Here is a 115343-nt window from a genome sequence, read left to right as displayed (position 1 = left end):
CTGGCTCACAACCAGTTATTCGTATTCGTGGTATAGCAAGTACAAATAACGCTACACCTTTATATGTTGTAGATGGATTTATTCAAGACAACATTGATTATTTAAACCCAGCAGACATTGAATCTATTGATTTATTAAGAGATGCATCATCATCTGCAATTTATGGTTTAAGAGGTGCCAATGGTGTAATTGCAATTACAACAAAGAGGGCCGCTAAAGGCCAAACGCGTATCAACTTCACTAGTAATGTTGGTATCCAAAAAGTAATTGACAGGATCGACGTGACTGATGCAGAAGGGTTTAAGAAACTTTATTCAACTCAGTTGGCAAATATCGGTGCTGCTCCATTTGATTTTAGCAATTACAATGGTAATACAGATTGGCAAGATCTAATTTTGCAAACCGCTATCATCAATACCAATAGTTTAACCTTCTCAAATACTGGTGAAAAAACATCTACTTTAATAAACTTGGCATATAATAACCAAGAGGGTGTTTTAAAATATAACCAATATCAGAAGTTTATTTTAAGGTTAAGTGAAGAGATAAGAGTTACTGACAAATTTAAAGTTGGCGCAGATATTACAGGTTTTCATGACATCAATCAAGGCGCTACAGCTGGTTTAAACAATGCGATTTGGGCTGCACCAATTGTACCTGTTCAAACAGATGCATATACCTATTATGCAATGCCATCTTTTCAAAGAGCACAGGTAGGTAATCCAATTGCTCCAATGGAAAGAAATAGAAACAACTCAATTAATAAAGGACTGAGCTTTAATGGAAGTGTATTTGCAGAATTAAAATTCTTGAAAAACTTTACTGCTAGATCTACATTCTATGCTCGATATGGTTATGATTACAGTAGAGGATTTACAAGACCTCCTTTCTCGTTTATTAACGTAGGAGAAAATGGTGGTCCAACAACTACTGTCATAGATAACCAATTCCGTTCTACGGTGAGTCAAGGTCAATCAGAGTCACACAGATATCAGCAAGACCACACTGTTACATATGAAAAAACAATAGCAAATGACCATAGAGTTACTGCAATGGTTGGTTTTACATCATTGCGTTTTGCTGGTTCAAACATTAGTGGCTCTCGCACAGATAGTACTTTAGTTGTACCAGATAATCCAGATTTATGGTATTTGGGCGTAATTAATGCTAACAATATTTTAACCAATGGAGGGGGCGGTAATGAACAAACCAATGCTGGTGTTTTTGGTAGATTAAGTTATACCTACAAAGACAGGTATTTATTCAACGGAACTATCCGTAGAGATGGTAGTTCGAGATTTGCACCTCAAAATAGATGGGGTACTTTTGGTAGTGTTGGTTTAGGTTGGGTTGCAAGTGAAGAAGATTTCTTTAAAGACAACATTAAAGCAATTAACTTCTTGAAACTTCGTGCTTCATTCGGAAGATTAGGAAATTCGAATGGCGTTGCTGACAATCGATACCAAGTTTTACTTGCAAATGGTAGAGATGCTATTTTTGGAGAGAACATTTTTACAGCAGTAGGCCCTGAATTTTTTCCAGATCCAAATTTACGCTTTGAAATTATTCAAGGTGTTGATGTTGGTCTTGATATTCGTGCATTTGACAGTCGATATAATGCAGAAATAAACTTATACACAAAAAAAACTGATGGATTATTAACTAGTTACCCTATACAAGCTGGTCAACCTGCATTTTTTACCAACTTAGGTGAAGTAAACAATAAAGGTATTGAGGTGAGTATGGGCTGGACGGATAAAATTGGGAAAGATTTAACCTTTAATGTTTCTGGAAATTTTAGCTACAATAAAAATCGTGTAATATCAATTGGCAATACAATTGATTTCCAAATTATCGGAAATGGTGGTGTAAATTTAACCAATACCGGTCAATCAATCGGCTATTTCTATGGCTACAGACAAACAGGTATTTATCAATCTACAGCAGATTTAGATAAGACACCGAAATTTAGCAATTCATTACCTGGAGATATTTCTTATGAAGACACCAATGGTGACGGAATAATCTCTCCTTTGGATAGGACTTATTTAGGTACTCCATTCCCTCCTTATAGCTATGGCATGAGTTTGTCTTTAGGTTATAAAGGATTTGATGCTTTGATCGAAGGACAAGGTGTAGCTGGGAACCAAATTTATACCCAACGTAGAACGCAAAATTTCGCTACATTAAATTATGAAGCCAACAGATTAAACGCATGGACTGCCCCAGGAACTTCAAATGTTGAACCAATTTTAGATAATACGCGAGGAAACAATTACCTATTCAGTTCACATTATTTAGAGCCTGGTGATTATTTTAGGTTACGTACCGTACAATTAGGTTACACTTTTGGCGCAAATATGCTGGCAAAAGCAGGTATACAAAAATTAAGATTGTATTTAAGTGGTCAGAATATCCAAACATGGAGCCAAGCAACTGGTTACACTCCTGAGGCACAAATTGGAAGTATTTTAGGTGGTGGTGCAGATAATGGTGTTTATCCTATACCAGCAGTTTACTCATTCGGGTTAAACGTTACTTTTTAATTTTAAAAACATTTAATATTTAATAAGATGAAAATATTTAATAAAAGAAATATCTGTATGGCAATTACTGCCGCCAGTTTAATTTCTATCAATTCTGGCTGCAAAAGCTTTTTAGATACTGAGCGTCAAGGAGTTTACACTACAGAAAACTATCCTTACCCTCAAGGCGGAACACCTTATGATACATTTTTATTCTCTGCATATGATGCATTAAGAGCTTACAATTTTGTTTCAGATGGTTTTATGGTGGCTTCGAGCATTCGTAGTGATGATGCAGACAAAGGTAGCACACCTACAGATGGCGGTGCTGATGTAATTGCAATGGATAATTTCCCTGTTTTAAGCAATGGCAGAGTGAACACCTTATGGACAGAATATTTTGTAATGATTGTGAGATGCAATGATATTATCGATCAAGTTCAAAACAACACAGCTATTGTTGCCACACCAGAGGCTAAACTACAAGCAGAAGCAGAAGCTAGATTCTTGCGTGCTTATTCTTATTTCTTTTTAGTAAGAGCTTATGGTAGAGTGCCTAAAATTGATAAACCATTAGCTGCCACAGCAAATGTACCACAAAGTTCCGCGTCAGAAATCTATGCATTTATAGAAGAAGACTTGAAATTTGCTGCAGCAAATTTACCATTGAATTGGGAAAGCAAATATTCAGGTAGATCTACAAAAGGTGCCGCAAATGGTATGTTAGCAAAAGTTTATTTGTACCAACAAAAATGGGCAATGGCAATGGCAACAGCCAATATGGTAATGACATCTAGTCAATATGATTTATCTGTAAATTATGGCGTAATTTTTACAGAAGCAGGCGAGAATAGTAAAGAATCTGTATTCGAAATTCAAGGTACGGCTAGTGCCCAAGTTCCAACTGCAAACGGTATTCAGTATGCCAATATCCAAGGTACTCGTGGCAATACAGTAGAATGGAATAGAGGTTGGGGTTGGAATATGCCAAGTGCTCAGTTAGAAGCTGCTTACGAGGCTAATGATCCACGAAAAAACAGAACAATTTTATATTCAAGTCAAGCTGGCGCTCCACGCCAAACTTATTACGGACAAACTGCTCCTTTATTTCCTACAGAAGTTCCAAACCCTAAATACAACCATAAAGTATTAGCAAATCCTTCATTTATAGCTAGGTATAATACTCGTGGAAGTTGGTGGATGAATGTGAGAATTCTTCGTTATGCGGATGTAGTATTAATGTATGCCGAGGCTGCAAATGAAGTTGGAGGTGCTGCAAACATTGCTAATGCACTAGCTGCTGTAAATAGCGTAAGAGCTAGAGCCAGAATTGGCGCACCAGGTGGTACTCTACCAAATTTAACTACAACAGATCAAGCTGTTTTGCGTACCGCAATCCGTCAAGAAAGAAGAGTAGAATTAGCTATGGAACACGAGCGTTTCTTTGATATTGTAAGATGGGGAATTTCTCAACAAGTAATGCAAGATGCAGGTAAAACGAATTTTATTGCTTCTCGTGATAATCTTTTGCCTATTCCTCAGCAACAAATTGATTTGAGTAAAGGCGTTTTAACGCAAAATCCTGGTTATTAATCTTTAATGTAACAAGAAAATGAAATTATCAAAATTATATATTAATAGCTGTGTTGTGGCTCTTTCACTATCAGCTACGGTATTATCGTCTTGTAAAAAAGATGGTAACCCTAACAATTTACCAGATGTATCTTCAGCTACATACGAAGGTAAAATTGATGGCTATACTAGCTCTGATGAAATTTATCCAAACAACTTGGTAGCTTATTGGAACTTTGATGCAAATAAGAATGAAACCAAAAGTAATACTGCACCAACATCTACCGCAAATGATGCATTAGTTGCTGGCGGCGTAAAAGGTCAAGCATTATCATTAACTGGCGGTTACCTTTACTTCGGCACACAGTTAAATGCATTTAAAACCGATGCTTTAAAAAGTTTTACCATTAGCGAGTGGGTACAAGTTTTAAACAATGGCTCTAAACGTACTATGATTTTTCAATTGGCTAGACCAGGTATTTTTAATGGAAGTATTAACTTCGCTTTAAATACGCAATCTTATCCTGCTACAAACTTTGATAACCTTAAAGTACAACCAACTTTTACTACAATTGGTGGTGGTACTCAAGACAATATCAATACACAAAGAGATAGCCCTGGTATGCCTAACTATGTTCCTTACATTACACCAAAATTAGAGGCCAACAAATGGATACATCTTTTGCTTACTTATAACGGTACAACTGGTTTCTTCCATATTTGGATTAACGGTGTTAAAGCTGGTGCATTCCCGAGCAGAGGTACAGGTAATAATTTATTTAAAGCTTACGAGCCAGGAGAAATTATTATCGGCGGTAACTACAATACTATTCCTGGTAAAACAGTTAATACAGATGTTAGTTTTGCAGCCATGACTGGTAAAATTGATGAGTTAAGAGTTTACAACATTGATTTACCTGATGCAAACATTAAAGCCCTTTATAACCTTGGTTTAGCAGGCAAATAATTCTTAAGCACAGTGTCCTTGTGGCACTGTGCTTTCTTTTCTTCATCACCCCTATTTAGGGGTGAAAAACACAACTCTTATGAAAATGAGCTGCAGAACCTTTACCATATTTTCAATAGCCCTCTCCTTTTTTTTTGTAACTGCTTGTAAAAAGAATACAACAGAAACCACAAAAAGTACTGACACTTCTCTCTCGTTTACTGTAAACGATGCCAACAATGGCACCTTGAAATATACAGGTCTAAATCTAAAACCTGTCATCAAATTTAATTTTACCGAAGCAATTAATCCTGCAACTATAACAACTGGCATCCTTTTAACAGATGCATCTGGAAATAATATCACTACTACTGCAACACTTTCAAATGGAGATAAAACTTTAAATATTACTCCACAATTAGACCTGAACTCATTTACAAGTTATACGCTTGCTATTAATAATAATTTAAAATCATCAACTGGCGGAAGATTAATCAACCCTGTTAACATTAATCTAATAAGTGGATTAAATGATACTGATAAATTCCCACGAATAACTGATGAAGAACTTTTAACACTCGTTCAAAAACAAACATTTAAATATTTTTGGGATTTTGCACATCCCGTTAGCGGAATGGCTAGAGAAAGAAATACCTCTGGCAATACTGTAACCTCTGGTGGTTCTGGATTTGGGGTCATGGCAATTATCACAGGCATACACCGTGGCTTTATTACCAAAGCAGAAGGCTTAGCCCGATTACAAAAAATTGTAGATTTCTTAAAAAACAAAGCAACCAGACATCATGGGGCTTATTCGCATTGGATGGACGGAAATACAGGTGCAACTCTTCCTTTTAGTGCAAAAGATAATGGTGCAGATTTGGTCGAAACTTCTTTTTTAATGTCAGGATTAATTACTGCAAGGCAGTATTTTGCTGGCAATGATGCGGCTGAAACGACTTTAAGAGCTGATATTAATGCGATTTATAATGGTGTAGAATGGGCTTGGTTTAGAAAAGACAACAGCAACACTTTATACTGGCATTGGAGCCCAACAAATGCTTGGGAAATGAATTTACCTGTACAAGGATGGAATGAATGTTTAATAACTTACGTAATGGCAGCTTCTTCTCCTACTTCTTCTATCCCTAAATCAGTATACGACCAAGGTTGGGCTAGAAATGGAGCGATGAGAAATGGAAACACTTATTATGGCGTTCAACTGCCTTTAGGTACTGCCAATGGTGGCCCATTGTTTTTAGAGCACTATTCATTTTTAGGTATTAATCCTAATGGATTGGTTGATGCGTATGCTAATTACGAAACTCAAACAAAAGCACATACTTTAATCAATTATAATTATTGTGTAGCAAACCCCGCAAAACATACAGGCTATAGTGCCGATTGTTGGGGTTTAACTGCAAGTGATATTCCTAACGGATATGGTGCAAATTCTCCAACAAATGACAGAGGAGTAATTTCGCCTACTGCTGCATTATCTTCTTTTCCGTATACACCTACCGAATCAATGCAAGCACTAAAGTTTTTTTATTATAAATTAGGTGATAAAATTTGGAAAGAATATGGTTTTGTTGATGCATTTGCGTTGAACGAACCATGGTTTGCAAGTTCTCATTTAGCAATTGATCAAGGACCAATTATCATAATGATAGAAAATCATCGTAGTAAATTATTATGGAATCTTTTTATGAGTGCTCCTGAAGTTAAAACAGGAATGAAAAATTTAGGCTTCACGAGTCCAAACCTATAACACAACACACCAATGAAATTTTTATATACAATCTCCCTTTTCGTTATTCTAAGTAGCTGCGGTACACAACAAAAAACTAATGTAGCATCTCAAAAAAAATTAACAGATGATCAATTACTAACCTTAGTTCAAAAACAAACTTACAAGTACTTTTATGAGGGTGCAGAACCTATTTCTGGACTTTCCAGAGAGCGTTACCACAGTGACAATATTTATCCTTCTAATGATAAAGATATCATTGCAACAGGAGCTAGTGGTTTTGGCATAATGGGAACTATTGTTGCCATCGAACGTAAATTTATTACTAAAAAGCAAGGATACGATCACCTTAAAAAAGGATTAGATTTTTTAGCAAAAGCTGATCGATTTCATGGTGTTTGGGCGCATTGGATGCATCCCTCTGGAAAAGCAAAAGCATTTGGTAAAAATGATGATGCTGGTGATTTGGTAGAAACTTCATTCTTAGCTCAAGCTTTGGTTTGTGTGCGTCAATATTATGCAAATGGCAATGCCGAAGAAAAAGAATTAGCCCGCAAAGCGGATGAACTTTGGAAAGGAATAGAATGGAACTTCTTCCGCCAAAATAATCAAAATGTTTTGTACTGGCACTGGTCGCCGAACACTGGCTGGAAAATGAATTTTGCCATTACCGGTTACAACGAATGTTTAATTACTTACGTTATGGCGGCTTGCTCTCCTACCCATGGCGTACCTGCAGCCGTTTACCATCAAGGTTGGGCTAAAAGTGGGGCAATAAATACCAGCTTTTCTATGTATGGTCATCCGGTTAAGTTAAAACATAATGTAGTTGGACAAAACGTTGGCCCTCTTTTTTGGGCACACTATTCGTACTTAGGCTTAAATCCAAAGGGATTAAAAGATAAGTATGCGGATTATTGGGAAGAGAACAAAAGCCATACTTTAATTAATTACGATTACGCAATCGCAAATCCGAAAGGCTTTAAAGGTTATGGAGCAAACTCTTGGGGTTTAACTGCAAGTTATTCGGTAAAAGGATATGCTGCACACATGCCATCAGAAGGAGAAGATAAAGGTGTAATTAGCCCAACTGCTGCTTTATCATCTTATCCTTATGCACCTAAAGAAAGCATGCAAATGATTAGACACTTATATGAAAATATGGGCGACAAAGTTTGGGGAGAATTTGGATTTTATGATGCTTATAGCGAAACTGCTAACTGGTACCCTAAACGTTACATTGGTATAGATCAAGGTCCAATTGTGGTAATGATTGAAAATGGCAGAACTGGTTTACTTTGGAACTTATTTATGAGTGCTCCAGAAATTAAAACAGGTTTAAAAAAATTAGGTTTCGAAAGTCCGAAAATATAAAATGGATAGAAAAATATATTTCATCTTTTTGTTTAGTTTGATACTTGCTTCTTGTAGCCAAAAAGCGAGAATTGTGTTATTACCAGACACCCAAACTTATGCAGAAAAGTATCCAGAAATAATGGAATCGCAGCTTAATTGGGTGGCCAGTAATGCAAAAAACATCAACTTTGTTTTGCAACAGGGAGATTTAACGCAAAATAACAACGATAAAGAATGGCAAGTTGTAAAAGATAATTTTTCTAAAATAGACAATAAGGTTCCTTATGTTTTGGCCGTTGGTAATCACGATATGGGTAGTGCAGTAGGTAAATTTGCTGATGTTAGGAACAGTACAATTTTTAACACCTATTTCCCCTTTGCAGATTTTGCTAAACAAAGCTATTTCGGCGGAACATTTGAACCTCAAAAACTTGACAATGCCTATTTTCTGTTAAACACCGGAAAAGTAAAATGGATAGCTATCACCTTAGAGTTTGGCCCGAGGAATGAAGTTTTAACCTGGGCAAATGAAATATTAGCAAAACACCCAGACAGGTTAGCAATTGTAAATACACATGCTTACATGTACAGCGATAATACCCGAATTGGCGAAGGTGATAATTGGAGACCACAAGCTTATGGTGTTGGTAAAGACACTGGCGAAAAAGCGGTAAATGATGGCGAGCAAATTTGGGAGAAGCTTATTCGTAAAAATGCTAATGTACGTTTTGTATTTTCTGGACACATTTTAAACGGTGGCGTTGGTACACTTACCAGTACAAATGATGCCGGACTTCCAGTTTACCAAATGTTAGCCAATTACCAAGAAGGTGTTAAGGGATCTGTAAAAGGTGGCAATGGTTTTTTAAGGATTATCTATCTTAACTTTAAAAAGAATACGGTTAATATTAAAACTTACTCACCGTATTTAAATGAATATAAATTAGAAAAAGAGCATAATTTCGACTTCGAACAGGTGAATTTTAGCTCAAGCAAAAAATAGAATATCGAATAAAATACATACAAATGAAAAAAATTAATTTCCTACTCGTAATTGCCGCATTTACATTTAACACTGGTTTTGCCCAACAAAAGAAAGCAGTAAATCCTGCACAGCAAAAAATGAACACATTCATCAATTCTTTAATGTCTAAAATGACAATTGATGAAAAAATAGGACAGTTAAATTTAGTTACTGGTGGCGAAGCTAATACTGGCTCTGCAGTGAGTACAGCTATTGAATCGAAAATTGCAAAAGGTAACGTTGGTGGCATTTTTAGCATGACAACCCCGGCTAAAATTCGCAAAACGCAAGAAATTGCCATGAAAAGTAGATTGAAAATTCCTTTAATTTTTGGTCAGGATGTGATACACGGTTATAAAACTACTTTTCCAATTCCTTTAGCTTTAGCTGCAAGTTGGGATTTGCCCTTAATAGAAAAAACTGCCCGTGTTGCAGCACAAGAAGCAAGTGCCGATGGCTTAAACTGGACTTTCTCACCTATGGTAGATATTGCTCGTGATGCCCGTTGGGGAAGAATTGCAGAAGGAAGTGGAGAAGATACTTATTTGGGTTCTCAAATTGCTAAAGTAATGGTAAGAGGCTACCAAGGCAATGATTTAGCTGCAAATAATACACTTATGGCTTGCGTAAAACACTTTGCTTTATACGGAGCCTCAGAAGCTGGTAGAGATTACAACACTACCGATATGAGTTTAGATAGAATGTATAATGAATATTTGCCTCCTTACAAAGCTGCTTTAGATGCAGGCGCTGGTAGTATCATGGTTTCTTTTAACGACATTAACGGCGTGCCTGCAACAGCTAATAAATGGTTATTAACTGATGTTTTACGTAAACAATGGGGCTTTAAAGGTTTTGTAGCTTCAGATTATACTGGTGTTAGCGAATTGATAAACCATGGTTTAGGCGATTTAAAAACCGTTTCGGCCCTATCGCTTAAAGCTGGTACAGATATGGATATGGTAAGCGAAGGGTATTTAACTACTTTAAAACAATCTGTTAAAGAAGGTAAAGTAGCAATTACACAAATAGACAATGCTTGCCGTTTAATTTTGGAAGCTAAATACAAATTAGGTTTGTTTGATGATCCTTTTAGGTACTGCAGCGAAGAACGTGCTAAAAACGAAATCTTAACGCCTGAAAACTTAAAATTTGCCAGAGAAACCGCAGCTAAAACTTTCGTATTATTAAAAAATGATAACCAAACTTTACCTTTAAAAAGATCTGGAACAATTGCTCTAATTGGCCCTTTGGCAAATACAGCTAGTAATATGCCTGGTACTTGGAGCGTAAACGCTGATATGTCTAAAATACCAACACTTTTACAAGGTTTAACTGAGGTTGCTGGTAAAAATGTAAAAATTATTCATGCATTAGGCTCAAATTTAATTGCTGATGCAAACCAACAAACTTATGCTACTGCACACGGTAGAGATATTCCTAGAGATAACCGTTCTGAAGAAGAAATAATTGAAGAAGCGGTAAAAACTGCTAATAAAGCTGATGTAATTGTGGCTGCCTTGGGCGAAGCTTCTGAAATGAGTGGGGAAAGCTCTAGCAGAACTGATATCGGTATTCCAGAAACGCAGAAAAAATTATTAGCAGCCTTACTTAAAACTGGCAAACCTGTAGTTTTGGTATTATTTGCTGGTCGCCCCATGACTTTAAAATGGGAAAGTGAAAACGTACCAGCAATTTTAAACGTTTGGTTTGGCGGTGTTGAAGCTGCAAAAGCCATAGGCGATGTTTTATTTGGTGATGCAAATCCTTCTGGAAAATTAACGGTTACTTTTCCTCAAAATGTTGGTCAAGTGCCATTGTATTACAGCCATAAAAATACTGGTCGCCCGTTGGCAGATGAGAAATGGTTTTTCCGTTTCCGCTCTAATTATTTAGATGTGAGCAACGAACCTTTATATCCTTTCGGTTATGGCTTAAGCTATACTACATTTGATTACAGCAACTTTAAATTAAGCAGTAACACTTTAAAACCTGAACAAAAATTAACTGCTTATGTAACTATTACCAATACGGGTAAAGTTGCCGGCGAAGAAATTGTTCAATTATATACTCGTGACTTGGTTGGAACTAGCACAAGACCGGTTAAAGAATTAAAAGGTTTCCAAAAAATTAGTTTACAACCTGGCGAAAGCAAAGTGGTTACTTTTAACATTACGGAAGAAGATTTAAAATTCTTTAATAGCGATTTAAAGTTTGTTGCCGAAGCTGGTGATTTTAAAGTTTTTGTTGGTCCAAATGTTAGAGATGTTAAGGAGGTAGATTTTAAATTGGTTAAATAAGGCAAAAGGTTGAGGGTTGGAAGGCGGAAGGTCTCAAATCTCACATCTAATGTCTCAAATCTCAAAACAATGAAAAAAATATCAATCATATTCACGCTTTGTTTACTCATTTCATCAGCCTTTGCGCAAGATTTAAGCAAATATGAAAAGCAAAGTTTCGTACTCGGTACTGATACCTTAAAGTACAGAATTTTATATCCAGAAAATTTTGATGCCAAAAAACAATACCCTGTGGTTTTGTTTTTGCATGGCAGAGGCGAGAGTGGTAACGACAACCAAAAGCAATTAGCAAATGGAGGAAAGCTATTTCTATCTGATAACTATCGTAAAAACCACCCGTCAATTGTTATATTTCCACAATGTGCCGAAGATAGTTATTGGGCAAATGTAGAAATTGAAACGGTAAGTAATAAGCGTTTTTTCAATTTTGTAAAAGGTGGCGAACCTACCAAATCAATGAATTTGGTTTTACAGTTTACCGATGAATTTTTCAAAAAACCTTTTGTAGCGCAAAACCAAATTTACGTTGGAGGCTTATCTATGGGTGGCATGGGAACTTTTGAAATTTTAAGACGTAAACCAAAAACTTTTGCTGCAGCATTTTCAATTTGTGGCGGCGATAATCCTGCAAATGCTAAAAAATACAAAAACGTACCACTTTGGATTTTTCATGGTGGCTTAGATGATGTGGTAAATCCGCAGTTAACCTATAGTGTTTTTAGAGAATTAAGAAAGTTAGGTTATGAGCCCAAATACACCATTTACCCAAAAGCAAACCATAACAGTTGGGATAGCACTTTTGCCGAACCAGAGTTAATGCCTTGGTTATTTAGCCACAAGAAGTAAGTTACAAACTCAAAAGAATATCTTTCGCTTTAAGATTGCTTCATTCCTCTACAGCAATGACGTTTAATATTCGTCATTGCGAGAAGGCTTTTCAGCCGACGAAGCAATCTCCTTTCTAAAGCTTTTTGAAAAGCAAATTCCTGCATTTCATCGGTTCCGAAAGCCCTGCCATTCGCTTTACTTGCCGATGAAAAATCGGCTTCGTGCTCGCTGCTGTCAGGTTTAGCATATAAAGGCAAACCTAAGTAAAATAGACCCGACAAAATGTAAAGCTCAGAATGGATCCGCCCGCTGCGAAGAAATGAGAACTTGGAATGATGGCGGGACTGAATTAACCGACTGACACAGGTTTTGCTCTTCAAAAATTATCAAAACAAAAAGGCTTGAAGAATATATCTCCAAGCCACTATAATCTTTATTTCAGATTCTTTGCTTCGCTCTGAATGACAAATTTTTACTCAGCCATGTTATGATAAACCGCTTGAACATCATCATCCTCTTCCAACTTATCTATCAATTTCAAAACATCTAATGCTTGTTCTTCTGTAACTTCATGATGCGACAAAGCAATACGCTCTAATTTTGAACTTTTTAATTCAATTCCTTTTTCTTCTAATGCTTTTTGCAGTGGACCAAAATTTTCAAAAGTTCCTTGCGCTACCGCGATATCATTTCCTTCCTCATCAGCCTCTACATATAATTCTTCTAAACCAGCATCAATTAATTCAAATTCTAACTCTTCTAAATCTAAATCTTCAGCAGGCACAAACCTGAATATAGATTTACGGTTAAATACAAAATCTAACGATCCTGTTTTACCCAATGAGCCATCAGTTTTGTTAAAATAGCTACGCACATTTGCAACGGTACGGTTGGTATTATCTGTAGCAGTTTCAATTAAAACAGCAACACCATGAGGTGCATAACCTTCATAAACAATCTCTTCATAATTGGCCATAGATTTATCTGAAGCACGCTTAATTGCAGCTTCTACCCTATCTTTTGGCATGTTTACAGCCTTAGCATTTTGCATAGCTGTACGTAAACGTGAGTTGGTTTCTGGATGAGGCCCAGCATCTTTAACCGCCATTACAATATCTTTACCGATACGCGTAAACTGAACGGCCATTTTAGCCCAACGTTTAAATTTTCTTTCTTTTCTAAATTCGAATGCTCTTCCCATTTTTACATTGTTTTGAGTTAAGCGATAAGCGGGAAGCGAAACGCAAAACGCTTAACGCCAAACGCGTCTATTTCTTTAAATTTTTCAACATATCATCAGTCATTCTAGCCAAATCAAATTCTGGTTTCCATGCCCAATCATTTTTAGCAAAACTATCATCAATAGATTTTGGCCAACTGTTGGCAATATCTTGACGAGGATCATTTGCTGTGTAAGATAATTTAAAATCTGGAATATGTCTGCGAATTTCTGTTGCTAATACCTCTGGAGTAAAGCTAACCCCCCCAAAATTATAGCTTGATCTGATAGAAATTTGGTCTGCAGGTGCATCCATCAATTCTATGGTTCCTCTAATCGCATCATCCATGTACATCATCGGCAGTTCTGTTGTTGCCGATAAAAATGAAGCATAACTTCCTTTTTTTAAGGCTTCATGAAAAATATGAATAGCATAATCAGTTGTTCCTCCTCCTGGAGCTGCTTTCCAACTAATTAAACCAGGGTAGCGAATACTTCTTACATCTAAATTATATTTTTGATAGTAATATTCGCACCAACGTTCACCTGCCATTTTACTAATACCATAAACCGTATTCGGGTCCATTGTACAATATTGTGGTGTATTATCTTTTGGAGAATTTGGACCAAAAATAGCAATTGAACTCGGCCAGTAAACCTTTGCGGTTTTAAATACCAAAGCTAAATCTAACACATTTAGCAAACCGTTCATATTTAAATCCCAAGCCAATTTTGGGTTTTGTTCACCAGTTGCAGATAATAAGGCAGCCAATAAATAAACTTGTTTTGGTTTATATTTGGTAAAAATCTCTTTCAAGATTTCTTTATCTAAAACGTTAACAAATTCAAATGGACCAGCATTTTTGGTTTCATAGTCAGGTCTTCTAATATCACAGGCTACTACGTTATCATTACCATAGGCTTTACGCAAGGCCGTAACTAATTCTGTACCTATTTGTCCGTTAGATCCTAAAACTAAAATTTTTTCGCTCATACATTATGGATATTCTGCAAAGGTAAAAAAATGGAATTAACCTTTTATTAGATAAACACAATAAATTTTGGGTGTCATCATTTCTTTTGTAAGCTAATTTTTACAATTACTAAATCCTTTTAGTTATGCATTAAATGCACTTTTTTAAATTGTGTACCTTTTACACCTCATAAATTTAGTAGGCTTTTCTTTATGTATAGTTTTTTTGTCTAATTTAATGGCACAAAACCTAACCAAAGTATATGGACAGAAGAGAAGCCGTAAAAAGCGTGGCCTTTTTAATTGGTGGAGCATTATCAGCTACCACAATTGCTACTTTATTTGATAGCTGTAACGAACCTGGCAAAAATGGTGAAAATTTATTTTCCGATAATCACCAGAAAATAGTTACTGAGCTAGCAGATATCATTATTCCGACAACTGCAAAATCTCCTGGTGCAAAGGCGGCAAATGTTGGTCCTTTTATTACCATGATGATGAAAGATTGTTATCCAGAGGATGCACAAACAGCATTTGTAAAAGGACTTGATGATTTGGAAGATCGTTCTAAAAAAGAATTTAAAAAATCATTTATAGAAATTTCTGTAAAAGAACGCCAACAATTAGTCGCCAAACTTCGCGAAGATACTTTGGCTTCTATAGATGAAGAAAAGAGTAGCGGTGAAAAAGCTGCTAAATTAGAACAAGACTCTAAAGGAGCCAAACCCGAAAAAGAACAGGCAGGAAACCCGATGGCGGTGAAAGAAAAACCTAAAAAAGCCCCACAGTTTTTTGCAATAGCAAGAGACTTAACCATTCTTGGCTTTTTCACATCTGAAATTGGTGCTACACAAGCCTATGAGTTTGTAGAAATTCCAGGTCGCTATGATGGCGATATGAAAATGAAACCTGGTCAAAGAGTTTACGCATAAATCTTATCTCATTTTATAATGAATTTAAATACAAAAGCAACTGCACAAAATACTTACGACGCTATAGTTGTAGGTTCTGGAATTAGTGGTGGTTGGGCAGCAAAAGAATTAACAGAAAAAGGTTTAAAGGTTTTGTTACTTGAGCGTGGCAGAAACATTGAACATATAAAAGATTATACCACGGCAATGAAAAAGCCTTGGGAATTTGAGCATCGTGGTAAATTAACCGAAGAGCAAAAAAGAACACACCCAGTTCAAAAAAGAGATTATCCTTATCAAGAATACAATGAAAGTTTTTGGGTTAATGATTTAGATTGCCCTTACACCGAAGTTAAAAGATTTGATTGGTATCGTGGTTTTCACGTTGGTGGAAAATCTTTAATGTGGGGACGCCAAAGCTACCGTTTCAGCGATTTAAACTTTGAAGAAAATTTAAAGGATGGACATGGCGTAGATTGGCCAATTCGTTATAAAGATATTGCTCCTTGGTATGATTATGCAGAGAAATTTGCTGGAATAAGTGGGATGAATGAAGATTTCCCTCATTTCCCTGATGGGCAGTTTTTACCTCCGATGCAAATGAATGTGGTAGAAAAAGCAGTTAAAGAGCGTATTGAGAAAAAATACAACCGCAGCCGCATCATGACAATGGGTCGTGTAGCGAACTTAACCGTTGAACATGGTGGCAGAGGAAGTTGCCAATACCGTAATTTATGCAGCAGAGGTTGTCCTTTCGGAGCTTATTTCAGCACACAATCATCTACATTGCCAGCCGCGATAGCAACGGGCAATTTAACTTTAAGACCATTCTCTTTAGTAAACGAAATTATTTACGATAAAGAAACCCAAAAAGCAAAAGGTGTAAGAATTATCGATTCTGAAACCATGGAGAACATTGAATATTTTGCAAAAATTGTTTTTGTGAATGGATCTACACTTGGCACTACATTCTTATTATTAAACTCAACATCTGCCGAGCATCCAAACGGACTAGGTAACGGTAGTGGCGAGTTAGGGCACAACTTAATGGATCACCATTTCCGTGCTGGTGCAAATGGCAAAGCCGAAGGTTTTGATGACAAGTATGTTTACGGAAAGAGAGCTAACGGAATTTACATCCCTCGTTACAGAAACATAGGTAATGAAAAGCGTGATTATTTACGAGGTTTCGGTTATCAAGGTAATGCAAACCGTGGCAGTTGGCATAAAGAAATTGCTGAGCTAGATTTTGGTGGTGATTTTAAAGATATAATGAGTACTCCAGGTGCTTGGAATATGGGTTTAGGTGGTTTCGGCGAAACATTGCCATTCCATAAAAATCATGTATATATTGATAAAACTAAAAAAGATAAATGGGGTCAACCTGTTTTAGCTATCGATTGTGAATTTGGAGAAAACGAAGCTAAAATGCGTGTAGACATGATGAATGATGCTGCAGAAATGTTGGAAGCTGCCGGACTTAAAGATATAAAAACATTTGATAATGGGTCTGAACCTGGTATGGCAATTCATGAAATGGGCACAGCCAGAATGGGCCATGATCCTAAAACATCGGTTTTAAATAAATGGAACCAAATGCATGAAGTTAAAAATGTTTTTGTTACTGATGGAGCTTGTATGCCATCGGCTGCTTGCCAAAACCCATCATTAACTTATATGGCTTTAACAGCAAGAGCAGCAGATTTTGCAGTTAGCGAATTGAAAAAAGGAAACCTTTAAATCCTCCCCAACCCCTCCAATGGAGGGGCTTTATGGAGCTAAAAATATAAAATTATACAAAGTCCTCCCTTTGGGAGGATTTAGGAGGGATATGAAACAAAAAATAAGAATGGGAATGGTTGGCGGTGGCAAAAAAGCGTTTATTGGCGCTGTACACCGGATGGCTGCAAGTTTAGATGGATTAATTGAATTGAGTTGCGGAGCTTTTAGTAGCAATGCAGAAAATGCAATTGAATCTGGTAAAGATTTGTTTCTTCCCGATAATAGAATATATACAAGCTATGCTGAAATGATAACTGCAGAAAGTAAACTTCCCGCATCGGAGAGAATACATTTTGTAAGTATTGTTACTCCTAATAATTTACATTTTGAGCCAGCAATGTTGGCTTTAGAAAATGGCTTCCATGTTTTAATTGATAAACCCATAACCCTAACCTTAGCAGAAGCTAAAGCTTTAAAAGCCAAAGCTGATGAAACAGGGTTGATGATTTGCCTTACCCACACCTACTCTGGTTATCCGATGGTAAAACAAGCCAAAAAAATGGTTAAGGATGGTGCTTTTGGCAAGATCAGAAAAGTTGTGGTAGAATATCCGCAGGGTTGGTTAAGTCTTCCAGCAGATGCTGATAACAAACAAGCGGCTTGGAGAGCAGACCCAGCAAAAAGTGGCATTAGCGGATGCATGGCCGATGTTGGTACTCATGCAGCTCATTTAGCAGAGTATATTTCTGGCTTACAAATCACAAAAATTTGTGCCGATTTAAATATCGTTGTAGAGAATAGATTGTTAGATGATGATGGTAATGTTTTGTTAAAATTCGATAACGGAGCTAATGGTGTTCTTTTTGCATCGCAAATTGCAGCGGGTGAAGAAAACGCTATTAAAATTTATGTGTACGGCGAAAAAGGAGGTTTAGAATGGCACCAAATGGAGCCGAACACGTTATTAGTAAAATGGCTAGATCAGCCAATGCAAGTTTATAGAACTGGTAATGGCTACAATTCAGACATCGCAAAATACAATACAAGAACACCGTCTGGTCACCCAGAGGGATATTTAGAAGCATTTGCCAATATCTATAAAAACTTCGCCCAAACAATTGCTGCCAAAGAAAATGGAACAACTCCTAGTGAAGAAATGTTGGATTTTCCAGGTGCCGCTGAAGGTGTAAGAGGTATGGCTTTTATAGAAAATGTAGTTGCTTCAAGCAAATCAGAACAAAAGTGGTATGATTTTACTGTTTAAAATGATGATAGCTGATGGTTGATAGCATATAGCCTATTTGCGTAAGCACAATTGACTATAAACCATTGACTATAAACTATCAACCAAAAACTAAACTAAAAATGACAACGATACAAGGACCAGCAGTATTTTTAGCCCAATTTATTGGAGATGAGGCACCATTTAATTCGTTAGATGGAATTTGTAAATGGGCAGCAAATTTAGGTTTCAAGGGCGTTCAAATGCCAACACTTGATAAAAGATTTATCGACTTAAAGTTAGCTGCAGAAAGTAAAACCTATGCTGATGAATTGACTGCACAAGTAGCCTCACATGGCTTGGTAATTACAGAATTATCAACGCATTTACAAGGGCAATTGGTAGCGGTAAACCCAGCTTACGATTCATTATTTGATGCTTTTGCTGCCAATGAAGTAAAGGGAAACCCGAAAGCTAGAACCGAATGGGCTGTACAACAAATGATGTACGCGGCTAAAGCTTCTCAAAACTTAGGTTTAAATGCACATGCAACATTTAGCGGTTCACTTTTATGGCATACTTTTCATCCTTGGCCACAAAGACCTGAAGGTTTGGTTGATGACGGTTTTACTGAATTAGCCAAACGTTGGACACCCATTTTAAATGAATTTGACAATTGTGGGGTTGATGTTTGCTATGAAATTCATCCAGGTGAAGATTTATTTGATGGCGAAACTTATGAAATGTTTTTAGATAAGGTAAATCATCATCCAAGAGCGTGTTTATTATACGATCCATCCCACTTTGTGCTACAACAATTAGATTATATTCAATACATCGATTTTTACCACGAGCGAATTAAAGCTTTCCATGTAAAAGATGCCGAATTTAATCCGACAGGTAAACAAGGTACTTTTGGCGGTTACCAAAGCTGGGCAAATCGTGCCGGCAGATACCGTTCTCCTGGAGATGGACAAGTTGATTTTAAACGCATTTTTAGCAAATTAACACAATACGATTATAAAGGCTGGGCAGTAATGGAATGGGAATGCTGCATTAAAGATTCAGAAACTGGTGCTCGCGAAGGCGCCGAATTTATCAAAAATCACATTATACCAGTAACCACAAAAGCTTTTGATGATTTTGCCGCATCTGGCGGAAATCAAGATTTTAACAAAACAATATTAGGCTTATCATAAAGTTAAATGAAACTCACTACAACACATAACACAACAAAACACATGAAAAAAACATTTCTATTTTTGGGAGGTATCGCCTTATTTTTAGCTGCTTGCGGTGGCTCAGGTGACACATCCGAAAGCACTACTGCAACAACAGCTACTACAACTCCCGCCCCAGCAAGCAAATCAGCAATGGAGCCAGGAGAATTATTAATTGTTAAATCTGATTGCGTGGGTTGCCACCATAAGGAAAACAAATTAATTGGTCCATCATATAAAGAAATTGCTGAAAAATATCCATCAAATGATGAAAATATAGCCCTTTTAGCGAGCAAAATTATAAAAGGCGGTAAGGGAGTTTGGGGTGCTGTACCAATGACACCTCATGCAAAAATTACAGAAGATGATGCCAAATCAATGGTTAAATATATTCTTTCGTTAAAAAAATAATTTCACCCTAAAATTAAATAGATGAAAAACTTAAATAAGGAAACGGCAGACAATAGCAGACGTAATTTTCTTAAATCGACCGCAGTTGCCGCTGCTGCATTTACAATTGTACCACGCCATGTTTTGGGTGGAAAAGGATTTTTAGCACCAAGTGATCGCTTAATTGTAGCAGGTGTTGGTGTTGGTGGTAAAGGTGGTGGAGATATCAAAGCATTCTACGATAGCGGTAAAGCTGATATTGGTTTCTTGTGCGATGTAGATACCCGTAGAGCTGCAGGTAGCGTAAAAGCATATCCAAAAGCTAAATTTTATAAAGATTGGCGTGAAATGTATGAAAAAGAGCACAAAAATTTTGATGCTGTTTCTGTTTCTACGCCAGATCATAACCACGCTGTGCAAGCTATGGCAGCTATGCAGTTAGGCAAACACGTTTATGTTCAAAAACCTTTAGCTCATGATATTTTTGAAGCTCGTGCTTTAACCGAAGCTGCGAAAAAATATAAAGTTGTAACTCAAATGGGCAATCAAGGATCTTCAAATGATGGTCCACGCCAAATGAAAGAATGGTATGATGCGGGTTTAATTGGCGATGTGCACACTATTTATGCATTTACCGATAGACCTGTTTGGCCACAAGGTATTCCATGGTCTGCAAACAAAGCAGATATTCCTAAAGAATTAGATTGGGATTTATGGTTAGGTACTGCACCTTACAAAGATTTTGTAGATAAATTAGTGCCTTTTAACTGGCGTGGATGGTGGGATTATGGAACTGGTGCATTAGGAGATATGGGTTGCCACCTATTAGAAACACCTTTTAGTGTGTTAGGTTTAAAATATGCAACAGAAGTACAGGCAAGTGTAGGTTCGGTTTATGTTGATGAATTTAAACGTGGATATTTCCCAGATAGTTGCCCTCCATCGAGCCATGTAACTTTAAAATTCCCTAAAACAAATAAAACCAAAGGTGATGTTACTGTACACTGGATGGATGGTGGTATACAGCCAGAAAGACCAGAAGAATTAGCACCAAACGAAAAATTTGGTGATGGCGGTAACGCTACTTTGTTTATTGGTACAAAAGGCAAAATGACTTCTGAAACTTATGGAAGAAATCCTAAACTTTTACCATTAAGCAGAATGGAAAACTTAAAAGTTGCGCAAAAATTTGCTCGTGTAACAAATCAGGAGGCTGGTCACTATGCACAATGGGTAGAAGCTGCAATTGCAGGACACGGTAAAAAAGAGTTAAGTTCTCCATTCGAGATTGCGGGTCCGTTAACAGAAGCTTTATTGATGGCTAACTTGGCAATTCGTGCAGCAGATGTACAGCGTAAAGATGAGCGTGGCAGAAATACGTACCCAGGTAGATACACAAAATTATTATGGAGTAACGAGTTGATGAAAGTAACAAACTTCGACGATGTTAATCAGTTTGTGAAAAGACAATATCGCGATGGTTACAGCTTAGGCGTGTAATTAACAAAAATTAACCCATCATCAGCTTATTTAAACAATTTGATGATGGGTTTGACATCCTTAAAATTATATAATGAAAAAATACATATTATCTGCACTAATGATTTTCGCAGCAAGCCAATTTGCTAGTGCACAAAAAGGCTTTGTGCCTTTATTCGATGGAAAAACAATGACGGGATGGCATACCTACAACAAAACTACTGTTGGTAGTGCTTGGGAAGTTGTTGATGGCGCCATACACATGAACCCAACCAAAAAAGGTAGAACTGGTGGTGGAGATTTAGTTACCGACAAAGCTTACACAAACTATCATTTAAAATTAGAATGGAAAGTTGCTCCTAAAGCCAATAGCGGTATCATTTTTAATATTTTTGAAGACAAAAAATATGGTCAAACGTATTTAACTGGACCAGAAATGCAAGTTATTGATAATGATGGCCACCCAGATGGTAAAATTACCAAACACAGAGCTGGTGATTTGTACGATATGGTTAAAAGCAAAAGCGAACCAGTTAAACCAGTTGGCGAATGGAATAAAGCAGAAATTATTAGTGATAATGGCAAATTAACCTTAGTTTTAAATGGCGTTAAAGTTGTTAAAACCACCATGTGGGATGACAATTGGAAAGCCTTAATTGCAGGAAGTAAATTTGCTAAATGGGAAGGTTTCGGCGTACACAAAACTGGTAAAATTGGTTTACAAGACCATGGTGATGAGGTTTGGTTTAAAAACATCATGATTAAAGAATTAAAATAAAATTATAAAGTTTAAAGCAAAAAGGCCAAATCTTTGGTCTTTTTGCTTTTGCATTTAACTTAAAACCAAATATAAAATGAACCCAACTATCCGCGTTAAACTGTCTTTTATGATGTTCCTAGAATTTTTTATCTGGGGAGCATGGTTTGTAACACTTGGCACATTTCTGAGCAAAAATTTAGGTGCATCAGGACCCGAAACAGGTGCAGTTTTTTCAACCCAATCTTGGGGAGCAATTATCGCCCCTTTTATTATTGGTTTAATTGCCGATCGTTATTTTAATGCAGAAAAAATTCTTGGTGTTTTACACATTTTAGGAGCAATTTTAATGTATCAGATGTACAATGCGGCAGATATTTCTGTATTCTATCCTTATGTGTTAAGCTATATGATTTTGTACATGCCAACTTTAGCTTTGGTAAATTCAGTTTCATTTAACCAAATGACAGATCCTGAAAAAGAGTTTTCAAGTATTAGAATATGGGGTACATTAGGTTGGATCGCAGCAGGTTTGTTAATCAGCTTTGCTTTTCATTGGGATTCGCAAGAAGGCGTTAAAGATGGATTATTGAGAAATACATTTTTAATGGCAAGCATTGCATCAATTGTTCTTGGTGTATTTAGTTTCTTGTTACCAAAAACTCCACCAAAAGGTAAAGGAGAAAAAATCACAGTTTCTGATATTTTGGGCTTAGATGCATTGAAACTTTTGAAGGACAAAAACTTTCTGATTTTCTTTATCTCATCTATTTTGATCTGTATTCCTTTAGCATTCTACTATCAAAACGCAAATAATTTTTTAACCAATGTTGGTATGGAAAATCCCACAGGAAAAATGACCATTGGTCAAATTTCTGAAGTTTTATTCCTTTTAGCTTTACCTATATTTTTCAAAAAATTCGGCTTCAAAAAAACAATTTTGGTTGGTATGTTGGCTTGGGCAATTCGTTATGTTTTATTTGCTTATGGCAATGCAGGCGAATTGAGTTTCATGTTAATTATTGGTATAGCTTTACATGGCATTTGTTATGATTTTTTCTTTGTATCAGGCCAAATTTATACCAACTCTAAAGCTGGCGATAAATTTAAAAGTGCTGCACAAGGTTTAATTACTTTAGCAACTTATGGTATTGGTATGCTTATTGGTTTTATGGTTGCTGGCCAAATCACCGAAACTTATAAAATTAACGGAGTTGAAGATTGGAAAATGATTTGGATTATCCCGGCAGGTATAGCTTTTGTAGTATTTTTAATATTTGCATTGCTATTTAACGATAAAACCAAAACCCAAACAGAATTATAAAAAAAAATGCTATTTTGCAATATGAACTCTAGAAGAACTTTCCTTAAACAATCTGGTTTATTTGCTGCAACTGTAGCAATAGCACCATCGTTTGCATGTACGCCTGTGGCCAAAAAGGCAATTGGCTTGCAATTGTACAGCTTGAGAGATGTGATTAAAAATGACATCACTAGCATTATTTCAAAGGTTGCTGCCATAGGCTATAAGGAAGTTGAAACTTTTAGTTATTCTGCAAAAAATGGTTTTTGGGGTTTAGATGCGAAGGCCTTCAAAGCTTTATTAGATCAACATGGCATGAGTTCTCCGAGTGGGCATTTCGAAATGGGAGAATACATGTCGGGCAAAAATACCGATGTATTAAAAGCATACATTGAAGCTGCAAATATTTTAGGTAGTACCTACGTAACGGTGCCTTGGCTTGATGGAAACGTGAGGAAAACTGCTGATGATTATAAAAAAATCGCAGCTAAACTTAATGAAGCAGGTAATTTATGTAAAGCTTCTGGTTTAAAAATCGCTTACCATAACCACGATTTTGAATTTAAAAAATTTGGCGACACCACAGGATTCGAAATTTTGCTCAATGAAACTGATAAAAAGTTAGTTGATTTTGAATTAGATTTATACTGGGCAGTAAGATCAGAAATAAACCCGATAGATTTGTTTAATGCACACCCTAAACGCTTCACCATGTTTCATGTTAAAGATATGGATAAAGGCAACAAAGCTTTAAATGCAGAAGTTGGACAAGGCAGTATAGATTTTAAAAATATTTTAACTGGAGCTAAACAGGCTGGAGTTAAACATTATTTTGTTGAGCATGAAACCAATTACAAACCAGACGTGATGGGTTCTGTTAAATCAAGTTTTGATTATGTGAATACTCAACTATTGTAATTAATACAACCTCAAAAAAAAATCCTAACAATTTAAATTGTTGGGATTTTTTTATGAGATATGGGGAAGCCAAAATGATAATAATTGCTTTTTAAAAGCAAATTTTACAAGTGAATTAACTTATAGATTGTTCGGTGTTCTGACTTTCTACATGAGCTTCATGAACGATATCTTTAATATCTGATTTTCGCTTTTTAGGCACTTTATTCACAAAATGCGGAACTTCAGGAGCAACATCATCATCATGCTCTTCAAAATCATAGCCATTAAATTTATTTTTAAGGGCATTAAATTTATCTCTTGCATTATCGCCTAAGCCTTTTGCTTTATCTCTAATTACTCTTCGTGTATCTTCGCCACTTTCTGGTGCAAATAAAATACTCAATAATGCACCTGCTGCTAAACCCGCAACTAATGCTACTGCTACGTATCCGTTATTATTAGATCTCTTTGTCAATTTCGATATCAATTTTCCGTATTTCATAGTTTTAATGTTTTAAAAATAACAAGCCTAAAATAAAATTGTTTTTTGATTTTTTAATTCAGCTTTGCTGCCAAAACGCAAGTTTGTTTAAAACTTTCCATTTTTCCGTTTGCAGTAAAGGCATCAAATTTAATTATATAAATACCAATGTTACCTTTTATTCCGGCATCATTTAAGCCATCCCAAGTAAAAAAACCGTTGCTTGCAATAGTTGTATTGCGTTGCAACTTGCGCACTAAAACTCCCCTGTCTGTATAGATGTTTACCGTAGCCACATAACCATTAGTAATGAAGTTGTAGTCAATTTTTAATACATCTTCAAAGCCATCATCGTCAGGCGAAAACACTTTGTTTGCTATTGAAACTTTGCTTTTAGTAATCGAATTATCAAACTCTTGAGAATTTTTAGCTGTTGGCGTAGCAAAACCTACAGACTGAGCGGCAGATTTAAAATTACCAATTGCATTTGCATCAGCTGCAAATGATATCCGCTCTAGCGATACACCATCACCATCTTGCAGTAGCTTAATATGCATTTTTTCGTTGTAATTCAATTGTTCTAAAACTCCGTTACTAGTTAATAAAACAACTGTACCTTGATCGTTATTATATGCGGGCAGACTGCTCATTTGTATCAACTGATTAGGATATTTTACATCGTAATGTTGCTGAATGGTTGTAGGATTTGTTGTTAACACCCAATAGGTTTTGGCAGGCACATAAACTGATGCGGTGCTTACATTTTTTATATTTGCTGGCTGACCAGCTGCATCAGTGTTGGCTAATTGCAATTCTTTTACATCTAATATTTGGTTGGTATTGTTGTAAATTTCTACAAAATCTACACCTCCAGTTCGTGGATTAGAAAGCACTTCACTAATTAAAATATCACCTTTTTTAAGTGTATATGGTTTTAAATAAAAGAACGACGCTAAACTATTTGCAACTATTGGATTACCCGCCAAATCGCTCAAATTATGAACAGTCAATTTATTTTCGCCATTTGGCAAAGCCGATGCAAAAGTTAATTTATAAACATTTGCAATTGTTGTATTTGATACATTTACTGGGTTGCCTAAATTAGTTACCGTGTAATTGCTCGCCATAAAGGCGGATGATACTTGTAATCTTTCAGAGAAAACAACTTCTATATTAAATTCATCTAATGCTTTGGCACTCAATAAAACAGGAGGTGTAATATCTGGTGTTAACGCTACAATTTTAAAATCATCAAAGATAAAACCTGCTGAACGTGTTGCTGTGTAATTGCACCTCACGCCAAACCAATCTGAGTTTACATGCGTTAAATCCGTTGTTGTTCCCTCTATTACAAAATTGTTAGCTCCAGTAATATCGGTATACAATTCCCATTTACCGTATTCATCTCGAATTACTTTTATTTTAGCTTTTAATAAATTTACATCAGCTCTGCTTTTTGCTGCACCATCTATAATTTTAGTAACCGTTGTACCTGTTTGCCTAAACAAATCGTAACTATCTGTACTTCCACTTTCTCCAATTTGGATAAAATACCCATTTAAAGAGCCGCTTAAATCCTGTTGATCAGCAATTAAATAAATTCTTGCTTGGTTGCTAGATGAAGGATCAAAATTCATTTGCACAAAAAAATCCCATTGGGTATTAAGTGCTAAAAAATTAGCAGTACTTAAGCTAACCAATTGAGCAGTAGAACTTAATGCGCTTTGAAGCTGCCCGTTGGCGTTGACATAAAACTGAGAATTTTGACCAACCCAGGATGGATTTGCCGTAAAATTGCCATCGCTAAAGTCATCAGTTAATTGACCGAATGTAAGTTTAACACTCAGGAGCATAAATAAAAGTAAAGTTTTTCTCATATTTGGTAGATATTAAGAATTAACTAAATATAATTAAAAAAACAGAAAATGAAAGTTGCAGTAGTAGGTGCCACAGGACTTGTAGGTACTGTTATGTTAAAAGTATTGGAGGAGAGAAATTTCCCATTAACAGAATTAATTCCAGTTGCTTCAGAAAAGAGCGTTGGTAAGTTAATTACGTTTAAGGGTAAACAGTTTCCAATCGTTAGCATGGATACTGCGATTGGAATGCGCCCTGATATTGCCCTATTTTCTGCTGGCGGAAGTACATCATTAGAACACGCTCCTCGCTTTAAAGAAGCTGGAACAACAGTTATCGATAATTCTTCTGCATGGAGAATGGATCCAAAAATCCCTTTGGTTGTGCCAGAAGTTAATGCAAATGTTTTATCATTAGATGATAAAATTATTGCTAACCCAAATTGCTCTACTATACAAATGGTAGTTGCGCTTAAACCATTACACGATAAATACAAAATTAAACGTGTTGTTGTTTCAACTTATCAATCGGTTACTGGTACTGGTGTAAAAGCTGTAGACCAAATGATGAATGAACGTAATGGTGTTTTTGATGGTGAAATGGCTTATGCTTATCAAATCGATTTAAACGTTATTCCACAAATTGATGTATTTACAGAGAATGGCTACACCAAGGAGGAAATGAAAATGATTAACGAAACCCGTAAAATTATGGGCGATGATAGCATTCGTTTAACAGCTACTACGGTTCGAATCCCTGTTATGGGCGGTCACTCAGAGTCTGTAAACATCGAGTTTGAAAATGAATTTGATTTAGCTGAAGTAACTTCTTTATTAGAAAAAACTGAGGGAATTATTGTAGTTGATGATATTGCAAATAATAAATATCCAATGCCAAAAGATGCACATGAAAAAGACGAAGTTTTTGTAGGTCGCATACGTAGAGACGAATCGATGCCAAATACTTTAAACATGTGGATTGTTGCCGATAACTTGCGTAAAGGTGCTGCTACAAATGCAGTTCAAATTGCCGAGTATTTGGTGAGAAAAGAATTAGTATAAATTATTTTTTACTAAAAAATTTTAAAAAGTGATGTATCTAATGCATCACTTTTTTTGTTGCAAAACATTCTCTAATCTCAATATTACATATAAAAACGATATTATAATCTAAAATTACATAATTTAGAGATTTGCCCATCTAACAAAAATCAGCAAATGAAATTTATCAAGCTATCCCTTTTCTTAATTGCACTTTCCGTTACTTCATTTGCCCAATATCCAGTTGCTAAGCTAGAACAAGCTTATCAGATTTTAGCAAATGATGAGCAAGCAAAATATGCCATTACCTCACTTTGCGTATTAGATGCGCAAAGCGGAAAGATAGTTTTTGCTAAAAATGAAAATATTGGTTTAGCAACAGCTTCAACCTTAAAAACCATAACCGCAGCAACAGCTTTTAGCATTTTAGGTAAGGATTTTAAATATCAAACTACTTTGGCCTATAGCGGCAAGATTGATAATAATGGGACTTTAGACGGTGATTTAATCATTATTGGTAGCGGAGACCCAACTTTAGGCTCGTGGCGTTATGAGCAAACCAAAGAAAATGTTGTTTTAAATAGTTGGGTTAATGCCATTAAAACTGCAGGAATTAAAAAAATTACAGGTTCGGTTGTTGGCGATGATAGTTTATTTGGCACCCAAACCATGCCTGAAGGCTGGATTTGGCAAGACATGGGTAATTATTATGGCGCTGGTGGATCTTCACTCTCTTGGCGTGAAAATCAGTTCGACGTGAAATTAAAACCAGGAAGCAATATGGGAGCTGCAGTTACTGTTCAAAATTTTGTTCCGGCAATGCCTTATATCAAAATTGTAAACGAACTTAAAACTGGCTCATCTGGCTCTGGCGATAACGCTTACGGGTTTCTGCCACCTTATGGAGATTTGGCTTATTTACGTGGCACTTGGGGAATGGGGATTAACAAATCAGGTATTTCATTGGCTTTACCCGACCCCGCTTTTGATGCGGCTTTTCGTTTACAAGATACTTTATCAAGACTAAATATTTCGGTAGGTAAAGAAGCTACAACGAACAGAAAGTTAGTTCTAGCAAATCAAAATATACCTACGGCTACGCAAAAACTAACAACTACAAGTTCTCCAGACTTAAGCGAAATTGTATATTGGTTCAATAAAAAAAGCGTAAATCTTTATGGCGAGCAACTGCTAAAAACTATTGCTTGGAAAACAGGCAAAACACCTTCAACAAAAAACGGTGCTACAGCGGTAATTAATTATTGGGCAGGCAAAGGAATTGATAAAAATGCATTAAATATTTTAGACGGAAGTGGATTATCTCCTGGCACAAGAGTGACTACATCGGCAATGGCTAGTATTTTATTTCAGGCTCAAAAAGAAGATTGGTTTGCTCCCTTTTACAATTCATTGCCAGAAAACAATGGCATGAAACTTAAAAGTGGGAGTATTAATGATGTTTCAGCCTATGCTGGCTATTATACAGCAAGTAACGGACAAAAATATATCGCAGTAATTAACATCAATAACTATAGCGGCTCTAATATTAGTAAAAAGCTTTTTAAAGTTTTAGATGCTTTGAAATAGATTGTCATTCTGAGGGATAATTTATTTCATAAAAAAAATATGAATGACGTTAATTTAGCTCGTTTTGTCATCCAGAGTGCAGCGAAGGATCTCGAATTTTGTATTCCAACTATGAGATTCCTCCGAAGTCGCCTGCCTGCCGGCAGGCAGGAAATGACAAAACAAGGAGCTTATTTTTTTTAAAAAAAATTGATTTATAGATACTTAATAAATAACGTCAATGGAAGTGCAACGAAGAATCTCATTTTTGAAGGTACTCATTGAAATTCCTCCAAAGTCGGAAGGATAAATAATTAAGATTATGCAATTCGAACTTCGTCCTTTTCAATCTTCAGATTTAAATAGCTTGGTAAAACACGCTAACAATTACAATATTGCCAAAAATTTAAGCAATAAATTTGAATTTCCGTACACTATAGATCATGGAATAGCCTTTATCAATTTAGCTTTATCAGCAATAACACCAGAAATTTTTGCGATAACTATAAATAATGAAGTCGTTGGCTCAATTGGTGTTCATCCAAAAACAGACATCCATTGCAAAAATGCAGAAATTGGCTATTGGATTGGAGAAGAGTTTTGGGGAAATGGCATAGTTCCCGAAGCCGTAAAATTAATGGTTAATTATGGTTTTAAAACTTTCGATATCACAAGAATTTATGCTTCAACTTATGATATCAACCTAAAATCTCGACGTGTTTTAGAAAAAGCGGGATTTTCTTTGGAGGCAGAATTGAAAGAAACACTTTATAAAAATGGCACTTTTTACGATGAAGTAGTTTATGCCATTAGAAAACCAAATACCATATAATGAAGTTCTTAAACTTGTTTGTTAATTTCGCAATTGCGATGGTTTGGTTTATAAATGGCTTTTTCTGCAAAGTTTTAAATCTTGCACCTCGTCATCAAGCAATAGTTGGCAAAGCACTTTCTCAAGAATATGCAGTTTTGCTAACAAAAACTATAGGGATTTTAGAAGTGCTCTTAGCAATTTGGATTTTGACAAGACTTCAACCTAAATTAACTACTCTTTTTCAATTGATGTTAATTGCTAGTATGAACATCATAGAATTCTTTCTCGCTCCAGAGTTATTATTATTTGGCAAGCTGAATATTATTTTCGCCATTATTTTTATGGGTATCATTTACGCTAATCAATGCTATCACCAGAAAGAGTTACAATCAATTTCTCAAGTACCAAATAATTAATAAATTGCAACATCATTTTTAACCAATTTACTTTTTGATGAAATTTATCTTCCACATATTCCCCTTTTTACTTTTATGTCTAAACGTTTCTGCACAAACTATTGAAGAGAATAGCGAAACTTTTGCCAATAATGAGCCCATATCAAATACCGAAATTGCCATTATTCCTGAACCAGTTCGTTTAATTAAACAAACTGGACATTTCATATTACCCAATAATATAACTATTCAAGTAGGCAAATCGGCAGAGCTAAAGCAAACAGTTGCCTTTTTAAAAGAGCGTTTATCCGTACCTACGGGATATTATATAAACTCAGTTAATCCACCAGCAACAAACCCAACCATTAAACTAGTAATTAACGATACGGAAGATGCAACTTTAGGTAATGAAGGCTATCATCTTACAGTTGGCACAAAACAAGTTATCATTCGTGCAAATAAGCCCGCAGGTATTTTTTATGGGGTTCAATCTTTTATCCAACTCTTGCCAAAAGAAATAGAAAGTAAAGAAGAAATTAAAGGCGTAAAATGGACTGCACCTTGTGTGGAAGTTACCGATTATCCACGTTTGGGTTGGAGAGGATTAATGTTTGATGTAGCCAGACACTTTTTTACCAAACAAGAAGTAAAGCAGTATATAGATGCCATGGTTCGCTATAAATATAATATTTTGCATTTACACCTATCTGATGATGAAGGATGGAGAATTGAAATTAAAGGTTTGCCAAAACTAACCGAAGTTGGTGCTTGGAATGTAAAACGTGAAGGTACCTTCGGCGATTTTATTACACCAAAACCAAACGAACCACGCAATTATGGGGGCTTTTATACCCAAGAAGACATAAAAGAATTAGTAGCTTATGCTAAAGAGCGTTTTGTAGATATTATGCCAGAAATTGATGTTCCTGGGCATAGTTTGGCTGCAATTGCATCTTACCCCGAACTTTCTTGCACACCAGAAGCGGTAAACTATAAAGTACGCAGCGGCGAAAAAATTATGGATTGGAGCCGTGGCGCACCACCATTGGGTTTGGTTGATAATACGCTTTGTCCGGCAAATGAGAAGGTTTACGTTTTTTTAGACACGGTTTTTAGTCAAATAGCACAATTATTCCCTTTTCCTTATATCCATGTAGGTGGAGATGAAGTTGCTCGTAATTTTTGGGAAAAGAATGATCAGATCAAAGAACTGATGAAACGCGAAGGTTTAAAAACCATCCCAGAGGTACAAGCCTATTTCGAGAAACGAGTAGAACAAATTATCGTTTCAAAAGGTAAAAAATTTATGGCTTGGGATGAAGTTTTAGAAGGTGGTGTTTCGCCCACAGCAGCCGTAATGAGCTGGCGAAATATGCAACATGGCTTAGATGCGGCAAAAGCTGGCCACGAAGTAGTGATGACACCAACCCAATACGCTTACATTGATTATATGCAGGCAGATGCCATTACCGAACCTAAGGTTTATGCTTCTTTACGTTTAAGTAAATCTTACGAGTTCGATCCCGTACCAGAAGGCGCTAACGCGAAATTTATAAAAGGCGGACAAGCAAATTTATGGACGGAGCAGGTTTTTAACATCCGTCAAGCAGAATACATGACTTGGCCACGTGGTTTTGCCATAGCAGAATCGGTTTGGAGCCCAAAAGAGAAAAAAAACTGGACTACTTTTTTTGCTAAAACAGAAGCTCATTTTAAAAGACTAGACATTGCAGAAACCAAATACGCACCAAGTGTTTACGATCCTATTTTTGGGGTTAAACGAAGTGCTGATAGAAATTTATTGGTTACTTTAAGTACAGAGGTTGAAGGTTTAGATATTTACTACAGTTTCGATAATTCATTTCCAGATCGTTTTTACCCTAAATACACCACTCCTCTAGTGCCACCAATTGATGCAAAAGTTTTAAAAGTGATTACTTACAGAGGTAAAAATCCGGTAGGTAGGATGATGAATATGCCAATTGAAGAATTAGAGAAGCGAGCAGGCAAAAGATAGCATGGAAAAGGCACAAAAAAACATCAATATTCTATTTTTATTGTTATTTAGTGCCTATGCTATTTACAGCATAACTTATCAAAATGCCAGTATATTTTTTATTGTTTATTTATTTTGGTTTGATGAACTAATCAGAAGTATCTCGATGTACATTCAATTAAAAATGCATACAGAAGATTTACAAATTGTACCAAAATTCACTAAAGCACAGGCCTTAACAAATGTAAAAGCAAGGTTCTTCTTTTTATTTGTTTATTCAGTTTTTATTGTAATTGTATTCGGTTTATTCTTTCATCTCGATAAAGATAGTACAGATGCACTTGGGAGAAATATTAAAATTGTGTTTTTTCAAGATATAGCATTTAATGTGTGCATCATGATTGCTTTAGTTAGAGAGTTTATTCAGATTAGAACAGCATCTTTAAATCGCAATGCGCCAATACCAAGTTTTAGTGACATGAGCGGTAATTTATTAACCTTGCATTTATCAATCATTTTAGGCGCATTTTTATGGGCAATTACAAGTGGTAAATTCACAAGTTTTAGTTTCACATTTGGCAGTTTTAATAAATATGCAATCATCCTACCCTTCTTTATCATCAAGTTTTGTGTTGATATTTATGCCATAAATCACGCTGATAAAAGCAAAAAAAGTTTACTAGATAGTTTACAAAAACAATAGAAATTTCAAAACCAATTCATAGCCCCTAGTCTTAGCGTCCCCCCTAGTCTTAGCGTCTCGCTAAGACTAAACAAAAAAAACACAATAAGGTATTAGCGAGATGCTAAGACCAGTGAGTTAATATTGAATTTTATTACGGATTTTCAGTCTTCTTCTTAAACAACCCTCCTAATTTTTTGCCAATTTCTGTAGTTACCTTTTCTACTGCTTTCTTTTTAACCGTATCTATTTTTTCTTGTGCTTTGGCTTGTAATTCGGCCTTCTTTTCTGCTACAACTTGGTTTACTGTAGTGGCTACAGCAGATTTTGCTGTTCCATCGCCAGCACCATATTTTAATTTAATAGTAGGTTTTAAAAATGTACCGCCTAAAACTGCGTTAACCTTAACGGTTTCGCCCATAGAAACGTTGGTGCCAGCTTTGCTATTTAAGCCAGCAATAATGGCATTGGCTGCATTATTAGCACTTGCACCAAGCATCGCCCTTGGCACATTTAAAGCCAAATTATAATCCATAGTTTGGTCTATACCGTTAGAGCCGCCTACATTCATTACTATTCCTTTTGCTTTAATATCAAATGGCGAAACGTTTAATCGCCCGTTGGCAATTTTAAATTTAGTGAGTACGTTATTTAACTCCAACTTTTTCAAGTCGGCAGAACCTAATGCTGCTGCCAATTTATTTACTGGCTCAAAACCTTCTACTAAAGCCTGTATAATGTTGGTTAAACCTTCCGCATTTATCGATGAATAGATTGGCATCATTCCTTCATCTAAATCTGAGTTAAATTTCAAGTTTGTAGAGAACGTACCTTTGGTAAACTTAGCCACTGGCGCCAATAATTTTATAGTATTAAATGCATTAAAAGCTTGTTGTATATCCATCCTTTCAATACCAAAATCGATATCAACTTTTGGCTTTTTTGGATTAACCGTTGCATAAGAACCATTCATTTTTACTGTTCCAGCCAACATATTTAAAGCCATATCTTTAAAATATACAGTTTTATCTTTTATTAATAAATCTCCTTTCGCATTGCGGATATCATATTTATCGTAATTAACTTTTGCTGCCTTTACACCTAAATTAAAGTCGATATTCTCGGGTACTTCAAATATTGTCATTTTCGCATCAGCTGATTTATTATCCGTAGTTACTTTAGGTGAACCCATGAGCTCATTCACATCTATTAAACCAGATGTTAGATTGAAATTACCTTTTAACAATTGATTTTTCTTGAATACATAACTCAAGTAATTATTTACAGTACCATTGGCAGCAAAATCGCTTTTACCAACTTTAGCCACCAAATTACTTAAAGTTATGTTTTGCGGACTAAAACTCATCTTCGCCGATGGCACATTAACTGGCATTAGCACATTTTTACCAGCATAGATAAAATTGCTAGCCTGCATTTGTCCAGAGGCTTTAAAATCTTGATATTGGCCTTTATCTATTGATGACTTACGACCTGCGGCTTGCACATCTGCATTTAAGAGACCACTCAAAGTCAAATCTTTCATCGGGAAAATTGCTGTTAATTGCTTTAAATCTAAATTTCCTTTTAGTGCCATGTCTACAAACGGATCTGACATTGGGTTTCTAACCAATAACCTACCATCAATTGGTGCAGCACCAAACTCTAAATGAAATGCTGGTACATTTATCACAGTGTGATCAATTACACCATCAGGATTAGAAATAGTGGATTTAACCTGGATATTATTTATCGCCGATGGCAAACTAGGATATTTAATTTTACCGTTTTCGATACCCAAATTAACATTAAATGCCGGAATAGACTTATCGTTATACGTGCCTTTTGCCGTACCATTCATTGCAAATTTACCGGTTGCTTCTAGATCCTTAAAATTGGTAGCGTAAATTGCTGGTATTAGCGATAAAAAATTCTTTAAATCAGATTTTTGCGCATCAAACTTAAAATCCATTACCATATCATTTTCATTCGGCATTGCCAAATAACCAACAGCAGAAAGTAACAGCTCATTAAGTTTGATCTTGTTTTCGCCGAAGGTAAATTTCATCTGCTTCATGTCTATGTCTAAAGGCAACTCAGCATTTAAATTCACTTTGTTTAAATATGGAATACCGCCATATTTAACGGTTAATTTTTCAATTTCTGATTGTGTATTTAAAGTGAAAATATCTTGGGTAAAATCGCCTTTACCTGTGTGATTTAAGTTTTCGGCTTGCATATAAAAACCTAAAGAAGCATCATCGTAAGTAATATTTCCTTTTTCTATACTGTATTTTTGTAATGCAGCCTTAAAACTAGTTTGAGCAGTATCAGTTGTTGTAGTTGTACTATCAGGTTTCATGATATCCCAATTGGCTTTACCACTTTTTAAAACCTTAGCGTAAATAGTTGGCTCATCTAAATTAACAGTTTTTATTTCGTAAGTACCGCCATTAACTACACTCATTAAATTTAAATTTAATTGTAGCTGTTTAATGTTTGCCAGCGTATCCTTGGCAAAACTATCTGTTCCAACAACGGTTAAATTGTTCAATTTTATACCCAAATTGGGGAAAGAACTGATAAGGGTCAAATCAAATTCTTTAAAATCTACCTTGGCATTTAGCTGATTGTTGATAGAGGATTTAACTTTAGCTACGATTTCTTTCTTAAAAACCATCGGAATTATGGCTGCAGAGGCCAATAATACAACAAGTAAAATTCCGATTGTGATAATAATTTTCTTTAACATGATATGGTGATGTTGTGTGTGTACCTGAATTAGGCAAATGACAAGCCAAATAAGAATTATGGGGCTAAGTTATAATTATTGGTTATAACATGTTAACTTTCGACTTTAAACCAGCAGATGAAAAGAATTTTAATTTTTGCCTTAACGCTATTCACAACTACCGGCTTTTCGCAAACTATAACTGATAATTATTTTAAATTAACCAGAGCAAATTTCAATCAGCAAAATGCTTATGAAACTACAGCTTTTGTAGAAAAATATTTTCGTGTACCTGGCAATACAGGTTTCAATGCCAGCATCCACTATGTGGAAGATATTTTAAAAAAAGCAGGTTATATAGCCGAAAAAGCCAATGAATTTGAAGCGCCACTAACCTACCGAATTGAAAAACGCCCAATGAAACGAAATACTTGGGAGCCAGTTGATGCTAGCGTAATTATTGTTGGCGAAACCATGCCTTTGATTGCTTACAAAACCAATCGCAACATGATCCCTATCAATTGTCCATCTACCCCGAAAGATGGAATTACAGCAGAGGTTGTATTTGTTGGCAAAGGAACACCGGCTGATTTTGAGGGTAAAGATTTAAAAGGAAAAATTGTTTTTGGAGATGTAGCCACTGGCAGGTTAATTAGTGCAGCTGTGAAAGCTGGTGCTATTGGTGCAATGGGCTATTCGTTGCCAAAATATAACCAACCAGAAATTCACCAAACCTCAATTTCTTTTGGCAGTATGCCAGCCAATGCAGGCATTTGGTCTCTGCTTTTATCTTATGGCGTAAAAGAAAAATTAAAAGCTGCTTGCTTAAAAGGAAAAGTAGAATTGAAAGTTAATATTGAAACTAAAATTTATCAGGCCGAAGAATTAACAATTGTTGCAAATGTTAAAGGGAGTATTAAACCTAACGAACGTTTTGTTTACAGCGCTCACGTACAAGAACCGGGAGCAAATGATAACGCTACTGGCGTTGGTACATTGGCAGAAATGGCAAGGGTAACTGCTACTTTAATTAAATCTGGCAAATTAAACCCTCAACGTACTTTAACTTTTTTGTGGGGCGATGAAATTGTGAGTACCGGAAGATATATTACTGATGATAAAGAAAGAGCTAAGGGAATTTTATGGGGAATGAGTTTAGATATGGTTGGTGAGGATACTAAAAAAACTGGCGGTAGTTTCTTAATCGAAAAAATGCCAGACCCTTCTGCAATTTGGACACGTGGAACTGATAAACACAGCGAATGGGGAGCTGGAGATGTGAAAGAAAAAGATCTTTTTCCGCATTATTACAACGATTTTATCATGAACATTTGTAAAACACAAGGCAAATTTGCCAATTGGACAGTAAACTTTAATCCGTTTGAAGGTGGTAGCGACCATACGCCATTTTTAAGAAACCAAATTCCGGGTTTGTTAATGTGGCATTTTACAGATGTATTTTACCATACTGATAACGATAGAATTGATAAAGTTAGCGCTACAACGATGAAAAATGTAGGTGTAAGTGCATTAACTGCCGCTTATACTTTAATTACTGCAGATGAAAATACAGCATCAGCAACAGTAAATCAGGTTAAAAATGATGCATTAATTCGTTTAAAAACAGAGTTTGAATTGAGCAAAAAAGCAATTGCAGAAGGAAAATCTTTAACAGATGAGAAACACATTATTGAAGTGTGGGGTAAGTATTATGTTGATGCTTTAGCAACTATTAATACCATGGCGGTTGAGCCTAAAACAACAAGAGTTGGTTCTACAATTAAAGTTGCAACATTAGCGGTTGAGAAACAAACACAAATATTTTTAGATGAACTAAAAAATATATCTAACAATAGTAGTGCAAACTAATTTCTTGCAAAAAAGTTAAATTTCTAAAAGTGCATAAATTTAACTGATTGGCCCATTTGTTAAAACAAGCTAAAAAAGACATAAGCTATTAAAACAATTTAGAATTAACATAAAAACAAAATCCATTGATTTACACCTGTTTTAAATTTCAATTAAAATTAAAGTTTGTATTTCTATGAAAAATAATCTTGCAAAATTATACCTCTTGACTTTAGTTTTGTTACTATTTTCTTTTAGAGTTGGCGCTGTTGAAAATTTAACAAAAAGATTGGAAATAGTAATGAAAATGCAGCCCAAGATGGCTATAAAAGAGTTATATCCATTAATAAATAAATACATTATCGATGCTCCATTAGATAGGATAATAAGCAATAAAGACCAATTAATAACCGCTCTTGAAGATAGTGAAATACCGCATAAACAAGCGTACATTTATGAAATAGAAGCGAATAGCGCTAAAAATCTTCTTCAACTAAGCAAAGCTAAATTTTATGCTCAAAAAGGATTAGAAGAACCGAAAATACTTGAAGATCAATTAATAAGGCTACTAATTCTATTGGCTAATGTAGAAACCAGTCTCGAAAACTATGTTGTTGCCATAGAAAACTACAAGATTATTGAAAATGTATTGGCTCGACAAAAAAGAAATCAATATCGTAAACAACTGATTGTAAATCATATTGGATTAGCAGATGTCTATTTAAAAATAGGCCTTTATAAAAAATCACTAAATACTTTAAAAGAAGGAGTTGAATTAGCAAAAGATGAAGACCTACCTGATATAAATAATTTATTGTATAATAAAATTGCTATTGTTTACTTCTACCTCAGGAAACCCAAATTATTAGAATATTATACAAATAAAGCATTAGAAAAGAATGCTATTGATGATGAGGTTACGTTTCATAGATTGATGTACATGAAATTATTGCTAAAAAACGATTCTGCGGCAATTGACGAAATAAGAAAGGTAATAAGTAGCCCAAAAGATGATGATGAATTAATGAGTGGTTACCACTTAGCACAGGCATATACTGAGTTTAATATGCCAGAAAAAGCTAAAAAATTCATTCTAATTATGTTAGGCACTGGAGATTTAAAAAAATTACCTTTTTTAAGCAGTAAATTAAATAAGCTATTAATTGATGTTTATTTAAAAGAAAGCAATGTAGATTCTGCAATGTACTATTACAAAAAAACAATAGAACAACTTACTCAGTACACAGAAAAACAATCTAGCACAGAGAACATCTCTAATATATTAAAATACCGTGACATCAAAAATAGGTATGATATGGCAGAAGAAAATTTGGAAGTAAGAAAAAATTATCTATTTCTATCGCTCATAATAGGCTTTATGAGCATTTTAGCATTATTTCTACTTTATAGAGCTGCATTGGCTAAAAAAAGATTTAATAAGTTAACTTACGAAAGATTAAATAATGAAATTGCTCATATCAATTCTCACGATGTTCGTAAACATTTATCAAATATTTTGGGTATTATAAATGTTATTCAATTGAGTAATAGCAAGACCTCAACTTATGCAGAAATGGAAGACGTTTTATTAGAATCTGTTGAAAGTTTAGATACTTCAATAAAAAATATAGCGGCTAAAATAGATCATACAAAAAGCAAATAATAGAAATACAGTTTATCAAGGTTATTGTTGTTTTCGTGGCTTAAAATTCTATATTTAGCGCTAACTAAAAAATCTATACAATTATGAATTTTCACACTCGAAAATGGATTAAACCTGAAGACCTAAACCCAAATGGAGGCTTATTTGGAGGAAGCTTATTAAAATGGATTGATGAAGAAGCGGCAATTTATGCAATAGTACAATTAGAGAACCCAAAGGTAGTTACCAAATACATGTCTGAAATTAATTTCGTAAGCTCTGGCAAACTCGGCGACATTATTGAAATGGGTATAACTGCAACTGCTTTTGGTACAACATCCATCACCATGTGTTGTGAGGTTAGAAATAAAATTACCAGAAAGAGTATTTTAACCATTGACAAGATTGTATTCGTAAACATTAACGATTATGGCGATCCAACTCCTCATGGCAAAACAAAAATAAAATATATCGAGGAACAGTTTGATGACATGGCTTAGATTGATTATAGCAACTTATATTTCCTTCTTTCAACTTCCCAACTATCCAACTTCCCATTAAACCTTCAACCGTTCTTCCAAAATCTCTGCATCTAAATCAAATGCATTAATTACAATTTTTGCTTGGTTGTAAAACGGATTTCTTTCGGCTAATTTCATTTCTACAAAAGCCAATAATTGTTCATCATCCATACCTTTAAGCAAAGGTCTTTTCTCTCTGTTATGTAAACGAGATACCAATTGTGGAGGTGACATTTGTAGATAAACGGTTTTACCATTTTCGTTCATCCACTCTATGTTATCGAAAAAACAAGGCAAACCACCGCCTGTTGCCACAACGCATGTTTCTGGATAATCAAATGTTTTCAGCGTATCACTTTCCAATTGTCTAAAGGCAGCCTCACCGTGTTTTTCAAAATATTCGGCAATAGACATTTCCTCACTTTTCACAATTTCGGCATCTAAATCGATAACAGGGCAGTCTAATCGATTAGCCAATTGTTTCGCCTTGGTGCTTTTGCCACAGCCCATAAATCCGATAAGAAAAATCTTCATATTCAAAAATTGTTGTATTGATAAATTGTTTTATTGTTGGCAAACTTCGTCTCAAATCTCACATCTCACTACTCCCATCTATGAAAGTTTCACCCTTGGATCTACCCATGCATAGAGCAAATCGACCAGAATATTTACCACCACAAATACAAAGGCAATAAATAAAATAGAACCCATTACTACCGGAAAATCCGACATCTCTAAAGCTGTAACGGTAGTTCTTCCTAACCCATTGTAACCAAAAATATATTCTACAAAAAAGGAGCCTGCCAAAAGCGATGCAAACCAACCAGAAACTGCTGTAATTACCGGGTTTAATGCATTTTTTAAGGCATGTTTATAGATGATTGCATTTCTGCTTAAACCCTTTGCCCTAGCCGTACGGATATAATCTTGCGCCAATACATCTAACATCGCACTGCGGGTTAATTGTACAATAATGGCTAATGGACGTAAACCTAAAGTGATCATTGGCAACCATAAATTTCGCCAAGTAATAATTTCTCCTTTAAAAGGATCGTAACTATACAAACTGCCGCTCATATTTAAACCAGTGTAATCAGCCAATACAAAGCCGAATAACCATGCAATGATAATACCGGCGAAAAAAGATGGTGCCGATATGCCCAAAATGGCAAAAGTATTTGCTGCATTATCTATCCAAGTACCTTGATGCACTGCCGAAAGCACCCCTAAAAACACGCCAATAATGGTTGCAAAAATCATCGCAGTTAATGCCAACACAAAAGTATTAGGTACAGTTTCTGATAGTATAGTAGTTACATCTCTTTTGGTTTGATACGATCTTCTGAGATAAGGCGCTTTTAACACCACTGCATCATCGCCTATGGTAAAAAGTTTTTGGTAATGATATTTATCTTGATTTTCTACTGTGTTTGGATGAATACTGATTGGAGATAAATCATTGATGTACAAAAAAAATTGAATAGGTCTAGAGCGATCTAAGCCAAATTCTTTACGTACTGCATCTAATGACTGTACATCAGAACGTTGGCCCATTGTCATTCGAGCCGGATCGCCAGGTAAAATATTAAATAGCACAAAAACAACTAAAATTACCCCTGCCATTACTGCAAAGCCATATAATAATTTTCTAAGTGCGTAAACTCCCATTATTTGCTAAAGTAATCTTCTGTAAATTCATCAAAAGACGGCAAACCATGGTAATGCCATTTATCAACAATAACTCCGTTTTTTAGCAGCAAAACACCCGGATTTGCTCTTACCATACTTTTTAACGGCACAGCATCAGCATAAAAAACCTCGGCAAATAATTTCATTTTTTTACTAAATGCAGTTGCATCTTGAGCAGAGTTAGAGGTTAGTAATACGGTGCGGATATTAAACTGTTCAGCTGCATTTAAGGTCAAAGCATTTATTTCGCCCATTGCATTTTCATCAGTATGTTTTAAATCGTAAGCAACAACAACTAAATTATAGTACGGGTTTTCGATTAATTCTTTGGTGTAATCTGTTCCAGAGGCATCAGCAATCATCAAATCCTTAATTTTTACATCATATCCTTTTTTAATAAGTTTTTTATCTGGTGTTCCCACAATCTCCCAGTTTTCATCTTTCCAAATTTCCTCTTTGAGATAATCTTTATCACTCATGGTTTTAGTTTCAGCAGTCTTTTTGTTTTTAAGCTGATACATGATCAAGTATTCATCTTGTGCAGCACCTGCCGGGATTTTCATATTATCCGGGATACTCGAACCCACTTTATAAGGTAAAAAATCTACGATGGGTAAATAGTTATAAGTAAATGTTCCAAAAAATAAAGATGCCGCAAAAACCGCAGAAAACAAGCCACTTTGCACACCGGGTTTAGTAGTAAATGGCTGTATTTTAGCTTGATGAATGAATAGGTATACAATCATTACCAGCAACACCAAATCTTTACTAAACGATTGCCAAGGCGTTAGCGGAATGGCATCTCCGAAACAGCCACAAGAGGTAACTACTTTAAAAGCAGCAGAAACAAACGTTAAAAATGTAAAGAAAATAATGATAGCCAATAGTCCTTTAGTTACCTGTTTTATCCAAAAACCAAATAATAACAATGCACCAAGTACAATTTCTAAAACGCATAAAATGATGGCGATACCCGTTGCCCAATCGTTTAAAAAAGCGATATGAAAAACCTCAAAATACTCTTGCAGCTTATAGCCAAATCCTAACGGATCATTGGCCTTGATCAATCCAGAAAAGATGAACAATAACCCAACAAACCATCTAGAAAAATTTAAAGCTGCTTTTTGCATCATAAGATTTGAGATGTTAGATATGAGATTTGAGAAAGGGTTTCCATTCTATTTAACTTGCTATCTTTATTTAACCCCAAGTTTAATCAAGGCAAAAACCGAATAATTTAACATATCCTGATAATTGGCTTTTACACCTTCAGAAACTACTGTTTGCCCCAAATTATCTTCTATTTGTTTTACCCTTAAAATTTTCATCAAGATCAAATCTGTTAACGAACTGATGCGCATATCACGCCAAGCTTCACCGTAATCATGGTTTTTAGCAAACATCAATTCTTTAGTTTCGTTAACTCTTTGATCAAACAGATTTTCAACCAACTCCACTTCCATTTCATTTGGATCGGCTTCTGTTAAATCTAATTGCAACATCGCAATCACACAGTAATTAACAATACCAACATATTCTGATGTAATGTCTTCTCCTACTTTAGAAACTTTTTTCTCTTCTAAAGTTCTAATGCGTTGTGCTTTAATAAAAATTTGATCGGTTATAGACGATGGTCTTAATATGCGCCAAGCTGTTCCATAATCTTTGGTTTTCTTTAAAAAAAGAGATTTGCAAACCGCTATAACGCTATCGTATTCCTGAGATGTATTTACTGCCAAAACAATTAAAATATTTAGTTTAAAGCCATTTTAATACCTATTTTTGTATCAAATGATGGCTAAAGATACATTTTTAAACCGAAAAGTAACACTAAACTGCAAAGGTAAACTGATAGATTTGAGTTCTCCAGCGGTAATGGCCATCTTAAATGTTACCCCGGATTCCTTTTACGGCAACAGCCGGATAAACACAGTTGATGAAGCTTTAAAAGCTACTGAAAAGTTTATCAATGAAGGCGCTACATTTATTGATGTTGGTGCCTATTCATCACGACCAGGCGCAGTAGATATTTCAGTTGATGAAGAACTCAATCGTTCTATTCCCATTGTACAAGCCATCGCAAAAGAATTTCCGGATACTTTAATTTCAATCGATACTTTTAGGGCAAAAGTGGCTGAAGAATGCAAAACTGCAGGAGCACACATCATTAATGATATATCTGCCGGAAGCTTAGACAAAGATATGTTTGACACAGTTGCAAAACTGCAAGTACCCTACATCATGATGCACATGAAAGGTACACCGCAAACCATGCAGCATGAGCCAACTTACCAAAACCTAACTCTTGAAGTGATTATTTATTTTACAGAAAAAATTGCTGCATTAAAAAAATTAGGTGTGAAGGATATAATCATAGATCCAGGTTTCGGCTTTGCTAAAACCATCGATCACAATTACGAGCTTTTGCAGAAAATGGCTGATCTAAACATTTTTGAACTACCAATTTTAGTTGGTTTTTCAAGAAAATCGATGATTACCAAAGTTCTTGACATTAAAAATGAAGACGCTTTAAACGGAACTACCGTATTAAATACGATTGCCCTACAAAAGGGTGCCGCAATTTTAAGAGTTCACGATGTAAAAGCATCAATTGAATGCATTAAACTATCAGAAAAGGTAAAATTTGCTTATTTCTAAATAAATTTCATGCTTTACACTCAATATTCCTCTTAAAATTGATTTCAAACATCTAAATACCTAACTTAGGCTCAATGAAAAACTTTGATTTCGATTTTCTGCTAGATAAAATTACGTGGGTAAGCATAATAGACATCTTAGTTGTAGCCATACTGATTTATTATGTATATAGTTTAATAAGAAACACCTTAGCAGTTAATTTATTGTTGGGTATGCTCATCATTTTTCTTTTTTACCATTTGGTAAAAAGTTTAAATATGGATTTGCTCTCTACCATCATCAATAAATTTATGAGTGTAGGGATTATGGCACTCATTATTATTTTCCAACCAGAAATTAGGCGTTTTTTACTGCACTTGGGTAAAAATACATTTTTGCAAAAAAACAAAGCTTGGTGGGGTTATTTGTTTGGTAGTAAAGATTTAGAACGTGATAATTTAATTCGAATTAAACCCATTATTGATGCTTGTAAAAGCATGAAAAAAACTAGAACTGGGGCATTAATTGTTTTTGTAAAGTTTTACGACGACGAACTTTTTAGCAACAGTTGCGAGTTAATCGACTCTAAAATATCTAAACGTTTATTAGAGAGCATCTTTCAAAAATACAGTCCGCTGCATGATGGAGCCGTAGTAATTGCCGAAAACAAAATAAAAAGTGCAAGTTGCATTTTGCCTTTAACAGACAACGATAAGTTACCCCCTCAATTCGGTTTGCGCCACAGAGCCGGGATTGGCGTATCTGAAACGACAGACGCTGTTGCAGTAATCATATCAGAAGAAACTGGCGAAATTGCCTACGCCAAACAAGGCCGAGTAAGAATGAATGTTTCTTTTGGAGAGCTGGAGAAATTACTGAATAAAGATTTTTAAAAAAGATTGATTACATAGATTTAAGAAGATTACACAGATCATTTTTTCCCCGAGATGATGTTGTTTCAGAATTTTAAATTCAATAATTTTTAGAGAATTAAATTTTGGCGTATCGTCATACTCAGCTCGACTGGGTATCGTAATGCATTTGCTAATGGTTAATGTCATTACCAACCATACTTGTAATTAAGTCAAAATTTCGTCGGGTGAGCCGATAGGTGAAAGCGAACCCTGCTGTTCGAGATGTTAATCGAAGCGCATCTCGAACTTAAAATACTAGTGGATTTCAAATCCACTTTATCAATTCTTCTAGATGCCTTTCAGAACATCTCGAAGAGCGAAGTGCTTTCTAATGATCGATCTCTCATCGACCACTCTTATAATTACCTCAAAACTAAAAGGTTTCGGCAGGTGAGACACCATTAATGTTCGGAAGTTTAAAAATTAAACACATAGGCACATAGTTAATATAGGAAAAAATGCGCTAGCCTATGTTTTCAATGTCTTATTATGGTTAGAAAATTAAACGGAGGTTTCAATTATCCCAGCGGGATAATATCTGTATAGCAATTGCAAGGCATACATTCGACCCCAGCTGGGGTCGCACACCATAATTGCACATTAGCTATAGATATAAGACCTCTCTGAGGCCTAAAAGTAACTTCTAATAAATCTTAATTGCACTCGTAGTCCGTGTTTTTATCAATTTTTCTAAATCTCTATGTGATAAATAATCATTAAAAATTTGTTCCGAACACCTATGGTGAGACACCAGCCGATAGGTTAAATCTTCCTCAACAAAAAACCCATCCTGCTAACCAAGATGGGTTTCTATTTCACGTTTTGCAAACGCAATAAGCTTTACTCTATACGCAATACCAAATTAACAATACTGCTCAAAAGCACCAATTAAACTATCAGCAATCATTTGTGCTGGTCTGCCTTCTATTTGGTGGCGCTCAATCATGTGTACCAATTTACCATCTTTAAACAAAGCCATAGATGGCGATGAAGGTGGGAAAGGCATCATGTAACCTCTAGCTCTATCTACCGCATCTTTTTCCATACCAGCAAAAACAGTTACTAATTTATCTGGGTGTTTAGCGTTAGAAGCTGCCAATTTAGCTGCCGGACGAGCATTTGCCGCTGCACAACCACACACAGAGTTTACTACAACAAATACAGTACCTTCACCTTTTATTGCACTATCAACTGCTTCAGCTGATTTTAATTCTTCAAAACCAACGTTTGTTAACTCAGCACGCATTGGTTCTACTAAATATTCTGGATACATCTTTTTCTTTTTTAAATTAAAGCACAAAGATAACAAATCTAATGCGCTTATATTTTAGCAAAAATAAAATAACAATTTACTGACTTACAGGCAAAAAAAAGCGAGTTACTAAATGATTAGCAACTCGCTTAATATTGAGGTAATTTATTTCATATTTTCTAGCGCTTCTCTAAGCGCATCTTGATCAGATAGAGCAGTTAAACCAAACATCATAATAGCTATGATACATAATACTAAGTAAATAATATTTAATATCAATCCTATAATTGCACAAACTCTACCGGCATTTAAATTTTTAAATGAACCCTCAGTATACGAACCCATATTTAGTGCATAAAGGGCTCTGTCTTTTTTACTTAATACTAAAGCAACAATTGCTAATATTAAACCAATTACACCATAACAGCAGCAGGTTAAAATTGATAAAATACCTAAAATTAACACGATAGTTGCATTAGGCAAAGGTTGTTGCATACCGTTAAAACCCATACCTCCATTTTGAGGTGGAAAGGGATTTTGCTGCTGAAATGGGTTATTTTGTTGTGGGTTTTCTTGTGGAAATTGTTCTTCAGACATTGTTTTTAAATTAGTTGATTGGTTATGATTTTGTATATGTAGTTGCTTACAATAATTAAAGTGACAGCAATATAAAGCATTTTTATAAAAAAAGCACCGTTTTTAACATCAAATTTGAGATGAATAATGGTAAAACCAAATAATGCAACGATTGGAATTGTAGCAGGATATAATTTGAACGACGCCAAAAAATCTCCTTGCAGCAAAGCAACAATAGAACGCTGAATACCACAGCCAGGGCAATCAATACTAGTTAAAGACTTAAATGGGCAGGTAATTAAATGATGTTTTAGCCAGTGGAAAAATCCTTCTGTATTCGAAGCCAATATTAACAATATGCCTAAAACTTTTATTTTCATTGCTTGGCTAAAATTATGCTTTTTGCTGTTGATGCACAAACTTTGTTTTATAAACCTGATAAACGTGGAAAGTTCGTGTCAGTCTGAGCGCTTGCCTGCCGTGGCTGGTAGTCGAAGACAACGAACTTGTAACATTAGCAGGGCTAAAGATACCAAAAGCCACATCCATTCTTTTTCGAAAAGAAATTTACATTTCAAAAACACAACATCTGCTATTCGTTTGGGTTTCACAATGCTATGCTGTAACTTTGTGCTAAATTAAAAACAAAAAATATGTCATCAGTAGAGACTCTTTATGTTCCTTACAAAGTTAAGGACATTTCACTGGCAGAATGGGGCCGCAAAGAAATTGGCTTAGCCGAAGCAGAAATGCCTGGCTTAATGTCGCTTAGAAAAGAATTCGGACCATCTAAACCATTAGCAGGCGCTCGTATAGCAGGCTGCTTACACATGACTATCCAAACCGCAGTTTTAATCGAAACTTTGGTAGAATTGGGTGCTGAGGTAACTTGGTCGTCATGCAACATTTTCTCAACACAAGATCATGCCGCTGCTGCAATTGCTGCTGCGGGTATTCAGGTTTATGCTTGGAAAGGATTGAACGAAGCTGATTTTGATTGGTGTATTGAGCAAACTTTACACTTTGGTGAAGACCGCCAACCATTAAATATGATTTTAGATGATGGTGGTGATTTAACCAACATGGTTTTCGACAAATATCCTGAGCTAATTGCAGCAATTAAAGGTTTATCTGAAGAAACTACTACAGGCGTACACCGTTTGTACGAAAGAATGAAAAACGGAACATTGCACTTGCCTGCAATTAACGTAAACGATTCGGTAACAAAATCTAAATTCGATAACAAATACGGTTGTCGCGAATCATTAGTAGACGCAATTAGAAGAGCTACTGATGTAATGATGGCTGGTAAAGTTGCCGTTGTTTGCGGTTACGGCGATGTGGGTAAAGGTTCTGCCGAATCATTACGCTCGCAAGGTGTACGTGTTATCGTAACAGAAATCGATCCAATTTGTGCTTTACAAGCTGCCATGGAAGGTTTTGAAGTTAAACGTTTAGACACTGCAATTCAGGAAGCTGATATCGTGGTAACTACAACTGGTAACTGTGATATCGTTCGCGAAAAACACTTTAGAGCATTAAAAGACAAAGCAATTGTTTGTAACATTGGTCACTTCGACAATGAAATTGATATGGCTTGGTTAAATGGCGCTTACGGCGATACCAAAGTTGAAATTAAACCTCAAGTTGATAAATATACCATCGAAGGTAAAGACGTGATCGTTTTAGCTGAAGGCCGTTTGGTTAACTTAGGTTGCGCAACTGGTCACCCAAGTTTTGTAATGAGTGCATCTTTTACCAACCAAACTTTAGCTCAATTAGAACTATGGACTAACCCTGGTAAATACGAAAACAAAGTTTATGTGTTACCTAAACATTTAGACGAAAAAGTTGCTCGTTTACACTTAGAAAAAATTGGTGTAGAGTTAGATGTTTTAGACGATCACCAAGCTGCTTACATCGGTGTTGCAGTTGATGGTCCGTTTAAACCAGATACTTACAGATACTAAGCCCTAAACCCCTAAAGGGGCTTTTGGATTATTTAAAAGAGATGTGCATTTTGTACATCTCTTTTTTTGTGTTTAACCCTATCAGAAATTTAAGTTCATTTAAGTTTATAGTTTCTTCAATGTCTTGTTTGGTTAAATTTTTTCAGAAAAAGTATGTTAGTGATTCTTCGCTTAGTTCTGCCCCACTTTCCGCTTTACTCGCCTTTGTGCCGCAGGCTCATGTTCGCTCCAATTGGGTTTATTTTACAAAAAACAGTAGTTCTTTTGAAAATGAAAAACCTACATTTGCCTTAATAATGTTAACTTCTAATGTTAAAATCATGAAAGCTTTAATTGTCGCCCTACTCCTAACTTCTTTTGGTTTTGCAGCAAATGCCCAAACCAAACCTCAGCCAGCAACAAAAATTAACAACAAAATTGTGGAGATAGCTTGTGGAGAATGTAAGTTTGACATGAAAGGTAAAAGCTGTGATTTAGCCATTAGAATTGATGGAAAATCTTATTTCGTAGACGGCAAAAACATTGATGATTTTGGCGATGCACACGATGAAAAACATGGCTTTTGCAATGTAATTAGTAAAGCAAAAGTAAGTGGAGAGATTGTTGACGGGCGTTTTAAGGCAAAGAAAGTTGAGCTTCTACCTGCTAAGAATTAGGCATTAAACACAGAGAACATTGAGTTTTAACAGAGTAAAAGAGGTTAAATTTCGTACTCCAAATGCAAACAAACTAAATTGTAATTGTGGGTAAAATCTTGCTTTGGCACAATTACAGTTTCTGCATTAATAATTCTAAAATCTTTAATCTTATTCTTTTTTAGAAATTTTTCAAGTTTTAGATTTAAATCTTCTGTTACAACAGCATCTTCATCTAAACCACTAATTGCTCCCGTTGAAGTAAATCCACAAGAAATTCTAGCATATTTTTTCATAATATAGTTTTTGATAAATTTCATCAATAATTAATAAACAAGCAACAAATTTTTCGAACCCACAAATAAGTCTTCTGAACCTACCCTTTTGCAAACTAACTTTGCACACTCCGTGATCTTTGTGGTTGATACATTCGCTTTGCGCTTTAGTCTTTCAGCTTAAACCCTTATCTTTGCCCCATGACAAAATTATCAGTCAATATTAATAAAATTGCAACCCTACGTAACAGCAGAGGCGGTAATAACCCAGATTTAGTTAAAGTAGCATTAGATTGCGAACGATTTGGTGCGCAAGGAATTACCGTACATCCTAGGCCAGATGAAAGACATATCCGTTACCAAGATACCTTTGATTTAAAAGCAGTTATTGCAACCGAATTTAACATAGAAGGCAATTGCAAAGAGCAAAAATTCATCGACCTTGTTTTGGCAAATAAACCTGCACAAGTTACTTTAGTACCCGATGTATTAGGGCAAATTACCTCAAATCATGGCTGGGATACCATAAAAGAGCAAGCTTATTTAAAAGAAATGGTTTCGTTGTTTCAAAATGCTGGCATTCGTGTTTCTATTTTTGTAGATCCGGTTATCGACATGGTTGAAGGTGCTTTAGCAACTGGAACAGATCGAATTGAATTGTACACAGAAGCTTATGCAAGTGATTTTCATAAAAATAAGGAAGTTGCAATTGCTCCCTACATCGCGGCAGCAAAAAAAGCGAACGATTTAGGTTTAGGCATAAATGCTGGTCACGATTTAGATTTAGACAATCTCAAATATTTCGCACAAAACATTCCTAATTTATTAGAAGTTTCCATCGGCCATGCCTTAATTAGCGATGCGCTTTATTTCGGATTAGAGAATACGATACAACTTTATTTAAGACAATTGAACCCCTAAATATCCGCCGCGGCGGAGACTTAAAATAATGAACAAAAAAGTTAAACTAATTTCCCCTTTAGGGGATTAAGGGGTTATGCTCAAAGGAATACTCCTTGTTTTATTCGGTGCCTGCAGTTTCGGCATCCTCTCTACTTTTGTAAAATTGGCGTATGCCGATGGCTATTCACTTAGCGATGTAACAGGCACGCAAGCTTTTTTTGGTGCCATCTTGTTGTGGTTATTTTATTTTATCTCAAAAAAAACTGGCAAAAAGGTATATCCGAAATCTAAACCACATTGGTTTAAATTATTAGCGGCGGGCACATTTACAGGTTTGGTAAGTATGTTTTACTATCAATGTGTAAAATTAGTTCCTGCATCTTTAGCTATCATTTTATTGATGCAATTTGTATGGATAAGTGTTTTATTAGAGCTTTTCATTTATAAAAAGAAGCCAAGTAAAATGCAAATTCTAGCTGTTTTTGTAATTTTAGGCGGAACAGTTTTAGCAAGTGGTTTTACAACAACTAAAGCTAGCGAAATCAATATCGAAGGTATTATTTTCGGCATGTTAGCCGCACTTTGTTACGCTATATTTTTAATGTTAAATGGTAAGTTAGGCAATGATTATCCGCCACTTAAAAAGAGTGCTTTGATGATTACAGGAGCTTGCATTTTAATATTCATCTGTCTGCCTCCTACTTTTTTATTTAATGGTGCTTTGGGTGGTAGCTTACTAAAATGGGGAATTATACTAGCGGTATTTGGCACTTTCATTCCTCCATTGTGTTTTGCAGCGGGCATACCAAAAATTGGATTAACTTTAAGTTCTATTTTAAGCAGTGCCGAATTACCTGTTGCTGTACTAATGAGCAGTTTAATTTTACATGAAGAGGTAAACTTATTACGTTGGTTAGGTGTTATTATTATACTTAGTGCCCTCATCCTCCCAAATTTGGAAAATATAAAAAAGGGGAATATCTTTAAGAAAGTTAAGGATTAAAAAATCCTTACTAAAAACATAAAAATTAAACATGAAAAAATACACATTACTATTAATAACTTTAATTACCATCGCCTTTAGTGCTTGCAAAAACGTAGCAACTATTAGCGAATCAGAAGCTTCTGATGTAATTGTTACTTATCTAAAAGGAAACCCAGAATATAAAACTGATAAATTTGAATTTGGGGAAATTACTTTTAATAGTAGAAAAGAAATGGGAGAGTTAGAGAAATACAAAACTTTAGCCAACGAAGGTTTTATCACCCTAACCCTACAAGAAAGTAAAAAGAAGTTTTTATCAAAAGATAGTAGCTTTGTATATTTTGTTAAATTGACCGATAAAGCGAGCGATTTAGTATTTAAGCAAGACAATGATAAAGCCACGGTTAAGGTTGTAAACTATGAATTAGCCAGCGAAAAACCCGTCAATTTCTCTCGCGTAAACGATAATAATGCAAAAGTTACGGTTTCACTTAAAAAAGTAAACACTGTTTTTGCACCTTTCCAAAACAACAGCAAAGACAATAGCGATTTCATCACCAAAACTTATCGCTTAAAATTGGATAAAGAAGAAGGCTGGAAAGTGAATAAATAAAGTTTTAAAGATACAAGGTTGAGGCTGAGGCTGAGCACTAATATTTCCTAAAAACTTAATTAAATTTCATTATTTTTATGCTAGTTGATTTTAAAGAGAGAAGTTTATGAGTACAATTATTATACATCCTGAAACAGAGGCAAAAGAAAAAGCTATTAAAGCAGTTCTAGAGGCTTTAGAAATCAACTTTGAGCAATCAGAAGAAACTTATGCACAACAGGTTTTAGCAGGCCTTGAAAAAGGAATTCTTCAAGCTAATAATGGAGAAACCAAAACTTACGCTGAAGTGAAAGAGCTGCTAGCAAATAGATGGAGCTAGTTTTTACAGATAAAGCAACCGAAATGCTTGTTTCCGTGGCTTTATTTATTGAAGAAAAATGGAATTTAAAAGAGGCTGAAAAATTTCTTTTAAAAGCATATCAAACTTTCGACTTATTACTAGAACATCCCCATATCTTTAAGGCATCTACTTTAGACCCAAAAATTAGAATCGGGATAATCGCTAAACAATGTTCTTTCTTTTATGAAATAAGAGAAAAAGAAATTGTAATTCTATTTTTGTGGGATAATAGACAAGACCCTATTCTTTAACTGGGCTTTAGGAAAAATACACTTTGTTCCTTTTTTTTCTTTGTTGTTAATTTTTTCGTCGTTCGTTGACTGCAAGCTTCCAACTTTAAAACATTCCAACTTTCAAACCTCCCAACATTTCAACAATACTTTAACCCCCTCCTTTTGCCACCAAAATATGACGATTTGCTCATCATTTCCATAGCAAAAAATAGTTGCAGATTTCTTACCTTTGCGGCAACTTATTTTTATCAACTTCATGAGTTTAAATATCCATTACCAAGAAGATTTTCAAGACCGCCACATTGCGCTAAATAGCGAAGATACAGCGGCTATGCTACAAACCATTGGCGTAAATTCTATTGATCAACTGATTGAACAAACCTTTCCGGCTTCTATCAGACTAAAACAACCTTTAAACTTACCAAAGGCGAAGTCGGAAATTGAATATTTAACAAACTTAAAACAAACGGCTTCGTTAAATAAAGTTTACAAATCTTACATAGGTCAAGGTTATTACGATACCTTAACACCGGGTGTAATTTTACGTAACGTAATGGAAAACCCAGGTTGGTACACACAATACACGCCTTATCAAGCAGAAATTGCGCAGGGTCGTTTGCAAGCTTTGTTAAACTTCCAAACTATGGTTATCGATTTAACCGGAATGGAAATTGCCAATGCTTCTCTATTAGATGAAGGTACCGCAGCTGCCGAAGCCATGTTTATGCAATACAGCTTGCGTAAAAATCAAAAAGCAACTAAATATTTTGTGTCTGAATTAATTTTTGCACAAACTATAGATATTTTAAAAACTCGTGCCAATCCATTCGGTATAGAATTGGTAATTGGTAACCACGAAACTTTTACGGCAACCGATGAATTTTTCGGTGCAATTGTTCAATATCCGGCAGGTAATGGCGAAGTACATAACTATACAGCTTTCGCATCGGCTTTGCATACCCAAAACATTAAATTAACGGTAATTGCCGATTTACTGAGCTTAACCCTATTAACCCCTCCGGGCGAATGGGGAGCGGATGTAGTAGTTGGTACAACCCAACGTTTTGGCGTGCCAATGGGTTTTGGTGGTCCACATGCAGCCTATTTTGCTACAAAAGACGAGTACAAACGCTCTATCCCAGGTCGTATTATTGGGGTAACTATCGACAGCAACAACAACTACGCTTTACGCATGGCTTTGCAAACTCGCGAGCAACACATCCGTAGAGATAAAGCAACATCTAACATTTGTACTGCACAAGCATTGTTGGCTATTATGGCAGGTTTTTATGCCGCTTACCATGGTCCAACAGGCTTAAAATTAATTGCAGAACGTACCCACGGATTAGCGGTTAGTTTAGCTAGCTCATTAAAAGAAGCTGGTTATAATGTATTGAGCAAGGCTTATTTCGATACCATTCAAGTAGATTTAGGCGATTTAACAGGTTCTATCCATAAAGAATGTTTAGACAATAACATCAACCTTAATTATAACGGTAATTTAGCAAGTATCTCATTTGATGAGACCACTACTTACGAAGATGTTAAATTATTGGTCCGCATTTTCTCTAAAGTAAAAGGTGTTTCTGCAGATAGCTTAACAGATATTAAAAATGTACAAACTACTATTCCTGCCGATTTACAACGTACTTCTAGCTATTTAACGCATCCCGTATTTACCTCGCACCACAGTGAGCACGAAATGTTGCGTTACATTAAATCTTTAGAAACAAAAGATCTTTCACTTTGTCATTCGATGATTGCTTTAGGTTCTTGTACCATGAAGTTAAATGCAACTAGCGAAATGATCCCTGTTACTTGGCCAGAATTTGGTAAAGTGCATCCTTTTGCACCAGCCGACCAAGTTTTAGGTTATTATACTGTTTTTGATGAATTAGATAAATGGTTAAGCGAAATTACAGGTTTTGCAGCTATGAGTTTACAGCCAAATGCTGGTGCACAAGGCGAATATGCAGGCTTAATGGTTATCCGTGCTTACCACCAAGATAGAGGCGATCATCATCGTAACATTGCTTTAATTCCAGCTTCGGCACATGGTACAAACCCTGCTTCGGCGGCAATGGCCGGAATGAAAATTGTGGTCGTAAAATCATTAGAAAATGGAAACATTGATGTAGAAGATTTAAAAGCTAAAGCTGCAGAACATTCGGCAAATCTTTCTTGTTTAATGGTTACTTATCCATCTACACATGGTGTTTTCGAAGAAAGTATCATCGAAATTTGTGAAACTATACACCAACACGGAGGACAAGTTTACATGGATGGCGCTAACATGAACGCACAAGTTGGTTTAACTAGTCCGGCTAATATTGGTGCCGATGTTTGTCACTTAAACTTACATAAAACCTTCTGTATACCACATGGTGGAGGTGGTCCTGGTATGGGCCCAATCGGTGTTGGTGCACACTTGGTTAAATATTTACCAGGTCATGCAGTTGTAGATATCAACAACGAAAAATCAATTCCTGCGGTTTCTTCTGCACCTTGGGGTTCAGCTTCAATTTTAATTATCTCTCACGCTTATATCGCTATGATGGGCGGCGAAGGCTTAACAGATGCTACCAAATACGCCATTTTAAACGCCAACTACATGAAAGCTCGCTTAGAGCAGCACTATCCTGTGTTGTACTCTGGCGCTCAAGGTCGTTGTGCACACGAAATGATTTTAGATTGCCGTAGCTTTAAAAACTTCGGTATCGAGGTGGTTGATATTGCGAAACGTTTAATGGATTATGGTTTCCACGCACCAACGGTTTCTTTTCCAGTTGCTGGAACCTTAATGGTAGAGCCTACAGAAAGTGAGCCTAAACATGAGTTAGACCGTTTCTGCGATGCTTTAATTGCTATAAGACATGAAATTACTGAGGTTGAAAATGGTAGTTTAGACAAGGTTGATAATCCTTTAAAAAATGCACCACATACATCGGCAGTAGTTACCGCTAATGAGTGGGCACATGGTTACAGCCGCCAAACAGCAGCTTTCCCATTACCTTATGTAGCCGACTATAAATTTTGGCCATCGGTAGGTAGAGTAAACGATAGCCATGGCGATAGAGCATTAATTTGCGCTTGCCCTCCTATCGAAAGTTACATGGAAGAAGAAGCAATGGCTTAACAAGTATTGTCATCTTGAGCTTGTCGAAGGGCCGCATCATAAAACACCAATAGCTCGAACCAAATGTTCGGGCTATTTTTTTGCGCTTGCTTGTCATCCTGAGCGTAGTCGAAGGATCTCACATACTTTGTCATCCTTATAATCTTTGTAATTCTTAGCAAAGCGAAGAATCTCTATATAATATTTATTATTTGAGATTCCTCCGAAGTCGGAATGACAAAACTAGGAGTTTATAATTTTTATAAAATTTTGATTTATAGATACTTAATAAATAACGTCAATGGTAGCAAAGCGAAGAATCTCTATTAATGAATTTCTCACTTTTTCAGAAAAGCAATTGCAGCATTTCATTTTAATGTTCGCCCTGCTGTACGCTACTATCTTTTTGGCAATTTCTCCGTCATTTCGAACGCATGTGAGAAATCTCAGAGTTAAACGCATTTTCAAACAATAATGCTACAAAAAGTATATCCGCTGCCATCAGGTTTAGGGAAGAAAAAAATGTGCTGAAATTTAGAAACAAAAACGCTTTATGGGAAACCGTAATTATGATGAAGGAAAATAACTATCTTAGCCTATAACACTTAAAATCTATGCCTAACAATCCTATTCGTGTAACTTGTGCTATTATTATCCGTAACAATAAAACACTTGCAGTACAAAGAAGCCAAAAAATGAAACTTCCTCTAAAATGGGAATTTCCTGGAGGGAAAATTGAGCTGGGAGAAACTGAAGAAAAATGTATATTAAGAGAAATTAAAGAGGAGTTAGATTTAGAGATTGATTTAGTTTCGCGATTGACACCATCACAATTTCAATATCCAAATCTCTCTATTGAGCTTATACCTTTTATTGCTCAATTTAAAAGCGGAGACATAAATTTAGCTGAGCATAAAAGGCATCTTTGGCTAAAAAAAGAAGAACTAATTGATTTAGATTGGGCAGAAGCTGATTTGCCAATTTTAAAAGAATACTTGACCGTATGAACGAAGGAATTTACGAAGAACTAGTTACCAAACTTGTTTCCTTAAAACTTGATGAAGTTAATCTAAATACGTTTTATGTTAACAAGGCTACCATAGACAAAGAAGAAGCCGCGACCATCCTTTCTAAACATCTTGGACAAACTATCAAAACAGCTCTAAAAACTGTTAGTGGAGACAACCAGATTGAAGTTCAGATTGAAATAGCTAATAAAATCATCTTATTTCTAAAGCAAGAATTAAACAAAGAAGATTTTACGAATGACCTAATTGAAATTGAAGGCGAAATTTTAAAGGCTGTTTTTTCGAAAGTAGACGCTCATTTTTCAGATTTTAATCTTCATTTAAAAGAAATAACTCCATATACAAGATTAACTCATAGTGAACTTTTTACTGGTGGAAATGCTGGATTATCACTAGAAAGTGAACTTAAAAAAGAGATTTTATCATCTAACCAAATAGATTTACTAGTTTCTTTTATAAAATTCAAAGGCATAATTATTCTAGAGAGAGAACTAAAAGAATTTACAAAAAGAGGTGGACAGTTAAGGGTAATCACTACTACTTACATGGGAGCCTCAGATTATAAGGCTATTCAACTCCTTTCAAAATTAGATAATACTCAAGTTAAAATATCTTACAATTCAGGTAACGAAAGACTTCATGCTAAAGCCTATTTGTTTAAGCGAAAAACTGGTTTTCACACAGGATATATTGGTTCTTCTAACTTTTCTCGTTCTGCACTAACTGATGGCTTGGAATGGAATTTAAAAATAACAACTAAAGAAGTTAGCCACATCATAGATAAGTTTCAAAAAACATTCGATTCATATTGGCAAAGCGATGACTTTGAACTTTTTGATGATAATTTACACAAAGACAAATTAATTACTTCTTTAAATCAAGGGCGGACCAATAAAATAGGCAATTTAAACGTTTCTTTTTTCGAGATCAAGCCTTTTCCCTTCCAATCTGAAATATTAGAAAAATTAGATGTAGAGCGTACTTTGCATAACCGTCATAGAAATTTAATTGTAGCTGCAACAGGAACTGGAAAAACTATTATTTCTGCCTTCGATTACAAAAGATTTAAAAGCCAAAACAAAAATGCTAAACTTCTTTTCTTAGCACATAGAAAGGAAATCTTGATTCAATCAATAATAGCTTTTAGAGGGATTTTGAGGGATAATAATTTTGGGGAATTATGGGTTGATGGTATAATTCCAGACAATTTTGAATATGTTTTCGCATCTGTTCAAACCCTAAACAACCGCCTTCAAGAATTAAATCAATCGCCCGAATTTTACGACTATATTGTTATTGATGAGTGTCATCATTTGACGGCTGGTAGCTATCGAAACATTATCAACTATTTTAAACCTAAAGTTTTACTTGGGCTAACAGCAACGCCAGAAAGAATGGATGGTGGTGACATTCAAGAAGATTTTCACAACAGAATTGCTGCTGAAATTAGATTGCCGGAAGCACTGAATAGAAAACTGCTTTCTCCTTTTCAATATTTCGGCATTACAGATAGTATTGATTTGTCAAAAGTAAGTTGGGATAAAGGCAGATATGTTGCTAGTGAATTGACCTCGCTTTATACAGCAAACAATAGAAGAGTTAGAGAAATTATAGATGCGTTAGATAAATATACAAAAGATATTAATTATGTATGTGCTCTAGGTTTTTGCGTAACTATGGAACATGCCAAGTTTATGGCTGAAAAATTTAGTTTAGCAGGATTAAAAGCTGATTACTTAACAAGCGCCAATAATGAAAATAGAAATGAAGTAAGAAGCAAATTATTAAAAAAAGAAATCAATTATTTATTCGTCGTTGATATTTTTAATGAGGGTGTAGATATACCTGAAATAGATACTGTTTTATTTCTTCGCCCTACTGAAAGTTTAACAATTTTCCTCCAACAACTTGGTCGTGGCTTGCGTCTAGCAGATAACAAAGAATGCTTAACTGTTTTAGATTTTGTAGGTAATTCGAGACCAGAATATAACTTTGAAAATAAGTTTAGGGCTTTGATCGGTAAAACCGCTACAACGGTTAAGAAAGAAATCGAAGACAACTTTCCACATTTACCTTTAGGTTGTTCAATTATTTTAGAAAAAAAGGCAAAGCAAATAATACTAGAAAACATCACTGTTGCAACCTCTCTAAATCGAAATCAACTGATAAAGAAAATTCAGAATTTTCAGCATCAGACAACATTAGACCTTAATTTAAAGAATTTTGTAGAATTTCATAATATACCACTACAGACAATTTATAAACGAGGTGGATGGAAAAGACTTTGTGAAGAAGCTGGTAAAATTGAAAACTTTGAACAGATTAATGAAAAACAAATTATTAGTGCTATTGGAAATAAGTGGTTTTCGTCAGCCTCAATTAGCTATTTTCAATTCATTTTAAGATTAGCAGAGAGAAATTTCCAATTCTCCATTAAAGATTTAAATGAAATAGAAACTAAAATGCTTTTGATGCTACATTATGATATATGGTATAAAGCTGGTGGATTTACATCTTTAGAAAGTAGTATCAAAGCAATAGGTTCCAATAAAGTATTAGTTGAAGAAATCATTGAAGTTTTAGAATTACTCATTGATAGAATTGATTTCAAAGAAATACATATTGATTTACCTTACAATCAACCATTAAAAGTACACTCTAGATACACGAGAGATCAAATATTTGCTGCATTTGATAAAAGTACTTTTGAAAAAAAAGCAACTATTTTGGAAGGTGTTGCAGAAAACAAATCATTAAACACAGAATTGCTTTTCATTAATCTAATCAAATCCGAAGAAAATTTTTCACCTACAACCATGTATGATGACTATGCAATTGATGAAAAGCTATTCCATTGGCAAAGTCAAAACTCTGCAGCGCCTCATACCAGTAAAGGGATTTCTTACATCAACCATCAAGTTAATAGCAAGAAAATTCTTTTATTTGTAAGAGAGAAAAATGAGGACGAGTATGGAAATACAATGGGTTATGTCTTTGTTGGTGAAGCAAAATTAAAAGAACATTATGGCGCTAAACCAATGAACATAAAATGGGAATTACAAGAACCCTTACCTAACTATCTTTGGAAAGACGCCGCAAAATTGAGAATTGGATAGACAAATAAGCCCAATACAACTCGCAATCATTTATCTGTAGCCACAGAACATTTACTTTAGTTTACAGCAAGGTTTCGGCTGGTGATGACACCAGCCAATAGGCGAATATTCATTAATGAACTGACTTTGTTATTTATTTCATCATTAGTCCCTGAGTCTGCTTATTCAATTAAAGCTTGTAATACTGGCTTAAAAAAAATCTGTTCTTGGTATTTATGTCGTCTTTGTTTATCTTCCTGGTTGCTGATAAAATACAAATTTTTAAATATGGATTGGTTACTTGTTACTTCAATCGAGCATTTGAAAGAACTTTGCGACATTAATGGTCGTGCAGAGTTTTATATACTTATTGCTGGCGGCTTATGTAGAAGCGGAAAGCAAATTCATTTTGACAACAAATCAAAGAGGTTTGAAGTTTATAATGAAATTGATGAAACTTTGCAAAGTGGCTTAAGCGAAAAACAATTGCATTTTAAAACATTGATACCAGAAGCTATTGAAAAGTCCGCTTTGTTTTTCTATGGAGTTCAACTTTGGGGGATATGAGGACGAATTCGCCACTCTTCTATATGTAAGTTAAGATTGGCTCAAAGCGAAATGATTGGTTAGAACCTTATACTTATAAGCTTTATCTAAATAAAATTTTACATTCATATTGCGGACATTTTTACGGACACGGACAAATTCCAATATCACAATAAGTAAATAGAATATTTTTTAATTAAAGATATTATGCAGATTTTACAGAATTATTAAATGGGAATTAAACAAACCCTTACCCAACTATATTTGGAAAGACGCCGAAAAATTGAGAATTGGAAAGTTAAATTAAGCCTTAAACAATAAAAATTTTCCGCCTAGGTTCGTGTCCTCACGAACCTTTTAAATTCTCAACACTCTGGTTCGTGGAGACACGAACCAAGGCTTTGGCTTTTTACTAGATTAAAAATTATTCTTCAGATAGAGCATCTTCATTCCCTTTTACGGCCACATTAACAGAATTGATGACAGTGAAAATTAAGGAATAGATTTCTGAAGTTCCCATAGTCTTAATCAATCAAATTCCATCTAAATACTCCTGTCAAATTAAACCATAAATAATTCAATTTTTCCCTTATTATTACATTTTTGTAAAAATAAGCTTTTTTTTACATACTTATTTTTACATTTACGTAAAAATAAGGAGTTTTATGGATTTTAACACATCTATTCCGACAGCTAAAAGATTAGAACGTTTACAGTATGAAAACCCGTGGTGGCTTAATGGGCAAGTGCAGCAAGTGTATACGGATATGTCTAAACGCCTATATTTTAAGCTATTTTATCCATTTGTTAAGGAAACAGAAATTAAACGAGCTCTAGTTTTAATGGGGCCAAGGCGTGTGGGCAAAACAGTAATGATGTTTCATTCCATACAAGAACTATTGGCCGAAAAGGTTGCTCCAAAAAAAATCTTTTTTATTGGTATCGATAACCCTATTTACATGCATTTAGGCTTAGAAGAGATTCTATTGCTAGCAAAGGAAGCTGTAGATTTGGCTAATTTAGAGGGTTGTTTTGTGTTTTTCGACGAAATTCAATACCTAAAAGATTGGGAAAGACACCTTAAAGTGTTGGTAGATTTGTACCCAAAAACCAAATTTATTGTTTCTGGTTCGGCTGCTGCTGCTTTACGTTTGCAAAGTTCTGAAAGTGGCGCAGGCAGATTTACTGATTTTATGTTGCCTCCGCTTACTTTCCACGAATACATACATCTAAAAGGATTGGATCATTTGGTACAGGCTAAATCTATAATTTATGATGAAAAGGAAATACCATTTTTTACTACTCACGACAATAAAGCACTAAACAAAGAATTTTTCCATTACTTAAATTTTGGTGGTTACCCAGAAGTTGTATTATCAGAAAAAATACAGAGCGACATGGGGCGTTATGTTAAAAATGACATTGTTGATAAGGTGTTGTTAAGAGATTTACCAAGTTTGTACGGCATTAAAGATGTGCAAGAACTGAATAGTTTTTTTAGTTATTTAGCTTACAACACAGGTAATGAATTTTCGTTTGAGCGTTTAGCAAAAGATAGCGGAATTCAAAAAGAGGTTATTAAAAGGTATTTGGAGTATTTAGAAGCTGCATTTTTAATCAAGGTTATTCATAAAATAGATAGCAATGCTAAAAAATTTAAACGCATTACCAATTTCAAAGTTTACCTAACCAATCCCTCATTACGCACAGCTTTGTTCTCTCCTATTCAAGAAACAGACAGTGAAACTGGTAATATGGTAGAAACTGCCATCTTTTCGCAATGGATGCATCGTGAAAATCTTGACCTGAAATACGCCAGATGGAAAATGGGCCGTGCAGAGGGAGAAGTGGATATTGTATTGATAGATAACAAATTATTTAAGCCGCAATGGTGTGTAGAAGTTAAATGGAGTAATCGGTATTTCGAAAAGCCGCAAGAGTTAAACAGTTTATTGCATTTCTGTAATCAAAATAAATTTAAGGCTACCTTGGTAACCACTATAGATGTAGCTGGTAATAAAACAATAGACAATGTAAATATTACCTTTGTGCCTGCAGCAATTTACGCCTACAATATTGGCGTAGTAACTTTGGTTAAGAAATCAATGTGGTTAAATGATTGATATAATCTTTAGTTAATTTTGAATGTTTAAAGCAAATCTCTTAATTTAGAAATCATAAGAAACACAGAAAATGCAGCCAACCCCATCTCAAATTAAAGAAATAACCGAACAATTAGATTGCGGTTTTTGCTGTTACTATAATAAAATAAGTGGAGAAGTAGTCTCTATTCCAGATTTTGAAGACACAATTGACGACATAGCCGAATTTTATGGTGAGGATTTGGCAAAGATTAAAAAAGACAAGAAAAACTTTGTGATCATTACCAAGCCAAGCTCAAGAGAAGGTTTTGAAATAATGGAAGATTTTGCCCAGCAACTTACAGATGAAATGTTGCAAAAAAAGCTTCTTGATGCCTTAGAGAAAAAAAGGCCTTTTGCACATTTTAAGGCAATTATAGAAGATGCAAGCGATTACCGTCAACAATGGTTCGATTTTAAGTTAATGAAATTGCAAGTTTATATTTTAAATCAAATCCCTAAAGTGAAACAGCAATAGCATAATAAAATGTAAAAATAAGCCTATTTTTTAATGCTTATTTTTACATTTTGGTAAGATTAAGAGAATTTTGAATATTTTTTAATCTTATTTTTACACTCTACATCTTCATGCTATCAGTAATCAAATCTATTAACTTCTGTAAATCACAATTTTATAAAATCATAAACTCCCAATCTTGTCATCCGATAGCTATCGGATCCGACTTCAATAAATCTCAAATAATAGAGATTCGATCATCTAATAAAATTAAAGATGTGCATTCATCATATTATTCAAGTTTGTGTAATTGTGTGGAATAAGTATTTTCAAAACACCTCTAGTTGTAGAATTAAAAGAAAAAATATCCCCAATTATTTAACTATAAATTAATAGCAATATGCAAAAATAGCGTTTTAAACGCTTCAATTAATGTGTTTTAACATTTATTAAACTTGGCAGATATATTGAATATGTTTAAACAACAAAAGATTTTAAAAAAAATAATTCGATTTTTTAAAATCATAATTGCAAAATATAATAAATATTGTATCTTCCCCATGGTGAAATTTTTAAGCAAATTAGGATCGTCTAATCATTTAGAAGAACTGATAAAAGGAACAAAAGATAATTTAACATTAATTAGCCCAAGTTTTCAATTAACCGAGAACATGAGAGCTCATCTTTGTGACTTAAGCAGCAAAAAGCTTAATGTAACACTTGTATTGGAAGAAAATACTCTAAACGCTGAAGAAAATAATTGGTTAAGAGGCCTAAGTGGAATTAAAACTAGTTTCTGCAAAGAATTGCAATCGATGTGTTACATGAATGAAAATGAAGCAATAGTTACTTCTATTGGTTTATTAAATTTTTCTAAACAAAATAATTCTGATATGGGCATTTACATCACTAAAGACAAAGATAAAAGCTTATTTGAATCTGCAGTTGAAGAAGTACAACGCCTAATTAACTTAAGTTACGAAACTCACATTTGCTAAATAAATATAGTCTCACCTCAAATACATTCAGGCTTTTTAGCCTGTGCGTTAATGAAACACCTCTCCTTTTATATAAATGCCTCATCACTAATGTTCAGCCATTCGAAATTAGTTTAATGATGTATCACTTTTCTACAATTCGTCCCTCAATATTTGCTACTAAAAAACTATTTGTAAAAATTTATATTTTACAACTAAACCTTTTGCCCTTTTTAAAATCTTAACATAGGATAAGATACCATCCACAAAAAATAAATACCTTTATCAAAAAATTAAATTAATATTAAAATGAAATTGAAATTCTCTTTAACGTTTTTATTAGCTGTTGTAGCTAGTTTCGCTTTTTTTGCTTTTGCACCTAAAGCCGATGTATACACTGTAGATGTAACAAAATCTACGATTACTTGGGAAGGGAAGAAATTTTCTGGGTCGCACGCTGGTTTTGTAAACTTAACTTCTGGTACTTTAGGTTTTAATGGTAAAAAATTAACACAAGGTGGATTTATTGCAAACATGACAACCATTAAAACTATGGATGGCGGTACAAAACCAAATGCAGGCTTAGATAAACACTTAAAAGCTGATGATTTTTTTGGCGTTGAAAAGTTTCCTGCTGCTAACTTTGTAATTAAAAAAGTAAGCGGAAATGGTGCTAACGTAAATGTTACAGGAGATTTAACCATTAAAGGGGTTACGCAATCAGTTACTTTTCCGGCTAGTGTAGTTTGGGGTGCCGACAATACAGTAACTGCAACTGCAGAAAAAATTACAATTGATAGAACCAAGTTTGGTGTGAAATATAAGTCGAAATCGTTATTTGCTGATTTAGGTGATAATTTTATTTATGATGAATTTACCATTGGTGTAAAGTTAGTAGCTAAAAAATAGGTTCTGCTTTAGCGCAATGAACTATGCCCCGTTTGGTTTATTACTGAACGGGGTTTTTGTTTTTAAATACATGTTGATATTTTGAATCCCAATATCTACCTTTAACGCGTCAGAAAAATATTTCTTTCGTACACACACAAACAAATGCTAGACAAAACAATCAATTTATTGGTTATAGACGATGATGACATCAACATTTTCATTATCAAAAAAATAGTTGAAAAAACTGGTTATAAAATTAGTATGACAGCTAAAAGCAATGGCCAGCTAGCTATTGATTACATTAAAGAAACACTAGAAAACAACCAAATACTACCACAACTCATTTTAATAGATATTAATATGCCAGTGATGAATGGTTGGGAATTTGTTGAAGCTTATACTGGCCTTAATGTTACTGAAGATATAAATCTATACATTTTATCATCATCAGTTTACGAAAATGATATCGAAAAAACTAAAAGCTACAACAATGTTAAAGGCTTCATTTCTAAACCTTTATCGTTAGATAGATTAACAGAATTGTTGAAAGAAGTTGAGATTAAACAATTTTAAATCGATCATCATCCAATTCAATAAATGCTTGCGATTTAGATTTAGAATGATAGAATAAACAATTCCATTTTTCTTCTGCTGCCTTTAACCCAAACTCTTCTCTCAATTCCATTGCTTTACGTCCATCAAAATCGTATTTGGCAATAAACTTTCTAATCAGTTCTTCTGGTTCTGGTAAAACATCCCCGCCAAAAAACACTTTTTTTTCTCCATCACTTATTAAAAACACTTGATGGTACGGACAATGCGCTCCAGTTAACTCGTAACCAATTTCTGGCGTCAAATTTCCATTGCCTTCTATCAGTTTAATTTGTGCATTGCGTTGTACATAATCAAAAATGTCTGTATGGTAAGATGATGATGTGCTTGAAAATGCTGTCTCCCATTCTCCTCTTTGTATCACACAGGTAGCATTTGGAAAACTCAATTCCATTTTACCATCTACATTGTGCACCATTCCGCCAGAATGATCAAAATGCAAGTGAGACATTAATACCAATTCTACATCGGCAGGATCGAAACCTGCATTTTTAATGTTTTCATGCAAATGTAATTTCCCTTCTGCATTGCTGTAACCCAAACCTGTATCTAATAAAATTAAACTATCGTTTAGCTTAATTAAAAATGGTTGTACGTGTATAAATAGTGATGCTGGCCTGTCTTTAGCGTTGTGAATTGATGGATCAAATGGAATGAATTTTTTAGTAGCATCTACCGAGTATGAACCTTCGTGTAATGTGTAAACTTGCAAAGACATGGGCTATTTTTTTGAAAAGAAATTAAATGATATATTTACGAACGGTACTGCAAATATAGCTATCCTGATTTAAAATATGGGTATCAGGCATTTACCAAACCAAATAAAGAGAATAAAGCTAAATGGAAAAAAGATGGGCTCTATTGGAGCAAGGTGCAAAAGAAATTAGTGAAAATTTAGCCAATGAACTAAATATTGACGCCTGTTTAGCACAGGTATTGGTACAACGTGGTATTACTAATTTTGAAGATGCCCGCTACTTTTTTAGACCAACTTTAACGCAATTACATGATCCTTTTTTAATGAAGGATATGGAACAGGCCATTGCCAGAATTACACTTGCCCTACAAAATGGCGAAAGAATTATGGTTTATGGCGATTATGATGTGGATGGAACTACAGCTGTTGCTTTAACTTATAGCTTTTTTAGCCAGTTTACTAGCGAGATTGCTTACTACATACCAGATAGACATAAAGAAGGTTATGGCATTTCTACTGCCGGAATTGATTTTGCCGCCGAAAATGGTTTTACCTTAATTATTGCATTAGATTGCGGTATTAGATCTGTTGATAAAATTGAATATGCAAATAGTTTAGGGGTCGATTTTATCATCTGTGATCACCATTTACCTGGAGAAACTTTGCCAGCTGCAATTGCAGTTTTAGACCCAAAAAGAGCCGATTGCGAATATCCCTTTAAAGAACTTTCTGGTTGCGGTATTGGTTTTAAGTTGGCGCAAGCTTATTGCCAAGCCAATAATTTGCCAGATGAATTGTACGAGCAATATTTAGATTTATGCATGGTAAGTATTGCCGCAGATATTGTACCCATTGTTGATGAAAACAGGGTAATGGCACATTTTGGCTTAACAAAGTTGAATACAAACCCTTGCTGTGGCTTAAAAGCTTTGATGCAAATTTCTGGTAAAACCGAAAATTACAGTATTACAGATGTAGTTTTTTTATTAGCGCCGCGTATTAATGCCGCAGGGCGGATGGGTGATGCCAAAGATGCTGTAAAAATGTTATTGAGTAATGAAGTGATTTTGGCTGATGAACAAAGCACTTTTATTAACGGACAAAATACCGAACGCCGATCATTTGACCAAAATATTACTGCTGAGGCTTTGGCTATAATTGAGCAAAGCGAAGTTTTAATAAACCGTAAAACTACCGTAGTTTATCAGGATGATTGGAATAAAGGTGTAATTGGCATTGTAGCTTCTCGCCTAACCGAAACCTATTATCGCCCAACTATTGTGCTAACAGAATCTAATGGCACTTATACAGGCTCAGCTCGCTCTGTTGCAGGTTACGATTTGTATGAAGCTTTACTTTCTTGTAGTGATTTGCTGATGCAATTTGGAGGACATAAGTATGCTGCTGGCTTAACTATTAAACCAGAAAATTTAACTCTATTTTCAGATAAATTTGAGCAAGTAGTTTCTTCTACCATTAGCCCTAATCTTTTAATACCTGAAATAAAAATTGACTGCGAGCTAAACTTGGCGCAAATTGACGCTAAATTTTACAGAATTTTATTACAAATGGCACCCTTCGGACCACAAAATATGGCACCTGTTTTTGTAAGTAAAGGTGTAACTTTGGTAGGCCCTGCTCAAACTGTTGGCGCAAAACATTTAAAATTGAGCATAAAACAACAAAATTCAGCTATTTTTGAATGCATTGCATTTGGCCTAAGCGAATTTGAAAGTATATTAGAACCAAACCAAAAATTTGCTGTTTGTTATACGATAGAAGAAAATGTATGGAAAGAAAAAAGACGTTTGCAGCTAAATATAAAAGGAATAAAAATAGATTGAAGATCATGATGCAAATCATAAATCATAAATCATAAATCATAAATCTGAATGATATTAAAGGCCGAAAATCTGGTTAAAAAATATAAACAACGGGTTGTTGTAAACGATGTATCTTTTGAGGTTAGTCAGGGTGAAATTGTTGGCTTACTTGGCCCAAATGGCGCTGGTAAAACAACTTCATTTTATATGATTGTTGGTTTAATTAAACCCAATGAAGGTACTATTTTGTTAGACGGGGTTGATATCACCAAAGACCCGATGTTTCGCAGGGCACAAAAAGGAATTGGCTATTTGGCGCAAGAAGCAAGCGTTTTTAGAAAGCTAACTGTTGAAGACAACATTATGGCAATTTTAGAAATGACAAAACTAACCAAAGAAGAACGTCATGAAAAACTAGAAGAGCTAATCAACGAATTTAGTTTACACAAAGTAAGAAAAAATCGTGGCGATTTACTTTCTGGTGGCGAGCGCCGTAGAACAGAAATTGCTCGTGCATTAGCGGCAAACCCTAATTTTATCTTGTTAGACGAGCCTTTTGCTGGTGTAGATCCGATAGCGGTAGAAGAAATACAAACCATTGTAGCCAAACTCAAAAAGAAAAATATTGGTATCCTAATTACCGACCATAATGTTCAAGAAACTTTATCAATTACCGATAGGGCTTATTTATTGTTCGAAGGTAAAATATTAGAATCGGGAACTCCAGAAGTGCTTGCCGCCAATGAAATGGTTCGTAAAGTATATTTGGGCGCAAACTTCGTACTGCGTAGAAAAAATTTATAACCTCATCACACCTAAATGGCAATTGTAAATTCAATTTTTACTTGGTACATGAAAAAGCGCATTCATCAGATTGAGCTTTTTATAAAATACCCGTTAGATGTTCAAGAAGAATGGTTGCATAGCTTAATTTCTAGCGCAGCTAATACAGAATGGGGCAAAAAATACGATTATCGATCGATCTTAACAATTAGTCAGTTTAAAGAACGAGTTCCCATTCAAAATTACGACACGCTTAAGCCTTACATCGAGCGGATGCTTAAAGGCGAGCAAAATATTTTATGGCCTTCAGATATTAAATGGTTTGCCAAATCATCGGGCACTACGAGCGATCGAAGTAAGTTTATTCCAGTTTCTGCAGAGGCTTTAGAAGAATGCCATTTTAAAGGTGGGAAAGACATGATTTCCATTTACTGCAATAACCAGCCACAAACCCAAATGTTTACCGGCAAAGGCTTGGTTTTAGGTGGCAGCCATCAGATTAATCAGCTCTGTCAAGATATTCACTGTGGCGATTTATCAGCGGTGCTGATTAAAAATTTACCCATGTGGGCCGAATATTACCGTACTCCAGATATTTCTATTGCCTTAATGGATAATTACGAAGAAAAAATGGATAGAATGGCTGAAGCTACCATCAAAGAAAACGTAACTAATATTTCTGGCGTACCAACTTGGACAATTGTTTTGGCTAAAAAAGTTTTGGAAATAACCGGCAAAAAGAATTTACTAGAAGTTTGGCCAAATTTAGAATTGTATTTTCATGGTGCAGTAAATTTCGCCCCTTATCGTGAGCAATTTAAAGAGTTGATCCCTTCGCCAGATATGTATTATTTGGAAACATACAATGCATCTGAAGGCTTTTTTGGCATCCAAGATCAAGACAACTCAGAAGAGCTTTTGCTGATGTTAGATTACGGTATTTTTTACGAATTTTTACCAATAGAGAATCTGGATGATGAAAATCCGCAAACTTTAACATTAGAGCAAGTTCAATTGCATAAAAACTATGCAATTATTATTTCTACCAATGCTGGTTTATGGCGATATATGATTGGCGATACCATTCAATTTACCTCCTTATCTCCATTTAGGATTAAAATTACGGGCAGAACTAAACATTTCATTAATGCTTTTGGCGAAGAATTGATTATTGACAATGCAGAAAACGCTTTAATTAAAGCTTGTGCAATTACCGAAGCCAAAATAAAAGATTACACTGCTTGCCCAATTTATTTTAAAGGCGAAGAAGCGGGTGGGCACGAATGGATTATCGAATTTGAGCAGCAGCCCAATAATTTTGAGCAGTTTATTGATGTAATGGATCAAACTTTGCGTGAAATTAACTCTGATTATGATGCCAAGCGTTTTAAAGACATGGCCTTACGCAGACCTAAAGTACATAATGCGCCAGCAGATACTTTTTACAATTGGTTAAAAAGCCGCGGCAAATTAGGCGGACAGCATAAAGTGCCTCGTTTGGCTAACGACAGGCAATATGTTGATGAAATTTTAGAATTATTGTAGTTTAGGTATACTTATTGTTATTAAATATTAAACCTACCACTATGAATTTCGACCAATTAAAATCAAGCTTTGAAGCTTTTACAAAAAAGGCAAGCACCTTACTTAACGACAAAGGTAAAACATCAACCAAAATACAGGAAGCCATTAAAAAAGCTACCGAAAATAAAGGTGCCTTAAGTAATGTTTGGGATCAAATACAATTGTTTTTTGCCTTAGCAAAAGATTATGTAAACGGAACTTATACCGATATACCAAAAAGTTCAATCGTTGCTGTTGTTGCTGCATTGCTATATTTCATTTCTCCATTAGATATTATTCCAGATTTTATTGTGGGCTTAGGCTTTTTAGATGATGCCTTTATTTTAGGCATGGTGTACAAAAAAGTAGCTAAAGAATTAGAAAGATATCAAGATTGGAAAGATCAGCAGAAGAAAATCATCCATATTTAAGCTAATTATTTTTTTATGAAAAGCAATGGCAGTATTTCTTCGGAAAAGGCTGTCCCGCTTTGCGTTACTGCCGATTTTTTTAGTCCCGACTTCTTCGGAAAAAAATCGGCATTCACTTCAATCGGGTTTAGATCAGTTCTGCTTGTACTGCTATTTAAAGCTGCATAGTTTCATAACACAGCAATTTTGTTATTGCTTTTGTGTACAAACCTTTCCTATCTAAACCTGATTAAGCCGGCAGCCCCGAACGGCTTTAGCCTGAGGGCTACAGGCGAAAGCAGGACTACAGAACCTATAAAAAGCTGTAAGTTCATTTTCAAAAAAATGGCATTTCTATTATCATCACAAAACAACTATTTGTATTTAAGTAATTTTTAACTAGATTTAAGTAGCTAATAAACAAACTACTATGAAAACAGTTCAACAAATTTTAAACACCAAACCAATTCAAATTTTTAGCGTAAGCGAAAGCACATCTGTTTTAAATGCGCTTAAATTAATGACCGAAAAAAACATCAGTGCTTTGCTAATTATGGAAAATGAACAATTATTGGGCATTTTTACCGAACGTGATTATGCCAGAAAAATAGTTTTACAAGGCAAAACCTCAATGGAAACGCCAATTAGCGAGGCTATGACGGCTAATCCAATTACTGTTAACCCTAAAGACAGCATTGAGCTCTGCATGCAAATTATGACAGACAAACACATCAGACATTTACCTGTTGTAGCTGAAAATAAAGCTGTTGGCATGGTTTCTATTGGAGATGTGGTGAAATTCATCATCGCCGACCAAAAACAGACCATATCGCAGTTAGAAAGTTATATTAATAGTTAAGTTGGAATGTTAAAAGTTCAAATGTTGGAATATTAATCTAGCAACATTTCAACTTTACAACCTTACAACATTCTAATCCTTCCACCTCCATTCGCCAGCAATTTTTAGCGGTTCTTTTAATCTTTGTTCAATTAAAAAAGCTTCTAATTTTTCTTCGGTTTGTTTAGTAACCGGAATTTTTGCTGTATTGGCTAACGCATAGGCTAAAATTGCCCCATTTCTAACGGTGTTCTTTAAACCTTGCTCATCTACCAATTTAAATACATCGCCATCAGAGTGATAATATGGTCCAGAATTGTTTGGTAATTTGCCACCTGCACCGCCACCAGTTGGTATGCCTTCTAACAAAAACGGTTGATGATCGCTATGCAAACTTGCTCCAGCCAAAAATAAATTGGTAAAGTTGCTATCCAACTTGGCTACTTCTGCTCCCCAACTTGTAAACAGTTCCTCTAACTCTTCTCTTGAAGTGTTAAAACCTTTCGGGTCGTTAGTCATATCGTAATTAAGCATAAAACTAACCTGATCTAGCGTACCGTTCTTCTTAGCCTGATCTACGTAAGCTTTAGAGCCTAATAATCCTTGTTCCTCGCCCATAAACAACACAAACTCTATAGTGCGTTTTGGTTTAACCCCTAACTTTTTAAAAGTACGAGCCATATCAATAACCGCAAAAGATCCTATGCCGTTGTCAATTGCACCAGTAGCTAAATCCCAGCTATCTAAATGCCCGCCAACCACAACTTTCTCTTTCGGAAATTGTGTGCCCTTAAAAGTTGCAATTACGTTTCTAGCTTTAATTAAACCAGAAAAATTAGTCATATCAATTGTTGCAACTTGGCTAGCTACTTTTAATTTTTCTTTTAGCGCCATTCCGTTTTCTAAACCAATACAAATTGCAGGAATTGGAATTAACTTTCCAGTAACTGAAGCAGTACCTGTAAGTAATACTCCATTTTTTACGGTATTGATAATGATTACACCAACTGCTCCGTATTTAGTAGCAATGGCTGTTTTTTCTGAACGATGAAGAGAACTTGTGCCTTTTGGAGAACCAGGTAAAACACCCAAATAAATTAAGGCAATTTTACCTTTAACATTATCGCCCAAAGCCAAATAATCGGCTTCTAATCCGTTACCGGCATCAATTATTGTAGCAGTAACATTAGCTTTAACTGGCGAATGTGCCAAAGTAACCGCCTTAACAGCAGCTAAATCATTCGCATTATTGCCAATTTTTACCGAAATAGTTTTTCTATCCCAACTCTCTACCTCAAAGGGTTGGTACTTGACTTCGCAACCGTAAGATTTTAGTAAATTAAAAGCATATTCTTCTGCTTTTGCACCATTGGCAGAACCCGTTAATCTATGACCAATAGTTTCTGTCGCGTTTTTTAAAGTACTGTATGCTTTAGAATTAGTTTGTACTTCTGTATTAATTTGTTTAAAAACAGGAGCGAAATTATCTTGGGCCGCAGCAGATATAGACAGACTGACAAATGCCAGAAATAGAAAATTCTTCATCATTATTAATTTTGATGAAAAATAAGGTTTTTAAATAAGTTAACAGTTAGTTAATTGAATTTTTACATAAATGGCTCTTGCCTTGTATCCCAAAACACTAACAATTCAATCCTGTCATCAATTATACGATAGAGAAATGAACTGTTTTTGTGAAGTATTCCTTTTCTGACTTTAGGATTTTCTAATACGGTCTTAAAAATAAATGGGCTGTTCGACAATATTTTTAGTGTACTTTCTGTCTTATTGATAAAACGATGTACATACTTTTTGCCCCAATTTTCATCTAAATATTTTAGAATATAATTAAATGTCTCTTTTGCTGTGTCTGTCCATAAAATATTAAGGGACATGCTATTTATATTTTTCTTTTGTTTCTGATAAAAATGTTTCGTTTGGGGTCAATTTATTATTGTCCGCTTCATCAATTGCTTTTGCCATTAATTTAGTGACATATTGAGGGAGCTCCTCTTGCAACATAGAATTTTGAGAAAAAACTTCAATCTTTACATTCATCTTTTGCAAGAGATCTTTAACTTCTTGAGTTTGGGATGAGTTTTTTGTATGTATAACAAGTGTTTCCATACTCAAATATAATGAATTATTAGTCTTTGTGTAACTTCTTTTTAGGAAACACCAACGATGCTACCACACTTGCTGTTAAGATAAAAAGAATAATAAACAGCGAATGCTCCGTAGTAAATCCCCATTCTTTTAAGTAATGGTGTGCTAACATTTTAACCCCAATAAAGGTTAATAAAAATGCCAATCCAGTTTTAAGGTAGTGGAATTTATGGATGATGTTGATGAGTAAAAAGAACATCGATCTTAAACCCATAATGGCAAAAATATTAGAGAAGAAAACGATGTAAGCATCTTTGGTTACCGCAAAAATTGCTGGAATTGAATCTACTGCAAAAATTAAGTCGGTAAACTCTACAATAAGCAATACCAAAAACAAAGGTGTTATAAATCGCTTTCCATTTATTTTATGGAAAAAATTATTGCCTTCGTATTTAGGGTGAATTGCAAAAAACTTGGAGGCGAATTTAACTACAGGATGTTTCTCAGTGTCTATTTTATCATCTTCATCATTAGAGAAAAACATTTTTACACCTGTAAAAATCAAAAATGCACCAAATATATATAGTATCCACGAGAACTGATTAATTAATGCAGCACCCGCAAATATGAAGATAAAGCGCATGATAATTGCTCCCAAAATACCCCAAAACAATACCCTGTGATAATACTTTTCTGGAACAGCAAAAGCCGAAAATATCAATACAATTACAAAAATATTATCGACCGAGAGTGCATATTCAATTACATAGCCCGTTAAAAACTCAATCCCTAAATTTTGGTTATATATTCTTAAACTTGCTTCAAAATCTCCAGGTATTAAGGTTATAGCATGTTTATGCGCCTTAACTACTTCTTGTAACCGCTCAAAACTATCTATTCCATGCAGTTTTTGCCCCTCGGTAATCAGTAAAAAATAAAACCCAAGCGCTAAAGTAACCATGATAAAACTCATGATACCAGCTTGTTTTAAACTAATTACGTGGTCTTTTTTGCTAAATAAACCTAAATCTAAAGCCAAAATAAGCACTATAAACACTAAAAATCCACCAATAAATAAAATTTCGCTCGACATTATTTTTTACGTTCTGTTGTATATCTAACTAATTGTTCTAACCCAGTTCTAGCATCGCTTTCTTCAAACTGATACAGTATATCAAAAGCTTCTTGCTGGTATTCGAGCATCTTTTGATTGGCATAATGAACGCCGTTTTTACTATTTACAAAATCAATAACCTCTTGTATTTTTTTTGGGTCGTCATTATGATTTTTAACCAAATTGATGATTCTTTTACGTTCTGGTTTTTCTGCTTTATTTAAAGCATAAATTAACGGAAGGGTAACCTTTTTTTCTTTGATATCAATCCCCAAAGGTTTACCAACATCATCTGTCCCGAAATCAAAAGTATCATCTTTAATCTGAAAAGCGATCCCTACTTTTTCACCAAATAAACGCATTTTTTCAATTGTCTCTTCATCAGCACCTGCCGATGCAGCTCCACAAGCACAGCACGAAGCAATTAAGGAAGCAGTTTTTTGGCGAATTACTTCAAAATATAGCTCCTCACTAATATCCATTCGGCGTACTTTTTCAATTTGCAAAAGTTCGCCTTCGCTCATTTGCTGCACCGCTGTAGACACAATCTTTAACAAAGCAAACTCGCTATTGTTTACCGATAACAACAAGCCTTTAGCCAGCAAATAATCGCCCACTAAAACCGCGATTTTATTTTTCCACAAGGCATTTATACTAAAAAAACCTCGTCTTTCGTAAGCATTGTCTACCACGTCATCGTGAACCAAAGTTGCTGTGTGCAGTAACTCTACTAAAGCAGCCCCACGATGTGTCGATTCAATAATTCCACCACACAGCTTTGCAGCAAAAAACACGAACATTGGTCGCATTTGTTTACCTTTTCTTTTTACAATGTAATGAGTTATTCGATTCAACAATGGCGCATCGCTATGCATAGAATCCTTGAATTTTAATTCAAAAGCATCTATTTCTGCAGCAATGGGTTGTTTAATCTGATTTATTCCGGGCATTCAGCTAAAAAATGTGTTTGCAAACTTACTTATTAAAAGCGTATTTTTAATCAAATTAATTAACGTGAAAAAATTCTTATACATTTTAATTACAATAGCCTGTTTGCTGGCAATTGCCTATTTCAGTGGACCAAAACCTAAGGCTCCTATTTACGAAAAAACGTTGCCCAAAGTTCCAGAAATGGCAGCCTTGTCATCATACATTTCTAAACAGGAAGCAAAGCATAAAGTAAAACCTAGCAATGAAGCCGAAATTGTGTGGGCAGACAGCATAAACCAAATACAAACTGAATACGCAATTGTGTATTTACACGGTTTTTCAGCATCAAAAGAAGAAGGAAATCCGGCTCACCACTACCTGGCAAAAGCATTAAACGCAAATTTATATTTAGCCCGATTGGCAGATCATGGTATCGATACCATAGTGCCAATGCAATATTTCACCGCAGATCGGCTTTGGCAATCAGCAAAGGAAGCTTATGCCATTGGCAAAAAACTGGGCAAAAAAGTAATTATCATGGGTACTTCTACTGGTGGCACTTTGGCTTTACAACTGGCTGCTGCTTATCCAGAAATTAACAGTTTAGTATTATTATCGCCAAATATTGCCATTAATGATAAAAATGCCTGGATGTTAAATGATCCATGGGGATTGCAAATTGCCCGTAAAGTGGTGGATGGTGAAGAGCGTAAAGTAGATGGAAAAACTGAAGCTTATAAAAAATATTGGTACACCAATTATAGGTTAGAGTCGCTTGTAGAACTTGAGGAATTGTTAGAAACTGCAATGACATCAGAATTGTTCGCCCAAGTTAAACAGCCAGTGTTAATGTTGTATTATTACAAACATGAAAAAGAACAAGATCCTGTGGTACGTGTAGATGCAATGCTAAAAATGTTTGATGAATTAGGTACATCAACTGATGAAAAGCAAAAAATAGCGCTACCAAATGCAGGTAACCATGTACTCGGTTCAGCTATCACATCAAAAGATATACCCGGTGTACAAAAAGTAATGGATGGGTTTATTGCTGAAAGGCTAAAGAGGTAGAAGGTTGGAAGGCGGAAGGTTTGAAAGAGGAAAGGCTAAAGACCGAAGCGATAATAGTGTCACTTTGCGTACTTTGTGTCTTTGCGGTTTAAAAATAAATGATTAGAAAAATAGAGTCAGAAGTTCTTGGCAAAATCAGTTCCGCCATACACTACATTTTTTTTGTCCTTCGATAAGCTCAGGATGACAAAAAAGATTTTCGTTACTGTCGGGTTTATATTACAAAGCAAGTGCAAAAAACAAAATTTAAATAGAAAATCAACCCTTTGCGTAATTGTACCTTAGTGGTTTAAAAAGATCAAAAAATGGGATTATTTTCATCGTTAATGGGTAACGCAGGTGCAGTTAGCCCAGAAGAATTAAAGAAAAATTATGGTCAGCTATTAATTGCTGGCGAAGAAATTGAATTAGGGTTCAAGCTGATTAGAGATACTTTCATCTTTACCAACAAGCGTTTAATTTTAATTGATGTGCAGGGGTTAACAGGCAGTAAAACTGAATATCTTTCAGTTGCTTACAAAAGTATTTCGAAATTTAGCGTAGAAACAGCAGGCACTTTTGATTTAGAAGCTGAACTTAAAATCTGGATTTCGAGTGAAACTATGCCGAGTATTAAAAAGAAATTTAATAAATCTGTTAATGTTTATGAGGTACAAAATGTGTTAGCGCATCATGTTTTGGGGTAAATGCCATTCTTGTCAGTATGAGCTTAGTCGGAGACCAGTATAATTCTATTGTATGTTTTGATATATTATCCTTCGACTACGCTCAGGATGACATACCGACAGAATAAGAAGAATAATAAAAAACTAGCTGTTCGAGATGTTAGCTTTTCAGCGCATCTCGAACTTACAAATATTAGGGATTTGCAATCCCGAAGCTTTACATTGGATAGGTATTAAACTTTTTTAATCTGCAAATGATTGACAAAGTAAAGAATTTAACTCTCCACAATATGTTTCACAATCTGTTCTGCATGCACCCTTGAGTTTTCGATAAACCATTTGTGTGTATCCATGCCACCACAAACAACCCCAGCTAAGTACAAACCTTTTTTATTGGTTTCCATGGTTTCGGGATTATGTTTTGGCGAGTGATTTTCATCTAACTCTACTCTCAACTTTTTAAGCAGAGCGAAATTAGGTTGATAACCCGTCATTGCTAAGACGAAATCGTTTTCGATGGCTAATTCTCCTTCAGGGGTTTTAATTTGAACAGTATCTTCGGCAATTGAAATCACTTCGCTATTGAAATAAGCTTTGATCTCGCCTTCTTTTATTCTGTTCTCTATATCTGGCCTCACCCAATATTTAACGTAAGAGCCAATTTCGCTACCACGAATAACCAAAGTAACATCGGCACCTTTTCTATAAGTTTCTAAAGCCACATCAATTGCCGAATTATTTGCCCCGATAACCAGCACTTTACTAAAAGCATACAAATGCGGATCTTGGTAATAATGTCTCACTTTTGGCAGCTTTTCGCCTAATACATTCATCATTACTGGCACATCATAAAAACCAGTTGCAATAATTACATTTTTTGCATGATAAGTTGTTTTATCAGTTTCAATTTCGAAATTATTCGCTGCTAACTGTGTAACCTGCCTAACCTCTTCAAATAAATTGATATTCAATTGAAATTTTTCTGCCACTCGGCGATAATATTCTAAGGCTTCGTTTCTGTTAGGTTTATTACTAATGCTCACAAAAGGAACACCGCCAATTTCTAGTTTTTGTGAGGTAGAAAAAAAAGTCATAAATACCGGGTAGTGGTACAAACTGTTTACCAAAGGACCTTTCTCTACAATTAAATAACTTAATCCAACATTTTGTGCTTCGATGGCACAGGCCAAACCAATTGGACCAGCACCAATAATTAATACATCATATTGCGAATTTGAGGGGATGATTTTTGCCAATTTATTAAAACTTTGTCATCCTGAGCTTGTCGAAGGACGAAATGATTAAATATTTATTGAAAGCACTTCGACAAGCTCAGTGTGACATTTACTATTAATTATACCTTCATTGCCTTGCTCGGACAAGCGAAATCGGTACGTTTTAAATTTGTTTCTTTAATTGCGCCATAACCACCTGCAATATCAATTACATTTGCTACGCCACGAGCTTTTAGTATCGAAGCGGCAATCATTGAGCGGTAACCGCCAGCACAATGGATGTAATAGGTTTCTTGAGGATTTAACTCAGGTGTCCAATCGTTAATGTAATCTAATGGACGGGTTAGCGTGTTTTCTAAATGCTCAGCTTCGTATTCTCCAGGTTTGCGAACATCTAAGGCATTGATTGTTGGCTGATCAATTACTGCTTGCTCAAATTCACTTGCTGTTATAGAAGTGATATTATCGATTTCTTTACCTGCATTTTGCCAAGCCTCTATTCCGCCAGCTAAATAACCAATTGTATTATCGTAACCTACACGAGCCAAACGCGTAATGGTTTCTTCAGCCTTTCCTTCGTTGGTTACCAGTAAAATCTCTTGCTTTAAATCGGTAATAAGCGCACCAACCCATGGGGCAAACTGTCCGTTTAAGCCAATATTAATTGAGTTTGGCACGAATGCCTTTGCAAATTCTTGCGGATCTCTGGTATCTAAAACTAAAGCACCGGTTTGGTTTACAATATCTTCAAAGGCTTGAGGCGAAAGCGCTTGTAAACCTTGCTTGTAAACATCATCCATATTGGTGTAACCGCCCTTATTTAATGCTGCATTTTTGGCGAAATATTGTGGCGGCGGCAAAATGCCATCGGTAACTTCTGCTATAAATTGCTCTTTTGATGTAGCTTTTAGCGCATAATTCACTTCTTTTTGATGCCCTAAAGTATCGAAGGTTTCTTTACTCATGCTTTTACCACAGGCCGAACCTGCACCATGACCAGGATAAACAATCACATCATCTGGCAAAATCATGATTTTACTGTGCAATGAATCATAAAGTATTCCTGCCAAATCGTTCATTGTTAATTCGCCTTTTTGGGCTAAATCTGGTCGACCTACATCTCCAATAAAAAGGGTATCGCCACTAAAAATGCAATGTGGTTTATTATTTTCATCGAGTAATAAATAGGTAGTTGATTCTAATGTGTGCCCAGGTGTATGTAGGGTTTTTATGGTAAGATTACCAATTTTAAACTCCTCTCCATCTTTTGCAATATGCGATTTAAATGTAGTTTGAGCAGTTGGACCATAAACAATAGTAGCACCAGATTTTTCGGCTAAATCTACGTGACCAGATACAAAATCGGCATGAAAATGAGTTTCGAAGATATATTTGATTTTCGCCCTGCTTTGCTCGGCTTTTTTTAAATATGGACCAACTTCTCTAAGCGGATCTATAATTGCGGCTTCGCCATTACTTTCTATGTAATATGCGGCTTCGGCAAGGCAACCTGTATATATTTGTTCTATTTTCATTTCTGTATATTTGAGTATTGAGATTTGCGATATGAGGCAAACGACTAATCAAAGTTCCAAAAATAAGATTATAAATTTTTATAGCAGAATGATTGTAGTCATAATTGCAGCAATTTTACTTTATTGAGATGTGAGATTGAGGTTTGAGATGTGAGATGTGAGAACTAATGAACAATTGAACCAAGAACCTAATTTGTTAACTCTCCGGCAATAGAAATTTCCATTTGTCTGCATATTTCTTCGTTTGAAATACCTAAGCCCATCAAAAACATCAATTTAGTTACTGTAGCCTCGAAAGTCATATCATAACCACTTAAAACGCCCATTTGCTGTAATTTTCTACTGGTTTCATACATACCTAATTGTACAGAGCCACCTTTACACTGTGAAATATCTACAATGATTTTACCTTGCGTTATTGCAGCTTGTAAACAATTGATGAACCATTCTGCCGTAGTAGTATTTCCAGAACCAAATGCTTCTAAAACTATAGCGCTTACAGCAGATTCGGTAATTGCTTTTACCGCGTTTTCTGTAATACCAGGATATATTTTTAACACGCCAATATTGGATTTAAACTGTGTATGGATTTGAAATGGCTGAGTTGGATTTGGTAGAATATAGTTTGGAAAAAAATCTAGATTAACTCCAGCTTCGGCTAAAATGGGATAATTTGGCGATGAGAATGCTTCAAACTTTTCAGAGTTGTTTTTAATGGAACGATTACCTCTGAAGAGTTGATAATCGAAATACACACAAACTTCGGGCACCATGGCTTTTCCGTCTTTCTTGGTAGCAGCAATCTCTAAGGCTGTAATTAGATTCTCTTTGGCATCTGTTCTGATCTCGCCTATTGGCAATTGAGAACCTGTTAAAACTACTGTTTTTGATAAATTTTGCAGCATAAAACTTAATGCAGCAGCGGTAAACGACATGGTGTCTGAACCATGTAAAATTACAAAACCATCAAATTCATCATATTTTTCTTTAATCAGCTCTGCTAATGCTGCCCAGATTTCTGGATTCATGTTAGAAGAATCTAAAATAGGATCAAAAGAATGAACGGATAATTGATAATCTAATCGAGCTAATTCGGGTACGTTTTCTTGAATTTGTTCAAAATCAAAAGGGATAAGTGTACCAGTTTTGGCGTCATTTACCATCCCGATTGTACCGCCGGTATAGATGATTAGAATTTTTGTCATACGTTACAAAGATAAGTTTTTTAACACAGAGAAAGAGTGAAGAAGAGTAATTCAATATCATTCTATGATGCATTTTAGCACCGAGAAGAAGAGAAAACACAGAGAAATGGAGAAATCAGTAACCATTCACTATTCGTCTAATTCCTTCTTTTAATCTAAAAACATTAAAATTCATTAATAATCCATGTTTATAATTACCCAGTTTCATGTAAGTCAAAGTTTGAGCAAGATGAACATCATTTAAAGCTACAACACTTTTTAATTCGATGACAATTCTATCTTCAACTAACAAATCAATCCTGTAGCCACAATCTAACTTGACCTCTTCAAATACAAGTGGCATAATCTTTTCTTTCTCAACATGAAAACCTTCTTTACACAGTTTATAATAGAGGCATTCTTTATAGGCATTTTCAAGAAGACCGGGCCCTAATGTTGTATGAACTTCAATTGCAACGCCGATAATTCCTTTTGTTAAAAAATCTTCCGACATTATGCAATGTACAATTATACTTAACAATTTGAAAAACAAATACTTAATTAACTATTAGTTAATAATTGTAACTCTTTCTCTCTGTGCAAACTCAGTGTTCTGTTTATTAAACCCCAAAAACCTTCCTAGAATTCTCTGTTGTTACTTCAGCAACTTCTTCTAAACTTAAACCATAAATCTCCGCCACTTTTTGTGCAATATGGATAAGGTAACTACTTTCATTAGGTTTACCCCGATAAGGAACGGGTGCTAAATAAGGAGAATCAGTTTCTAAAACAATCTTGTTCAAAGGTATATCGGCTAACACCAAATCCAAACCAGCTTTTTTATAAGTTACCACACCACCAATTCCCAAATAGAAATTTAAATCAATTGCTCTTTTTGCTTGTTCTAAATCTCCAGTAAAGCAATGGAATATACCTCTTAACTTTTCATCCTTTTCTGAATCCAAAACCTCAAAAACTTCATCAAAAGCTTCACGACAGTGAATTACAATTGGCAAGTTTAACTCTTTTGCCCAAGCTATTTGTTTTTTAAAAGCATCTTGCTGAATAGTTAAAGTTGTTTTATCCCAATATAAATCAATCCCAATTTCGCCTATGGCAAAAATATTTCTATCAGCTATGCTGTTGTAAATGATTGATAATTGTTCTTCGTAACCCTCTTTCACATCACATGGATGCAAACCAGCCATTGCAAAACAGTTTTCAGGATATTTTAGCACCAACTGATCAATCATAGCAATAGACTTTACATCTACATTTGGCAAAAAAAGTCGTTTTACATCAAGAGCGAAACAACGCTGCATTAATAAATCTTGCTTTTCTTGGTCAGTTTCGTAATATAGGTGCGTATGGGTATCTGTTAACAACATTTACAAAGGTATTTTAATTTGCTTTTATTTGGTAAATCTTATTGCACAAAAAAACCCTGCTTGTTGCCAAACAGGGTTTCTATGAATTATAATATTTTATGGTTGCACTGGTGCTGGTGGAGGAGTTGTTCCTTTAATAATTTTAACAATCTCGATATCAAATGCTATTGGAGCAAATGGACCAATACCTGCTTGAGGATTACCTTGTTCGCCATAACCTAATTTAGAAGGCATAACAACGGTAGCTTTACCACCTACGCCAACTAATGAAATAGCTTCTGTAAAACCAGGTACGGTTTGTCCGTAAACCATTTTAGTTGGACCGTAAGTTCTGCCCATTTGCATTTTATCTAAACCGCTTTCTTTTGAAACTTTAGCATCACTGGTATCAAATACTTTATACTTTCCATCTTGACCTTTTTTAGTTAAGCTACCAGTATAGTTAATTTCAACCGTATCGCCTAAAGCTGGTCTTTCTGCAGAACCTGGAGTTGTAATGATGTAATGCAAACCACTAGCTGATACTTTAGTTTTTAAATCTTTATCATCGATATATTTTTTAAGCTTAGCATCTTCACTATTTTTAACTTTATCCATTGTTGCTTTAAAATCAGCTTGGAAAAAATCATTAGCTCTTTTTTGGAAAGCTGAATCTACTTCGCCAGCATTCTTTTTGAATACTTTTTCTATTTTAACTACAAAAGTTTGAAATTTATCATTTTTAAATTGCTCGCCTTTTGGTTGCTTAGTGTATTTCTCAAGCGTATCTAAATTAATTTTAAAAGTAGCGCTATCGCCTTCACCTAACAATGCCAAAGCATCATTTTGGTCGCCAGCATACATTTTTTTCTGTGCCATAAATACTTGTGGCATTTCATTATCATAAGAACTAAAGAAAACAGAGTCTTTATCATTTTTAACGATAAGGTTCATTTTAATGATATCACCTTCTTTAATTTTCTCTTTGTTTTCAGATTTGTGGATGGTATATAATAAACCCCCAGCACCTTTTTTCTCTTGATTACAAGCTGCTAAACCTAAGGTAGCTGCTAAAAGAATTACTAAACTTTTTTTCATTTTCTATTTTTTGGTTGATTGAGAGTTATCTCTCTTTTAATTTTTATTGTAATAATTGTGTTTTATACTCTGGTAAAATTGATTTAAATTCTGCGATAGTGTCGGGTAAATTCTTTTCAGACACACCGCCTGCAGCGTTTCTATGCCCACCTCCATTAAAATACTTTTTACATATTTCATTAGCGGGAAAATCTCCTGTTGAGCGCAAAGATAATTTAACTTTATCAGTTCTTTCTATAATAAAAGCAGCCAATTTAATTCCATTAATCGACAATGCATAATTTACTATTCCTTCGGTATCACCTGTAGCTATATCGTACTGTTTTAACTCTTCTGCATTTACATTGATGATTGCTACATTTACATCTCTTAGTATTTCTAACTTATTAGATAAACAATGGCCTAAGAAACGTAAACGATTTTCCGAAGCATTATCGTACACCAACTGGTGAATTCTCCAATGTTCGGCACCTAAATCAATCAAATCTGCCGCAATGCGATATACATTTGATGTTGCAGATGGGAAACGGAATGAACCAGAATCTGTCATGATACCCGTATACAAACATGAGGCAACATCTTTATTGATCAACTCGGCTTCACCCAATTCATTTACAATAAAATCGTAAACTAACTGAGCAGCAGCACAGGCATTGATATTCCAATGGCGATAATCATCAAAATCTTCTGGATCTAAGTGATGGTCAATCATCACTTTTAAACCTTCCGCATTGCGAATGTGCTCACCTAAATCATTAATTCTACTTAAGGTATTAAAATCACAGCAGAAAATTAAACTCGCTTCACTAACAAGTTGGATAGATTTCTCTACCGCCTCGGTATAAATAACAACATTGCTATTATTGGGTAACCAATGTAAAAAATCTGGGTAATCTGTTGGGGTAATAACTGTAACATGATGCCCTTTTTGTATTAAAAAAGCGTACAAACCCAAAGAAGAACCCATCGCATCGCCATCTGGTTTATGGTGAGTTGTAATGACAATTTTTTGAGGTGTTGCCAGTAAAGTTTTTAATTCTGAAAGTGATATCATAATTTTTTCGCCTGCAAAGCTAATAATTTTAGGTATAATAGATAGCTTTTATTGGATTAGCTTTAATATTAAGTTAAAGTATTGTATTTTTGCAAAAAATTCAATTAAATACAAATGAGTACAAATAGAACATTTACCATGATTAAGCCTGATGCTGTAGCAAACGGGCACATTGGCGCAATTATAAATGACATTACAAACGCAGGTTTTAAAATCATTGCTTTAAAATACACCAAACTAACAGAAGAAACTGCTGGAAAGTTTTATGAAGTACATAAATCTCGCCCGTTTTATGGTGATTTAGTGAGCTTTATGTCTTCTGGACCAATCGTTGCCGCTATCTTAGAAAAAGATAACGCGATTGAAGATTTCAGAAACTTAATTGGTGCTACCAACCCGGCTGAGGCTGCTGAAGGTACAATCCGCCAGAAATACGCAAAATCTATCGATGCAAATGCTGTTCACGGGTCTGATTCTGATGAGAATGCTCAAATTGAAGGAGATTTCTTCTTTAAAGCTGATGAGCGTTTTTAAGTAAACCTGTAATAAAATTATTGATAAGCACCTCATTTATTTAAGGTGCTTATTTTTTTATTTATATTTCGACTTTAAATTTTAAGATGAAAAAAGTTATTACTGCAGCTGTAGTTACATTATTTGCAATTAATGCCACTGCGCAAACTCCCGCAAAAAAAACTACAACTGTTAAAAAACCGATTACTACTACTAAATCTGTTGCTAAACCAGCTACAAAGCCTGCTGTTAAAGCTAAATTATTTAATAGCAATCTCGATTCTGCAAGTTATGCTTTAGGCATAAATGTAGCCAGTAGTTTTAAATCTGGCGGAATGAACACTTTAAACTACGAGTTATTTAACAAAGGTTTAAAGGATGTTTTTGCGAAAGCAAATCCGTTGTTAACCGAAGCACAATGCCAACAAGCAGTAAATAGTTTGTTTGCTAGTTTTAGCAAAGTACGCGAAGCGGAAGAAATGAAAAAATTTGAACCAAGTATTAAAATTGGAAAAGATTTTTTGGCCGCTAACAAAGTTAAACCAGGCATAAAAACTACTGCAAGTGGCTTACAGTATGAAATTTTAAAGCAAGGTACTGGAGCAAAACCAGCATCAGCTGCAGCTAATGTAACTGTACATTATAAAGGAACCTTATTGAGTGGTTTTGAGTTTGACAGTTCTTATAAAAGAAGCGAGCCAACTTCTTTTGGTTTAAGCCAAGTGATTAGCGGCTGGACAGAAGGTTTACAACTAATGAACGAAGGATCTAAATATCGCTTTTTTGTTCCTTACAGTTTAGCATACGGCTCAAGACAAATGCAAGATATACCACCTTATAGCACCTTGATTTTTGAAGTTGAATTGATTAAAGTGAATTAAAGCTGGATAATTATTATCTAATGTGAGTCCGTTCAATGCTGAATGGACTTTTTTTTTATTTCAAACTATTCGTGATTTAGGCTGTTTATTTTAAAATTAAACAGAAATATTATGAAAAAATATATCCCATTGGCGGCAATCGCCTTATTTTGTACTACATTAACTAGCTGTGATTTAATAACCGGAATTTTTGAAGCTGGCGTTTGGGCTGGTGCAATTGTAGTGGTACTTGTATTAGCCTTAGTTATTTGGTTAATCTCAAAAGTATTTGGTGGTAAAGGATAAATTTGTGGCTGATGTTGGTGTAACAGCCAACATCAAAAACTTAAACTATTTCTTAATTACAAAAAGACAATTTCGGTAATTACTTTAGCACCTGCTCGCTCATTCAATTTGTCGATGATACCGGTTCTTACCATTAAAAGCTCGTTTTTTATAACTGAAGATTCTATCCTGACAAACAACTTGCTATTACTTACATAAATTTGAGTTGTACGGTTGGCAACAGCTGTACCCATTAATTCTGGCCAATGCACAACAACACCGGTTTCATCATATTTGCCACGCAAACGATAAACAGACAGCATTTTTGTTATTGCTTCTTTTAGTGTAACATCATTCGGTTTACGCATGTTTAATCATTCCATTTTCTACCTCAAACAAAGTTACTTCCACGTTTATTTCTTTAAAAACAGAAAGTACCCTTTCTCTTCCAGTATCTGTAATAAAAATTTGCCCAAAATCATGATGAGAAACCATTTCCATTAATTTACGAACGCGATGATCATCTAATTTATCAAAAATATCATCTAATAACAATAACGGTTTAAACGCTCTAAACTTTTGCAGGTAACTATATTGCGCTAACTTCAACGCAATCAAAAAAGATTTTTGTTGCCCTTGTGATCCAAACTTTTTTAACGGCATATCGCCAATGGCAAAAAGCAATTCATCTTTGTGAATACCTGTGGTAGTACGTTCTAAAATTCTATCTTTTTCAATAGATTGATTCAATAAATCCTCAAACTTTTGTTCGTTTAACTGCGATTGATAGTTTAAAGACACCTGCTCTGCATCCTCAGTAATAAAACTATAATGCTGATTAAATAATGGAATAAAATCCAACAAAAACTGTTTACGCTTTTCGAAAATCTTATTTCCAGAAACAATCAATTGCTCATCCAATATTTGCAATAGCGTAACATCAAGTTTTCTTGTTACTGCCACCTGCTTTAACAGCGAATTTCTATTGAGTAAATGTTTGTTATAAATAATAAGTTCATCTAAATAATTAGAATCGGTTTGTGAAATTACGTTATCAATAAATTTTCGGCGTTCCTCACTCCCATCCATTATCAAGTTTACATCATAAGGGGAGATCATTACCAAAGGGAAAAGACCTATATGATGAGCCAGTTTATCGTATTCTTTCTTGTTTCGCTTAAATTGCTTTTTCTGGTTACGTTTTAAGCCACAGGTTATTTTCTCGTTTTTTTCTTGTCGATCAAAATCACCCTGTATTAAAAAAAGGTCTTCATCAGCTTTTATTTGCTGACTATCTATCGGATTAAAATAGCTTTTACATAAACATAAATAATGTATAGCATCTAGCAAATTGGTTTTACCAGCGCCATTATTGCCCACAAAAGCATTCACAGTTTTAGCAAAGCGAAGTTCGGCAGATGAATAGTTTTTAAAGTTTAAAAGGGTGATGTTTTTTAACCACATAATTGAATTTCAAATATACAGAATATATGGGTTTGGCGAATGGTTTTCGGCTACATAAAACATCTATTGCTGTAGCCGAAACGCCCTGCTGATTAAATACTTAAAAAAGAGTTGATACTTTGAATGAAAAACGTATTTTTGCATTCTCAATTTTTAAACCGAGCCTATTAAAGTTTAACCTAACAATTGAAAATAATTAAACAAATAGATTAAATAAATGTCTACAACAGATAAAACAGTAACGCAACCAGTTAGAAAAGGTGGTTTTTTAGAAGAAAATGGCAAAAGCTTATTATTTATAGGCGTTGCGATACTTGCATTAGCAGCTATTGCGGTTTATTATTTTTACTCTTATCTTCCAAATCGTGCAAATGAGGCTGCGGCTGCAATGTTTAAAGCAGAGCAATATGTAGGTGTAGATTCTTTAGCCAACAAAGCAATTAATGGCGAAGCAAACTACCCTGGATTAGAAAAAATTGCTGATGAGTATGAAAATACAAAATCTGCTAACCTAGCAAACCTTTACTTAGGCGGTATTTATTTACGCAAAGGAGAATACAAAAAAGCTACAGAAGCTTTAGGAAAATATTCGGCAACTGGCAGTCCGGTAGCTGATCCTTTGGCTTTAGGTTTATTAGGTGATGCTTACAGCGAACTGAAAGACTTTAACCAAGCAGCAACTTACTATAAAAAAGCAGCAGATAAAGCGAGCAATAAATTTACTTCGCCAATGTTTCTTAAAAAATTAGGTTTGGTTTACGAAACTCAAAAAGATTTTAAATCTGCAGAAGAAGCTTATACAAAAATCAAAACTCAATATCCTGAAAGCCAAGAAGCTGCAATGATTGATGAGTATATTGCAAGAGCACAAGCTCAGGTAAAATAATTTTCCGCATTGCGGATTTAAAGACTCTGTTATCGCAGAGTCTTTTTTTTGCGCCAAATTAACATTTCAACTTTCCAACAACTCAACTTTACAACATATAGTTTACTTTTGTAGAATGGCTTCACATCTTAAAAACCTATCCGATTTTTCGCATACAACTATCCCGAATGGCGAGAATTATAAATTTGCAATAGCTGTGGCAGAATGGAATGCAAATATAACCGGAGCACTTTACCAAGGCGCTTATGATACTTTAATTCAACATGGTGTAAAGGAAGAAAATATTAGCTCTTTTCCGGTACCAGGAAGTTTTGAATTGCCAGGAGCCGCAGAAATTATTTTACACAAAAAAACAAACGTTGATGCGGTGATTTGTTTGGGTTGCGTAATCCAAGGAGATACTAAACATTTCGATTTTATTTGCGAAGCGGTAGCTAATGGCATTACCAATGTTGGCATTAAATATAGCAAACCAGTAATTTTTGGCGTTTTAACCACCAACGATGAGCAACAAGCGTTAGACAGAGCTGGAGGCAAACACGGCAATAAAGGAGATGAAGCAGCTATAACTGCCTTAAAAATGGCAGATTTTTCTGCAACAATTTCATAAGCTTGCTTGTTATTCAATAAAATTTGTAATTTAGAGCTATAAACCAACTCAAAATCGATGAAAAAAGTAGCTATTCTATTGTTATTTGTTTTCTGCGCTATCGCAGTACTAGAATCATGCTCATCTCGCCTTTGCCCTGCTTATAGCTCTTACCCAGAGGGAAAAAGAAGGAGATAATATATGCAATGGACAAGCCTTACTGATACAGCTCAGTTAGATGAAATAAAAAAACAAAGTGGATATAGTGTTATTTTTAAACACAGCACACGTTGCTCGGTTAGTTTAATGGCTAAAAGAGGTTTCGAATCAGATTGGGATGTGATCCCTGAAAATACAGCATTGTACTTTTTAGATTTAATTGCGCACCGCGATATTTCTGCGCAAATTGCTGAACTTTTCCAGGTTCATCATGAATCACCACAAGTGCTTTTAATTAAAGATGGCGAATGCATTTTCGATGCTTCACACAGTGATATTTCTGCTGATGAAATTGCAGAAAGCATTGTAGCGTAATTCTTCATAAATCAAAAATGTCATCCTGAGCGTAGTCGAAGGATTTTTTGATTTATTTAAGAAGTCTTCGACTATGCTCAGACTGACAACTTACAAGATTAACCCTCTACCACGCTATTTAATTTTAGCACAGCTGATGTTTTTGCTCTAGTTTCTTTGCAAAGCACATCGTTATCTGCTAAATTTTCTCCGTAAGTTGGTATCATTGTTCTAATTTTAGTTTGCCATTCTGCAGTTTGCAATTTAGTTTTAAAGCAACGATCCAGTAAATCTAACATAATTGATACTGCAGTTGAAGCGCCTGGCGAAGCGCCCAATAATGCTGCAATAGAGCCATCTGCAGCGCTTACCACTTCGGTACCAAATTCTAAAATACCTCCTCCGCTAGCTTTCTTTTTAATTACTTGTACACGCTGTCCGGCATATTCCAACTCCCAATCTTCAAATTTTGCATCTGGCAGATACTCTTTTAAAGCTTTAAACCGATCTTCTGGAGATTGGCGAACTTGTTCGATTAAGTATTTTGTTAAATCTATGTTTTTTAATCCTGCAGAAATCATAGGCCGGATATTGTTGAACTTAATTGATAGCGGCAAATCTAAAAACGAACCATTTTTTAAGAATTTGGTAGAAAAACCTGCATACGGACCAAAAAGCAAAGCTTGTTTTCCATTGATAATTCGTGTATCTAAATGAGGTACAGACATAGGCGGTGCGCCAACTGCAGCTTTACCATAAACTTTTGAATGGTGTTTTGCGATTACCTCTTCATTGGTACATTTTAACCATTGGCCGCTAACAGGGAAACCTCCAAAACCTTTTCCTTCTGGGATATCAGATTTTTCTAGCAGCGGTAATGAACCACCTCCAGCACCAATAAATACAAATTTGGCACTACGTTTAGTTTTTTTACCAGTTTCTAAGTTTTTAACTTTTATGCTCCAATTGCCACTTGGTAATTTATCGAGTTCACGAATTTCGTGGTGAAAATTTAAGCTTACATTATCTTGTTTACTTAAATAGCTAAACATTTCTCTAGTAAGCGAGCCAAAGTTTACATCGGTACCTATCTCCATTTTGGTTGCTGCAACTTTTTCTTTTTTAGATCTACCATCCATAACTAAAGGTGCCCATTGGTTAATTACCCCCGGATCTTCAGTATACTCCATATCTGCAAATAGATTACAAGTTGTTAGCGAATTATATCTAGTTTTTAAAAACTCTACATTTTTTTTACCCCAAACAAAACTTAAATGTGGAATATTTTTGATGAACAAATTCGGATCAGAAACCATCTGTTTTTGAACCATATAAGCCCAAAATTGTTTAGAAACTTCAAAAGCTTCCGCAATTTGTACCGCTTTATTGATATCAACAGAACCGTCTTTTTTTTGAGGAGTATAGTTTAGCTCGCAAAAAGCCGAATGCCCTGTGCCAGCATTATTCCATGCATCAGAACTTTCTGCGGCAGCAATATCTAAACGTTCGTAAATTTCGATGCTTAAATTTGGTTCTAACTCTTTTAAAATTAAACCAAGTGTGGCGCTCATGATACCTGCACCTATTAAAATTACATCAGCGTCGGTTTCTACAACCGTCTTTTTATTTTTGCTCATAAAACATTGCTAAGCCTTTATTTAAAGGGTTTGTTTCTTAATTCCGAGCTACAAATTTAATATTTGGGGAGATGGTACAAATATAATTAATTGGTTTGAAAACTACTGCCGATAAAATTAAATCATTCTACTCGCTAAGCACCAACACTTTTGGCACTCCCAATCGCTCTTTTAACCAGCTTTCAAATTTATCCTTATCGGGGCTTTTTAATGAGGTTTTAGATTTGTAAACAGCAATTGGAAAAGTCGAGGAACTGTCTTTTGTGTAATTAAAGGTATGATTTGCTATCGAAATTGACGAAATACTCGGAAATATAATTTTGGCTTCGTTTAACATTTGAGCATTGTTATAATTATTTTTTGCCAATTCTGCTTCCAATAACTTAATTCTTGATTCGTTCACATCAAGCATTTCATCTTTGCCTTTAATTTCATTTAAAATGCTATTTCTTAAAACCTGAATATTATCTGTAGAATCTTGCTTTATGATTATTTTAGTTTGATTTAAACCGTAAAATTTCATTTTCTGATTCAGCTCTTTTATTTCTGCAGCTGTAAAACGATGATCTAAAAAAGCTAATTCAAGTACCTTGCTTTTATAATCTGTTTTTTTGTAAACAATGGTATTGCCGGTTGCTACCAATTCATCATTTATAAAATTATTTACCGCTTGTATATACTTTTGTTCTTTGTATAGCGAATAAGCAAAATAAGTACTCGGTACCAGCATTATAATTGTTAAAATGGTAATGGCATATTTTACCTGACGTTGATGTCTTCTATCAACCTGTTTTTTGGGCGGATATTTTAAAAACTTAACAATTACATAAGTTGCAATACAGATAAAAACGCAGTTGATACTATATAGAAAGAAAGCACCTAAAAAAAAGTTAAGCTGACCAGTTGCCAAACCATAGCCTGCAGTACAAAGCGGAGGCATTAAAGCAGTAGCAATTGCAACACCTGGTATTGGATTTCCTTTTTCAACTCGTGTAACTGCAATAACACCAACTAAACCACCAAAAAAAGCAATTAAAATATCGTAAATGTTAGGCGATGTTCTGGCTAATAATTCAGATTGTACATCTTTAAACGGACTAACATAAAAGTACACAGTAGATACTACCAAACTTGCAACTGTAGCGATAAGTAAATTTTTTAAGGCTTTTTTTAACAAATCAAAATCGAAGGTGCCCAAAGCAAAACCAGAACCTACAATTGGGCCCATTAACGGAGAGATTAACATGGCCCCAATAATTACTGCTGTAGAATTAACGTTTAAACCTACTGATGCAATTAAGATAGCACAAGCCAAAATCCAAAGATTAGCGCCAGCAAAAGAGATATTGTTTCTTACATTCTGCAAGGTTTTCTCTTTACTATCTTCTCCTCTGTGAAGGTTAAATAGGTAGTTTATGTATCTGATCATAAGGTAAACATACAAAATGAAGTTTTGAGCACCAACAATTAAATTTTTGAAATTTATTGCGGTTCTACAATTTCTCATTATCTGCAAAATATTATCCACCTAAACCTTATTGAAGTGGAAATCTTTTTGTTGCGAAGCTTCAAAAAATTGTAACGAAAAGAAGGACTGACATTAAAAATTGTACAGCAATTGCTTTTCTAATAATTATTTTGGCGTAAAACATTACAACCTTCAAACATTTCAAGGTTGCAACATTTCAATCCTAATATGTAACTTTGCAACATGATTGAACTTCCTGTAGTAGCTGCTGTTACAGACAAACCTCGTAAACCAGATTGGTTAAGGGTTAAATTACCCGTTGGTAAAGAATATGCCCAAGTGCGAAGTCTGGTTGACACCCATAAATTACACACCATTTGCGAAAGTGGTAATTGCCCAAATATGGGCGAATGTTGGGGTGCAGGTACGGCTACATTCATGATTTTAGGTAATATTTGCACGCGTTCTTGCTCTTTTTGTGCTGTAGCAACTGGCCGCCCTTTGGCTGTGGATACAGATGAACCAAACAGAATTGCCAATTCAGTAAAACTGATGAATGTAAAACATTGTGTGATTACTTCGGTAGATCGCGATGATTTAAAAGACGGTGGCTCTATTATTTGGGCAGAAACTTTACAAGCTATAAGACGCGAAAGTCCAACTACAACTTTAGAAACGTTGATCCCAGACTTTAAAGGGCAGTGGGATAATTTATACCGTGTTTTAGAAGAACGCCCAGAAGTAATGAGTCATAATGTTGAAACCGTTAGGCGTTTAACTAAACAAGTTCGTATACAAGCAAAATACGACAGAAGTTTAGAGGCTTTAAAACGTATTTCTGAATTTGGTTTGCGCACCAAAACAGGCATTATGTTAGGCTTAGGCGAAACCGAAGATGATGTGCTGGAAGCTATGGATGATTTGGTAACTAATGGTGTTCATATATTAACTTTAGGACAATATTTACAACCTACAAGAAACCATCACCCTGTGGTAGATTGGATACACCCAGACCAATTTGCAAAATACAAGGAAATTGGTTTAGCAAAAGGTTTACGCTATGTAGAGAGTGGTCCTTTGGTGAGATCATCATACCATGCAGAAAAACATTTATTTGATTTTTAAAACTTAGCGTTGTAACAAACAAAATTTGTAATTACGTGTTTTAGTTGTGTATATTCGTAAACTTGGCAACAACAAAAAAAATATCCTTATCTGAAGACGAACTGGTTAACGCCCTAAAAAGCCAGGATACCGTAGCAATTAAAGCATTATACGATATGTATTCTGGAGCTTTACTTGGCGTTATTTCTCGTATAGTGCTTCAAACCGAAGTTGCAGAAGATCTTTTGCAAGAAACTTTTTTAAAAATTTGGAATTCTGCAGGTAGTTATGATCCATCGAAAGGTAGGTTATTTACATGGATGATGAACATTGCCCGAAATCTGTCTATAGATAAATTGAGGTCGAAAGATTTTAAAAACGCTAACAAAAACCAAGATATAGAAAATAACGTAAGTTTCATTGACGAGCAAAAGAAGGTGAGTTTTAATGCGGATACTTTAGGCTTAAAAGAACTGGTTACCAAACTTAAACCAGACTTTAAAGATGTTTTAGATATGGTATATTTTAAAGGATATACGCATGTAGAAGCTGCAGAAGAATTAAACTTACCATTAGGCACGGTAAAAACTCGCGTAAGAATGGCGATTTTAGAGTTAAGGAAAAAATTTAATTGAGGTGGAAGAAGTAAAAGCATATATCGAATCAGGCATACTTGAACTTTACGTTTTAGGGCAGTTATCTGCAACAGAATGTAATGAAGTTGAAGCTATGGCAGCAAAGCATCCAGAAGTTAAGGCAGAGATTACTGCAATTGAACTTGCTATGGAGGCTTATGCTTTTGAAAATGCCATTAAGCCATCTGCAAATATAGAGGCGAAGATTTTGGCTGAAATTGGTGTAGAACAACAAGATAATGATCCTAAAATTGTTCCACTTTACCAACAAGCTAATGATAGCAAAATTAGAGCGTTGCGCTTTGCATTAGTTGCTTGTGTTGCGTTATTGGTTGTTAGTGTAGCAGCATTATATTCTGTTTACAATAAATTAACTATTGCTAATGATCAAATTACAACGCTAAGTAGCAATAATGAACAATTTGCAAGAACTGTTAATAAATTAGAATTCGATAATTCTGGTTTACAAAACAGAGTAGACATGACCGAAACAGACGAGTGGACTACAGTTAAATTAGCTGGAGTAGCTGCTTCGCCAGATGCTAAAATGCTTGTTTATTGGAATAAAACGAACAAAAACATCTTAATTAACCACGCAGCAATGGATTTGCCAAAAACTGACAAAACTCATGAATACCAATTATGGGCTTTGGTTGACGGTAAACCAGTAAGCTTAGGTGTTTTTGGAGAAAATACTAAAGAAGCTGTACAACAAATGGTTACCATTCAAAAAGCACAAGCTTTTGCCGTAACTATTGAACCTGTTGGCGGTAGCGTAAACCCAACCATGGAAAAAATGGTGGTAATGGGCGGCGTTTCAATATAGTCTCATCATCCTGAGCGTATTCAGAGTCATCCTGAGCGTAGTCGAAGGGCTTTACAGATTTTTTCGAAGAGCAAATTGCTGCTACTATTTATGGTAGTCCTGCTATTCGCTATATTTTTTTTGCTTCCTTCGACAAGCTCAGGATGACAGCAAAAAAAGATATCGCTTCTATGAGGTCTATTTAACTTAAAACATTGCAAATCACAAAATTTGCTGTGCAGGTGCAAAAAATTAGTCCATTGACATTTTCATTGTTTTAGGCAATTGTAAGACCACTTGCGATGCCGACACGCAGAAACTATCTTTTGCCAGTTCATCGCCAGCTTTGCCATGTAAATAAACACCTAAAATAGCTGCTTCTTTTGCTGCATGGCCTTGCGCAAGTAAAGAAACTAATATCCCAGTCAACACATCTCCCATTCCGCCACTAGCCATTGCAGGGTTGCCTGTTTGGTTAATGCATATTTCGCCAGTTGGCATACAAATAAAAGTATATTGGTTTTTCAAAATAATAACAATACCTAATTCTTTAGCTTTTGTTTGTGCAGTTTGTACTCTTTGCCACCAATTTTCATGGTCACCAAATAACCGATCAAACTCTTTTACATGTGGTGTTAAAATGGTTTGAGGTGAAAGGTTTTTCAACAAGTTTTTGTTATTACTCAGCGTGGTAATTGCATCGGCATCTACAACCAAAGGTTTTTGCAACTCAATAACTTTTTTAAGCATGATCAAATTATCATCGTCAAATCCTAAACCTGGACCAATTGCAATTGCATTGTATTTATGGAGACTTTTAAAATCAACATGCTCACGTGGCAAAGCCATCGCCTCTGGCATCGTGATATTTAAGGCAGTTAATCCACTTTGTGGCAAACATACTGTTGTTAAACCAGCACCCGCACGTAAACATGCGTTTGCAGACAGCAAAGCTGCACCCATAGTATTGGTATTGCCTGCAATTAATAATGCGTGACCATAAGTGCCTTTGTGGGTAAAATGAACTCGTGGTTTAATGAGTTTTGTAATATCCTCACTTGTTATTAATTTATAATCTGTAGGTTGAGTATTGATATAAGCTTCATCCAAACCAATATCAACCACTTTAAATCGTTTGATGGCTATTGAAGATTCTGGAAAGAAAAAGTTAATTTTTGGCCTTTGAAAGCAGATTACTAAATCGGCTTTTACGCCATTATAATCTACTAAGATTTCGCCTTCAGTTTTAAAACCAGTTGGTACATCAACAGCAATAATTTTAACCGCCAAATCATTAATCAGCTTTGCTAAAGCAGCGTATTGATCTGTTAAAGGTTTGTTTAATCCAGAACCTAAAATAGCATCAATAATAAGATCTGGTTTGATAATTTCTATTTCATTTACATCGTTTATTTCTTCAACTTGGAAATTCATCTCTTGCAAACGTTTCAGGTTTTCTTTATTATCATCGCTTTGCTTACTACCAAAACGAGTTAAAAAAATCGAAATATTTGTATAGTTTTTAGCCAATAATAATCTGGCTATGGCTAAACCATCTCCACCGTTGTTACCTAAACCGCAAAAAATAACTATCCCTGTATTTTTGTTATCATATTCTTGTGCAAAAGCGCTTACAAATGCATTTGCAGCTTGCTCCATTAAATCAACCGATTTAATTTTTGTATGCTTAATTGTATAAGCATCAATATTTTGCATTTGCGCAGCAGTTAGTAAATTTTGCATAAAGCTAAGTTAGGTTAAACTCTTAATTAAATATATACAAGCTAATTTTTGTTTCGATTAGGCTTAGTTATTTGATATAAACGTAACAATTGGGCAGGCTTTAAGTCTCATTTTTAATTAATAGATCTAAAACCAAATTTTAAAACGATGATTCAAAAACCATCAAACGCATTCATAGCAGCCGCATGGATAGCATTAGGAATTGGCATGATTGGCTATATTATTGGGCTTTGGCGCTCTGATATGGAACTGAACGAAAAAGGTTATTATTTTACGGTATTGATGTTTGGGCTTTTTGCCGTAATATCTTTACAAAAAGCAGTAAGAGATAAATTAGAAGGTATACCCGTAACCGAAATTTACTACGGCATTAGTTGGTTTAGCACACTTTTAACCATTACTTTATTGGTAATTGGCTTATGGAATGCAGAACTTTTGCCCAGTGAGAAAGGTTTCTATGCCTTCGCTTTTTTACTCGCACTTTTCGGGGCTATAACGGTGCAGAAAAATACCCGCGACAGCAAATTAGCCACTAACAACTTAAATTAAACACTTTAAATTAAGGAAGCCATTCTGATAAAAATCGGGGTGGCTTTTTAATTGTAAAACATTTGCAATGTGATTAAAACATTATCACCTTACAATTAATTTAATTTACATTTAATAATTATGCTTGATGATTTAGATGTTATAATTATTGGAGGTGGATTAGCTGGATTAACCGCAGCTTTGCACTTAAATAAAGTAGGTCTAAATGTAACACTTGTAGAAAAACAATCATATCCGCAACATAAAGTTTGTGGCGAATATATTTCTAACGAAGTGTTGCCTTATTTAAATTGGTTAGGCTTGGATATGAAAAGTTTATCTGCCACAGCTATCAATAAATTGCAATTAAGTACAGTTTATGGCAAAAGTACTTTTACCAAATTGCCCTTGGGCGGTTTTGGTATCAGCAGGTATGAGTTAGATTATTTTCTTTACCAGCAACTCCTTAAAAACGGTGTAAGAGTTATCATTGATACTGTTGTTGATGTTTTTTTTAAAAATGAAATATTTGAAGTTTCTACATCATTAGGTAAGCTATTTACTGCTAAACAAGTTATTGGTGCTTATGGCAAACGATCATCATTAGATATAAAATTTAATCGGCCGTTTATTCAGCAAAAATCACATTATTTAGCTGTAAAATCACATTACAAGGGGAACTTCCCGAAAGATTTGGTGGCCTTACATCACTTTAATGGTGGATATTGCGGTGTTTCTATGGTAGAAAATCAAAATTTAAATATCTGTTATTTGGCAGATTATAATTCTTTTAAAGCCTATAAAAATATTGATACCTATCAGAAAGAAGTGCTTTATAAAAATCAAAATCTAAAACAGATTTTTGAGCAAAGTGAAATTTTATTCGAAGCGCCTTTAACCATTAGTCAGGTTTCTTTTGCTAAAAAAAGTAAAATCGAAAATCACATGTTAATGATTGGCGATAGTGCGGGTTTAATTCATCCACTTTGTGGCAACGGGATGGCAATGGCTATACATGCCGCAAAAATTGCTTCAGAATTAATGTTTCAATTTGCCAACGGCGAGATAAATAGAGCCGAAATGGAAACTAACTACGAAAAATCGTGGCAACAAAATTTTAATGGCCGATTGAAAATGGGCAGTCTTTTATCAACACTGTTTAGAAACCAAAAAACAACCAATTTCTTAATTTCTGCGGTAACAAAATCTCCATTTTTGCTCAATCAAATTATTAAAAAAACACACGGAAATAAAATTTCAATCCATAATTAAATGCCGATAAATACCAATAAAAGAAGCGAAGCACCAGAAATGATGGATGATTTTGCCATGGAAGGTGAAATTTTAAGAGATGCTTTGGATAAAATTGCAAGCATCAATAAACTATTAGGTGGCAACGCGGTTACACTAGATGGGGTAAAAAAATTGTTAAAAAATACAAGCCAAAATAAAACAATCCGTATTTTAGACATTGGTTGTGGCAATGGCGATATGCTAAGAACGTTAGCTAATTATGCTGAACAAAAACAATTAAATTTTGAATTAATAGGTATTGATGCCAATCAATTTACCATTAACCATGCAACGCAACTTTCGGTAAAATACACAAACATTACCTACAAATGTGAAGATATTTTTAAGGATCAAATTACAGATTGTGACATCATTTTATGTACCTTAACATTACATCACTTTAAAGATCAAGAAATTATAGATTTGCTTACTCGATTTAAAAAAGCGGCAAGCCTAGGTATGGTAATTAACGATTTGCAAAGAAGCGCTTTAGCTTATTACTTATTTATCGGATTGTGTTTTGTTTTTGGGTTAAACCACATGTCTAAAGAAGATGGTTTAGTGTCGATATTAAGAGGATTTAAAAAAGCCGATTTACAATTATATGGTAAACAAAGCCAGCTAAAAAACTGTTCTATTAAATGGAAATGGGCATTTCGTTACCAATGGATAATTAAAACCGCATGAGTGTAAAAATAAAAGCAGTGGGCAAAGCCTTACCACAATACTCTAGATCAACTGCCGAAATTATGCCGTTTTTAGCTATTTGGTTAAAGGATCAAGACGAGCGTTTCGTTAAAAAAGTAAAGAAAATTTTCGAAGGTGCTTCGGTAGATCGGCGTTACTCGTTCATGTCGCCAGAAGAAGTTTTTAGCGATTTAAGTTTTGAAGAACGAAATGAGATTTACATTAGGGAAGGCATAAAATTAGGTGAAGCCGCACTACGTTCATCATTGGAAAAAGCAAATTGGCAGCCTACTGATTTAGATTACATCATCACGGTAAGCTGTACAGGAATTATGATACCTTCTTTGGATGCATATTTGATTAATAAACTTAAGTTAAAACAAGATATTGTTCGCCTTCCAGTAACCGAAATGGGCTGTGCAGCAGGTATTTCTGGAATTATTTATGCTAAGAATTTTTTGAAAGCAAACCCCAATAAAAGAGCGGCTGTAATTGCGGTAGAATCGCCAACGGCAACTTTTCAATTGAATGATTTTAGCATGGCAAACATTGTGAGTGCTGCCATTTTTGGCGATGGTGCCGCCTGTGTATTACTAAGTTCTTACGAAGATGAACAAGGACCAGAAATTGTAGCCGAAGAAATGTATCACTTTTACGATGCAGAGCAGATGATGGGTTTTAAAATGACCAATACAGGTTTGCAAATGGTGTTAGATGTGGCAGTTCCAGAAACAATTGCAGAAAATTTCCCAGCAATCATTCATCCTTTTTTGGCAAAAAACTCGTTAACTATTGCAGATATTAGTCATCTTATTTTCCATCCAGGAGGAAAAAAGATTGTACAATTGGTAGAAAGCCTTTTTAGTGATTTAGGCAAAAACATTAATGATACCAAAGAAATTTTAAGGTTATATGGCAATATGTCTAGTGCAACTGTCCTTTATGTTTTAGAAAGATTTATGGAAACAGCAATTCCGGAAGGCGAACATGGTTTAATGTTGAGTTTCGGACCAGGATTTTCTGCACAACGTGTGTTATTGAAATGGTAAAAAGTCATCAAGAAATATTAGCGCTCCTACCCTACACAAAGCCATTTCTCTTTGTAGATGAGATTATTGAAATTGATGAAAATGGTGTTAAAGGAAGTTTTACATTTCATGAAGATTTAGACTTTTACAAAGGACATTTTAAGGATTTTCCAGTTACACCAGGGGTGATTTTAACCGAAACCATGGCCCAAATTGGTTTGGCTTGTTTGGGTATTTTTCTTTTAGGAGATGAGGTCGAAAATTTAACCATCGCCATGACTTCTACTAATATTGAGTTTTTAAAACCAGTTTATCCTGCTGAAAAGGTTGTGGTGATAAGTGAGAAAAAATATTTCAGGTTCAATAAATTAAAATGTGAAGTGAGGATGGAAAACGAAGCTGGAGAAATTGTATGCAAAGGCGAAATTGCCGGAATGCTAATCGTGAAAAACAATGGATAATAGAGTTGTAATTACTGGATTAGGTGTAGTTGCCCCCAATGGGAATAATCTTGCCGAATTTACACATGCTATTAAAAATGGTGTTTCAGGGATTAAATTTGATGAAGAGTTAGCAGCGCTGAATTTTTCTTGCCAGATTTCTGGAAAACCAATGCTTTCTGCAGAGCGAATTCAAAACTATTTTACCGAACTCGAGCTTAAAAATTTAGATAGCACCGGCATTTTGTATGGCGTAATTGCTGGTATGGATGCTTGGCAGGATGCTGGATTAGCTTTAAATGAAAGTGACGAACCTTTTTACGATTATGGTGCCATTTTTGGCACGGGAACATCGGGCATAGACAAATTTAGGAAAGCAATTTATAAAATTGATGAATTGCAAGTAAAAAGATTAGGCAGCACAGTAGTTTCGCAAACTATGGCTAGCGGAATTACGGCCTATTTAAGTGGTAAAATAGGTTTAGGTAATCAAGTTACCACTAATTCATCGGCCTGTGCCACTGGAACTGAAAGTTTGTTAATGGCTTACGAGAGAATAAAAGCGGGACAAGCAACTTGCATGATTGCTGGTAGTACAAGCGATAGCGGCCCTTACATTTGGGGTGGTTTTGATGCCATGAAAGTTTGTACTTACAAACACAACCACGAACCCGAAAAAGGCAGCCGACCAATGAGTACAAGCGCTAGTGGCTTTGTACCAAGCAGTGGTGCTGGTGCTTTAGTTGTAGAATCATTAAGCCATGCTTTGCAAAGAGGTGCTAAAATTTATGCTGAAGTTTTAGGCGGCAACGTAAATTCTGGCGGTCAACGTGGTTTAGGCACTATGACTGCTCCAAACCCAACTGCCGTACAACATTGCATCAAAAACGCTATAAAAAATGCTCAAATTGATGCTAAAGATATTGATTTAGTGAGCGGACATTTAACAGCAACCGCTAAAGATGCTTTAGAGATTGAAAATTGGGTGAAAGCATTAAATCGATCAGGTAAAGATTTTCCGTACATCAATGGCATAAAAGGAATGATTGGACATACTTTAAGTGCTGCCGGAAGTATTGAGTGTGTAGCTGCTGTGATGCAATTACATAAAAATTTTATCATGCCGAATGTAAATTGTGAAGATTTAAATCCTGATATTGAGAAGCTTATTGATAAAAGTTGTGTGCCAACTCAATTGATTAATCAACGTATTTCTGTTGTAGCGAAAGCTAATTTTGGTTTTGGCGATGTAAATGCCTGTGTGATTTTAAAAAGATACGATAATGAATAACGAAAAAATGATCAATGATTTGAAAGAAATCATTACGCCATATACCGAGAATAAGGAAGCTTTAAATAGCATTACAGAGCAAACCGATTTTTTAGTGGATCTGAAAATTAATTCTGCCAATTTGGTTGATATTATTTTAGATATTGAAGAAAAGTTTAACATTGAAATTGATAATGATTCGATGGCTAAAATGCTCAACGTTAAAGCTACTATTGCTATTATCCAAGAAAAGTTAGCCGCCAATGCTGGGTAATGACATTGTTGATTTACAATTAGCGGCCAAACAAAGTAACTGGCGTAGAAAAGGTTATTTGCAGAAAATATTTACCGAACAAGAGCAAGATTTAATAGCTGATGCTGAAAACCAAGATCAAATGGTTTGGTTGTTATGGAGCATGAAAGAGGCGGCTTATAAGATTGTGAACATCGAAATTGGAGAACGATTTTATCGCCCTAAAAGTTTCGAGTGTATTCCAAATTTTTCTGAGCACCTTATAAAAGGAAAAGCTACTTACGAGGATCTTGAATTGGATACAGTTAGTGAATTGAATGAAAACTTCGCTAATACAACTGCTACATCTGAGCAAAATCGCAAACTTGAACATTATCTTCTTAATAATCCAAATACTTATATCGAAGATTTTAATAAAAACTCTTTTCAATTTAGATTAGTAAAAAATGAAGCCAATCTTCCAACTATACAAGATATATTAACTGAAGAATATGGCCCAGCATCTGTAAGCCACCACGGAAGATATGTTTCAATTGTTCATCCAAGCCAGTTTGAACCAGTTTAAGTAGAAACTGCAATTGTCTACTTAATGCTGTTCGAGATGTTAAGCGAAGCGCATCTCGAACTGAAAATAATAGTGGATTTCAAATCCACCATATTAAATCTTCGAGATGCCTTTCAGAACATCTCGAAGAGCGAAGTTCAGCACACTTTGTAATCCAGACCAATGCTGTTCGAGATGTTAAGCGAAGCGCATCTCGAACTTAAAATATTGGTGGATTTTCAAATCCACTTTATCAATTCTTCCAGATGCCTTACAGAACATCTCGAAGAGCGGATTTATTTCTGTATACCAGATGCTGAAATAAATTCAGCATGAAGCGGAACAACTACCCTTCCATCTCCTTCTTCAAAAACTTACCTGTTAAGCTGATTGGATTTTGGATCAATCCCTCTGGTGTACCTTCAAAAATAATTCTTCCACCACCAGCGCCACCTTCTGTACCTAAATCAATTACCCAATCGGCCACTTTTACCACATCTAAATTATGCTCGATCACCAAAACCGTATTTCCTTTTTCTACCAATTCATTCAGTACACCCAACAACACATTGATATCTTCAAAATGCAAACCAGTAGTTGGTTCATCTAAAATATAGAAAGTTTTGCCAGTATCTTTTTTACTAAGTTCGGTTGCCAATTTTACACGTTGTGCTTCACCGCCAGATAAAGTGGTAGACGATTGCCCTAAACGGATATAACCTAAACCAACATCAGCCAAAGTTTTAATTTTACGATAAATTGCCGGCATCTGATCGAAAAAAGCACAAGCTTCTTCGATGCTCATATCCAACACATCACTAATTGATTTGCCTCGGTAACGCACCTCTAAAGTTTCACGATTATATCTTCTACCACCACATTCTTCGCAAGGAACAGCAACATCTGGCAAGAAATTCATCTCAATTACTTTCATTCCTGCACCTTGACAAGTCTCACATCTACCGCCTTTTACGTTAAACGAAAAACGACCAGGTTTGTAACCTCTAATCTTCGCCTCTGGCAACATTACAAACAAATTTCTAATGTCTGAGAAAACACCCGTATAAGTAGATGGATTTGACCTTGGCGTACGACCAATTGGTGCTTGATCAATTTCAATTACCTTATCAATTTCTTTTAAGCCATTAATTTTTTCATAAGGAAGTGGATGTTTTTTAGCTCTGAAAAAATGATGATTTAATATTGGATATAAAGTCTCAGTAATTAAACTCGATTTACCACTACCAGAAACCCCAGTTACGGCAATAAATTTACCCAAAGGAAAATCAACCGAAACTTCTTTTAAATTGTGCCCTGTTGCTTTAATTATAGATAATTTATGCCCGTTTCCTTTTCTTCGTTTTTTAGGAACTTCAATCCCTTTTACGCCATTTAAGTAAGACGCGGTAAGCGTTCCCGATTTTAAAATCTCTGCTGGTGTGCCTTGCGCAACAATTTGTCCGCCATGTACACCCGCCGCCGGCCCCACATCTATCACATGGTCGGCCTCTAAAATCATGTCTTTATCGTGTTCTACCACTAAAACAGTATTGCCTAAATCGCGGAGGTTTTTTAAAGCGCCAATTAAACGCTCATTATCCCTTTGGTGCAAACCGATACTCGGCTCATCTAAAATGTACATTACATTCATTAGTTGAGAACCAATTTGTGTTGCCAAACGAATACGTTGTGCCTCGCCACCAGAAAGCGTACGAGCAGTACGATCTAAAGCCAAATAAGTTAAACCAACATCGGTTAAAAAACCTAAACGAGCCCTAATCTCTTTTAAAATTTCTTTTGCAATGGTATTTTGTCTTTCATTTAAACGCTCTTCAACATCGGTAAACCAAGTTTGTAGCGATAAAATATCCAGCATTGCCAATTCAGAGATGTTTTTCCCATCAACTTTGAAATGCAGACTTTCCTTTTTCAAACGTGCACCATGGCAGTCAGGGCAAGTTTTTAGCTTGCGGAAACTATCCATATCATTGGCATTTTCCGTATCGCTTCTCTTATCTTGTTGCTCTTCTAACAGTTTAATAATCCCATCAAAAGTAATTTGATAGTTCTGAACATTCCATTTATTGTATTCAACCGCAACACTTAACAATTCGTGTGTTCCGTTTAAAATGATGTTAATGTTATCCTCTCCCAATTTCTCCAAAGGTGTAGAAAGCGAGAAGTTATATTTTTTAGCTAAGGCTTTTAAAACTTGGAACATCCAAACATCACGGTATTCGCCCAAAGGAGCCAAACCACCGTTAATAATGCTCAACTTCATGTTTGGCATTACCGATTCCTTATCTACCACAAAAATGTAACCCAAACCATCGCAACGCTCACAAGCACCATAAGGCGAGTTAAACGAGAAACTGTTTGGCTGTGGTTCATCATAAGAGATACCAGTTGTTGGGCACATTAAAAACTTACTAAAATGCGCTACGTTATTATCTTTATCGCTAATTTTAATAATTCCTTTGCCTAAACGCATGGCAGTTTGTATGCTATCTAGTAAACGTTTATGATCTTTTTCGTCCACAATTAAACGGTCAACCACAATTTCTATATCGTGTATTTTATAACGATCTACCTGCATTTTCGCAGTAATGTCTTTTATCTCTCCATCAATACGAACTTTAACATAACCTTGCTTGCGTATCTGCTCAAACAACTCGCGGTAATGTCCTTTTCTACCTTTAACAACTGGCGCCAAAATATTCACTGGCATAGTGTTAAATTTATTGTAAATATTTTTAAGGATTTGGTCTTCGCTCATTCGCTCCATTTTCTCTCCAGTATTGTAAGAGAAAGCATCGGCAGTACGTGCGTAAAGCAAACGCATAAAATCGTAAATTTCGGTAATGGTACCAACCGTAGAGCGTGGGTTTTTACTGGTAGTTTTTTGCTCAATGGCAATAACCGGACTTAGCCCCGAAACTTTATCTACATCAGGACGCTCCATGCCGCCCATAAACTGGCGAGAATAAGCGCTAAATGTTTCCATGTAACGGCGTTGTCCTTCGGCATAAATGGTATCAAAAGCCAAAGATGATTTGCCACTACCACTTAAACCAGTAATTACAACAAGCTTGTTTCGAGGGAAACTAACATCAATATTTTTAAGATTATGCACCCTGGCACCATACACTTCTACATCTTTTTGTTCGCCTAGGTCAATGTTCTTTTCGCTCATAAATTTATCAGTTCTCGGTGTTAAAAAACAGCCTGCAAAAATAACGATTTTAAAGCAGAAAAGCTATTGATTTACAATAGTTAAAATGTTGTTTTCTTGTCATTCTTAAAGAAGCTAAAAACTGGTTTTGAGCTTTGACAAAATTCTATCCCATCTGCCAAAATTTTGTCAAAGCTTGAGTAGTGTTATTTTTTATTTGAAAAGGTGCTGCAGTGCTTTTCGGCAAATACAGCCCGGCTGTTTGCTCCAATCTTTTAATTTATAGCTTTGACAAAGTTCTGTACAACTGTCTAGAACTTTGTCAAAGCTCAAAAATAAATTAAAAGTATTTCCGCTTCCATCCGGTTTATAAACGAAGCCAGTTCAAATTGGGAAAAACCTTTCAACAAGCTATTTGGCTAAAGCCGATTGATATTTTTCATAAAATCCGTTGGCTAAAGCCAACGGCAATGAATTGCTATTTTGCTATTCGAAATTTGCAATCGAGAATCTGGATTCTGAATCCCCAATTAGCTTTCTGATATTCATTGCCGTCTGCTTCAGCTGACGGAAATAGGAGATATTTTGATGCGCTATGCAACCCTCAATAATTGCAAAAGCCGCTGTTAGCTAAACCCGACTTAGCGAAAATACTTTTTGTTTTAAACTTACGAAGTCTTCTAAAGCACTGGCAATAGACTTCGTAAGTTTGATTAAACAAAAAGATTGTAGCGAGGGCGGGACTACCATTTGCTATGGAAACGAATTTTGCTTTTCTAATCCAAAAAATTTCGGTCGCTAAGACACCAACCGATAGGATAAATTTAACCAATGTTGAGCGAAGCCAAATCCCGATTTATCGGGAAACCAATTAAACCAATAAACCAACAAAATTTGGAATGCAAGGAAATTAAGAATAGTTTTGAGCTTGAAAATTAATTACTAGCAAGCGTATTATGATTATTGAACCTAGAATGAGAGGATTTATATGTTTAACGGCGCATCCGAAAGGTTGTGAGCAAAACATAATTAATCAAATTAACTATATACAGGCAAAAGGACCAATTGATGGCCCTAAAAAAGTTTTAGTAATAGGTGCATCAACTGGTTTTGGTTTGGCATCGAGAATTACAAGTGCGTTTGGTTATGATGCTGCTACAATTGGTGTATATTTCGAAAAACCACCAAAAGATGGCAAAACTGCATCACCAGGCTGGTATAATACCGCAGCATTTGAAACTGAAGCTACAAAAGCTGGTTTATATGCAAAGAGCATTAACGGCGACGCATTTTCTAATGAAGTAAAACAACAAACTATCGATTTAATTAAAGCTGATTTAGGTCAGATTGACTTGGTAATTTACAGTTTAGCTTCGCCAGTAAGAACAAATCCTAAAACTGGTGTAACACATCGTTCTGTTTTAAAACCTATTGGTGGTTCTTTTAGCGATAAAACGGTAGATTTCCACACTGGAATTGTTTCTGAAGTGTCTATTGAACCAGCTAACGAAGAAGAAATAGAGAATACAGTTGCCGTTATGGGTGGCGAAGATTGGGAAATGTGGATTGATGCTTTAAAATCTGAAAACTTGTTAGCTGATGGTTTTACCACAGTTGCTTACTCTTACATTGGCCCTGCTGTTACCGAAGCGGTTTACCGTAAAGGTACAATTGGTAGAGCAAAAGATCATTTAGAAGCTACTGCTTTTACCATTACCGATAAATTAACCGAAGTAAATGGCAAAGCTTATGTTTCGGTAAATAAAGCATTGGTTACACAAGCGAGTTCGGCCATTCCGGTTATTCCGTTATACATTTCTTTCTTATACAAAATTATGAAAGAAGATGGCATACACGAAGGTTGCATTGAGCAAATTCAGCGTTTATTTGCCGATAGATTGTATGTAAGTGATGTTGTACCTGTTGATGAAAAAGGCAGAATTAGAATTGATGATTGGGAAATGAAACCTGATGTACAGGCTAAAGTTGCTGAACTTTGGAAAAACGCTACAACTGAAACTTTACCAGAAACTGGAGATTTAGCTGGCTACAAAAAAGATTTCTTAAACTTATTTGGTTTTGATGTTGATGGTGTAGATTACCAAGCAGATGTAAACGAAATGGTAGAGGTGCCTGGTTTGGTTCTCACCCCCTAAGCCCCTCTCCCAAGGAGATGGGAAAACAAAATCGCCTATTAAAACGCTCAATAACTTGGGCGTTTTTTTTATTTTGCATTATACTCATTCTTTCCGTCATTTCGAACGAGTTCTTCATGAGGAGAAACCTGTACGTAAATTGCTACAGATTTCTCCTCGTACCTCGTTCGAAATGAAGGTTATATTAACGGGCTGAGGATGCTACTCTGTAAGTCGGGTCCTCCAAAATATTTACCTCAATAACTGAATTTGCATTTGCTAAAAGTGTTCTACAATCTTCACTTAAATGTCGAAGATGAATAGTTTTACCAACTTTAGCATATCGCTCGGTAATTTTATGTACAGCATCAATGGCACTCATGTCGTTAATTCTACTTTCCTTAAAATCAATAACAATTTCTGAAGGGTCATTTTGCACATCAAACTTTTCTGAAAAAGCAGTTGTAGAACCAAAAAATAGCGGACCAAAAATTTCGTAATGTTTTACGCCGTTTTCATCAATATATTTTTTTGCACGAATGCGTTTAGCACTTTCCCAAGCAAAAACCAAAGCCGAAATAATTACGCCAATTAAAACCGCTAAAGCCAAATTATGAAGTAAAACGGTAATTACGGCAACTAAAATCCCAACGAAAATATCGTGCTTTGGCATTTTATTGATGACTTTAAAACTAGCCCACTCAAAAGTACCGATAGCAACCATCATCATTACACCAACCAATGCCGCCATAGGCAATTTACCAATAATCGGTGCCCCATATAAAATAATGAGTAAGATGGTTAATGCTGCAATAATGCCCGATAAACGAGCTCTAGAGCCAGCAGAAAGGTTAACTAAAGTTTGGGCAATCATTGGGCAACCACCCATACCGAAAAAGAAACCGTTTAAAATATTAGCTCCACCTTGTGCAATACACTCTCTATTGCCATTGCCTTTCGTTGCGGTTATTTCATCAACCAAGTTTAATGTGAGCAAACCTTCGGTTAAACCTACACAAGCCATAATTAAAGAATAGGGTAAAATTATTTTTAAAGCATCAAAAGTGAAGGGTATATCTGGAACATGAAAAGGAGGAAATCCGCCAGCAACTGAAGCAATATCACTTACGGTTTTAGTATTGATACCAAAACCTGCAACTATTGCAAATACTACAATTATGGCGACCAAAGATGCAGGAATAGCTTTTGTAATTTTTGGGAAGCCAATCACGATTAAAATGGTTAGCACCACCAAACCCGCCATAATGTATAATGGCGAACCTGAAAGCCAAGTTTCAGTTCCTTGAACTTTAAACTGTGTTAACTGCGACATGAAGATGATAACCGCCAGACCGTTTACAAAGCCAAACATTACGGGTTGCGGCACCAGCCGGATAAATTTTCCGAACTTAAAAACCCCAACTAATATTTGAATTAATCCTGCCAAGGCAACCGCAGCAAAAACATATTCGATACCGTTTGACTGCATTAGGGCTATTAAAACCACAACTGTTGCTCCTGCCCCACCAGAAACCAAGCCTGGTCTGCCACCAAAAATGGCCGTAACCAAACCCATAATAAAGGCGGCATACAAACCAGTTAATGGAGAAAATCCAGCTAAAATCGCGAAGGATAGTGATTCTGGAATCATAGTCATGGCTACGGTTAAACCTGCCAAAACCTCTTTTTTATAATCTACTTTTTGTGTAAAATCGAATAAGTTGAAAGTTAATTTCATCTTTTATGTATTAAAAATTAAGGAATAGTACACGAAAAATCGCTGTACGAAGAATTAACCAAAATAATTTGGTTTTTAAATGACCTTAAAATTTAATCAAGGTGGTGTAACCGGAGAAGATGAACAATTGATGATTTGCATTATATAGCAAAAGTACAAAAAAATATCAGCGAGAGCGACTAACTTTTCGGTTCAAAATATCTTTTCCTAAACCAAAAAGCAACGTTAACCAATGCAATTAGAGCGGGCACTTCTACCAAGGGGCCAATTACACCGGCAAAAGCTTGTCCGGAATTAATGCCAAAAACACCTATGGCAACTGCTATCGCCAACTCGAAATTATTACCGGTTGCCGTAAAGGCAATCGCTGTACTTTTTGAATAGTCTGCACCAAAATATCGCCCTGCGAAAAAACTTAACACAAACATTACCGCAAAATAAATAACCAAGGGGATGGTAATTCGCACCACATCCATCGGAATTTGAACAATCAACTCTCCTTTTAAACTAAACATAATCACGATAGTAAAAAGCAATGCGATTAATGTAATTGGCGAAATAAATGGTACAAATTTAGTGTTAAACCATTCTTCTCCTTTTAGTTTAATTAAAACCACACGACTAATAATACCCATGGCAAATGGAATACCTAAATAAATACCTACGCTTTCTGCAATTTGCCAAATCGAAATATCAACAGCTAATCCTTTTAGCCCAAAGAATGGAGGTAAAATTGTAATAAAAACGTAGGCAAAAACACTATAAAACAAAACCTGAAAGATACTATTCAAAGCAATTAATCCTGCTGCATATTCTCTATTTCCTTCTGCTAGCTCATTCCAAACTACTACCATGGCAATGCATCTAGCTAAACCGATTAAAATTAAGCCAACCATATATTCGGGATAATCTTTTAAGAAAAAAATAGCCAAAAAGAACATCAAAATTGGGCCTATTACCCAGTTTAAAACTAATGATGTGGTTAATACTTTAGTGTCTTTAAACACTTGCCCCAAGTTTTCGTACTTTACTTTTGCCAAAGGCGGATACATCATTAAAATTAATCCGATAGCTAAGGGAATATTTGTTGTTCCACTAGAAAAAGAATTAATAAACGTAGCCGATGACGGAAAAAAGAAACCAATACTAACACCAATTGCCATGGCTAAAAATATCCGTAGGGTTAAAAAACGATCTAAAAAACCCAATTTTTTACGCTCGGCAATTGGGGCACAATTATTTGCAGACATTTTATTTACTTAAATATTCCTTCACAAAATTCTCACAATAAGATTTTATCATTTCTCTTACTTCTGCAAATTCTGCTTTAACTTCTTCTTCTGTTCCGGTAGCTTTTGCCGGATCGGGGAAATTATAATGTAACTTAACTGCCTTGGTAGGGAAATATGGGCAACTTTCTTTGGCATTATCGCATACGGTAATTACATAATCAAAATCGATGTTAGTGTATTCATTTACATTGTTTGAGGTGTGATTTGAGATGTCAATTCCATCAGCAGCCATGGTTGCTATTGCTTTCGGATTTACGCCATGCGTTTCAATTCCAGCACTGTAAATTTCTGCTTTTCCGTTAGCAAAATGATTTAAATAACCATGTGCAATTTGACTACGGCAACTGTTGCCTGTACATAATACCAATACTTTTTTCATTGTTATGTTTAATTTTCAATTTTTTACTACTTGATTTTAAACCACTGTCTTTAATTCCCTCTCTTCTGGAGAGGGACATTGCAATTGGCCCATCCACAAACCATTAATAGGGAGAGGCTATTTTAACAACAGCCTCCACCTGGCACACAAGAGTTTGCCATTGGCAATTGACCTAACTTAACTTTTTGTTTTTCAGCAGGTATTCCACACGCATCCGTTGCTAAACAAGCGGTTTGCATATTAACTAAAACGAAATCTTTACCATCAAAACTTAAACTGTATTTGCCAATTGTTTTACTTTGATATTCAACTTCAATTTCTAGATCTTCTAAACATAAGATTTTCTCAGATAATGCAATAATGCTTAACAGTTTACCAGGTTTTAAACGATGTTCAAAATCGTTGGCATCCCACAATTGAAAATTTGCCTTATTTTCTTTCCTCACCACACCACCACAATCTATAAAATGTTTGCTTACGGCACCAACTTCGGTTACATGAAAATGCTCTGGCACCATAGTACCATCTTCCAATTTAAAATTTACAGCTTCAACTGTATTTAAGATGTTTTTTACTTCTGATAATTTCATTTTTTTATGGTTAAAAATTAACAACAATTTTTTTTTTGAGCGGTTATTTTTCCGAATACTTCCGATAAGAAATTTTGAAATTTGTTGAAGGTTGCCTCATCAATACAATAGCAAATGGCATTTCCTCCAATATTTCCTTTTATCAATCCTGCGTTTTTTAGTTCTTTTAAATGTTGCGAAACAGTAGGTTGAGCCAAAGGCAATTCGTTTACTATGTCGCCACAAATGCAGGTATCTACTTTTAATAAGTAATCAATTATGGCTATCCTAGCGGGATGACCGAGTGCTTTCATAATTGCAGCAATTTCATTCTGTTTATCTGTAAAATGTTCTGTTTTGGAAGCTCCCATGATTTTATATTTTAATATTGCAATATTACGATAAAGATATTTACCAACCAAATTATTACCTTTAAAAGAAAATTCCCATGTCAAATATCAAGCTCATTATTGAAGAAAGGCCAAGCAATATTGGCAATTTTATGGTTGGCAGATTATTGCCTTTCCGCGAAAAACGAATGGTCGGTCCGTTTTCCTTTATCGATCACATGGGACCAGCTTTATTGAGCGATCATGAGAATTTAGATGTTCCTCCACATCCGCACATAGGTTTATCTACTTTAACTTATCTTTTTGAAGGCAGTATTATGCACAAAGATAGTTTGGGAACTGAAATAGAAATTAAACCCGGACAAGTAAACTGGATGACCGCTGGAAATGGAATAGTACATTCTGAACGTACACCAAAATATTTAAGGCAATCGAATAAAATGCTGCATGGATTACAAATTTGGGTGGCCTTGCCAAAACATTTTGAGCAAATGGCACCAGAATTTTATCACGCAGATGCGGATGATTTACCAAGCTGGGAAGAAAACGGTATTCAATTTAAATTGATAGCTGGCGAAGCTTTTGGAAAGAAATCTCCAATTCCGGTTTACAGCCCGATGTATTTATTGGAACTAAAAAGTACAGCGCAAGCAAGTGTAAAAATTGGTGAACATCTTTTTGGTGAAAGTGGCATTTATATTTTGGAAGGCGCAATTGAAAACGATGGAAATACATTCGAACCTAAACAACTATTGGTTGCAAAAGATAGTTCACTTTGTGAGTTTACCATGCAAGCCAATACTACAATCTATATTTTTGGTGGTGAGCCTTTTCCGGAAGAGCGTTTCATTTACTGGAATTTTGTAGCCAGCAGCAAAGAGTTAATTGAAGAAGCGAAAGAAAGATGGTTAAAGCAAGAATTTGAACCCGTGCCAGGAGAAACCGACTTTGTGCCTTTGCCTGAGAGAAGGATTTAGTATTAGTTTTGTCAGTCTGAGCTTGTCGAAGACCATACAATTTCCTTCGACAAGCTCAGGATGACACCATTGTTCATTCAATAGCCAAATTTCGGGGGTGAGACACCATAACTTTTCGGAACAAATTTTTAATGATTATTTATCACATAGAGATTTAGAAAAATTGATAAAAACACGGACTACGAGTGCAATTAAGATTTATTAGAAGTTACTTTTAGACCTCAGAGAGGTCTTATATCTATAGCTAATGTGCAATTATGGTGTGCGACCCCAGCTGGGGTCGAATGTATGCCTTGCAATTGCTATACAGATATTATCCCGCTGGGATAATTTAATCCTCCGTTTAATTTTCTAACCATAAATAGACATTGAAAACATAGGCTAGCGCATTTTTTCCTCTATTAACTATGTGCTTATGTGTTTAATTTTTAATCTTCCGAACACTAATGGTGTCTCACCAACCTATAGTATAATTTATGCCTTTGCCCGAGAGAAAGATTTAGTATTAGTTTTCTCAGTCTGAGCTTGTCGAAGACCATACAATTTCCTTCGACAAGCTCAGGATTGTAAAGGTTTAATAATTCGGTAACAGATTTTGGGTTTTTGAGTAGCATTAATTTAGTTGTTATTTTCGTTATTCCCGCTTAGTTTTGCCATCTCTGCTGGAGTTTTGCCATTGATGCCCTGATGCGGTCTTTGCTGATTATAGTATAGCATGTATTGCATCAGTTCATCTTTTAGTTCTTCTATTGTATCGAAGTCCGTTTCTTCTATCAGATCTTCCTTCAGTGTTCTCCAGAACCGCTCTACCTTTCCATTGGTCTGTGGCCTATAGGGTCTTGTGTACCTGTGTACAATATCA

The 115343-nt window shown here is 35.2% G+C and carries 107 protein-coding genes and 2 pseudogenes (1 of these 109 running past the window's edge); 70 read left to right on the top strand and 39 right to left on the bottom strand.

What is annotated here, in order from left to right; all coding sequences use genetic code 11:
* The 8 genes from FA045_RS15525 to FA045_RS15490 all read left to right on the top strand — a co-directional run.
* Nucleotides 1-2546: the 3' portion of a SusC/RagA family TonB-linked outer membrane protein gene (locus FA045_RS15525; protein ID WP_136877992.1), read on the top strand. The gene continues 472 nt to the left of window position 1, outside the view; the window shows 2546 of its 3018 coding nt (coding positions 473-3018); the start codon falls outside the window, past its left edge; its stop codon occupies nt 2544-2546.
* 27 nt (nt 2547-2573) lie between these two features.
* Nucleotides 2574-4118 (top strand): RagB/SusD family nutrient uptake outer membrane protein, encoded by a 1545-nt coding sequence (locus FA045_RS15520; RefSeq protein ID WP_136877991.1) that lies wholly within the window; start codon nt 2574-2576, stop codon nt 4116-4118.
* A 19-nt stretch (nt 4119-4137) separates the two neighbouring features.
* Nucleotides 4138-5064: a LamG-like jellyroll fold domain-containing protein gene (locus FA045_RS15515; RefSeq protein WP_136877990.1), complete on the top strand. Its 927-nt coding sequence runs from the start codon at nt 4138-4140 to the stop codon at nt 5062-5064.
* A gap of 85 nt (nt 5065-5149) precedes the next feature.
* On the top strand, nt 5150-6814 hold the full coding sequence (locus tag FA045_RS15510; protein ID WP_136878035.1) for a glucoamylase family protein: 1665 nt from the start codon (nt 5150-5152) through the stop codon (nt 6812-6814).
* A gap of 12 nt (nt 6815-6826) precedes the next feature.
* Complete coding sequence (locus tag FA045_RS15505; protein ID WP_136877989.1) at nt 6827-8167, top strand: glucoamylase family protein; 1341 nt, start codon at nt 6827-6829, stop codon at nt 8165-8167.
* A 1-nt stretch (nt 8168) separates the two neighbouring features.
* A complete protein-coding gene (locus FA045_RS15500) occupies nt 8169-9152 on the top strand; it encodes a metallophosphoesterase (RefSeq protein ID WP_136877988.1) in 984 nt (327 codons plus the stop codon).
* A 23-nt stretch (nt 9153-9175) separates the two neighbouring features.
* A complete protein-coding gene (bglX, locus tag FA045_RS15495) occupies nt 9176-11473 on the top strand; it encodes a beta-glucosidase BglX (RefSeq protein WP_136877987.1) in 2298 nt (765 codons plus the stop codon).
* A 69-nt stretch (nt 11474-11542) separates the two neighbouring features.
* Nucleotides 11543-12319: a carboxylesterase family protein gene (locus FA045_RS15490; RefSeq protein ID WP_136877986.1), complete on the top strand. Its 777-nt coding sequence runs from the start codon at nt 11543-11545 to the stop codon at nt 12317-12319.
* 29 nt (nt 12320-12348) lie between these two features.
* Here the strand turns inward: FA045_RS15490 and FA045_RS18910 are convergent, their stop codons facing one another.
* The 3 genes from FA045_RS18910 to FA045_RS15480 all read right to left on the bottom strand — a co-directional run bounded on the left by FA045_RS18910 (nt 12349) and on the right by FA045_RS15480 (nt 14514).
* Nucleotides 12349-12582 (bottom strand): hypothetical protein, encoded by a 234-nt coding sequence (locus FA045_RS18910; RefSeq protein WP_205943173.1) that lies wholly within the window; start codon nt 12580-12582, stop codon nt 12349-12351.
* 191 nt (nt 12583-12773) lie between these two features.
* Nucleotides 12774-13502, bottom strand: a complete 729-nt coding sequence (locus FA045_RS15485) for a YebC/PmpR family DNA-binding transcriptional regulator (RefSeq protein ID WP_136877985.1) — start codon at nt 13500-13502, stop codon at nt 12774-12776.
* A 67-nt stretch (nt 13503-13569) separates the two neighbouring features.
* Nucleotides 13570-14514 (bottom strand): NAD-dependent epimerase/dehydratase family protein, encoded by a 945-nt coding sequence (locus FA045_RS15480; RefSeq protein WP_136877984.1) that lies wholly within the window; start codon nt 14512-14514, stop codon nt 13570-13572.
* 242 nt (nt 14515-14756) lie between these two features.
* Here FA045_RS15480 and FA045_RS15475 point away from each other — a divergent pair, with 242 nt between their 5' ends.
* From FA045_RS15475 to FA045_RS15435, 9 genes are all read left to right on the top strand, one after another.
* Nucleotides 14757-15425 carry a gluconate 2-dehydrogenase subunit 3 family protein gene (locus FA045_RS15475; protein ID WP_136877983.1) on the top strand — a complete coding sequence of 223 codons (669 nt, stop codon included), beginning with the start codon at nt 14757-14759 and terminating at the stop codon, nt 15423-15425.
* Nucleotides 15426-15443: 18 nt separating this feature from the next.
* Complete coding sequence (locus FA045_RS15470) at nt 15444-17144, top strand: GMC oxidoreductase (RefSeq protein WP_205943172.1); 1701 nt, start codon at nt 15444-15446, stop codon at nt 17142-17144.
* Between the two features lie 91 nt (nt 17145-17235).
* Nucleotides 17236-18390, top strand: coding sequence for a Gfo/Idh/MocA family protein (locus FA045_RS15465; protein WP_136877981.1), 1155 nt, complete (start codon nt 17236-17238; stop codon nt 18388-18390).
* Nucleotides 18391-18491: 101 nt separating this feature from the next.
* Nucleotides 18492-19547, top strand: a complete 1056-nt coding sequence (locus FA045_RS15460; protein ID WP_136877980.1) for a sugar phosphate isomerase/epimerase family protein — start codon at nt 18492-18494, stop codon at nt 19545-19547.
* Nucleotides 19548-19589: 42 nt separating this feature from the next.
* Complete coding sequence (locus FA045_RS15455) at nt 19590-19979, top strand: c-type cytochrome (RefSeq protein WP_136877979.1); 390 nt, start codon at nt 19590-19592, stop codon at nt 19977-19979.
* Nucleotides 19980-20000: 21 nt separating this feature from the next.
* Entirely contained in the window at nt 20001-21458 is a 1458-nt protein-coding gene (locus FA045_RS15450) for a Gfo/Idh/MocA family oxidoreductase (RefSeq protein WP_136877978.1), read from the top strand.
* A gap of 73 nt (nt 21459-21531) precedes the next feature.
* A complete protein-coding gene (locus tag FA045_RS15445; protein WP_136877977.1) occupies nt 21532-22215 on the top strand; it encodes a 3-keto-disaccharide hydrolase in 684 nt (227 codons plus the stop codon).
* 76 nt (nt 22216-22291) lie between these two features.
* Entirely contained in the window at nt 22292-23518 is a 1227-nt protein-coding gene (locus FA045_RS15440; RefSeq protein WP_136877976.1) for a nucleoside permease, read from the top strand.
* Nucleotides 23519-23539: 21 nt separating this feature from the next.
* On the top strand, nt 23540-24415 hold the full coding sequence (locus tag FA045_RS15435; RefSeq protein WP_136877975.1) for a sugar phosphate isomerase/epimerase family protein: 876 nt from the start codon (nt 23540-23542) through the stop codon (nt 24413-24415).
* A 115-nt stretch (nt 24416-24530) separates the two neighbouring features.
* On the opposite strand, the gene FA045_RS15430 is transcribed toward FA045_RS15435, so the two are convergent.
* Nucleotides 24531-24899 (bottom strand): YtxH domain-containing protein, encoded by a 369-nt coding sequence (locus tag FA045_RS15430; protein WP_136877974.1) that lies wholly within the window; start codon nt 24897-24899, stop codon nt 24531-24533.
* A 53-nt stretch (nt 24900-24952) separates the two neighbouring features.
* Nucleotides 24953-26755 carry a lamin tail domain-containing protein gene (locus FA045_RS15425; protein ID WP_136877973.1) on the bottom strand — a complete coding sequence of 601 codons (1803 nt, stop codon included), beginning with the start codon at nt 26753-26755 and terminating at the stop codon, nt 24953-24955.
* A 48-nt stretch (nt 26756-26803) separates the two neighbouring features.
* Here FA045_RS15425 and FA045_RS15420 point away from each other — a divergent pair, with 48 nt between their 5' ends.
* From FA045_RS15420 to FA045_RS15395, 6 genes are all read left to right on the top strand, one after another.
* Entirely contained in the window at nt 26804-27796 is a 993-nt protein-coding gene (locus tag FA045_RS15420; protein ID WP_136877972.1) for an aspartate-semialdehyde dehydrogenase, read from the top strand.
* A gap of 156 nt (nt 27797-27952) precedes the next feature.
* Nucleotides 27953-29362: a D-alanyl-D-alanine carboxypeptidase/D-alanyl-D-alanine endopeptidase gene (gene dacB, locus FA045_RS15415; RefSeq protein WP_136877971.1), complete on the top strand. Its 1410-nt coding sequence runs from the start codon at nt 27953-27955 to the stop codon at nt 29360-29362.
* 301 nt (nt 29363-29663) lie between these two features.
* Nucleotides 29664-30173 carry a GNAT family N-acetyltransferase gene (locus FA045_RS15410; protein WP_136877970.1) on the top strand — a complete coding sequence of 170 codons (510 nt, stop codon included), beginning with the start codon at nt 29664-29666 and terminating at the stop codon, nt 30171-30173.
* A complete protein-coding gene (locus FA045_RS15405) occupies nt 30173-30571 on the top strand; it encodes a DoxX-like family protein (protein ID WP_136877969.1) in 399 nt (132 codons plus the stop codon). Before FA045_RS15410 ends, FA045_RS15405 begins: the two co-directional genes overlap by 1 nt.
* A 37-nt stretch (nt 30572-30608) precedes the next feature.
* The gene (locus FA045_RS15400) at nt 30609-32567 is read left to right on the top strand and encodes a beta-N-acetylhexosaminidase (protein WP_136877968.1); all 1959 of its coding nucleotides are present in this window, start codon (nt 30609-30611) and stop codon (nt 32565-32567) included.
* Nucleotide 32568: 1 nt separating this feature from the next.
* Nucleotides 32569-33249, top strand: a complete 681-nt coding sequence (locus FA045_RS15395; protein ID WP_136877967.1) for a DUF6498-containing protein — start codon at nt 32569-32571, stop codon at nt 33247-33249.
* Between the two features lie 133 nt (nt 33250-33382).
* Here FA045_RS15395 and FA045_RS15390 read toward each other — a convergent pair whose 3' ends face one another.
* Nucleotides 33383-35977, bottom strand: a complete 2595-nt coding sequence (locus tag FA045_RS15390; RefSeq protein ID WP_136877966.1) for an AsmA-like C-terminal region-containing protein — start codon at nt 35975-35977, stop codon at nt 33383-33385.
* 117 nt (nt 35978-36094) lie between these two features.
* Between FA045_RS15390 and FA045_RS15385 the strand changes: the two genes are divergently transcribed.
* The 3 genes from FA045_RS15385 to FA045_RS15375 all read left to right on the top strand — a co-directional run bounded on the left by FA045_RS15385 (nt 36095) and on the right by FA045_RS15375 (nt 39946).
* Nucleotides 36095-37825, top strand: coding sequence for a M28 family peptidase (locus FA045_RS15385; protein ID WP_136877965.1), 1731 nt, complete (start codon nt 36095-36097; stop codon nt 37823-37825).
* A 175-nt stretch (nt 37826-38000) separates the two neighbouring features.
* Complete coding sequence (locus FA045_RS15380; protein WP_136877964.1) at nt 38001-39467, top strand: tetratricopeptide repeat protein; 1467 nt, start codon at nt 38001-38003, stop codon at nt 39465-39467.
* An 83-nt stretch (nt 39468-39550) separates the two neighbouring features.
* Complete coding sequence (locus FA045_RS15375) at nt 39551-39946, top strand: acyl-CoA thioesterase (protein ID WP_136877963.1); 396 nt, start codon at nt 39551-39553, stop codon at nt 39944-39946.
* A gap of 57 nt (nt 39947-40003) precedes the next feature.
* On the opposite strand, the gene FA045_RS15370 is transcribed toward FA045_RS15375, so the two are convergent.
* The 4 genes from FA045_RS15370 to FA045_RS15355 all read right to left on the bottom strand — a co-directional run bounded on the left by FA045_RS15370 (nt 40004) and on the right by FA045_RS15355 (nt 43395).
* Nucleotides 40004-40501 carry a shikimate kinase gene (locus tag FA045_RS15370; protein ID WP_136877962.1) on the bottom strand — a complete coding sequence of 166 codons (498 nt, stop codon included), beginning with the start codon at nt 40499-40501 and terminating at the stop codon, nt 40004-40006.
* Between the two features lie 78 nt (nt 40502-40579).
* A complete protein-coding gene (locus tag FA045_RS15365; protein ID WP_136877961.1) occupies nt 40580-41635 on the bottom strand; it encodes an ABC transporter permease in 1056 nt (351 codons plus the stop codon).
* Complete coding sequence (locus tag FA045_RS15360) at nt 41635-42786, bottom strand: BT_3928 family protein (protein WP_136878034.1); 1152 nt, start codon at nt 42784-42786, stop codon at nt 41635-41637. The genes FA045_RS15365 and FA045_RS15360 overlap by 1 nt, the downstream gene beginning before the upstream one ends.
* A 66-nt stretch (nt 42787-42852) precedes the next feature.
* A complete protein-coding gene (locus FA045_RS15355; RefSeq protein ID WP_136877960.1) occupies nt 42853-43395 on the bottom strand; it encodes a DUF1599 domain-containing protein in 543 nt (180 codons plus the stop codon).
* Nucleotides 43396-43450: 55 nt separating this feature from the next.
* Between FA045_RS15355 and folP the strand changes: the two genes are divergently transcribed.
* Nucleotides 43451-44314 (top strand): dihydropteroate synthase, encoded by an 864-nt coding sequence (gene folP / locus FA045_RS15350; protein ID WP_136878033.1) that lies wholly within the window; start codon nt 43451-43453, stop codon nt 44312-44314.
* Between the two features lie 74 nt (nt 44315-44388).
* A complete protein-coding gene (cdaA, locus tag FA045_RS15345) occupies nt 44389-45186 on the top strand; it encodes a diadenylate cyclase CdaA (protein ID WP_136877959.1) in 798 nt (265 codons plus the stop codon).
* A gap of 883 nt (nt 45187-46069) precedes the next feature.
* Here the strand turns inward: cdaA and FA045_RS15340 are convergent.
* From FA045_RS15340 to FA045_RS15330, 3 genes are all read right to left on the bottom strand, one after another.
* Nucleotides 46070-46480, bottom strand: coding sequence for a BrxA/BrxB family bacilliredoxin (locus tag FA045_RS15340; protein ID WP_136877958.1), 411 nt, complete (start codon nt 46478-46480; stop codon nt 46070-46072).
* A gap of 144 nt (nt 46481-46624) precedes the next feature.
* Nucleotides 46625-47056 (bottom strand): CCC motif membrane protein, encoded by a 432-nt coding sequence (locus tag FA045_RS15335; protein ID WP_205943171.1) that lies wholly within the window; start codon nt 47054-47056, stop codon nt 46625-46627.
* A 5-nt stretch (nt 47057-47061) separates the two neighbouring features.
* A complete protein-coding gene (locus FA045_RS15330) occupies nt 47062-47415 on the bottom strand; it encodes a DUF2752 domain-containing protein (protein ID WP_136877957.1) in 354 nt (117 codons plus the stop codon).
* Nucleotides 47416-47688: 273 nt separating this feature from the next.
* Here FA045_RS15330 and ahcY point away from each other — a divergent pair, with 273 nt between their 5' ends.
* Together ahcY and FA045_RS18980 are read left to right on the top strand one after the other, a co-directional pair.
* A complete protein-coding gene (gene ahcY / locus FA045_RS15325; protein WP_136877956.1) occupies nt 47689-49005 on the top strand; it encodes an adenosylhomocysteinase in 1317 nt (438 codons plus the stop codon).
* A gap of 41 nt (nt 49006-49046) precedes the next feature.
* Nucleotides 49047-49661 carry a DUF6370 family protein gene (locus FA045_RS18980; RefSeq protein ID WP_205943170.1) on the top strand — a complete coding sequence of 205 codons (615 nt, stop codon included), beginning with the start codon at nt 49047-49049 and terminating at the stop codon, nt 49659-49661.
* A 44-nt stretch (nt 49662-49705) separates the two neighbouring features.
* Here the strand turns inward: FA045_RS18980 and FA045_RS15315 are convergent, their stop codons facing one another.
* Nucleotides 49706-49936, bottom strand: coding sequence for a hypothetical protein (locus FA045_RS15315; RefSeq protein WP_136877955.1), 231 nt, complete (start codon nt 49934-49936; stop codon nt 49706-49708).
* Nucleotides 49937-50116: 180 nt separating this feature from the next.
* Here FA045_RS15315 and FA045_RS15310 point away from each other — a divergent pair, with 180 nt between their 5' ends.
* The 14 genes from FA045_RS15310 to FA045_RS15245 all read left to right on the top strand — a co-directional run bounded on the left by FA045_RS15310 (nt 50117) and on the right by FA045_RS15245 (nt 65812).
* The gene (locus FA045_RS15310) at nt 50117-50836 is read left to right on the top strand and encodes a pyridoxine 5'-phosphate synthase (RefSeq protein WP_136877954.1); all 720 of its coding nucleotides are present in this window, start codon (nt 50117-50119) and stop codon (nt 50834-50836) included.
* Between the two features lie 76 nt (nt 50837-50912).
* A complete protein-coding gene (locus FA045_RS15305; RefSeq protein WP_136877953.1) occupies nt 50913-51821 on the top strand; it encodes an EamA family transporter in 909 nt (302 codons plus the stop codon).
* 31 nt (nt 51822-51852) lie between these two features.
* A complete protein-coding gene (locus FA045_RS15300) occupies nt 51853-52416 on the top strand; it encodes a hypothetical protein (protein ID WP_136877952.1) in 564 nt (187 codons plus the stop codon).
* A gap of 106 nt (nt 52417-52522) precedes the next feature.
* Entirely contained in the window at nt 52523-52735 is a 213-nt protein-coding gene (locus tag FA045_RS15295) for a DUF2683 family protein (protein ID WP_136877951.1), read from the top strand.
* Nucleotides 52726-53007, top strand: a complete 282-nt coding sequence (locus FA045_RS15290; protein ID WP_136877950.1) for a type II toxin-antitoxin system RelE/ParE family toxin — start codon at nt 52726-52728, stop codon at nt 53005-53007. The genes FA045_RS15295 and FA045_RS15290 overlap by 10 nt, the downstream gene beginning before the upstream one ends.
* 238 nt (nt 53008-53245) lie before the next feature.
* Nucleotides 53246-56125: an aminomethyl-transferring glycine dehydrogenase gene (gene gcvP, locus FA045_RS15285; RefSeq protein ID WP_136877949.1), complete on the top strand. Its 2880-nt coding sequence runs from the start codon at nt 53246-53248 to the stop codon at nt 56123-56125.
* Nucleotides 56126-56718: 593 nt separating this feature from the next.
* Nucleotides 56719-57111 carry a (deoxy)nucleoside triphosphate pyrophosphohydrolase gene (locus FA045_RS15280; protein WP_136877948.1) on the top strand — a complete coding sequence of 131 codons (393 nt, stop codon included), beginning with the start codon at nt 56719-56721 and terminating at the stop codon, nt 57109-57111.
* The gene (locus tag FA045_RS15275) at nt 57108-60248 is read left to right on the top strand and encodes a DUF3427 domain-containing protein (RefSeq protein ID WP_136877947.1); all 3141 of its coding nucleotides are present in this window, start codon (nt 57108-57110) and stop codon (nt 60246-60248) included. The genes FA045_RS15280 and FA045_RS15275 overlap by 4 nt, the downstream gene beginning before the upstream one ends.
* Before the next feature lie 267 nt (nt 60249-60515).
* Nucleotides 60516-60794: a hypothetical protein gene (locus tag FA045_RS15270; RefSeq protein WP_136877946.1), complete on the top strand. Its 279-nt coding sequence runs from the start codon at nt 60516-60518 to the stop codon at nt 60792-60794.
* Between the two features lie 644 nt (nt 60795-61438).
* Nucleotides 61439-62896 carry an ATP-binding protein gene (locus FA045_RS15265; protein ID WP_136877945.1) on the top strand — a complete coding sequence of 486 codons (1458 nt, stop codon included), beginning with the start codon at nt 61439-61441 and terminating at the stop codon, nt 62894-62896.
* Between the two features lie 70 nt (nt 62897-62966).
* Nucleotides 62967-63392: a UPF0158 family protein gene (locus FA045_RS15260; protein ID WP_136877944.1), complete on the top strand. Its 426-nt coding sequence runs from the start codon at nt 62967-62969 to the stop codon at nt 63390-63392.
* 539 nt (nt 63393-63931) lie between these two features.
* Nucleotides 63932-64369: a phospholipase D-like domain-containing protein gene (locus FA045_RS15255; RefSeq protein WP_136877943.1), complete on the top strand. Its 438-nt coding sequence runs from the start codon at nt 63932-63934 to the stop codon at nt 64367-64369.
* Nucleotides 64370-64657: 288 nt separating this feature from the next.
* Nucleotides 64658-65257, top strand: a complete 600-nt coding sequence (locus tag FA045_RS15250) for a YceI family protein (protein ID WP_136877942.1) — start codon at nt 64658-64660, stop codon at nt 65255-65257.
* Between the two features lie 144 nt (nt 65258-65401).
* Nucleotides 65402-65812 (top strand): response regulator, encoded by a 411-nt coding sequence (locus tag FA045_RS15245; RefSeq protein ID WP_136877941.1) that lies wholly within the window; start codon nt 65402-65404, stop codon nt 65810-65812.
* Here the strand turns inward: FA045_RS15245 and FA045_RS15240 are convergent.
* Nucleotides 65799-66563: an MBL fold metallo-hydrolase gene (locus FA045_RS15240; RefSeq protein WP_205943174.1), complete on the bottom strand. Its 765-nt coding sequence runs from the start codon at nt 66561-66563 to the stop codon at nt 65799-65801. The two genes, FA045_RS15245 and FA045_RS15240, sit on opposite strands and share 14 nt — an antisense overlap.
* A 128-nt stretch (nt 66564-66691) precedes the next feature.
* Here FA045_RS15240 and recJ point away from each other — a divergent pair, with 128 nt between their 5' ends.
* The 5 genes from recJ (at nt 66692) to FA045_RS15215 (ending at nt 71986) form a co-directional block, all read left to right on the top strand.
* On the top strand, nt 66692-68392 hold the full coding sequence (recJ, locus tag FA045_RS15235; protein ID WP_136877939.1) for a single-stranded-DNA-specific exonuclease RecJ: 1701 nt from the start codon (nt 66692-66694) through the stop codon (nt 68390-68392).
* 48 nt (nt 68393-68440) lie between these two features.
* Entirely contained in the window at nt 68441-69175 is a 735-nt protein-coding gene (gene lptB / locus FA045_RS15230; RefSeq protein WP_136877938.1) for an LPS export ABC transporter ATP-binding protein, read from the top strand.
* Nucleotides 69176-69190: 15 nt separating this feature from the next.
* Nucleotides 69191-70699 carry a GH3 auxin-responsive promoter family protein gene (locus FA045_RS15225; RefSeq protein WP_136877937.1) on the top strand — a complete coding sequence of 503 codons (1509 nt, stop codon included), beginning with the start codon at nt 69191-69193 and terminating at the stop codon, nt 70697-70699.
* A gap of 41 nt (nt 70700-70740) precedes the next feature.
* Nucleotides 70741-71148: a YkvA family protein gene (locus FA045_RS15220; protein WP_136877936.1), complete on the top strand. Its 408-nt coding sequence runs from the start codon at nt 70741-70743 to the stop codon at nt 71146-71148.
* Nucleotides 71149-71557: 409 nt separating this feature from the next.
* The gene (locus tag FA045_RS15215; RefSeq protein ID WP_136877935.1) at nt 71558-71986 is read left to right on the top strand and encodes a CBS domain-containing protein; all 429 of its coding nucleotides are present in this window, start codon (nt 71558-71560) and stop codon (nt 71984-71986) included.
* A gap of 72 nt (nt 71987-72058) precedes the next feature.
* Here FA045_RS15215 and FA045_RS15210 read toward each other — a convergent pair whose 3' ends face one another.
* The 4 genes from FA045_RS15210 to FA045_RS15195 form a co-directional block, all read right to left on the bottom strand.
* A complete protein-coding gene (locus FA045_RS15210; RefSeq protein WP_225871360.1) occupies nt 72059-73513 on the bottom strand; it encodes a M20/M25/M40 family metallo-hydrolase in 1455 nt (484 codons plus the stop codon).
* Nucleotides 73514-73861: 348 nt separating this feature from the next.
* Complete coding sequence (locus FA045_RS15205; RefSeq protein ID WP_136877934.1) at nt 73862-74092, bottom strand: DUF2683 family protein; 231 nt, start codon at nt 74090-74092, stop codon at nt 73862-73864.
* Between the two features lie 19 nt (nt 74093-74111).
* Complete coding sequence (locus FA045_RS15200; RefSeq protein WP_136877933.1) at nt 74112-75164, bottom strand: TerC family protein; 1053 nt, start codon at nt 75162-75164, stop codon at nt 74112-74114.
* The gene (locus tag FA045_RS15195; protein WP_136877932.1) at nt 75164-76135 is read right to left on the bottom strand and encodes a polyprenyl synthetase family protein; all 972 of its coding nucleotides are present in this window, start codon (nt 76133-76135) and stop codon (nt 75164-75166) included. The genes FA045_RS15200 and FA045_RS15195 overlap by 1 nt, the downstream gene beginning before the upstream one ends.
* A gap of 64 nt (nt 76136-76199) precedes the next feature.
* Here FA045_RS15195 and FA045_RS15190 point away from each other — a divergent pair, with 64 nt between their 5' ends.
* Both FA045_RS15190 and FA045_RS15185 read left to right on the top strand, forming a co-directional pair.
* On the top strand, nt 76200-77186 hold the full coding sequence (locus tag FA045_RS15190) for an alpha/beta hydrolase (RefSeq protein ID WP_136877931.1): 987 nt from the start codon (nt 76200-76202) through the stop codon (nt 77184-77186).
* A 305-nt stretch (nt 77187-77491) separates the two neighbouring features.
* On the top strand, nt 77492-77872 hold the full coding sequence (locus FA045_RS15185) for a PH domain-containing protein (RefSeq protein WP_136877930.1): 381 nt from the start codon (nt 77492-77494) through the stop codon (nt 77870-77872).
* Nucleotides 77873-78126: 254 nt separating this feature from the next.
* Here FA045_RS15185 and FA045_RS15180 read toward each other — a convergent pair whose 3' ends face one another.
* The 7 genes from FA045_RS15180 to FA045_RS15150 form a co-directional block, all read right to left on the bottom strand.
* Nucleotides 78127-79107, bottom strand: coding sequence for a YpdA family putative bacillithiol disulfide reductase (locus tag FA045_RS15180; RefSeq protein ID WP_225871359.1), 981 nt, complete (start codon nt 79105-79107; stop codon nt 78127-78129).
* A 98-nt stretch (nt 79108-79205) separates the two neighbouring features.
* Nucleotides 79206-80621: an MBL fold metallo-hydrolase gene (locus tag FA045_RS15175; protein WP_136877929.1), complete on the bottom strand. Its 1416-nt coding sequence runs from the start codon at nt 80619-80621 to the stop codon at nt 79206-79208.
* A gap of 188 nt (nt 80622-80809) precedes the next feature.
* Complete coding sequence (locus FA045_RS15170) at nt 80810-81826, bottom strand: asparaginase (RefSeq protein WP_136877928.1); 1017 nt, start codon at nt 81824-81826, stop codon at nt 80810-80812.
* Nucleotides 81827-81941: 115 nt separating this feature from the next.
* Entirely contained in the window at nt 81942-82319 is a 378-nt protein-coding gene (locus FA045_RS15165) for a GxxExxY protein (protein WP_136877927.1), read from the bottom strand.
* A gap of 106 nt (nt 82320-82425) precedes the next feature.
* Complete coding sequence (locus FA045_RS15160) at nt 82426-83193, bottom strand: TatD family hydrolase (protein WP_136877926.1); 768 nt, start codon at nt 83191-83193, stop codon at nt 82426-82428.
* A 96-nt stretch (nt 83194-83289) separates the two neighbouring features.
* Nucleotides 83290-84270 carry an FKBP-type peptidyl-prolyl cis-trans isomerase gene (locus FA045_RS15155; protein ID WP_136877925.1) on the bottom strand — a complete coding sequence of 327 codons (981 nt, stop codon included), beginning with the start codon at nt 84268-84270 and terminating at the stop codon, nt 83290-83292.
* 43 nt (nt 84271-84313) lie between these two features.
* The gene (locus FA045_RS15150) at nt 84314-85324 is read right to left on the bottom strand and encodes a DHH family phosphoesterase (RefSeq protein WP_136877924.1); all 1011 of its coding nucleotides are present in this window, start codon (nt 85322-85324) and stop codon (nt 84314-84316) included.
* Nucleotides 85325-85438: 114 nt separating this feature from the next.
* Here FA045_RS15150 and FA045_RS15145 point away from each other — a divergent pair, with 114 nt between their 5' ends.
* From FA045_RS15145 to FA045_RS18905, 3 genes are all read left to right on the top strand, one after another.
* Nucleotides 85439-85858 (top strand): nucleoside-diphosphate kinase, encoded by a 420-nt coding sequence (locus FA045_RS15145; protein WP_136877923.1) that lies wholly within the window; start codon nt 85439-85441, stop codon nt 85856-85858.
* 86 nt (nt 85859-85944) lie between these two features.
* Nucleotides 85945-86718, top strand: a complete 774-nt coding sequence (locus FA045_RS15140; RefSeq protein ID WP_136877922.1) for an FKBP-type peptidyl-prolyl cis-trans isomerase — start codon at nt 85945-85947, stop codon at nt 86716-86718.
* A 111-nt stretch (nt 86719-86829) separates the two neighbouring features.
* A complete protein-coding gene (locus FA045_RS18905; RefSeq protein WP_169305068.1) occupies nt 86830-87003 on the top strand; it encodes a hypothetical protein in 174 nt (57 codons plus the stop codon).
* Nucleotides 87004-87059: 56 nt separating this feature from the next.
* On the opposite strand, the gene FA045_RS15135 is transcribed toward FA045_RS18905, so the two are convergent.
* Nucleotides 87060-87350 carry a DUF721 domain-containing protein gene (locus FA045_RS15135; protein ID WP_136877921.1) on the bottom strand — a complete coding sequence of 97 codons (291 nt, stop codon included), beginning with the start codon at nt 87348-87350 and terminating at the stop codon, nt 87060-87062.
* Nucleotides 87343-88446 (bottom strand): DNA replication/repair protein RecF, encoded by a 1104-nt coding sequence (gene recF, locus FA045_RS15130; protein ID WP_136877920.1) that lies wholly within the window; start codon nt 88444-88446, stop codon nt 87343-87345. Before recF ends, FA045_RS15135 begins: the two co-directional genes overlap by 8 nt.
* Nucleotides 88447-88663: 217 nt before the next feature.
* On the opposite strand from recF, the gene FA045_RS15125 reads away from it, so the two are divergent.
* The 3 genes from FA045_RS15125 (at nt 88664) to ytxJ (ending at nt 90455) form a co-directional block, all read left to right on the top strand.
* Nucleotides 88664-89332, top strand: coding sequence for a tetratricopeptide repeat protein (locus FA045_RS15125; RefSeq protein ID WP_136877919.1), 669 nt, complete (start codon nt 88664-88666; stop codon nt 89330-89332).
* Nucleotides 89333-89447: 115 nt separating this feature from the next.
* Entirely contained in the window at nt 89448-89942 is a 495-nt protein-coding gene (gene ribH / locus FA045_RS15120) for a 6,7-dimethyl-8-ribityllumazine synthase (protein WP_136877918.1), read from the top strand.
* A gap of 180 nt (nt 89943-90122) precedes the next feature.
* Nucleotides 90123-90455 (top strand): bacillithiol system redox-active protein YtxJ, encoded by a 333-nt coding sequence (gene ytxJ, locus FA045_RS15115; RefSeq protein ID WP_136877917.1) that lies wholly within the window; start codon nt 90123-90125, stop codon nt 90453-90455.
* Between the two features lie 98 nt (nt 90456-90553).
* Here the strand turns inward: ytxJ and FA045_RS15110 are convergent, their stop codons facing one another.
* Both FA045_RS15110 and FA045_RS15105 read right to left on the bottom strand, forming a co-directional pair.
* Complete coding sequence (locus tag FA045_RS15110) at nt 90554-92071, bottom strand: malate:quinone oxidoreductase (protein WP_136877916.1); 1518 nt, start codon at nt 92069-92071, stop codon at nt 90554-90556.
* 127 nt (nt 92072-92198) lie between these two features.
* A complete protein-coding gene (locus FA045_RS15105) occupies nt 92199-93500 on the bottom strand; it encodes a DUF389 domain-containing protein (RefSeq protein ID WP_136877915.1) in 1302 nt (433 codons plus the stop codon).
* 282 nt (nt 93501-93782) lie between these two features.
* On the opposite strand from FA045_RS15105, the gene lipA reads away from it, so the two are divergent.
* The 3 genes from lipA to FA045_RS15090 all read left to right on the top strand — a co-directional run bounded on the left by lipA (nt 93783) and on the right by FA045_RS15090 (nt 96104).
* Nucleotides 93783-94664 (top strand): lipoyl synthase, encoded by an 882-nt coding sequence (gene lipA / locus FA045_RS15100; RefSeq protein WP_136877914.1) that lies wholly within the window; start codon nt 93783-93785, stop codon nt 94662-94664.
* A gap of 62 nt (nt 94665-94726) precedes the next feature.
* The gene (locus FA045_RS15095; protein ID WP_136877913.1) at nt 94727-95278 is read left to right on the top strand and encodes an RNA polymerase sigma factor; all 552 of its coding nucleotides are present in this window, start codon (nt 94727-94729) and stop codon (nt 95276-95278) included.
* A 1-nt stretch (nt 95279) separates the two neighbouring features.
* Entirely contained in the window at nt 95280-96104 is an 825-nt protein-coding gene (locus FA045_RS15090; RefSeq protein WP_136877912.1) for an anti-sigma factor, read from the top strand.
* A gap of 231 nt (nt 96105-96335) precedes the next feature.
* On the opposite strand, the gene FA045_RS15085 is transcribed toward FA045_RS15090, so the two are convergent.
* Nucleotides 96336-97826 carry an NAD(P)H-hydrate dehydratase gene (locus FA045_RS15085; RefSeq protein ID WP_169305067.1) on the bottom strand — a complete coding sequence of 497 codons (1491 nt, stop codon included), beginning with the start codon at nt 97824-97826 and terminating at the stop codon, nt 96336-96338.
* 147 nt (nt 97827-97973) lie between these two features.
* Here FA045_RS15085 and yiaA point away from each other — a divergent pair, with 147 nt between their 5' ends.
* From yiaA to FA045_RS15045, 8 genes are all read left to right on the top strand, one after another.
* Nucleotides 97974-98375 carry an inner membrane protein YiaA gene (gene yiaA / locus FA045_RS15080; protein WP_136877911.1) on the top strand — a complete coding sequence of 134 codons (402 nt, stop codon included), beginning with the start codon at nt 97974-97976 and terminating at the stop codon, nt 98373-98375.
* Between the two features lie 120 nt (nt 98376-98495).
* Nucleotides 98496-99626 (top strand): NAD(P)/FAD-dependent oxidoreductase, encoded by a 1131-nt coding sequence (locus tag FA045_RS15075; RefSeq protein WP_136877910.1) that lies wholly within the window; start codon nt 98496-98498, stop codon nt 99624-99626.
* Nucleotides 99627-100334 (top strand): methyltransferase domain-containing protein, encoded by a 708-nt coding sequence (locus FA045_RS15070; protein ID WP_136877909.1) that lies wholly within the window; start codon nt 99627-99629, stop codon nt 100332-100334.
* On the top strand, nt 100331-101383 hold the full coding sequence (locus tag FA045_RS15065) for a type III polyketide synthase (protein WP_136877908.1): 1053 nt from the start codon (nt 100331-100333) through the stop codon (nt 101381-101383). Before FA045_RS15070 ends, FA045_RS15065 begins: the two co-directional genes overlap by 4 nt.
* Nucleotides 101377-101823 carry a 3-hydroxyacyl-ACP dehydratase FabZ family protein gene (locus FA045_RS15060; protein ID WP_136877907.1) on the top strand — a complete coding sequence of 149 codons (447 nt, stop codon included), beginning with the start codon at nt 101377-101379 and terminating at the stop codon, nt 101821-101823. The genes FA045_RS15065 and FA045_RS15060 overlap by 7 nt, the downstream gene beginning before the upstream one ends.
* The gene (locus FA045_RS15055; protein WP_136877906.1) at nt 101816-103093 is read left to right on the top strand and encodes a beta-ketoacyl-[acyl-carrier-protein] synthase family protein; all 1278 of its coding nucleotides are present in this window, start codon (nt 101816-101818) and stop codon (nt 103091-103093) included. Before FA045_RS15060 ends, FA045_RS15055 begins: the two co-directional genes overlap by 8 nt.
* The gene (locus FA045_RS15050) at nt 103086-103346 is read left to right on the top strand and encodes an acyl carrier protein (RefSeq protein ID WP_136877905.1); all 261 of its coding nucleotides are present in this window, start codon (nt 103086-103088) and stop codon (nt 103344-103346) included. Before FA045_RS15055 ends, FA045_RS15050 begins: the two co-directional genes overlap by 8 nt.
* Entirely contained in the window at nt 103336-103890 is a 555-nt protein-coding gene (locus FA045_RS15045) for a 4'-phosphopantetheinyl transferase family protein (RefSeq protein ID WP_136877904.1), read from the top strand. Before FA045_RS15050 ends, FA045_RS15045 begins: the two co-directional genes overlap by 11 nt.
* A gap of 325 nt (nt 103891-104215) precedes the next feature.
* On the opposite strand, the gene uvrA is transcribed toward FA045_RS15045, so the two are convergent.
* Entirely contained in the window at nt 104216-107062 is a 2847-nt protein-coding gene (gene uvrA / locus FA045_RS15040) for an excinuclease ABC subunit UvrA (RefSeq protein ID WP_136877903.1), read from the bottom strand.
* A 935-nt stretch (nt 107063-107997) separates the two neighbouring features.
* On the opposite strand from uvrA, the gene fabV reads away from it, so the two are divergent.
* Nucleotides 107998-109197: an enoyl-ACP reductase FabV gene (fabV, locus tag FA045_RS15035; protein WP_136877902.1), complete on the top strand. Its 1200-nt coding sequence runs from the start codon at nt 107998-108000 to the stop codon at nt 109195-109197.
* Nucleotides 109198-109381: 184 nt separating this feature from the next.
* Here fabV and FA045_RS15030 read toward each other — a convergent pair whose 3' ends face one another.
* The 5 genes from FA045_RS15030 to FA045_RS15010 form a co-directional block, all read right to left on the bottom strand.
* A complete protein-coding gene (locus FA045_RS15030; protein WP_136877901.1) occupies nt 109382-110914 on the bottom strand; it encodes a SulP family inorganic anion transporter in 1533 nt (510 codons plus the stop codon).
* A gap of 179 nt (nt 110915-111093) precedes the next feature.
* Nucleotides 111094-112164 carry an ACR3 family arsenite efflux transporter gene (gene arsB / locus FA045_RS15025; RefSeq protein ID WP_136877900.1) on the bottom strand — a complete coding sequence of 357 codons (1071 nt, stop codon included), beginning with the start codon at nt 112162-112164 and terminating at the stop codon, nt 111094-111096.
* Nucleotide 112165: 1 nt separating this feature from the next.
* Nucleotides 112166-112585 carry an arsenate reductase ArsC gene (locus tag FA045_RS15020; RefSeq protein WP_136877899.1) on the bottom strand — a complete coding sequence of 140 codons (420 nt, stop codon included), beginning with the start codon at nt 112583-112585 and terminating at the stop codon, nt 112166-112168.
* Nucleotides 112586-112707: 122 nt separating this feature from the next.
* Nucleotides 112708-113175: a DUF6428 family protein gene (locus FA045_RS15015; protein WP_136877898.1), complete on the bottom strand. Its 468-nt coding sequence runs from the start codon at nt 113173-113175 to the stop codon at nt 112708-112710.
* A 17-nt stretch (nt 113176-113192) separates the two neighbouring features.
* Nucleotides 113193-113525, bottom strand: coding sequence for an ArsR/SmtB family transcription factor (locus FA045_RS15010; RefSeq protein WP_136877897.1), 333 nt, complete (start codon nt 113523-113525; stop codon nt 113193-113195).
* Between the two features lie 77 nt (nt 113526-113602).
* Here FA045_RS15010 and FA045_RS15005 point away from each other — a divergent pair, with 77 nt between their 5' ends.
* A complete protein-coding gene (locus FA045_RS15005; RefSeq protein ID WP_136877896.1) occupies nt 113603-114481 on the top strand; it encodes a pirin family protein in 879 nt (292 codons plus the stop codon).
* 618 nt (nt 114482-115099) lie between these two features.
* On the opposite strand, the pseudogene FA045_RS15000 reads toward FA045_RS15005, so the two are convergent.
* Together FA045_RS15000 and FA045_RS19210 are read right to left on the bottom strand one after the other, a co-directional pair.
* Nucleotides 115100-115279 (bottom strand): annotated as a pseudogene (locus tag FA045_RS15000) (integrase core domain-containing protein); the annotation flags it as partial.
* A pseudogene (locus tag FA045_RS19210) lies at nt 115264-115343 on the bottom strand (integrase core domain-containing protein); the annotation flags it as partial. The pseudogenes FA045_RS19210 and FA045_RS15000, both read right to left, overlap by 16 nt.

Origin of the sequence: Pedobacter cryotolerans, assembly GCF_005116475.1 — a bacterium.
Classification (GTDB): Bacteria; Bacteroidota; Bacteroidia; order Sphingobacteriales; family Sphingobacteriaceae; genus Pedobacter; species Pedobacter cryotolerans.
This window is presented reverse-complemented; position numbering and strand designations above follow the sequence as displayed.

Excerpts from the sequence above, each read along its gene's own strand:
- FA045_RS15060 (WP_136877907.1), top strand. The coding sequence starts at position 101,377 with ATGGTAAAAAGTCATCAAGAAATATTAGCGCTCCTACCCTACACAAAG.
- FA045_RS15250 (WP_136877942.1), top strand. The coding sequence starts at position 64,658 with ATGAAATTGAAATTCTCTTTAACGTTTTTATTAGCTGTTGTAGCTAGT.
- FA045_RS15200 (WP_136877933.1), bottom strand. The coding sequence starts at position 75,164 with ATGTCGAGCGAAATTTTATTTATTGGTGGATTTTTAGTGTTTATAGTG.
- FA045_RS15440 (WP_136877976.1), top strand. The coding sequence starts at position 22,292 with ATGAACCCAACTATCCGCGTTAAACTGTCTTTTATGATGTTCCTAGAA.
- FA045_RS15155 (WP_136877925.1), bottom strand. The coding sequence starts at position 84,270 with ATGAAAAAAAGTTTAGTAATTCTTTTAGCAGCTACCTTAGGTTTAGCA.
- FA045_RS15185 (WP_136877930.1), top strand. The coding sequence starts at position 77,492 with ATGGGATTATTTTCATCGTTAATGGGTAACGCAGGTGCAGTTAGCCCA.
- FA045_RS15465 (WP_136877981.1), top strand. The coding sequence starts at position 17,236 with ATGAAACAAAAAATAAGAATGGGAATGGTTGGCGGTGGCAAAAAAGCG.
- FA045_RS15245 (WP_136877941.1), top strand. The coding sequence starts at position 65,402 with ATGCTAGACAAAACAATCAATTTATTGGTTATAGACGATGATGACATC.
- FA045_RS15195 (WP_136877932.1), bottom strand. The coding sequence starts at position 76,135 with ATGCCCGGAATAAATCAGATTAAACAACCCATTGCTGCAGAAATAGAT.
- arsB (WP_136877900.1), bottom strand. The coding sequence starts at position 112,164 with ATGTCTGCAAATAATTGTGCCCCAATTGCCGAGCGTAAAAAATTGGGT.
- FA045_RS15125 (WP_136877919.1), top strand. The coding sequence starts at position 88,664 with ATGTCTACAACAGATAAAACAGTAACGCAACCAGTTAGAAAAGGTGGT.
- FA045_RS15255 (WP_136877943.1), top strand. The coding sequence starts at position 63,932 with ATGGTGAAATTTTTAAGCAAATTAGGATCGTCTAATCATTTAGAAGAA.
- cdaA (WP_136877959.1), top strand. The coding sequence starts at position 44,389 with ATGAAAAACTTTGATTTCGATTTTCTGCTAGATAAAATTACGTGGGTA.
- FA045_RS15050 (WP_136877905.1), top strand. The coding sequence starts at position 103,086 with ATGAATAACGAAAAAATGATCAATGATTTGAAAGAAATCATTACGCCA.
- FA045_RS15290 (WP_136877950.1), top strand. The coding sequence starts at position 52,726 with ATGGAGCTAGTTTTTACAGATAAAGCAACCGAAATGCTTGTTTCCGTG.
- FA045_RS15520 (WP_136877991.1), top strand. The coding sequence starts at position 2,574 with ATGAAAATATTTAATAAAAGAAATATCTGTATGGCAATTACTGCCGCC.
- FA045_RS15460 (WP_136877980.1), top strand. The coding sequence starts at position 18,492 with ATGACAACGATACAAGGACCAGCAGTATTTTTAGCCCAATTTATTGGA.
- FA045_RS15030 (WP_136877901.1), bottom strand. The coding sequence starts at position 110,914 with ATGAAATTAACTTTCAACTTATTCGATTTTACACAAAAAGTAGATTAT.
- FA045_RS15205 (WP_136877934.1), bottom strand. The coding sequence starts at position 74,092 with ATGGAAACACTTGTTATACATACAAAAAACTCATCCCAAACTCAAGAA.
- yiaA (WP_136877911.1), top strand. The coding sequence starts at position 97,974 with ATGATTCAAAAACCATCAAACGCATTCATAGCAGCCGCATGGATAGCA.
- FA045_RS15150 (WP_136877924.1), bottom strand. The coding sequence starts at position 85,324 with ATGATATCACTTTCAGAATTAAAAACTTTACTGGCAACACCTCAAAAA.
- FA045_RS15045 (WP_136877904.1), top strand. The coding sequence starts at position 103,336 with ATGCTGGGTAATGACATTGTTGATTTACAATTAGCGGCCAAACAAAGT.
- FA045_RS15055 (WP_136877906.1), top strand. The coding sequence starts at position 101,816 with ATGGATAATAGAGTTGTAATTACTGGATTAGGTGTAGTTGCCCCCAAT.
- FA045_RS15305 (WP_136877953.1), top strand. The coding sequence starts at position 50,913 with ATGCTCAAAGGAATACTCCTTGTTTTATTCGGTGCCTGCAGTTTCGGC.
- FA045_RS15420 (WP_136877972.1), top strand. The coding sequence starts at position 26,804 with ATGAAAGTTGCAGTAGTAGGTGCCACAGGACTTGTAGGTACTGTTATG.
- FA045_RS15280 (WP_136877948.1), top strand. The coding sequence starts at position 56,719 with ATGCCTAACAATCCTATTCGTGTAACTTGTGCTATTATTATCCGTAAC.
- folP (WP_136878033.1), top strand. The coding sequence starts at position 43,451 with ATGGCTAAAGATACATTTTTAAACCGAAAAGTAACACTAAACTGCAAA.
- FA045_RS15335 (WP_205943171.1), bottom strand. The coding sequence starts at position 47,056 with ATGTCTGAAGAACAATTTCCACAAGAAAACCCACAACAAAATAACCCA.
- FA045_RS15400 (WP_136877968.1), top strand. The coding sequence starts at position 30,609 with ATGAAATTTATCTTCCACATATTCCCCTTTTTACTTTTATGTCTAAAC.
- FA045_RS15165 (WP_136877927.1), bottom strand. The coding sequence starts at position 82,319 with ATGTCGGAAGATTTTTTAACAAAAGGAATTATCGGCGTTGCAATTGAA.
- FA045_RS15010 (WP_136877897.1), bottom strand. The coding sequence starts at position 113,525 with ATGGGAGCTTCCAAAACAGAACATTTTACAGATAAACAGAATGAAATT.
- FA045_RS15360 (WP_136878034.1), bottom strand. The coding sequence starts at position 42,786 with ATGCAAAAAGCAGCTTTAAATTTTTCTAGATGGTTTGTTGGGTTATTG.
- FA045_RS15065 (WP_136877908.1), top strand. The coding sequence starts at position 100,331 with ATGAGTGTAAAAATAAAAGCAGTGGGCAAAGCCTTACCACAATACTCT.
- FA045_RS15085 (WP_169305067.1), bottom strand. The coding sequence starts at position 97,826 with ATGCAAAATTTACTAACTGCTGCGCAAATGCAAAATATTGATGCTTAT.
- FA045_RS15410 (WP_136877970.1), top strand. The coding sequence starts at position 29,664 with ATGCAATTCGAACTTCGTCCTTTTCAATCTTCAGATTTAAATAGCTTG.
- FA045_RS15405 (WP_136877969.1), top strand. The coding sequence starts at position 30,173 with ATGAAGTTCTTAAACTTGTTTGTTAATTTCGCAATTGCGATGGTTTGG.
- FA045_RS15310 (WP_136877954.1), top strand. The coding sequence starts at position 50,117 with ATGACAAAATTATCAGTCAATATTAATAAAATTGCAACCCTACGTAAC.
- FA045_RS15170 (WP_136877928.1), bottom strand. The coding sequence starts at position 81,826 with ATGACAAAAATTCTAATCATCTATACCGGCGGTACAATCGGGATGGTA.
- FA045_RS15015 (WP_136877898.1), bottom strand. The coding sequence starts at position 113,175 with ATGAAATTATCAGAAGTAAAAAACATCTTAAATACAGTTGAAGCTGTA.
- FA045_RS15140 (WP_136877922.1), top strand. The coding sequence starts at position 85,945 with ATGAAAAAAGTTATTACTGCAGCTGTAGTTACATTATTTGCAATTAAT.
- ahcY (WP_136877956.1), top strand. The coding sequence starts at position 47,689 with ATGTCATCAGTAGAGACTCTTTATGTTCCTTACAAAGTTAAGGACATT.
- FA045_RS15425 (WP_136877973.1), bottom strand. The coding sequence starts at position 26,755 with ATGAGAAAAACTTTACTTTTATTTATGCTCCTGAGTGTTAAACTTACA.
- FA045_RS15480 (WP_136877984.1), bottom strand. The coding sequence starts at position 14,514 with ATGAGCGAAAAAATTTTAGTTTTAGGATCTAACGGACAAATAGGTACA.
- gcvP (WP_136877949.1), top strand. The coding sequence starts at position 53,246 with ATGAGTTTAAATATCCATTACCAAGAAGATTTTCAAGACCGCCACATT.
- FA045_RS15380 (WP_136877964.1), top strand. The coding sequence starts at position 38,001 with ATGAAAAATAATCTTGCAAAATTATACCTCTTGACTTTAGTTTTGTTA.
- FA045_RS15210 (WP_225871360.1), bottom strand. The coding sequence starts at position 73,513 with ATGATGAAGAATTTTCTATTTCTGGCATTTGTCAGTCTGTCTATATCT.
- FA045_RS15385 (WP_136877965.1), top strand. The coding sequence starts at position 36,095 with ATGAAAAGAATTTTAATTTTTGCCTTAACGCTATTCACAACTACCGGC.
- FA045_RS15220 (WP_136877936.1), top strand. The coding sequence starts at position 70,741 with ATGAATTTCGACCAATTAAAATCAAGCTTTGAAGCTTTTACAAAAAAG.
- FA045_RS15470 (WP_205943172.1), top strand. The coding sequence starts at position 15,444 with ATGAATTTAAATACAAAAGCAACTGCACAAAATACTTACGACGCTATA.
- FA045_RS15370 (WP_136877962.1), bottom strand. The coding sequence starts at position 40,501 with ATGAAGATTTTTCTTATCGGATTTATGGGCTGTGGCAAAAGCACCAAG.
- FA045_RS15225 (WP_136877937.1), top strand. The coding sequence starts at position 69,191 with ATGGCAATTGTAAATTCAATTTTTACTTGGTACATGAAAAAGCGCATT.
- FA045_RS15110 (WP_136877916.1), bottom strand. The coding sequence starts at position 92,071 with ATGAGCAAAAATAAAAAGACGGTTGTAGAAACCGACGCTGATGTAATT.
- FA045_RS15365 (WP_136877961.1), bottom strand. The coding sequence starts at position 41,635 with ATGGGAGTTTACGCACTTAGAAAATTATTATATGGCTTTGCAGTAATG.
- FA045_RS15330 (WP_136877957.1), bottom strand. The coding sequence starts at position 47,415 with ATGAAAATAAAAGTTTTAGGCATATTGTTAATATTGGCTTCGAATACA.
- lipA (WP_136877914.1), top strand. The coding sequence starts at position 93,783 with ATGATTGAACTTCCTGTAGTAGCTGCTGTTACAGACAAACCTCGTAAA.
- uvrA (WP_136877903.1), bottom strand. The coding sequence starts at position 107,062 with ATGAGCGAAAAGAACATTGACCTAGGCGAACAAAAAGATGTAGAAGTG.
- FA045_RS15160 (WP_136877926.1), bottom strand. The coding sequence starts at position 83,193 with ATGTTGTTAACAGATACCCATACGCACCTATATTACGAAACTGACCAA.
- FA045_RS18905 (WP_169305068.1), top strand. The coding sequence starts at position 86,830 with ATGAAAAAATATATCCCATTGGCGGCAATCGCCTTATTTTGTACTACA.
- FA045_RS15020 (WP_136877899.1), bottom strand. The coding sequence starts at position 112,585 with ATGAAAAAAGTATTGGTATTATGTACAGGCAACAGTTGCCGTAGTCAA.
- FA045_RS15270 (WP_136877946.1), top strand. The coding sequence starts at position 60,516 with ATGGATTGGTTACTTGTTACTTCAATCGAGCATTTGAAAGAACTTTGC.
- FA045_RS15265 (WP_136877945.1), top strand. The coding sequence starts at position 61,439 with ATGGATTTTAACACATCTATTCCGACAGCTAAAAGATTAGAACGTTTA.
- FA045_RS15515 (WP_136877990.1), top strand. The coding sequence starts at position 4,138 with ATGAAATTATCAAAATTATATATTAATAGCTGTGTTGTGGCTCTTTCA.
- FA045_RS15455 (WP_136877979.1), top strand. The coding sequence starts at position 19,590 with ATGAAAAAAACATTTCTATTTTTGGGAGGTATCGCCTTATTTTTAGCT.
- FA045_RS15375 (WP_136877963.1), top strand. The coding sequence starts at position 39,551 with ATGAATTTTCACACTCGAAAATGGATTAAACCTGAAGACCTAAACCCA.
- FA045_RS15215 (WP_136877935.1), top strand. The coding sequence starts at position 71,558 with ATGAAAACAGTTCAACAAATTTTAAACACCAAACCAATTCAAATTTTT.
- FA045_RS18980 (WP_205943170.1), top strand. The coding sequence starts at position 49,047 with ATGTGCATTTTGTACATCTCTTTTTTTGTGTTTAACCCTATCAGAAAT.
- fabV (WP_136877902.1), top strand. The coding sequence starts at position 107,998 with ATGATTATTGAACCTAGAATGAGAGGATTTATATGTTTAACGGCGCAT.
- FA045_RS15070 (WP_136877909.1), top strand. The coding sequence starts at position 99,627 with ATGCCGATAAATACCAATAAAAGAAGCGAAGCACCAGAAATGATGGAT.
- FA045_RS15500 (WP_136877988.1), top strand. The coding sequence starts at position 8,169 with ATGGATAGAAAAATATATTTCATCTTTTTGTTTAGTTTGATACTTGCT.
- FA045_RS15450 (WP_136877978.1), top strand. The coding sequence starts at position 20,001 with ATGAAAAACTTAAATAAGGAAACGGCAGACAATAGCAGACGTAATTTT.
- FA045_RS15475 (WP_136877983.1), top strand. The coding sequence starts at position 14,757 with ATGGACAGAAGAGAAGCCGTAAAAAGCGTGGCCTTTTTAATTGGTGGA.
- FA045_RS15005 (WP_136877896.1), top strand. The coding sequence starts at position 113,603 with ATGTCAAATATCAAGCTCATTATTGAAGAAAGGCCAAGCAATATTGGC.
- FA045_RS15490 (WP_136877986.1), top strand. The coding sequence starts at position 11,543 with ATGAAAAAAATATCAATCATATTCACGCTTTGTTTACTCATTTCATCA.
- FA045_RS15435 (WP_136877975.1), top strand. The coding sequence starts at position 23,540 with ATGAACTCTAGAAGAACTTTCCTTAAACAATCTGGTTTATTTGCTGCA.
- FA045_RS15485 (WP_136877985.1), bottom strand. The coding sequence starts at position 13,502 with ATGGGAAGAGCATTCGAATTTAGAAAAGAAAGAAAATTTAAACGTTGG.
- ytxJ (WP_136877917.1), top strand. The coding sequence starts at position 90,123 with ATGCAATGGACAAGCCTTACTGATACAGCTCAGTTAGATGAAATAAAA.
- FA045_RS15105 (WP_136877915.1), bottom strand. The coding sequence starts at position 93,500 with ATGATCAGATACATAAACTACCTATTTAACCTTCACAGAGGAGAAGAT.
- FA045_RS15340 (WP_136877958.1), bottom strand. The coding sequence starts at position 46,480 with ATGTATCCAGAATATTTAGTAGAACCAATGCGTGCTGAGTTAACAAAC.
- FA045_RS15135 (WP_136877921.1), bottom strand. The coding sequence starts at position 87,350 with ATGCGTAAACCGAATGATGTTACACTAAAAGAAGCAATAACAAAAATG.
- FA045_RS15315 (WP_136877955.1), bottom strand. The coding sequence starts at position 49,936 with ATGAAAAAATATGCTAGAATTTCTTGTGGATTTACTTCAACGGGAGCA.
- ribH (WP_136877918.1), top strand. The coding sequence starts at position 89,448 with ATGGCTTCACATCTTAAAAACCTATCCGATTTTTCGCATACAACTATC.
- FA045_RS15510 (WP_136878035.1), top strand. The coding sequence starts at position 5,150 with ATGAGCTGCAGAACCTTTACCATATTTTCAATAGCCCTCTCCTTTTTT.
- FA045_RS15445 (WP_136877977.1), top strand. The coding sequence starts at position 21,532 with ATGAAAAAATACATATTATCTGCACTAATGATTTTCGCAGCAAGCCAA.
- FA045_RS15075 (WP_136877910.1), top strand. The coding sequence starts at position 98,496 with ATGCTTGATGATTTAGATGTTATAATTATTGGAGGTGGATTAGCTGGA.
- FA045_RS15300 (WP_136877952.1), top strand. The coding sequence starts at position 51,853 with ATGAAAAAATACACATTACTATTAATAACTTTAATTACCATCGCCTTT.
- bglX (WP_136877987.1), top strand. The coding sequence starts at position 9,176 with ATGAAAAAAATTAATTTCCTACTCGTAATTGCCGCATTTACATTTAAC.
- recJ (WP_136877939.1), top strand. The coding sequence starts at position 66,692 with ATGGAAAAAAGATGGGCTCTATTGGAGCAAGGTGCAAAAGAAATTAGT.
- FA045_RS15295 (WP_136877951.1), top strand. The coding sequence starts at position 52,523 with ATGAGTACAATTATTATACATCCTGAAACAGAGGCAAAAGAAAAAGCT.
- FA045_RS15145 (WP_136877923.1), top strand. The coding sequence starts at position 85,439 with ATGAGTACAAATAGAACATTTACCATGATTAAGCCTGATGCTGTAGCA.
- lptB (WP_136877938.1), top strand. The coding sequence starts at position 68,441 with ATGATATTAAAGGCCGAAAATCTGGTTAAAAAATATAAACAACGGGTT.
- FA045_RS15505 (WP_136877989.1), top strand. The coding sequence starts at position 6,827 with ATGAAATTTTTATATACAATCTCCCTTTTCGTTATTCTAAGTAGCTGC.
- FA045_RS15430 (WP_136877974.1), bottom strand. The coding sequence starts at position 24,899 with ATGAAATACGGAAAATTGATATCGAAATTGACAAAGAGATCTAATAAT.
- FA045_RS15390 (WP_136877966.1), bottom strand. The coding sequence starts at position 35,977 with ATGTTAAAGAAAATTATTATCACAATCGGAATTTTACTTGTTGTATTA.
- recF (WP_136877920.1), bottom strand. The coding sequence starts at position 88,446 with ATGTGGTTAAAAAACATCACCCTTTTAAACTTTAAAAACTATTCATCT.
- FA045_RS15175 (WP_136877929.1), bottom strand. The coding sequence starts at position 80,621 with ATGAAAATAGAACAAATATATACAGGTTGCCTTGCCGAAGCCGCATAT.
- FA045_RS15395 (WP_136877967.1), top strand. The coding sequence starts at position 32,569 with ATGGAAAAGGCACAAAAAAACATCAATATTCTATTTTTATTGTTATTT.
- FA045_RS15275 (WP_136877947.1), top strand. The coding sequence starts at position 57,108 with ATGAACGAAGGAATTTACGAAGAACTAGTTACCAAACTTGTTTCCTTA.
- dacB (WP_136877971.1), top strand. The coding sequence starts at position 27,953 with ATGAAATTTATCAAGCTATCCCTTTTCTTAATTGCACTTTCCGTTACT.
- FA045_RS15260 (WP_136877944.1), top strand. The coding sequence starts at position 62,967 with ATGCAGCCAACCCCATCTCAAATTAAAGAAATAACCGAACAATTAGAT.